The sequence below is a fragment of the Pantoea sp. EEL5 genome (assembly GCF_049892805.1).
In the GTDB taxonomy this organism is placed as follows: Bacteria; Pseudomonadota; Gammaproteobacteria; order Enterobacterales; family Enterobacteriaceae; genus Pantoea; species Pantoea ananatis.
Genome location: NZ_JBNDNJ010000004.1, coordinates 115,344 through 229,738, shown reverse-complemented (window position 1 = coordinate 229,738; position 114,395 = coordinate 115,344). Strand labels below are relative to the sequence as shown.

Sequence of the window (114,395 nt, the reverse complement as noted above, 5' to 3'; positions counted from 1 at the left end):
GGCCGTTAGGCGTGCCCAGAGAGTAAAGCTGCAGCGGATGCTTACCAACCGGCAGGGCTTTTTCATGGGTTGGGCCAGCGGTAGGGCGGTTAGTTTTGGCACCATTACCTTTCGCTTCCGGGTCCCACTTCCAGACTTTAGCGGGCTGATAGTGTTGTTCAGACATGATGAGGTTCGCCTTTTTGTGTTTGGAGTTTTCACGAGTGTAGCAGTTGCCAGCGCGCTGGTTTAACCCTGGTGGCGGTGACTTTGTATCGCTTTACTACAGCGCTCAAGACAGCTTTACCGCCAGTGCGAAGAGATTTTCCCCACACAAATCACATTTATGACGCCTGAGCAATGCTAAGCTAAAACGGTTTAGTAAAATTTAGCTTTATCTGCGTAGGAGAGAGGTATGTCAGCACGAGTCTGGTGTCTGGGTGATGCCGTGGTGGACCTGCTTCCGGACGGGCCGGGGCATTTAATACAGTGTGCAGGCGGGGCGCCCGCCAATGTGGCGGTGGGCATTGCCCGCTTACAGGGCCGCAGCGGGTTTATTGGCCGGGTTGGGGACGATCCTTTTGGTCACTTTATGCAGCACACGCTGGCGACTGAACAGGTTGATACCCGCTATATGACGCTGGACAGCGCCCAGCGCACCTCAACGGTGGTGGTGGCGCTGGATCAGGAAGGTGAGCGGACTTTTACCTTTATGGTGCGCCCCAGTGCAGATCTGTTTCTGGAACAAGGCGATCTCCCCAGGTTTGAGCAAGGTGAATGGCTTCACTGCTGCTCAATTGCCCTGGCGGCAGAACCTTCGCGCTCCACCACCTTTTCTGCCATGCAGCAGATCAGCGATGCCGGTGGCTTTGTGAGCTTTGATCCCAATATTCGTCACGATCTGTGGCACGACGATGCCCAACTGCGGGACTGTGTGAACCGGGCGTTACAGCTGGCCGATGTGGTCAAGCTGTCTGAGGAAGAGCTGGCTTTTCTGACTCCGGGGGCGCAACACGCTGACAGCATGCAGGCGCTGGCGGAACGCTTTGCGATTAGCCTGCTGATGGTCACCCAGGGCAAGGCCGGAGTGAAAGTCTGGCATCAGGGTAAACATTATCACTATCCCACGCTGCCTGTGGTGAGCGTGGACACCACCGGCGCAGGGGATGCGTTTGTCGCCGGGCTGCTATGGGGGCTGGCGGAAAAGGGGATGCCCGCTAATGAGGCCGAGCTGGCGGCACGACTCAGCAGCGCACAGCAGTGTGGGGCGCTGGCGACGACGGCAAAAGGGGCGATGACCGCGTTGCCTTATCGTCACCAAATTGAAGGATAATATCCCGATAACGCCACGACGCACTGACCGGCAACCCTCGCCTGTGTCCGGTCAGTCAGCGGGTGCAGCGCCGAACGGGGTCGGCCGCTCATCCAGCGGGCCTGTCATCACTAAAGGGGACAGCGCCCGTTACCTCAGATCGGGCAGAGCGATCAGCCCCTGTCCACGCTGATGACCCGGCCGCTCAGGGTGAACCGCCTGCGGGCATAAAGCGTGGTCGGGCTTTGTCTGTCACCGCAACGCAAGCTTTACTGTTGCCCCATCATGCCGAGCCTTTTCGCGCATTGATCTGTTCCCGCGGCCATCTGCCCGTTGTCAGCGCTCCCCGTTCGCGCATCCTGACCGGGGCCGGCAAGACAGCGACCCCGCTCATAAATCTCACTGCCGATCCCGCTTTGCTGTGAGGCAGTTCACTCATTCGCCCTTCGTTGCTTTACATCCCCATTCCGGCCTCGTAATGTCATCTCAATGTGAGCGGATAACAATTTTATGCAGGAGACTGCCATGACCCTGGACAGAGATTCATTAGCGGCCGTACTCGCCCGGCGCGACTGGGAAAACCCCGGCGTCAGCGAACATAACCGGCTGGAAGCCCATCCGCCGTTTTACAGCTGGCGCAGCGCTGAGGCGGCCCATAACAACGCGCCATCGGCGCAGCGAAAAAGCCTGAGCGGCGAATGGACGTTTGCCTTTTTCCCTGCGCCCGAGGCGGTGCCGGATAGCTGGCGCACCCAGGATTTGCAGGCGGCAGCGACGATTACCGTGCCGTCAGTCTGGCAAATGCAGGGCTATGATGTTCCGATTTACACCAATGTTACCTATCCCATTCCGGTTGATCCCCCGCGCGTTCCGGCTGAAAATCCTACGGGATGTTATTCGCTCACATTTAATGTGGATGCAGACTGGCTGCAACATGGACAAACCCGAATTATTTTTGACGGCGTGAATTCAGCCTTCTATCTCTGGTGCAACGGACGCTGGGTGGGCTACGGGCAGGACAGCCGCTTGCCGTCTGAATTTGATCTGAGCGAATTTCTGCGCGAAGGTGAAAATCGCCTGGCGGTGATGGTGTTGCGCTGGAGCGATGGCAGCTATCTGGAAGATCAGGATATGTGGCGCATGAGTGGTATTTTCCGCGATGTTTCCCTGCTGCATAAGCCTGCCAGCCATCTTCGCGATCTGCGCATTCGTACGCATTTCAATGACGATTTCAGTCGTGCGCGGCTGGAAGCTGAGGTGCGGGTTGCCGGAGCACTGGATGACGATTTACGGGTCAGCGTGCAGCTCTTCGCGGGTGACACGCTAACCGGAGAAGCGACGTCGCCCTTGGGCAGCGCGATTATTGACGAGCGCGGCGCGTGGAGCGATCGGACAACGCTGTGCATCAACGTTGCTAACCCTGCGCTGTGGAGTGCGGAAACGCCGCATCTCTACCGGGCGGTTGTGCAGTTACACCGGACGGACGGTACGCTGATTGAGGCGGAGGCCTGCGACGTGGGATTCCGTCACGTCAGCATCGAAAATGGCCTGCTGCTGCTCAACAGTCAGCCACTGCTCATCCGCGGCACCAACCGCCACGAGCATCATCCTGAACGCGGTCAGGTGATGGATCGTGACACTATGGTGCAGGATATTTTGCTGATGAAGCAGAATAACTTCAACGCGGTGCGCTGCTCCCATTACCCTAACGATCCCCTGTGGTATAGCCTGTGTGACCACTACGGCTTGTACGTCGTCGATGAAGCCAACATCGAAACGCATGGCATGGTGCCGATGAATCGCCTGAGCGACGATCCCGTCTGGCTTCCCGCCATGAGCCAGCGCGTCACGCGCATGGTGCAGCGCGATCGTAATCACCCCTGCATTATTATCTGGTCACTGGGTAACGAATCGGGCCACGGTGCTAACCATGATGCGCTCTACCGCTGGCTGAAAAGTGAAGATCCTTCCCGCCCGGTCCAGTACGAAGGTGGCGGGGCCAATACCGCAGCGACCGATATTATCTGTCCGATGTATGCGCGGGTCGATGAGGATCAACCTTTCCCGGCCGTGCCGAAATGGTCCATTAAAAAATGGCTGTCTATGCCAGGCGAGCAGCGTCCGCTTATTCTCTGTGAATATGCTCATGCCATGGGAAACAGCCTTGGTGGCTACGCAAAATACTGGCAGGCATTTCGTCAGTATCCTCGCCTGCAGGGCGGTTTTGTCTGGGACTGGGTCGATCAGTCGCTCATAAAATATGACGATAACGGCGAACCCTGGGCTGCCTACGGTGGCGACTTTGGTGATACGCCTAATGATCGCCAGTTCTGCATGAACGGGCTGGTCTTTGCCGACCGGACGCCCCATCCCTCGCTCTACGAAGCCCGCCATGCGCAGCAGTTCTTCCAGTTCAGGCTGCTACAGGGCAGCGAGCGCACGCTGGAAGTGACCAGCGAATACCTGTTCCGCCACAGTGATAATGAAATCCTGCACTGGTCGGTGGCTCAGGATGGCAACCTGCTGGCCGCCGGTGAAGTCACGCTGGATATCGCGCCACAGGGCCGCCAGCAGATCGCACTCCCGGAGGTGCCGCTGCCTCAATCTTCAGGCCAGCTCTGGCTGACGGTGCGGGTGGAACAGCCTCAGCCGACGGCCTGGTCAGAAGCCGGTCATATCAGCGCCTGGCAGCAGTGGCCACTGGAGGCGATCCTGAATGTGGCCCTGCCGCCTCAGGCGGCGAGTGCGCCACAGCTCAGCCGCGGCGAAGACACCTTCAGCGTGGCGGTGAACAACCAGCGCTGGGCATTCAGCCGTCAGCAGGGCGTGCTCACGCAGTACTGGATCGACGATCAGCCGCAGCTCCTGTCGCCGCTGCGCGATCAGTTTACCCGTGCGCCGCTGGATAACGATATCGGCGTCAGCGAAGTCACGCGCATCGACCCTAATGCCTGGGTCGAGCGCTGGAAAGCGGCGGGGCACTATCAGTCTGAGGTCACCACCCTGCAGTGCACCGCCGAAGCGCTCTCCGACGCCGTCGTGATCAACACCGTCCATGCCTGGCAGTTCCAGGGCAAAACGCTGTTTATTAGCCGTAAAGTGTACCGTATTGATGGATTTGGCGAGATGGCGGTGACGGTCAACGTGGAGATTGCGAGCGGCACGCCTTATCCGGCACGCATCGGTATGAGCTGTCAGCTCACCCAGATCGTCGAGCGAGTGAACTGGTTAGGCCTGGGGCCGCATGAAAATTACCCGGATCGCCTGACCTCTGCCTGCTTCGACCGCTGGGATTTACCGCTGAGTGAAATGTACACTCCGTATGTTTTCCCCACTGAAAACGGCCTGCGCTGCGGCACGCGTGAACTCAACTATGGTGCGCACCAGTGGCGTGGCGATTTCCAGTTCAACATCAGTCGCTACAGCCAGACACAGCTGATGGAAACCTGCCATCGCCACCTGTTACGGCCTGAGGCGGGCACGTGGCTCAATATTGATGGCTTCCACATGGGCGTCGGCGGAGACGATTCCTGGAGCCCGTCGGTATCACCGGAATTCCTGCTCAGTGCAGGACGTTACAGCTACCAGTTTATCTGGGGGCAACAAAAATAATGAGCGGGCAGGCTCGCGCCTGCCTGACTCTCGCGTAAGGACGTCCAATATGTACTATTTAAAAAACACGAATTTTTGGCTGTTTGGTTTTTTCTTCTTCTTTTACTTTTTCATCATGGGTGCCTATTTCCCGTTCTTCCCCATCTGGTTGCATGATATTAACCATATCAGCAAAGGGGATACTGGCATTATTTTTTCCAGTATTTCGTTGTTTTCTCTGCTGTTTCAGCCGCTGTTTGGCCTGTTGTCCGATAAGCTCGGCCTGCGCAAACACCTGCTGTGGGTTATCACCGGTATGCTGGTGATGTTCGCACCTTTCTTTATTTACGTTTTTGGGCCGCTATTACAGGTGAATATTCTGGCGGGCTCGATTGTTGGCGGTATTTACCTGGGTTTTATCTACAACGCCGGGGCACCCGCGATTGAAGCGTACATTGAGAAAGTCAGCCGCCGCAGCAATTTTGAATTTGGCCGGGCGCGCATGTTTGGCTGTGTAGGATGGGCCTTGTGCGCCTCCATCGTCGGGATCATGTTCACCATCAATAACCAGTTTGTGTTCTGGCTGGGGTCGGGCTGTGCCGTGATTCTGGCGCTGCTGCTGTTCTTCTCCCGTACCAGCACATCGTCATCCGCGACGGTTGCGCAGGCGGTGGGAGCGAATCACTCGGCGTTCAGCCTGAAGCTGGCGCTGGAGTTGTTCAGGCAGCCAAAACTGTGGTTTTTATCCCTGTATGTCGTCGGCGTGTCCTGTACCTATGACGTGTTCGACCAGCAGTTCGCTAACTTCTTTACCTCATTCTTTGCCACAGGCGAACAGGGTACGCGGGTATTTGGCTATGTAACCACCCTGGGTGAATTACTGAACGCGTCCATCATGTTTTTTGCTCCGCTGATCGTTAACCGCATTGGCGGCAAGAACGCCCTGCTGCTGGCAGGCATGATCATGTCCGTGCGTATTATCGGTTCCTCTTTTGCCACCACGGCAGTGGAAGTGGTGATTCTTAAAACGCTGCACATGTTTGAAATTCCTTTCCTGATTGTCGGCTGCTTTAAATACATCACCAGCCAGTTTGAAGTGCGCTTCTCCGCCACCATTTATCTGGTGTGCTTCTGCTTCTTTAAACAGTTAGCGATGATATTCATGTCGGTTCTGGCGGGTAACATGTATGAAAGTATTGGCTTCCATGGCGCCTATCTGGTGCTGGGCTCTATTGCGATGGCCTTTACGTTGATCTCCGTTTTCACTCTTAGCGGGCCGGGACCGCTGACGCTGTTACGTCGTCAGGCTGCCTGATCCCTTCCTCAAGACAACCGGACAGGCGTCATGACGCATCCGGTTGTCTGCTTGCCGACCGCGTTTTTTTCATCACGTCATTCCCCCTTTTCGCCTCGTCGCCGCTTCGTTTTGCGAACTGTCTCACATTCATAAAATCGGTTTAGCAAATTACTTTGCCTGAGAATACATCGATGAATATCATCCGAAAACTAAACCGGTTTAGCAAAAGACAGCATCACTACCCTTACCTTTTCTGGGATGTAAAACGATGAATAAAAAGGCACTTGCCGTAACCGTTGGGCTGCTACTGAGCGCGGGGCCGGTTCTGGCAGCAGAACCGAGCATGAGCAGTATTGAAGCACGGCTGGCGGCACTGGAGCAGCGGTTACAGGCCGCGGAGCAGCGGGCGAATGCGGCAGAGAATCGCGCAGAAGCCGCAGAAAAACAGGCGCAGCAGCTTGCCCGCGCACAGCAGAAAAGCCAGGTCACCGCGACGCAGGTTGAACAGCGCACGGCGAAGCTGGAGCAGAAAGCGAGCAGTGAAGACGGCTTCGAATTTCACGGCTATGCCCGTTCCGGGCTACTGATGAACAGCTCGGCGACCAAAACTCAGGGCGGCCCGACCGTGACGCCTGCCGGGGAAACCGGCGGGCACGTCGGCCGCTTAGGTAACGAACCTGATACCTATGTAGAGCTGAATCTGGAACATAAACAAACGCTGGAAAACGGCGCAACGACCCGCTTCAAGGCGATGCTGGCCGACGGCCAGCGCACCTATAACGACTGGACGGCATCCAGCAGCGACCTCAATCTGCGTCAGGCTTTTGTCGAGCTGGGCCAGCTCCCGACCTTTACCGGCGCGTTCAAAGACACGACCGTCTGGGCGGGTAAACGCTTTGACCGGGATAATTTCGATATCCACTGGATCGACTCCGATGTGGTATTTCTCGCCGGTACCGGAGCAGGTATTTACGACATGAAGTGGAGCGATCAGGCTCACAGCAATCTGTCGCTTTACGGACGAACCTTTGGCGATATCGAGAACAACGACAACACCGCACAGAACTATATTCTGACGGCTAACAACTTCTACGGCCCATTCCAGCTGATGCTGAGCGGCATGCGGGCGAAAGATAACGACGACCGGCTGGATGTGAACGGCCTGAAGGTGAAGGGCGATGCCGCGAACACCGGATTACATGCGCTGGTGGGGCTGCATAACGACAGCTTCTATGGCCTGCGAGAGGGTTCAGCGAAAACGGCCGTGCTGTACGGTCACGGCTTAGGTGCAGAGGTAAAAGCTATCGGTTCAGACGGGGCACTGTTACCGGATGCCGATACCTGGCGGCTGGCCAGCTACGGGATTACCCCGCTGGGCGGCGGCTGGCATATCGCCCCGGCGGTGCTGGCGCAAAGCAGTAAGGATCGTTACGTCAAGGGCGACAGCTATCAGTGGGCCACCGCCAACATGCGCCTGATTCAGGGGCTGACCGAGAACTTTGAAATGCAGTACGAAGCTACCTATCAGTATATGGATCTGCGGCCAGAGGGCTTTAATCAGCGCAGTGCGGTCAACGGTAATTTCTACAAACTGACCGTTGCGCCTACGCTGAAGGCCAGCAACGTGGGTGAATTCCTCAAACGTCCGGAAATTCGCCTTTTTGCCACCTGGATGGACTGGGACCACCGACTGGATAACTACGCGCGCGGCGATGCCTTTGGCAGCAGCGGCTTTGAAGCGGGCGGTGAGTGGAACTTCGGCGTACAAATGGAAACCTGGTTCTGATCAGTCGGCCCTGCGGGGCCGTTTCAGCCGGGCCGACACTATCACACGATAAAACAGAGGTTTTTTATGGATTTCGTACAAATCTCCCGTGCATTACTGCCGTTGCTGGGGGGCAAAGAGAATATTGCCAGCGCGGCGCACTGCGCGACCCGGCTCCGGTTGGTGCTGGTCGATGACGCCAAAGCGGATACCAGCGCGATCGGTAAAATCGACGGGGTAAAAGGCTGTTTCCGTAATGCCGGACAGCTGCAGGTGATTTTTGGCACCGGGGTGGTCAACAAAGTCTACGCCGCCTTTGTCGCCGAAGCCGGGATCAGTGAATCGAGTAAATCTGAAGCCGCCGATATCGCGGCCCGCAAGCTCAATCCTTTCCAGCGCATCGCCCGTTTGCTCTCGAATATTTTCGTGCCGATTATTCCGGCCATTGTCGCGTCCGGCCTGCTCATGGGCCTGCTGGGCATGGTCAAAACTTATGGCTGGGTGAACCCGGAAAATGCCCTGTATATCATGCTGGATATGTGCAGTTCGGCGGCGTTTATTATTCTGCCGATCCTGATCGGCTTTACGGCAGCACGTGAGTTTGGCGGTAACCCGTTTTTAGGGGCTACGCTGGGTGGCATCCTGACCCATCCGGCGCTGACCAATGCCTGGGGCGTGGCGTCCGGGTTCCACACCATGAACTTCTTTGGGATAGAAGTCGCGATGATCGGCTACCAGGGCACGGTGTTTCCGGTGTTGCTGGCCGTGTGGTTTATGAGCCTGCTGGAAAAACAGTTACGGCGCATCATCCCTGACGCGCTCGACCTGATTCTGACGCCGTTCCTGACCGTGATTATTTCTGGCTTTGTGGCGCTGCTGATTATTGGTCCGGCGGGGCGTGCCTTGGGGGACGGCATCTCCTTCGTGCTCAGCACGTTGATTGCTCATGCAGGCTGGCTGGCCGGATTACTGTTTGGCGGGTTGTACTCCGTTATCGTGATTACTGGCGTGCATCACAGTTTCCACGCCATTGAAGCGGGCTTGCTGGGTAATCCTTCAATCGGCGTCAATTTCCTGTTGCCGATTTGGGCGATGGCCAACGTGGCGCAGGGCGGTGCCTGTCTGGCGGTGTGGTTTAAAACCAAGGATCCTAAAATCAAAGCCATTACCTTACCTTCAGCCTTTTCGGCCCTGCTGGGCATTACCGAAGCCGCCATCTTTGGTATCAACCTGCGCTTTATGAAGCCGTTTATTGCCGGACTGATCGGTGGTGCCATCGGCGGTGCCTGGGTGGTTTCCGTTAAGGTCTATATGACCGCAGTGGGGCTGACTGGCTTACCCGGCATGGCCATTGTTCAGGCCAGTTCGCTGCTGAATTATATTATTGGTATGGTGATCGCCTTTAGTGTCGCCTTTGTCATCGCTTTCATGCTCAAGTACAAAACGGATTCTGAATAATGGCCCTGAAAAACCTGCTCCCCGCCATGCTTAAGGCGGTAATGAAAGGCCAGCCCAGGGCGCGGGAGGACAGCCACTATCCGGGCTGGCATCTGGCGCCGGTTACCGGGCTGCTTAACGATCCCAATGGCTTTATCCACTTCAACGGACAGTACCACCTGTTCTATCAGTGGAATGCCCTGGCCTGCGAGCACAAGCACAAATGCTGGGGCCACTGGCGTTCAGCGGATTTACTGCACTGGGAACACGAGCCGGTCGCGCTGTTGCCCGATGAAGAGTATGACCGCAGCGGATGCTATTCCGGCAGTGCGGTGGACAACAATGGCGAGCTAACCCTGTGTTACACGGGGAATGTTAAATTTGAGGACGGCTCACGTACCGCCTGGCAGTGCCTGGCCGTGCAGAACGGTGAGGGCGGATTCGACAAGCTGGGGCCGGTTATCCCGCTGCCTGAAGGCTACACCGGTCATGTCCGTGACCCCAAAGTCTGGCGGCATGGCGGGTACTGGTACATGGTGCTGGGCGCGCAGGACGCGCAGTTACAGGGCAAAGTCCTGTTACTGCGCGCCAGCGATCTGCACCACTGGGAGAACCTGGGCGAAATAGCGGGAAGTGGCCTGGGCGGATTAGGCGCGGCGGGCTATATGTGGGAATGCCCTGACATGTTCACCCTGGGAGCCTCGACGTTTCTGATCTGCTGCCCGCAGGGCATTCCCCGGGAAGAGAAGCGCTATCTGAATACCCATCCCTGCGCATGGCTCAGCGGTACGCTCGACTATGAGAACGCGCATTACTCGCACGGTGCCTTTAATGAACTGGATGCCGGCTTTGAGTTTTATGCCCCGCAAACCACGTTAACCCAGGACGGGCGCAGGCTGCTGGTGGGCTGGATGGGCGTGCCGGACGGCGAAGAAATGCGCCAGCCCACCGTGGCGTTTGGCTGGATTCATCAGATGACCTGTATACGTGAGCTGACCGAGCGGGACGGGCGGCTTTATCAGCAGCCGGTGGCCGAGCTGCAGGCGCTGCGGCTGGACGAGCAACGCTATCGCGGGCCTGCGGATGGCGCACCGGAGATGGCGGCCCGACGTCTTGAGCTGGTGCTGACGTCCGGCGGCGATATCACGCTGGACTTTGCCGATACGCTCCGGCTGAGCTGGCATCAGGAGACGCTTTGTCTGGCACGCCGCAGTCTGGAAAACGGCGAATGGCTTTATCGTCACTGGTGCGGCAGCGCGCGCAAACTGCATATTCTGTGCGATCACTCCAGCGTCGAGATTTTTATCAATGACGGCGAAGGCGTGATGAGTAGCCGCTACTTCCCGCAGCATCCTGCCCGTTTACGCCTGAGCGGCAGCGCAGAAGTCACTGCCTGCTACTGGTCGTTACGATCCTGCATGGTAGAATAAGCCCTTGTTTCCTTAAACGAAGCACCGACGTGAAAAAAACAAAGCGCGTGACCATCAGTGATATCGCTGCGCTGGCCGGGGTGTCAAAAGCCACGGCCAGCCTGGTGCTCAACGGGCGCGGTAAAGAGCTGCGCGTGGCAGAAGAGACGCGCGAACGCGTGATGTCTCTTGCGCAACAGCACCACTATCTGCCCAGTATCCATGCCCGTCTGCTGCGCGAAAACCGCAGCCATACGTTAGGGCTGGTGGTGCCGGAGATCACCAACTACGGTTTCGCCGTTTTCTCTCACGCGCTAGAGAACCTTTGCCGTGAAGCCGGGCTACAGCTGCTGATCTCCTGTACCGATGAAAATGCCAGCCAGGAAACGCTGGTGGTTAACAACCTCGTCTCGCGTCAGGTTGATGGCCTGATCGTCGCCTCAAGTCAGCAGAGCGACAGCGACTATCTGAAGCTGAGTGAACAGCTGCCGGTCGTGCTGTTTGACCGCCACGTGAATAACAGCAGTTTGCCGCTGGTGATCACCGATTCGATTACGCCGACCGCCGAGCTGGTAGAGCGCCTGGCGCGTGCTCATCCCGATGAGGTCTATTTCCTGGGCGGGCAGCCACGACTGTCGCCGACCAAAGATCGTCTGGCCGGCTTTATGCAGGGGCTGGAGCGGGCGGGGGTAAGTCCCCGGCCGGAATGGATTATTCAGGGCAACTACCATCCCAGCAGCGGCTATGAAATGTTTGCGGCCCTGTGTGCCCGTCTTGGCAGGCCACCTAAGGCGCTGTTTACCGCCGCCTGCGGTTTGCTGGAAGGGGTGCTGCGCTATATGAGCCAGCACCATCTGCTGGAGAGTGATATTCACATAGCCAGCTTCGACGATCACTACCTGTATGATTCGCTGTCACTGCATATCGATACCGTAGAACAGAACGTACCGCGCCTGGCGCAGGAGTGCTTTTCCGTGATTAGCCAAATGATCCAGGGGCAGGAACCTGCGGACAAACAGATTATCTTGCCCGCCAGGCTGCGCTACCGTTCATCTCTGGCGCGTTAACGCCGCTTACCGACAGGCGGCCAGATCGGCCATCTGCTGTTTATCAGGCAGGCCAACAATCTGTTGCAGCTTTTGTTCATGATTCAGGTAGTAGATAGCGGGCGTGCCGTTGGCCCCTAACGCCTGCATCTGCGCCTGGTTATGCTGAATCTGATCAAACAGCGCGCGCGGCGTGCTGTCCGGGAAGGCCGGCTTATTTTTACCCTGCGAGCGTTCGAAATCCTGCCAGGCTTTAGCAGGATCGGCCGCCGCGAGAATGGCAGACGCGTAGCGTCCGCTCTCGGGCTTAAGAATGCCGACAAGCTGGGTTTTGATGCTGAGCGAGTTATTTTGTACCAGCGGCTGCCCCTGCTGCCAGAAGGTCCGGCAGTAGGGGCAGAACGGATCGGCAAAGACCACGACCTGACAGCCGGCTTCAGCGCTTCCCTCCTTGATGCCCGGCATGGCCTGCAGTTGCTTCCACATGGCACGTCCGGCGGGCAAATAAATTTCATCATTTATGATTTTTTCGCTGAGGTTATTGCCCTGCGCGTCATACATATAGCCCGAAATCGCATGCTGACCATCCGGCGTCAGGTAAATGGTAACGCCGGTTCCCTGATATTGACCCAGCCAGCCCTGAACCCCGCCGGGTGCCTTAAAAGATTTGATGATTTCCACGCCCTGCTTTTCAATTTGCTGGACGGGGGCGGGCAGCGTAGCCGCCTGGGTCGTGCTGCTCAACAGCAGTGCGGAAACCAGTATCCTGAACGTTTTCATTAATCCCTGTCTCTTAACGTCGTGATGAAAGTGAGGCGGTGCGGCTGTCGAGCCACTCAAAGAGCAGCATGCCTGCCAGCATGGCGATCAGGAACACTGCGCCCTTAAGCACTCCGCCGCCGAGCAGCACCAGCGCCGGACCGGGGCAGATGCCTGCCAGCCCCCAGCCAATCCCGAACAGCATAGCCCCTGCGATCAGTTTTTTATCCAGCGCGCGCTGGCCGGGCAGATGAAAGGTTTCGCCAAAGACCGGACGCTCACGTCGGGAGGCCAGCCAGAAGGCCACCAGCCCGACGGTAATCGCGCCGCCCATCACCAGCGCCAGAGAGGGATCCCAGGCGCGGGTAATGTTCAGAAAACCCAGAACCTTGGCCGGGTTCGCCATGCCGCTGACGATTAAGCCCGTACCAAATAACAGCCCACTAAGCAGAGAAAATAAAACGGCCATTGTTCCTCCTGATATTCACCCGTGGCCCATCACGCCAACGGTCAGCATGGCGGTTAACATAAAGACCAGCGTCGCCACCAGTGAGCGCAGTGACAGCCGCGATAATCCACATACGCCGTGACCGCTGGTGCAGCCCGAGCCCAGGCGAACACCCAATCCCACCAGCACGCCGGCGAGTACCAGACGTCCCCATGACGCTTCAGTTTCAATGGCGGGCAGGGCGCTGAACAGCTGGAACACCAGCGGCGACAGGACCAGACCCGCAATAAAGGCCAGCCGCCAGGGCTTGTCTGATGAGCGGCGTTTAAGCAGACCGCCCAGAATGCCGCTGATACCGGCTATGCGGCCACAAAACAGCACCAGCATGCCCGCCGCCGCGCCAATCAGCAGCCCACCCACCAGGCTTTGCAGTGGCGTAAAATGAATCAGGTCAATATGCATTCTCCACCCTTCCCAGTGCAGTGCTTACGTCATGCGTTAAAAGCGGTTTAGCGGGATTTTCAGATAGCGCTCGCCATCGCTCTCGGGTTCAGGTAACCGCCCGCCGTGAATATTCACCTGCAGGGCCATTAGCATGAGTTCTGGCAGCGGGAGCGTGGCATCACGCTGCTGCCGCCGGGCAATAAAATCCTGTTGATGTTGATCAACCACCCACGGATTGTTTTCCCGCTGCTCACGTACCGTGCTTTCAAACTGCACGTCGCGCCCGTCAGGGCGATAATCATGACCGGTAAATAAACGTGTGTCGTCAGGTAACTGCAGAATGCGTTGCAGGCTGTCCCATAATACGGCAGCGCTGCCGCCGGGGAAATCAGCCCGCGCCGTGCCGCTGTCGGGCATAAAAAACGTGTCGTGGATAAAAGCACAGTCGGCGATGTGATAGGTCACCGACGCCAGCGTGTGGCCGGGAGATAAAATGACTGCACCCCGCAGATTGCCGATGTAAAACACCTCGCCGTCCCTGAATAAGGTGTCCCAGATTTTCTCAGCTGGCGTCAGGCCGGGCAGGTTATAGAGAGTTTGCCACAGCCTTTGTACCTCAGTGACCTTTTCACCGATGCCGGTAGGCGCACCGGTTTTCCCGGCCAGCCAGGCGGCGGCAGAGAAGTGGTCGGCATGAGGATGGGTATCCAGAACCCACGCAACCTGCCAGTTTTTTTGCTGAATAAAATCCAGTATGCGTTGGGCCTGCTGACAGAATACCGCTCCCGAGCGGCGATCAAAGTCCAGCACCGGATCGATGATGGCGCAGCGCCGGGTTTGTCCGTCAGCAATCACATATTGCAGGCTTCCGCTCTCCGGTTCATAGAAATGGTACACCTCTGCCTGAGGCGGATGGCGCAGCCTGTTTGCATACCAGGCCAGGGGCTTATCGGCATCGGCACCAAACTGTTGGCAGGTAGCCCGAAATTCGGCCTCGTCTATCCGGCCTTCGCGTAACTCATGCAGTAAAAACAGGCTAAGCGATCGCGCACCACTCCGACAGTGTGCAAAGATTTTTGCACCGCGTTTAACCCGACGATGAAAAGCCTCAACGTCTTCCCAGCTCAGTGTGTCAAAGGTGAAGGGCATATAGACGTAGTCCATGCCCAGTTGCTCAGCCAGCGCCTTTTCCTGCTGATGAGGCAGAAAGGGGCCTTCTTCCTCATCAGGCCGATTATTAACCACAACCTCAAAGCCCAACTGGTGCAACTGGCTGAAATCCTCTGCAAGTGGTGCATCGGAAAACGCGACTTGCGCATTAAAATGGCGGATATTCATAACCTGTTCCCGTTTATTCAGAGATTTTTAAGCAACATGTAGCTGGCCATCACGATCAACATGGCTGAAAAGACGGCATTGATCGCGCGCGCATTGTGTTTCAGCCGGCTGGCCACAGCGACACCGACTAAGCCGCCCAGCAGGCCGCCAGCAATGAGGTAGATTGTCATCACTACAGAGACTTTGCCCGCCAGGGCATAGCTTGCGCTGGTCGAGATCCCCATGGCGAACACCACCATCAGCGAGGTTGCTATCGCCTCCACCATGGGAAAGCGGAACAACCAGACAAGCGCGGGCACCACTAAAAATCCCCCTCCGATGCCCATAAATCCGGCCAGTATGCCCAGCAGCAGTACACTTCCCCAGACGATAGCGGGGGCAAAGTGCCTGTCTGGCGCGGAGGCTCCGGGCAAAGGAGACTGTTTTCTCAGCATCATCAGCGCCACGGTGAACATCAAAAGGGAAAACGGCAGTAGCAGGTATTGTCCACTGACGATTTTTCCCAGTTCGGCTCCTAGCAGTGCGCCGCAGACCGCCACAAGAGAAATCCTCGCACCCGTTGCCCATCTGACATTGCCTTTATGACTATGGGCAAACAGATTGATCAGGGCGCTGACCGCCACCGCAATGGCGCTGGTGCCGATGACCCGATGCGTGTCGGGCACCTTCACCAGATACAGCAGCAGCGGCACGCACATGACCGATCCGCCGCCGCCGGTCAGCGCCAGAAAAAAGCCTACGGCGATGCCTGTTACAATTAACAGGCTCACCGTGAGGGCTGAAAAATGGGTGAATTCCTGAATGATCATTTTCATTCCTGGCGTTATTTTTACGCTATTAAAGAGGTCGTAAAAATGACTGTCAACTCATTATTTCTTTTTGCTATATCATATAGCTAAATATTATAAGAGGTTTTTTTTATAACTTTAAAGTCTATTGATTTGCTTTATATCTGTGCTGCTATCCACTACGGTTAAATGAAAGGGAGGCCTGCATGAATGATAAAAATAATCCCCATCACCCGCATCTTGTTGTTATTGGTGGTGGCTCAGCTGGAATTGGCGTCATCGCAAGTATTAAGAAACGCATTAAAAACATCAAAATAACGCTAATTGAGCCAAAGGAAGAACATGATTATCAACCTGCCTGGACACTGGTGGGTGCCGGATTATTTTCCGCTGAAAAAACCCGAAAACGCATGAGTGACGTTATTCCGTCGGGCGTGAACTGGATTCACGATGCCGTGACGCATGTTTCACCTGATCTGAAATATATTGAAACAGCGACAGCCCAAAAAATAGGTTACGACTATCTTATTATCGCCAGCGGTCTGATGCTGCGTTGGGATAAAATCAGGGGCCTGAGTGAAACCCTGGGCCGCAACGGCGTAACGTCAAACTACCGATACGATTTGGCGCGCTATACATGGGAACTGGTGCAAAACCTGAAGCAGGGAAAAGCCATTTTTACCCAGCCTGGGATGCCGATAAAGTGCGCGGGTGCGCCGCAGAAGGCGCTCTATCTCTCCGCCGATTACTGGCTGCGACGGGACCGTCTGGCACAGATCAACATTCAGTTCTGCCTGGCAGGTCAGGTCGTTTTTGGCGTGCCCGAATTTGTTCCGCCGCTGGAGGCCTATCTGGAGAAATACCAGGCGCAGGTCAATTTTGGACATACGCTTACTGCCGTTGATGGAATCAATAAGCAGGCGACGTTTACTCTCACCGATCCCGACGGCAGCACGCGTGACGTCACGCTGCCGTTCGATATGCTCCATGTTGTCCCGCCTCAGGCTGCGCCAGACTTTATTGCCGAAAGCGGTCTGGCGGATGCTGCTGGCTGGTGTGATGTCGATAAAGAAACGCTGCAGCACAGCCGCTGGCCCGATATTTTTGCTTTGGGCGATTGCAGCTCAACGCCGAACGCCAAGACGGCCGCAGCGGCGCGTAAACAGATCGTGGTCGTGGCCGAAAACCTGAGGCAGGTCGTTAACGGGGCGATCCCGCAAACGCGTTACGATGGCTACGGTTCGTGTCCGCTCACCGTGGAGAAAGGCAAAGTCGTGCTGGCTGAGTTTGGTTATGGCAACCGCCTGCTGCCGACCTTTCCGCTCCATTCAGCCCGTCCCAGCCGCGCAGCATGGTGGCTAAAGGCCTGGTTTTTACCGCGCTTTTATTGGGCTGGTATGCTGCGCGGTATTGAGTGGTTGGCCAAAAGTAAACCCCTGTAGTGAAGGCCGTTCAGGGGCGAACGTATAAAGCGCCCCGCGACTGCTGTTCAATAATGTAGGTTATGGCGGCGGGCACGACGCGAAAGTGTGATGGCAGCATGCTGACGTCAATATTTTGTGCCCGGAGGGCGTTATTGCAGAGTAACAGCGTCACGCTCGGCGCATTCTTAAGGGCATCTGAAATCGTCCTGCCAGTCACATCACCTGCCGCGTCGCCATTAAAAACGATGGCGATATCCCCGTCAAAATCCTCTTCTTTAAGCAGATTGCCAGCATTAGCCAGGGCGTGAGCAATGCGATTTTTATCAGGTACATGCAAAATGATTTTCATTCTGGGCCTCAGGTTGTTATCGCGACGGGCGAAAAACGAATGGCTCAGAATAAAACAGCGTGAGGATCGGATAAATGTGATGAGTGAAAGAAAATATGTCGTCGACGATGGTTTCTAAAAAAAGAAAAATAGCGGCTCTGATAAATTCGAAATTGCTGTGTGCGTCTTTTTTTAAAAAAAGGGGAGTTCCCCCTTTAATAGCTAATTATTTTTTCAGATTTTCAGGGAAATTGGCAGGTAATTCACTTGCCGCGCAGGCTATCACGTCATCGTTATTTTTTCCCGCATCGTGGACAAAGGTGATAGTCGCGAACTCATCAATGACTTCTATTGGATAAGTCGGGCCGGCATCGCGGTACTGCGCCATTTCGTCCAGATGATCGTTCTGGAAGCAGACGGTGCGTTCAGGATTATTCATGACCCAGCGCGGGAAGAAGATGGTGCCATGAAACAGCTTGTCGCCCAGGTTGGCAATCAGGCTGACACTGGTGCCGGTCGGTTCAGTCCAGGACACTTTATAGATGTCTTCACCGACGCAGACAATATAGACATGCTGGTCTTTCACCCAGCGGTTGCCCACCATGCCGCTATGAATACGGTAATCGACGGTGTCTTTGTTTTTAATATACAGCTCGTAATTCCAGCCATTGTCATAGGTATAAACCAGATGTTTACCGATGAAACCGTCAAGATTGTGTTTATCGAATTTGCTCATTATTTGTTCTCCTCTGTGGTTGAAACCAGCTTACCCATTCACTTTGTGAATTAAAAACGCTAATTTATGATGAAATTGATTCAAAAATTGGATGGGTTATGCATAAAACCACACTGGAGCAGTGGAGCCTGTTGGACAAGGTGGTGCGAGAGGGCAGTTTTGCCAGAGCGGCGAGTCTGACCAACCGCAGTCAGTCATCTGTCAGCTATAACCTTGCTATGTTGCAGCAGCGCATAGGGATTACGCTGTTACATGCAGAGGGACGCAAGGCGGTGCTGACGCCCGCAGGCGAGTTGCTGCTGGCGCAGGTGCGCCCGCTACTGAAAGCTTTTCATTCACTGGAGGCGTTTGCGGGATCAATACGCAGCGGCGTCAGAACAAAGCTGGATCTGGTGGTTGACAGCATCTTTCCGCGTCGACAACTGTTTTCCGTCCTTAAGGCGTTTCAGCAATGCCATCCTCATACTCAGATCAACCTGACCGAGGTGCTGGAAACCAACACCGATTACGCCGAGGCCGACGTGATGGTGGTGACCCAGCGCCAGGATATGGCCGGGCGGGGAGAGTGGTTGATGAATGTGGATTTCGTCGCCGTGGCGCACTGCGACCATCCCTTGCATCAGCATGGCGGCATCCTGGATGAAGAACGGTTGGCACAGTATCCGCTGATTCGCATTGCCGACCGGGAACATTTCACCGTGCAGGATGAGAGCAGCAATGGCGATTACTGGTCGTTTTCGACTATTGAGGCGGCGGTAGAGGCGGTGGTGCACCAGGTGGGTTATGGCTGGATCCCCTTCGAGCGCATCGAACATGAACTGGCGCAGGGAACACTAAAAATATTGCCCTTACAGCACGGCGTTCGTCGTGCCACCCCGCTGCACTTACTGATTAAGAAAGATATCCTGACGCTGGATCCACAAATTGTTACCCTGCTCGATCTGCTGAAAAACGCCACCCGTTCGTGACAGAGGGATCGCGATGAGGAACGCGTCTTCAGGGGCTATTTGTCACCGTTCAACGCAAGGAGCAGGGCATCCAGCGAATCTGGCGCGTGCGGATATCCGTTTTTTACCTTGTGAACGTCCCAGGACATTGCATCCTCAAGGCAGAAATCGCCTGCACACTGCAACGCGAGGTCTTCATCTAACAGCCCAATCGGTAGCCAGATCAGGGGGCGGCCGCGCAACAGGTTCGGCACCGTCGAGCCACAGTGCCTGCAAAAGTCATCCCTGCGGGCGACGCCAACTGCTGATATCGGCTTCACCGGCCAGCCAGCTAAACTGATCGGCATGAACCAGCGTGGCCAGGTTATGGCCGGTACCGGTCTGACGGCGGCAAAGCGAACAGTGACAGCGGTAAAAATGGCTGGGTTGTTGAGCCAGCTTAAAAACGACCATTCCGCATAAACAACGTCCAGAAATCATCCTTGTTTCCCTGAATGCGCCAACCCTAAGGCGATGTTTAGTGTGCCCGCTTTTTGGCCCAGTAAGCCATAAAGTTAATCGCGTCGCGATCGACGCCGCGCTCCCCTATCAGGTGGCGGCGTAATAGCTTCACCACGGTCGATTCGGCCGCTACCCAACCGTAAAATTCCGTGTTGCGGCCCTGAGCACGGTCCCACAGCAATTCGCCTTCTGCCTCTTCCTGCACGTCCTGCTGGCGGCCGCCATCGGGAACGTTAACCCGGGATTTTATTGCCTCAACCAGGCATTCCCCGTGTGAAGCAAATGCAGGTTTTCGCGGCAACCAGACGATGTCGGCAAAGGTATAGGCGTGCAGATCGACGCAATCTTCCGCATCCGGGACTTCAAAAAAGGCCTGAACCCGAGGCGGATTTTCCTGTCGGGACAGTCTTTCCAGAATGCCTTTCGCCGCGGGTAATGCGGTTTCATCGGCAATCAGTAACGCATTACGCAGCGCATCCGGTGGCGTCCATTCATATCCGCCGCTGTCAGATTCACAGGCCGCATTGGGCGCAACGATCACCAGGCCGTCACCCGGTTCAGCATTGATTGCCCAGGCCGATGCCGGGCCTTCCGTACCGTGGCTGACAAACTCAATCGTCAACTCCTGGCGCTCAGGATCGAGATGACGCAGCGTATAGGTGCGCAACAGCGGACGCTTCTCTTTTGGCAGCGACAGAATGGTCTGGTACCACTCGCCATCATTGGGAAGCGCAGGCATGCTGCCATCTTCCGCCGGCAGCAAAATTTTGATCCGCTGATCGGGCGCGTCAGACTTCATCTGCGCCACGTCAGGCCCGTTGAACACCAGGCTCAGCATTGAGGGAGAAAGATGACGCTTGCGTGCCAGTTTTACGTCAAACAGGCGGTAGCTATGGGCTTCAGCCATCGTCGTTCCTTTTGATTAATGAGCCGATAAGGTTGAGCGGCGACGTGCACGCCAGATCACACCTGACATCGCCACGAACAGCAGGGCAGCGCTGAATGCGGCAGCGATCAGCGCCGTTGCGCCCTGTGACTGCGACACCAGGGGAACCAGCAGCGCGCACAATCCGTAGCCTAAGGTATGGCTGGTGGCTATCCAGCCGGCACCGGCACCGTCTGCCAGCCTGTCATTTAGCAGCAGCTGATAAGCCGGCGTACCCAGTGCAGCACCAAACGAAAGCAGGGCACAGCCGGTGTAAAACAGCCAGAGCGGTGTGCTCAGCATCATCGCCAGACCCAGAGACATCAACAGCCCTGCGCTCAGCAACAGCGCAAGCGGCGTCAGTAACTGGGGTCGCAGTACCATAAACTGGGCGCCCAGTGAGGCGATGGCCGCCACGCTCAGCAGCCAGGCAACCTGATGGCTGATTGCGGCGGTATCACCGGTAAACTGTCTGGCCAGTGCCGGGGATAAGCCCAACTGCATCAGGCTCACCGTGGCCGCCAGCAGCAGAGCGCACAGCAGATAGGGCAGACAATCGATGCACAGGCGGGCATTCCTGCGCGCCACCGCAGGCTGTGGCTCGGTTCCGCGCAACGGCAACAACATAGCCAGCGCCAGCAAGGGCGCAACGACCAGTAACACCAGCGGTGCCATCGGATGAATAACTAACATTCCGGCAGCGCACAGCGGGCCAAACAGCCTGCCGCAGCTCAGACCGGAGCTGATGGTCGCCAGCGCCGTCATGCGCTTACCTTCACCGGCACGGTTTAGCGCCCAGACCTGGCACGCCGGAACCATCGCCGACACCATCAGGCCATAAATCACCCTGGCAATAATTAATATACCTAATCCAATCGGAGCACTGACCGCCCGCGTGGAAAGAAGTGCGCAGCCCATAGCGAGTAGCAAAAAACTTGCGCCATAACCGGCCAGTGACCAAAGCACGACCGGTTTGCTGCCGAGACGCGCAATCTGTTTTCCCCACCACGGCGATGAGGGCAAAAACAGCATAGAGCCGAGCGTTAACAATCCCGCCCAGACCGAAAGACTTAAACTGGTCTGCGCAACCAGCATCGGGATAGCCACCAGCAAACCATTCTGTCCGACGCCCAGCAGTCCGGCGCTTAATGCTAAAGGCCAGTTAGGTAAGGCTTTTTGTGGCGTAGCGGTCAGTTCAAGAGATGTCACAATGTTGCTAACCCGTATCTTTGTTGTATGTATTTGTAAAATTTATTCCGCCAATTCTAACAATTGTCGTTGATAATGAGAACTGTTATCGGCAGAATTCGCATTATCATAACGCCTGGAAATTGTTTGATAATGATTCAATCGACGCACAATGGATCCTGGGATGTGGCCGCACAGTGCTTCCTGAATTCCCTGATCCGTGAAACCAAGGACTGGCGACTCAGCCAGGGTGAACCCGCCGAGTTAGTGATTCCGTTGGCGGAAGAAAAGGCCCTACACTTTAAGGTGGCTTACTTTTCTCCTACCCAGCATCACCGTTTTGCCTTCCCGGCCCGGCTGGTCACTCACCGTGGCAGCGAGACGGTGACGTTCGCCACCGTTGCCAGACTGATTGTCGATAAACTGCAACATCAGCAACAGCTGCCCGCTCCCGGCTGTGAGGCGTTTTACCAGCGCGTGATGGAAAGCCATGTGCATACCGCTGAGGCAACGGCTGCCCGCCACGACTGGCGAGGCCTGCGTGAGAAAGCCCTGAACTTTGCCGAAGCAGAGCAGGCCCTGCTGGTCGGGCACGCCTTCCATCCGGCACCCAAATCACATGAACCTTTTACGCAGCAGCAGGCCGAACGTTACCTGCCTGATTTTGCGCCACATTTTCCGTTACGCTGGTTTGCGGTGGATAAAGACCAGTTGGCGGGTGACAGCCTGCAGCTGACGTTGCAGCAGCGCCTGACGCGCTTTGCGGCAGAAAACGCGCCGCAGTTACTGCATGCGCTAACCGATCGGCAGTGGCTGTTCCCGCTCCATCCCTGGCAGGCGGACTATCTGCTCCAGCAGACCTGGTGTCAGCAACTGGTGGAAAAAGGCCTGGTTACTGACCTGGGTGAAGCCGGTGCGCCCTGGCTGCCCACCACCTCATCGCGTTCGCTGTACTGCGCGACCAGCCGCGACATGATCAAGTTTTCCCTGAGCGTGCGGCTGACAAACTCCGTCCGCACCCTGTCGGTCAAAGAGGTCAAACGCGGCATGCGGTTGGCGCGTCTGGCGCAGACCGACCGCTGGCAGGACATGCAGGCACGCTTCCCGGCGTTTCGCGTGATGCAGGAAGATGGCTGGGCCGGACTGCGCGATGCGCAGGGCACGATTATGGAAGAGAGCCTGTTCGCACTGCGTGAAAACCTGATTGTCGACAGGCCGCAGAGCCAGACCAACGTGCTGGTTTCCCTGACGCAGTCCGCGCCGGACGGCGGCGACTCACTGCTGTCTGCCGCAGTAAAGCGCCTGAGCCAGCGCCTGCACATCAGCGAAAAACAGGCTGCGCATGCCTGGGTCGACGCTTACTGTCAGCAGGTGCTGAAGCCCCTGTTCACCGCCGAAGCCGATTACGGCCTGGTGCTGTTAGCCCATCAGCAAAATATCCTGGTGGAAATGGAGCAGGACCTGCCGGTTGGCCTGATTTATCGCGACTGCCAGGGCAGCGCCTTTATGCCTCACGCCGCAGGCTGGCTGGACATGATTGGCGAAGCGCAGGCGGAAAACGTCTTTAGTCGCGAGCAGCTGCTGCGCTACTTCCCCTATTACCTGTTAGTGAATTCTACCTTTGCCGTCACGGCGGCACTGGGCGCGGCGGGCATGGACAGTGAAACCCATTTGATGGCGCGGGTACGCGATGCGTTAACTGCGCTACGTAACGAGGTCACGCACAAGGGCTGCCTGGATTACGTGCTGGAAAGCCCGCACTGGAACGTCAAGGGCAACTTCTTCTGTTACCTGCACGATCACAATGAAAACACCATCGTCGATCCGTCGGTGATCTACTTCGACTTCATCAACCCACTGCTGTCTCAGGAGCGCTAAATGTCTCAGGCAACGATTGTTCACAGCGGCCACGGCCTGCGTTGCGAAAAGTCAGGAAAAACCCTGAATCTGGGTTGGGGACAGGACAACAGTGCGGTGCTGCATTTTGCCGGTCCACTGCCCGAAGGCTGGCTGCGTGACGCGCTGGATCAGATGTTTATCGCTGCCCCGCAGCTTTCTGCCGTGGTGCTGCCCTTCGCAGAGTGGCGTGAAGAGCCTCAGGCGCTGGCGCTGTTTGCGGCCCTGAAAAGCGATATCGTCCACCGCGAGACGTTCTGGCAACTGCCGCTGTGGTTGTCTGCGCCTCGTCAGCAGGCCTCCGGCGAGATGGTATTTGATGCCGAACGTGAGATCTATTTTCCCCAGCGCCCAGCGCGACCTGATGGCGAAGTGTATCGCCGTTACGATCCGCGCGTACGGCGAACGCTGAGCTTCCGCGTGGCCGATCCTGCCCGGGATGCCGAAGCGTTTACCCGCTGGATGAACGATCCGCGCGTGGATTACTTCTGGGAGCAGAGCGGATCGCTGGCCACTCAGACCGCCTATCTTGAACGCCAGCTCGGCAGCAGCTATGCCTTTCCGCTGATTGGCTGTTTTGATGACGAGCCCTTCAGCTACTTTGAAATTTACTGGGCGGCGGAAGATCGTATCGGGCGGCACTACAGCTGGCAGCCGTACGATCGCGGTTTGCATCTGCTGGTGGGTGAGCCGCAGTGGCGCGGGCCGCACTTTGTGCAGAGCTGGCTGCGCGGCATCAGCCACTATCTGCTGCTGGATAATCCGCAAACCCAGCGCCTGGTGCTGGAACCGCGGGCGGATAATCAGCGCCTGTTTCGTCACCTTGAACCCGCGGGCTATACCACCGTGAAAGAGTTCGACTTTCCGCACAAGCGCTCTCGCCTGGTGATGACCCAGCGCGCCCGTTTCTTCAGCGAGGTGGGCCTGTGATGAATTCGCACGCATGGGAAACCGTTAACCGTCAGCTGGTGGCAAAAATGCTGGCCGAGCTGGAGTACGAGCAGGTCTTTCAGGCCCAGCCGCAGGGCGATAACCGTTACTGCATCAGTCTGCCGGGTTCCGAATGGCAGTTCACCGCCGAGCGGGGCATCTGGGGCTGGTTATGGATAGATGCACAAAGCCTGCGCTGTGCGGATGAGCCGGTACTGGCCCAGACGCTGCTGTGCCAGCTACAGCCGGTGCTGTCGATGAGTGATGCCACGGTGGCGGAACATATGCAGGATCTCTATGCCACGCTGCGCGGCGATCTTCAGCTTATGCAGGCACGTCAGGGCATGAGTGCCGATGCGCTGATTGATATGGATGCCGACCGCCTGCAGTGCCTGCTCAGCGGCCATCCCAAGTTTGCCTTTAATAAAGGCCGTCGCGGATGGGGACAAGAGGCGCTGGCGCGCTACGCACCCGAATATATGAATACCTTCCGCCTGCACTGGCTGGCGGTAAAGCGTGATCATATGGTCTGGCGCTGCGACAGCGAACTGGACATCCAGCAGTTGTTGCAGGCCGCGATGGACAGCGCCGAATATACGCGTTTCACCGAGGCCTGGCAGGCGCAGGGGCTGGACGACAGCTGGCTGCCTTTGCCGATGCATCCCTGGCAGTGGCAGCAAAAAATCGCGCTCGATTTTGTCGCGGATCTGGCCACGGGCAATATGCTGTCGCTGGGTGAATTTGGCGATCGCTGGCTGGCGCAACAGTCACTACGCACCTTGACCAACGCCAGCCGTCAGGGCGGGCTGGATATCAAACTGCCGCTTACCATTTACAACACCTCCTGCTATCGCGGTATTCCGGGCAAATATATCGCGGCGGGCCCGCTGGCCTCCCGCTGGCTACAAAACGTCTTTGCCACCGACACGACGCTGCAGCAGAGCGGGGCGGTGATCCTGGGCGAGCCGGCCGCCGGTTATGTTTCCCATCGCGGCTACGGCGCGTTGCCCGAAGCACCCTATCGCTACCAGGAAATGCTGGGCGTGATCTGGCGTGAAAATCCGTCGCGCTGGCTGCACGCGGACGAAACGCCAATTCTGATGGCCACGCTGATGGAGTGCGATGAAAACAACCAGCCGCTTATCGGCGCCTACATTGCCCGCTCGGGCCTGAGCGCCGAGGCCTGGTTAAGTCAGATGTTCCGCGTGGCCGTGGTGCCGCTGTATCACCTGCTGTGCCGTTATGGCGTGGCGCTGATCGCACACGGGCAAAATATTACGCTGGCGATGAAAGACGGCGTACCCCAGCGCGTATTGCTGAAAGATTTTCAGGGCGATATGCGTCTGGTAAAGGACGATTTTCCGGAGATGGACTCTCTGCCTCAGGACGTCCGCGATGTGACGGCACGCCTGAGTGCTGACTATTTGATTCATGATTTGCAGACTGGCCATTTTGTCACGGTCCTGCGTTTTATTTCGCCGTTAATGGCGCGCCTTGGCGTTCCGGAACGACGTTTTTACCAACTGCTTGCCGCAGTGTTGAGCGACTATATGCAGGACCATCCGCAACTGTCGGCGCGTTTTGCGCTTTTCTCACTCTTCAAGCCACAAATCATTCGTGTCGTGCTGAACCCGGTAAAACTCACCTGGCCCGATCAGGACGGCGGAAGCCGTATGTTGCCCAATTACCTGGAAAATCTGCAAAACCCGCTGTGGCTGGTTACCAAGGACTGAATCATGACAAACACTGTTGATTTTATTGGCGTTGGCATTGGCCCGTTTAACCTGAGTATCGCGGCGCTGGCACACGAAGCTGAAGGCTTTACCAGCCAGTTTTTAGACAGCCGGCCGGATTTTGCCTGGCATCCCGGTATGCTGGTGCCTGACTGCCATATGCAGACCTCGTTTTTAAAAGATCTGGTCTCCGCGGTCGCGCCCACCAGCCCGTTCAGCTTTGTGAACTATCTGGTGAAGCGTAAAAAGTTTTACCGCTTTATGACCACCGAGTTACGTACCGTCTCGCGCGATGAGTTTTCCGACTATCTGCGTTGGGCTGCCGAGGGCATGAACAACCTGCGCTTTAATCACACGGTGGAACGCATCGATTTTGATGAGGCCAATAAACGCTTTGTGATTCACAGCAACGGTGGGGAAAGCTATGCCCGCAACATCTGTCTGGGCATTGGCAAGCAGCCCTACCTGCCGCCCTGCGTAAACCGCATCAGCGCCACCTGTTTCCACGCCAGCGAAATGAGCCTGCGTAAACCCGACCTGCGCGGCAAGCGTGTGGCGGTGATTGGCGGCGGTCAGAGTGGTGCCGATCTGTTCCTCAACGCCTTCCGGGGTGAATGGGGCGAACCGGCTGAGGTCAGTTGGGTGTCGCGCCGCAACAATTTTAACGCCCTGGATGAGGCCGCTTTTGCCAACGAGTACTTCACGCCAGAATACGTTTCCAGCTTTGTCGGTCTGAACGAGGCTGCCCGACAGAAAATGCTGGCTGAACAGAAGATGACCTCGGACGGCATCACGGCAGATTCCCTGCTGACGATTTATCGCGAGCTGTATCATCGCTTTGAAGTGCAGCGTCAGCCGCGCAATGCGCACCTGCTGCCGAGCCGCTCGGTCATTGAACTCAACAGTCATCACCAGGGCTGGCAGCTTCAGTTGCAGCATCAGCTTGACCAGGGCTACGACCTTATCGAATGCGATGTGGTGATTTTCGCCACCGGCTACCGGCCTGCGCTGCCAGAACTGCTCTCCCCCCTGATGAGCCGCCTGACCATGAAAGATGAGTGCACGTTCAGCGTGCGTGAGGACTTCACGCTTGAGTGGAACGGGCCAAAAGAAAATAACATCTTTGCGGTGAACGCCAGTATGCAAACCCACGGTATCGCGGAGCCTCAGCTCAGCCTGATGGCATGGCGATCCGCCCGTATTCTGAATCGCGCACTGGGGCGCGATTTGTTCGATCTCAGCACGCCGCCCGCCCTGATCCAGTGGCGCAGCGTCAGCCGGGAAAAACCGCAGCATGGCGCTGCGTCCACTAAAAACTATACCGAGTCCTTGGGGTAAGCCTTAACCTCGCACGCAGGAACGATAATGAAGACTAAAAACAAGAATATCTGGCTGCTTAATCCGCTGTTGTTAGCCATGATGGCGCCCGCGGTCGCACAGCAAACCAGTGAAAATGACATGGTGGTTTCGGCCAGCCGTACGCACCGTACGGTGGCAGAAATGGCTCAAACCACCTGGGTGATTGAGGGGGCCGAACTGGAGCAACAAGTCCAGGGCGGCAAAGAGTTTAAAGATGCGCTGGCGCAGCTGGTGCCGGGCCTGGACGTCAGTAGCCAGGGCCGAACCAACTACGGCATGAACATGCGCGGCCGCGCGATTGTGGTGCTGGTGGACGGCGTTCGCCTGAATTCTTCGCGCACAGACAGCCGCCAGCTGGATTCGATCGATCCCTTTAACATCGATCACATCGAGGTGATCTCCGGTTCAACCTCGCTGTACGGCGGGGGCAGCACCGGTGGCCTGATCAATATCGTCACCAAAAAAGGCCAGCCGGGCACCCAGTTTGAGTTTGAAACCGGCACCAAAACCGGGTTTAACAACAGTAAAGATCACGATGAGCGCGTGGCGGGCGCGATTTCTGGGGGGAACGATCGCGCGTCCGGACGGTTGTCGGTGGCCTACCAGAAGTTTGGCGGCTGGTATGACGGCAACGGCGATTCTGTTCTGCTCGATAACACCCAGACGGGCCTGCAATACTCCGATCGTCTGGATGTGATGGGCACCGGCACGCTTGAGATTGACGATCACCAGCAGTTGCAGCTGGTGACGCAATACTACAAGAGCCAGGGCGATGACGATTATGGCCTCTATCTTGGCCGAAACTTTTCGGCGGTAACCGGTAACGGTAACGCCTACACCAGTAAAGGACTGAACTCAGACCGTATTCCCGGCACCGAGCGCCACCTGGTCAGTCTGCAGTACTCTAATACCGATTTCCTGGGTCAGGAGCTGGTGGGTCAGGTCTACTATCGTGATGAATCTCTGGCGTTTTATCCCTTCCCAACGGTGTCCGGCGGGCGGGTGACAAGCCTCTCTTCCTCTAAACAGGATACTGACCAGTACGGCGGCAAGCTGGCAATCACCAGTAAACCGCTCGACAACCTGCAGCTGACCTACGGTGTTGATGCCGATCATGAACGTTTTAGTTCCAATCAGATGTTCTTTGATCTGGCACAGTCGGCCGCCTCGGGTGGCCTGAACAACCAGAGCATTTACACCACCGGACGCTATCCGGGTTATGACATTACTAACCTGGCAGCTTTCCTGCAGTCCAGCTACGACATCAACGATACCTTCACCTTGAGTGGCGGCGTACGTTATCAGTACACCGAAAACAAGGTGGACGACTTTGTCGGCTATGCCCAGCAGCAGGCGATTGCTAATGGCACGGCGCGTTCGGCCGATGCGATTCCAGGCGGCTCAACGGATTACGACAACGTCCTGTACAACGCCGGTATCCTGATGCATATCACCGAGCGGCAGCAGGCATGGTTCAACTTCTCGCAAGGCGTTGAACTGCCGGATCCGGGCAAGTATTACGGCAACGGCACCTATCGTCTGCAAAACGGCAACTACCAGTTGTTGAACAGCGTTAATGTCGATCAGTCGAAGCTTCAGGGCATCAAAGTCGATTCTTACGAGCTGGGCTGGCGTTACACCGGTAATGACCTGCGCACGCAGTTAGCAGCCTACTATTCGCTGTCAGACAAATCGATCTCGGTCAACCGCAGCGATATGACCATTAACGTGGACGATGACAAGCGCCGTATTTATGGCGTGGAAGGTGCGGTGGATTACTTTATCCCCGATACCAACTGGAGCACCGGCGTCAACTTCAACCTGGTCAAGTCTGAAACCAAAAAAGATGGCGGCTGGAAGAAGTGGGATGTCATTTATGCCAGTCCATCGAAAGCCACCGCCTATGTTGGCTGGTCGCCGGATCCCTGGAGCCTGCGCCTGCAAAGCACGCAGTCGTTTGACCTGACCGATAACGGCGGCAACAAAATTGACGGTTATACCACCGTTGATTTTATCGGCAGCTACCAGTTGCCGGTGGGCAAGCTGAGCTTTAGCGTCGAGAACCTGCTGGATCGCGACTACACCACGGTGTGGGGACAGCGTGCGCCGCTGTTCTACAGCCCGACCTATGGCTCGCCGTCGCTGTATCAGTACAAAGGCCGGGGTCGCACCTTTGGGCTGAACTATTCGGTACTGTTTTAAGTCTTCATTCTTGCCCGGTGTGACGCCGGGCAAGCCTAACTCAATCTCACTTTTTCCTCCTGTCGCCGCTAAACACGCTGTGCCGTTACATAATGTAAACAATACCTAAACGAATACGCTCAGTTTTGTCAGGTACATGCCGATAGTCTTTATGTACGTACATTTAATGCACAAAGCATTTTCGTTTTAACGACCAGGCGGAACAAAAAATGACCATTACACAGCGACTTTTCCTGACCTTCTCCCTCCTTGCCGCCTCACTGGCTGTTCTGGCTATGGTGGCGATCACGGTGGTAACAGGATTTCAATCACGCTTCGATTACGTGCAGAGAAATACAATTCCTTCTATTACCGATCTTAATAAGCTTGTCGATAGCAGCAATGCCCTGACACTGCTGCTTTATCGCCATCAAAGTGCGACCGATCAACGCAAGCAGGCCCAGTTTGAGAAAGCTATCGCTGGCGTGATTGCGGATCTGAAAAAGCAAAACCAGTATTACTTTGATCACGACCTTTCCAGTGCTGAAGACAAGGCCCTGAGCGAAAAAGCCTTTGCGGAGATAAAAGAAGCGGAAGCCAGGCTGCCGACCTTTTTTGCCGGGTCACGGGCACAAAATGATGCTATCGCGTTGGGCGCGATCCAGGGAGACAGTGGTGTGGGTCAGTCTGTTCGCGATCTGATAGCGGGGTTAAAGCGACAGCTGCAGCTGAATGTGGACATTGGCAAAACCTACAGCCAGCAAAACAATCAGGTTTATCAACAAACCTTGTGGGGCATGTCCGGCGGTTCGCTGCTAATTATCCTGCTGCTTGGCGCGTTTTCGGTGAAAACCATCTTCAGCATCCGTCGTCAGCTCAACGCGATTCGTGCCACCATGGAAAGCGCCAGCGAACGCCTCGATCTGACGCTGCGCGCAGATGAGTCGCGTCGCGACGAAATTGGCTTAACGGCCAGCGCTTATAATCATCTGGTCAGCAATGTGGCGCAGTCGTTGTCGTCCGTTGAACAGGCATCCCACTCTGTCGGCTCTGCCTCATCCGAGATTTCAGCCGGCAACGACGATCTCTCGGCGCGTACCGAAGAGCAGGCAGCGTCGCTGGAGGAAACGGCGGCCAGTATGTCTGAACTGAGCGAAACCGTGCGTCAGACGGCTGAAAATACCCGCCTCGCCAGCCAGCTGTCCAAAAATGCGCGTGAAATCTCGGAAGACAGCTCGGGCAAAGTCAAAACCATGCTGAGCACCATGTCCGATATCAAAAGCAGTTCAGCGAAAATCAACGACATTATTGCATTGATTGAAGGCGTTGCCTTCCAGACCAATATCCTGGCGCTGAATGCGGCCGTTGAAGCCGCCCGTGCCGGTGAGCAGGGACGCGGTTTTGCCGTGGTCGCCGGAGAGGTGCGTAATCTGGCACAGCGCTCTTCTTCTTCTGCCCGTGAGATCAAAGCACTGATCGAGTCCTCCATGCGCTACGTTGAAACCGGTGCCGCTCAGGCTGAAGAAGTCGGACAAAATATGGGCCGGATGAACGATGCCGTGCGTCAGGTAAACGATCTGGTCGATGAGATTGCGGTGGCGGCAAGCGAACAGTCGCAGGGCATTGGTCAGGTACATGAAGCGGTCAATCAGATGGACAGCGTAACCCAACAAAACGCCGCACTGGTGGAGCAGGCTTCTGCCGCTGCGCGTTCGTTAACGGAGCAGTCCACCACGCTGCAACAGCTGGTGGCCGCCTTTACCATCCGTTCAGCTCAGGTTGTCGCCGCTAAGCCGCCTTTAGCCGCCGTGACGGCCGCGCCCGTGCTGAAGCGTCCACAGCTTGCGGCGGCAGGTGCAGGTGCGCAGGAAGATAACTGGAAGAGCTTCTGATCGTGGCGAAGCAGTGGCCCGGGCGGCCGCTGCTTTTAAAAGGTTACGAACTTCTGTGCAGCGTCAACGGCGTTGATAACCAGCGGGCAACGCGTTTGCCTGCCTTAATGGCGGGTTTTTCAATCCAGAAAAACATCACGGAGGCCAGCGCCACACTGATGCTAATGGAGAGGATGAAAATCATCAGATTGTCCGTCCAGGCTTTATCCGCCAGGCTGTTCATCAGCAATATCATCATCGGATAGTGGATGAGATAGAGCGAATACGAGATATCGCCAAAGAAGATCAGCGTGCGGTTATGACCACTTTCCGTGCGGTAACCCAGCATCACCGTGATGCTCATAATGGCCGCCGCCAGCCAGAAACCGCCATGCAGGCCAAACGGCTGCGGCCCAATCATCAGCGCTGTCGCAAACGCCAGTACCAGCCCCACCTGCAGTATTCTGCGCATCTGAGGATTCAGCTCAGGGAGCTTTTGTCTGACGATTAATTCAGCCAGCATCATCCCTAAGATAAACTCCATGCAGATGGTATTGCTGATAAGTTTGATCCACGCCTGCCACCAGTGCGTCACCGCCATATCAGGCGAAACCTGAGAGGAAAAGGTAAAACTGCCGTTGTAATACAGCTGAAAGCCCACGCTGGAGGCGAGGAAAATCAGTGCACACAGGAAGCTACGGTAGCGATAGTTTATGCACATCGCCACGGTGAATACGGCGTAGAACAGGATCTCATAGGAAAGCGTCCACGGCGGACCTAATGCGCTGAATCCAAAGGTCGGCCCGGGGCTGCTGTAATCCTGCAGGCAGAAGTAGAGCGCACAGGACATATCCTGAAGCGAACGGTCGTGATAAACCACCACGAACGAAAGCAGCCAAACCACAAAGAAGACCGGCCAGATGCGGAAAAAGCGTTTCACCATGAACGACGTCGGCGCTTCGTTAAACTGATGCGTAATAAAAGTCATGATGAAGCCGCTGATAATAAAGAATACGTCCACGCCCAGCGCGCCGGGGATGTGCCGGGTCCAGTGACTTTCTAACAGCGATGAGTTGTGCGCCAGCACCACAAGTAGCGCAGCCAGGCCGCGCAGATACTGGATTGAGACGATTTTCATGAGCGTTACAGGCCTGTCAGTTTACTCAATCACGGCGTTCGCCTGAACGAGCCGGTTAGGGTTAAGCGTAGGCCGTATTGTAAAAATGCCTTAACGATTATCAACCGCCATTTAGCGGCCAGGAAAAAAGGATTTTGCCTGATAGCCTAATTTTGCAGAAAAAATGGCGACGATCGACGGAGTTAGGCGCACAGGAACAGAAGTGCGCCGTTGGGATTTCAGAGGGTTCTTAAACAAATATGATGACTTGAGGGGATACAGGCACTACGCGGACGCGCGCGGAAAGACGCTCCCGCCCATGGCGCGCCGGAAGATCTCAATCGTCCACATCCACAGAATATGCCCCAACGTCTCCGAGGCGATTTCCGCTAACGGCAGGTGCCACAAGGGCGGTGCCCAGCCGTTCATCGGCAAGATCACGCCGTGAAAGCCCAGGGTAATGAGCAGGGCAAACGCTACGCCCTGGCCCAGCGTAACGACCGGGAGGATCTCGGCCAGGGCGCAGTAGAGCAGGGCGAAGACGATTGAGAACAGGTGGTGAACCCCGGCAACGCCCCAGTTCACCACGTGACCGGAATAATGATAGACCAGGTTGCTGACGTTGATCCCCATATCCTGCAGCATCTCAGCAGGGGGAATCGCCCTGTCAGGCGTTCTGGGCGGAAACGGATTCTCCGTTCCCCATTTTACGAAGCTGGCAACGTTGCCGCCCCAAAACCCTGCCCAAAGCGCCGGACCATAATGCCGGTCGGCAGGGGACGTCAGACGAAACGACCTGTTCATAGTTAACCGCTCCTGCTGAGTAAGATAACCACTGTGGATTACTGCCCGTAATAGGCATTTGCTCCATGCTTTCTGAGAAAGTGCTTGTCCAGTAAGGGCTGTTGCATGTGGGTAATACCGGGCGTCAGCTGGCGGGAGAAAATGCCCATATAGGCGATCTCTTCCAGCACCACCGCATTGTGGACCGCATTATCGGCGTCTTTTCCCCAGGCAAAGGGCCCGTGCGCGTTAACCAGCACGGCAGGAATAGCGGTCGGGCTGATGCCGCGCGTGCGAAAGGTTTCAATAATCACTTCGCCGGTATTGTGTTCATAGTCGTGGGCTATTTCGGCCTCCGTCATCAGCCGGGTGCAGGGTATGGCCCCGTAAAAGTAGTCGGCATGGGTTGTGCCCCAGGCGGGCAGATCCTGACCGGCCTGCGCCCAGATGGTGGCGTGGCGCGAATGGGTATGCACAATGCCGCCAATATCCGCAAAGGCGCGGTAGAGCGCCAGGTGCGTCGCGGTATCCGACGAGGGTTTTTTACTGCCTTCCACCACCCGTCCGCTTTCCAGTTCCACGACCACGATGTCGTCCACCGTCATGCCGTCGTACGCCACGCCGGAGGGTTTGATGGCCATCAGCCCCTGCGCGCGATCGACAGCGCTGACGTTGCCCCAGGTAAAGGTCACCAGCTGATGGCGCGGCAGCGCCAGGTTGGCGGCCAGCACCTGCTCTTTCATGGCGGCTATGCTCATACTAAACCTCCTTCCTGCATTTTCTGTTCAATCCAGCGCCGGGCCTGCACGATCTCGGCAACCGGCTCCTCGGCTTTTTCCGTCCACATTTCAATCAGGAACGATCCGCGATAGTTCAGCGCCTTAAGCGTGCGGAATACGCCGACAAAGTCCACGCAGCCCTGACCAAAGGGGACGTCCCGAAACTGGCCCGGCGAGCTTGCGGTCACGGGTTGGGTATCCTTTAAATGAATCGCGGCGATGCGATCAATACCCAGGGTCAGTTCGGCGGTGACATCATTGCCCCAGGCGCTGAGATTGCCCACGTCCGGATAAACGGAAAACCATGGAGAAGCCTGCTGCTGCTCCCAGACTTTCCACTTGCTGATAGCGTTCATAAACTCGGTATCCATGATCTCAACCGCCAGCATCACCTGCGCCGCGGCGGCGCGTTGCACCGCACGTGACAAGCCTTCGGCAAAGCGCGCTACGGTGCCATCATCGTGAGGTTCGTAATAGACGTCGTAACCGGCAAGCTGAATCGTGCGGATCCCCACGTCCTTTGCCAGTTGGATGGCGCGATCGATCAGATCGTCTGCCCGCTGGCGGATCGCCGGATCGTGACTGCCAAACGGAAAGCGGCGATGCGCCGACAGGCACATGGAGGGAATGGTCACGCCGGTTTCAATCATGGCGTTGACCAGCGACAGGCGCTGCTCTTTGCTCCAGGTCAGGCGCTCCAGCCGCACGTCGGTTTCGTCTACCGACATTTCCACAAAATCAAAGCCACAGGCTTTTGCCAGCGCCAGTCGTTCAGGCCAGGTGAGGTTAGCGGGCAGTGCTTTCTCGTAAATACCTAACGGATGCTGGCGTTTCATACTGTTCCCCAAATGCTGGCAATGGCCTGATGGAATTCCGCTGCGCGTTGAATGCCGCTGGTGGGATCGCTGAGGGCGCGCCCGGCGATAAACGCTTTCACGTCAACGTCTTTAAATTGCGCAAGATCCTGAGGCGTAATGCCGCCCGTGATGGAGAGCGCAAAACCCAAATCCGACAGGGCTTTCATGGTATCCAGGTCATGCTGATTCCATTGCTGCCCGCTGGCCTGGGCATCCCGCCCCCGATGGTAAATGGCCTGTTTCAGCCCCAGTTGCCGCCAGCGGCGGGCATCGTCCAGCGTCCAGTGACCAAACAGTTCGATTTGAATATCGCCCTGGTGCTGCTGCGCCACGTCCAGCGCGCTGGCAAACGTCGCCAACGGTGCGGCACAGATGACCGTCATCCAGCTTGCGCCCGCCGTGAAGGCCATGTCTGCCAGCGTGCCGCCGGCATCCGCCACTTTATAGTCGGCCACCAGGGTCTTTTGCGGATGCTGCTGGCGCAGACGGCGCACGGCTTCGACTCCGCAGCTCAGGCACAGCAACGTACCGGCTTCGATGATATCGACATGCTGATGCAGCTGCTGTGCGGTCTCCAGCGCCGCATCCAGCGCGGTATGATCCAGCGCCAGCTGGAGTAAAGGCAGGCTCATAAGGGGGCTCCTTGTGCGTCACTCAGGACGCGGATCAGATGCTGATAACGCTGATACTTCTGCTGATAACGGGCATGCCGTGTGCTGTCCGGTAGCCAGGTGACGATATCCGGCGCCAGGGCCTGCTGGGCCTGCTGCAGCGAGGTGTAAGCACCGGTGCCGGTCAACGCCACCAGCGCCGCGCCCAGACAGCCGCTTTCGCTGATCTGCGGCACTTCAACGCGCAGGCCGCTGGCATCGGCAAACATCTGCATCCAGGGCGCGGAGCGCGTAGGGCCGCCGCTCAGACGCAGGGCAGTGACCTGAGGAAAGCGTTGCAGAATGCGGTTGAGATGCGTCAGGTGGGAGAACACCACGCCTTCGTAGATGGCCTGCACCAGGTGGGCACGCGTGTGGCCCGCCTGCAGACCAAAGAAACTGCCGTGCAGGTCGGCCCCGGCGTTGGTGCCGTACAGAAAAGGCAGAAACAGCAGCGCGCTGCTGGCAGGTTCCAGCTCCTCGACCCACTGATTTAATTGTTGGTAGTCGCGGATGCCCCACTGTTCACAGAACCACTCCAGGTTTGCCGCCGATGTCGGGCTGGCTTCGTGGATAAGATACTGGCCTTCAATGGCATAGCGACCGTAAACGTAGGGATAGTCTGCTTCATCGCTAATGCAGTCGGTAATGCCGCTGGTCACCGACCAGGTGCCCATCACCGCGTTCAGGCGCGTTGCGTCATTCAGTCCCGCACACAGCGCGGTGGACATCACGTCAAACAGGCCCCCGACCACAGGCGTGCCGGGCAGCAAACCGCATGCGGCGGCAGCCTGCGCGGTTACATAGCCGGCAATCTGCGTTGATGCCACAATCGGGGGCAACGCCGGCACGATCTCGCTGATATCCAGCATCTCAGCCAGCGCGGGCGACCAGTCTGCCGCCTGCATGTCGTACAGATTGGATTCAGAGATGTTAGTTTCTTCACAGGCCAGCTCGCCGGTCAGACAGAAACGCAGGTAGTCGTGGGCCATCAGTACGCTCCCGATTGCGGCGTAGCGCTGCGGCTGATGCTGCTTTAGCCAGCGCAGGAGCGACACCGGATGGCCGGTCCAGAGCGTCTGTCGGGTGAGAGGATAGAGTTTTTGCGGCATGCCTTCCCGCTGCCACTGTTGCACCAGGCTCAGGGCGCGACGATCGGAGGATAAGATGCCATTTCCCAGCGGATTGCGATCTTTATCCAGCAGAAACAGCCCTTTACCCTGAGCAGAGATGCCTAATCCAGCGACGTCGGCGGCATCCTGACCGCTGCGGGTCAATACTTCGCGAATGACCGCTGCCGCCTGCTGCCAGAGCAGCGTCATATCGCGTTCGGCATAACCCGGCTCTGGTACCTGTACCGGCAGGTTTTGCCGCGCAACGGCCAGCTCGCGGCCCTGCCTGTCGTAGAGTCCGGCTTTAATAAAGGTGCCGCCGCAGTCCAGTCCCAGCCAGCGTTTCATAACGCCTCCCGTTTCGCAGAATCACAGCGGGCAGGCAGGGTCATTGCCAGCAGCGCAGCCAGCGCCAGCGAAATGGCAAGGCTGTAAACCCCGGCATCTTTGCTGTAGAACGCCATCAGCACGCCGACCATGTAAGGCCCACAGAAGCCGCCAAGGTTGCCCAGTGCGTTGATCAGGCCGCGTGCCCCGCCCGCGACCTCGGCATTGAACAGGCGCGGCGGAATACTCCAGAACACGCCCGCTGCAGACTGAATAAACACGCCACAGCCCACCAGCGCCGCGTAGGACCACCAGATATGCGCTTTTAGCAACACCGACAGCGCCATGCATAGCGCAAAACCTGCCAGTGGCAGCGCCACAAACAGCTTGCGCCGCCCGGTTGCATCCGAAAGAACAGAAAACAGAAACATGCCGAAGATCGCCCCGACGTAGGGCAGTATGGCCAGCATACCAACCTGCTCGACATTGCCGTGGGTCAGCTCTTTAAGAATGGTGGGCAACCACAGGGTGTAGCCGTAAATGCCGGTCTGATAAAAGAAATTGACCAGAATCAGCCGCCACATCACGGGCTCGTGCATGACCTTAAGCAGAGAAGCGTTGCGCACATTCTGCCCTTTGATCATCAGTTGCTCGTTGTGCAGGGTCGTAATCAGATACTGCTTTTCAGCCGGAGAAATCCACTTCGCCTCCTGCGGCCGGTTGCTGATGGTGAAATGCCACAGGGCCATGACGACCAGCGATAACGCGCCTTCCACGTAAAACAGCATGCGCCAGTCCCAGCCGGTAATGATCCAGCCGGAGAGCGGCGCGGTAATGATCCCGGCGATCGGGACAAACATGATCACAATCGCATTGGCGCGGCCGCGCTCGGCATCCGGGAACCAGTTGCCGATCATCGTCAGCACCACCGGCAGCATGCCGCCTTCGGCGATCCCTAACGCAAAGCGCAGTGCCAGCAGCTGGTACTGACTGGTTGCCATGCCGGTCAGTATCGAAATGACTGCCCAGGCCAGCAGCGACCAGCCAATAAAGCGTTTGCCGTTACCGTAGACGGCCAGCTTGCCGCCTGGCACCTGCAAAAACAGGTAACCAATGAAGAAAATACCGCCCGCCAGACCGGCCATTGAGGCGCTGATGCCCAGTTCGGCGTCCATTCCGCCCGGCATGGCAAAGGCAATATTAACCCGATCCATATAGGAAATGATGCAGGTGATCAGGACAGGCGGAATGATCCGTAACCAGCGCAGGGCAGGGATCTTTTCACGGTTAACGGCAGTTGATGTCAGACTCATGGCCTTTCTCCTTGCTTACGCCAGATCGCAGGTGGGGATCTTGACCACCACTTTGCGAATCGGTCCTGGCGTGCCCACCGCGCAATTTGGGCGATGGATATCCTGCGGAAAAAACACGGCAAAGGTGCCCGGCAGCATGCGCACCTGGGTCTCATGCGGCACGTGCTGGTAAAAAATAATGTCGCGCTCCGGGTCGTAAGGCTGATGCACCGCGAAATCCACAGGCTGCGTTGCGACGCCGATGACTTCTTCGCCCGTAACCAGGTACTGCACATCAATGTGCAGGCGGTGTGCTTCCGGGTAGTTCTCCTCGGCCGGAACGGTGTGCAGATCCAGTACCTGCATAACCCAGCCGGTTTCACTGTCCTGATAACGTCCCGCCGCCAGGGTGAGCAGGTCGTAGCGGGTCAGGCAGGCGATCGCTTTGGCGATCGCCGGAGGATAGTGACGCGGGTCGGTATTCGCGATGTGTCCGGTGATCATGATTCCCTCCTCACAGCGCCTGGATACGCGCCCAGACGCGCTCATCTACCGGAATGCCAAGTCGCTGATTTTCAGCTCGCAGCGGAGGAAACTTATCGCCGGGCAGGCGAATGGCCTGCGCGCTGTCGGCCCGTTCAGCGTTGATAATTGATGCCCGGATGCGGTCGAGCTTGTGCTGGCGGGTTTCACCGTCGATAAGGCGGTCAACATCAATCGCGATAAAGACCTGCGAGATGCCGAATTCATCGCCGTTGTCGTGTGTCACTTCGGTGACGGAGGCACCGTTGGAGAGCAGGGTGGCCAGCATGTCCAGTACCACCGATAGCGCGGAGCCTTTCCAGTAACCCATGGGTAAGATGCGACGGTTCTGCTCAAGAGTGGCCGGATCGCGCGTGTAATTGCCTTCATCATCAAATCCGCCATCGACCGGCAGGCTCTTACCGGCCAGACGGTTCACTTCCAGCATGCCGTAGGAGAACATCGACATCGACATATCCACCATGGTGATTGGCTCGCCTGGCACGGCGATGATCAGCGGGTTGGTGCCGATAGCGCCGCTTTTCGCGCCCCAGGGCGGCATCACGGCAATGGAGTTCGTCCAGCAAATGCCCACAAAGCCCTTTTCGGCTGCCTGCCAGCCATAACTGCCGCCGCGCATCCAGTGATTGGCATTACGCAGTGCTACCAGCCCAATACCGTGATCCGATGCCAGGGCCATAGCACGATCCATCATCCCGTGCGCGGTGATGTTGCCGATGGCGCGCTGCGCATCCCACTGCTCGATCGCGCCCAGCGACAGGACTTTTTGTGGTTCCGCCTCGGGCACGATATGGCCAGCATCCAGCTGCTGAATAAACCGCGGGAAGCGGTTTACGCCGTGGGAATACACGCCGTTGAGACTGGTTTCGGTAAACATGCGCGCGCAGGCTTCGGCTTTATCCTGAGGCACGTTACGACCTGTAAGTACGCGGAGAAACTCCTCATACAACTGCTGATAGCTGATTCTCATACGACTGATACTCCCAGCGTTACCGCTTTATTTCATAATGTGGAATGTCATTTCAACTAAATGCTATGGGGAAAAGCCGGGCCAGTCAAAGAAATGACCGAAAAATTAATCAATAAAAATCAGTATCTTATATTTATTGTCGGCTTTTGTGATCTCTGGCTTATTCGCCAGATTTTGCCCACAGACGGGCCGGTCAGCCCAACAGAGGCTGACCTGATTGACGCGTGCGGCATCCCTGCCTGAGCAGACGGCTTAGGGCAGCCTTACCCGGTAGAGCGACGTGTTTGCGGTGATATAGAGTTCATTATTATCCGGCCCACCCAATGTGCAGTTGGATACCGTTTCAGGGATCGGAATTTTGCCTTTGCGCTCTCCGTCAGGGTTAAAAATAATCACGCCGTCTGCGCAGCTACAGTAAATGTCGCCGTGAGAATCGACACAGAATCCGTCCGGGAAGCCCGGCGTGACATCGGCAAAAAACTGGCCGGGCGACAGCTCGCGTCCTTTAACCTGATAGACCCGGAGCTGGTGGCGCCCCAGAGTTGGAAAGTCCACCACCGACATATCGGCAACATACAGCAGGCTCTCGTCGGGCGAAAACGCCAGCCCGTTAGGCCGTTGCAGATCGCTGGCCGCAATACTGAGCTGCCCGGAGGCGGGATCGAAGCAGTAGAGATAGCAGCCAATCACCTGACTCGGGGCCAGATAGCCTTCGTGATCGTTAACGATCCCGTAAGGCGGATCGGTAAACCAGATGGTGCCATCGGCGCGGATCGCCAGATCGTTGGGCGAGTTAAAGCGCTTGCCCTCTACTTTGTCGATCAACACGTTGACCGTGCCATCCAGTTCGGTCCGGCTGATAGCCCGGCGGCCGTGTTCGCAGCTAACTACGCGTCCCTGCCCATCCCGGGCATTACCGTTGGCATAGTTAGCGTGATGACGCCAGATGCTGAGCTCACCGTTGCGCTGCCAGCAGTACATGCGGTTGCCTTTGACATCGCTGAATACCACCGCATCGTGCTGCGGCAGCCATACCGGGCCTTCGGCCCAGATGGCAGGGGAACACAGTTTTTCTACCTGCATGCTGCTGGCCTCCGTTACTTCACGCCCCAAATGGTTTTATAGTGCTGCTGATAACCGTTTTCGGGGTCGTAGTTATTTTGCGGTCCGCCATCCCGGCTAATATTTTCCTGAGTAATTAAGTGCGCAGGCGTGACATAGCCGGAAGGCGGCTGGCCAGCGAAGGCGCGGTTGAACTCATCCAGCAACTGCCAGCCGTGCAGTTTTAACGGTTCTGCCACGGTTGCCGACTGGCTTTCACCATTGCGAATACGCTGGAAGGCCGAGACAGACCCGTCGCCCGCAGAGATATTGTATGGCGCGTTTTTGCCCCCCTTGCCTGCGGTTTTCAGCGCCGGTGCCATGAAGTCAAAATAGAGATCGTTAATCGCCAGCGAGTACTGCCAGCGGTCGCCGTACTTCTGTAACAAGCTGAAGGTGAGTGACGGCATACGGTTAGAGGTATCGGCCAGTGGCGTATCAATAAAGTCGATGACCTTACACTCGCTGCATTTTTCAATTTCCTGTTTCATCGCATTGGCTTTATCCAGCGCGATTTTGTACAGCGAGTCGGTAAAGATGATGACCTGAGCTTTACCGCCTGATTTCACCACCGCGTACTGTGCCGCCAGGCGGGCAACCTCATTTGAGTCAGAAGTAATGTTATCCGTAACGCCGTACTGCTTAATCGGGCCTGGCTGTGGCTCCGCATGCCAGGCCATCAGCACTATCTTTTGCTGGACCGCTTTTTTGAGCGGCATTTTGGCGACGTTGGGGTTCCAGCCGCCAATAATGATGCCGTCAGGGCGCTGGGCAATAGCCTGATTCAGCGCGGCAAGCTGATCTTTCACCGAGCCCGCTCCGTCCAGCGTATCCAGCTTCCAGCCCGCCACTTTCGCCGCCTCGCTCAGCCCCTGCTGAACCCCCTGTACGCCGCCATTTTTCATATCTGAGGCGATAAAAATCAGTTTCTTGTTCGCCTGGAGTTTCGGCCCCGTGGTAGGGCCATCCCAGGTGGTGGCGCTGGACGTGGCTTTGGCGACGGCCGCGGTGGCCTGTTCCAGGTAGCTGTCTGCATGAGCGGGCAGAGAGGCGACCAGCATGGCAACGAGAGAAAGACCAAATACCGGATTTTTCATAATGAGTTCCCTGGTGTGATGGTTTTTTGCTGTGGGTCAGGTGTTGTTGCTGGCGTGCTCTGACTGCGCACGACAGCTTTTTGGTTCAACATACGGCGACGCTGGGCGTAGCCGGCAAGCGTAATCGACAGCAACAGCGTGGCACCGTTAAATAAGGGTTCAACCCAGAAGGCGCCACCAAACTGCTGAATACCGGCGATACCAATAGCCAGAATGGCGATGCCCACTACGGTGCCCCAAACGTTAACCCGTCCCGGACGAATGGTGGTGCTGCCCAGAAAGGCGCCCACTAAGGCAGGCAGCAGGTAATCCATCCCGACGCTGGCCTGGCCGACGCCCTGTTCTGCGGCAATCAGCACGCCGCTGAAGCCGGTAATGACGCTGGAGGCGATAAAGGATCCAATGACGTACTTATTAACGGCGATGCCGTTGAGGCGTGCCGCGACGGGATTACCGCCCACGGCATACATGCATCTTCCCAGCGGCGTATGCTCGGTGACCAGCCATAACGCCAGCGCCAGGCCCAGCACATAGAATGCGCCAATCGGAATGCCAAGGATTTCCGTGCTGTGCAGCGCGCTGAACGCATCCGGTAAATCGCCCACAATTTGTCGGCCGCCGGAGTGCCACAGCGCAATGGCATACAGCACCGTCCCGGAGCCCAGCGTGGCGACGAAGCTGTCAATGTCTGCCAGCGCGACCAGGATGCCGTTAAGCAGGCCATACAGGGCCGACAACACCAGCACCGTCAGCACCGCCATCTGCCAGGAAAAGCCATATTCCACCTGCAGCGTAATGGCCAGGATGTGCCACAGCACGATGCCAAAACCGACATTGAGGTCGATTTTGCCAACGATCATTGGCAAGGTGGCCGCCAGCGCCAGCAGCGCAATTTTTGCCTTACTGGACAGAATCGCCTGTACGGTCAACATCGAAGCGAAGGTGGGGGACAGAACTGAAAACAGTAACGCTAACAGCACACATAACAGCAGTAGCCCGTAGCGGGTGAGGATCTGCATCGACCACGGCGCAAAGCCATGCTGAGCAAGGCTGACCCGTTGTTCGAGCGCGGTGGACTTCACCGAGGTTTTAGACATTTCGTTTCTCCTGACTGCCTGTTCAGACGGTAGCTAATGGAGCAGCAGAACTGGCCGAGGCCAGCTCCAGTAAACCTGCAAACGTAACCTGTTCATTTCTCAGCTCACCCACCACCTGGCCCCGGTTAAACACCAGCGCGCGGTTGCAGATATGAGCAATTTCTTCAAGGTCATTGGAAATCACCAGCACCGCCACGCCTTCGGCGAGGGCTTTATTGAGCAGGTGATAAATCTCTTCGCGTGCGCCGACATCCACGCCAGCGGTAGGATCTTCAAGAATCAGTAGCGGCGCGTTGAGGTGCATCCAGCGGGCCATGACCACTTTCTGCTGGTTGCCGCCGGACAGGGCGCTGATATCCAGGTTGACGTCTTTGGGACGCACGTCGAACAGCTGGACTTTCCACCAGCTGGCGCCTACCTCGGCGCGGCGACCATAGTGCGATATCAGCCGATGACCGCTGGCGCAGGGATTAATAAACAGGTTTTCACGCACGCTCATCGACATCACCAGACTTTCGCCCGTGCGGTCGCCTGCAACCAGTGAGATGCCCGCTGCCATCGCCTCACGGGGAGAGCGTGGGTGGCAGGGGTTGTCGCGAAAAATAACCTGTCCGCTGGTGGCCTGCTTCAGGCCAAACAGCATTCGGCCTATTTCTTCCTGACCGGCTCCGCGCAGTCCTGCCAGCGCCAGCATCTCGCCTGGCTGCAGGCTAAAAGAAACCGGCCCGACTTCGTCAATGCACAGCTGATTCAGCGACAGCACCGGCGGCCGCGCCTCGGGCAGCGCAAGTCGCTGGTTACTCTCCAGCGCCTCGCCCACAATCATTTCCACCAGATCGTGAAGCTTGTAATCTGCCGTAACGCCTTCCGCAACGCGTTTACCGTCACGCATCACGCAAATACGGTCGGCAATTTCGATCACCTCATCCAGGCGATGTGTCACGTAAATCATGCCGACGTTGCGGCTTTTCAGGCGTTCAATCACGCCAAACAGGTGGCGCACGTCGTTGGCGGGCAGCGAGGCGGTGGGCTCATCCAGCACCAGCACTTCGGCGTTGACCGCGACGGCACGGGCGATGGCCAGCAGCGATTTCTCTGTCCGCGACAGTTCAAACACGCGGGCATCGGGGTCCAGCTGAATACCGACTTCCTCCAGCGCCGAACGCGCCCGCTCACGCACCGCCCGCCAGTTGACCAGGCCAAAGCGGCGGTTGAATCCCATCACCAGTGCCATATTTTCCGCCACGGTCATCCACTCAATCAGCCCCAGGTCCTGGTGAATAAACGCGATGGGCTGGCTGGTTGCCGTTTTCAACGCGGCGGCGGATGCCGTGACGTTTCCCTGAAAGGTAATCTGGCCCTCATCGCTGGTATACACGCCAGCCAGCACTTTGATCAGGGTGGATTTACCTGCGCCGTTTTCCCCCAGTAGCGCCACCACCTCGCCGGGGAAGACGTCCAGACTCACATCATTAACCGCGGGGTTACCGCCAAAGCGTTTGGTGATATGGCTGAGTGTAAGAACCGGTTTATCCGGATGAGGTTGCATTTCTGCCTCCCGTGACGCCTGGTGAGTATCGGCAGCAAGAGCGGCGACCGCTCGTTGCTAATTTCAATATGTGAAATACTATTCCAAAAAATAGTATTCCTGACGCCGGGGAAAAGCAAAGAAGGAGGGTGGATATTTATCTATAAGAAACAGTAAGTTAAAATATTGTTTTGAATTTGTGATGAACAGCGCACTTCTGTCACGACGAGAAGCGTGCGCCCGACCACACTAAAAAGCTAAAGATTCCCTGTCGGTAAGCCTTGAGTTAACATCATGCGTTAGCGCGTTCAGGAAGTGAGAAATGGAGAGGGTCGGTGGATGGCGGTGAAAGTGGATAAAGCAAAGGAAACGAAGAGCGATAAACCCTTAGGGACACAAAGCCTGTTTCGTGGCCTGCAGTTAATAGAATTGTTAAGTAATTATCCTAACGGTTGCCCGCTAGCCCATCTTGCTGAACTGTCTGGAATGAACAAAAGCACCGTACATCGCCTGTTGCAGGGGCTGCACAGCAGCGGTTACGTGACCCAGGCACCTTCGCCCGGGAGTTACCGCTTAACCACCAAGTTTATTTCAGTCGGTCAGAAGGCGCTGTCGTCGCTCAATATTATTCACGTTGCAGGGCCACATCTGGAAAAACTCAACCTGGACGTGGGTGAAACCGTGAACTTCTCCAGCCGCGAAGACGATCACGTTGTCTTGATCAACAAGTTAGAACCGACTACGGGCATGATGCGCACCCGCGCCTACATCGGTCAGCATATGCCGCTCTACTGTTCAGCCATGGGCAAAATTTTTCTGGCCTGGGGCAGCGAAGAGTACCTGCTGCAATACTGGCAAAACCATCAGGACAGCATTGAGCAACTGACGAAAAATACCATTACCACGCTGCCCGAGATGCAGCAGGAACTCAACGATATTCTTCAGCAGCGCACCGCGATGGATCGCGAAGAAAATGAACTGGGCGTCACCTGCATTGCGGCACCGGTGTTCGATATTCAGCAGCGTGTCCCTTATGCGGTTTCGGTATCCCTGCCGACGGCCAAGCTGCAGCAGATTGGCGCGAAGCATCTGATGGCGAAGGTGGTTGCCACGGCGCAGGCCATTTCAGAAGAGCTGGGCTTCACCGCCTGAAAACGCCCGGCCTGCCGAGCCAGGCTTAGTTTTCAGGGAGCGTGCTGTCTCCGTCACCGAGAGTGCGCTGCATCAGCACCGTATCCAGCCAGCGGCCATGCTTGAACCCCACCGACGTTAATGTGCCGGTCACGGTAAAACCGGCGGCACGGTGCAGGGCGATAGAGGCCACATTGGCACTGTCACCTACGTTTCCCACCATCTGGCGAAAGCCGCGGGACTCAGCCCAGTGAATAGCATGGGCCAGCAGGCGTTTGCCAATGCCCTTTCCCTGGAACGCGGGCGCAATATACAGGGAATCCTCCAGGGTGAAACGATAGGCATAACGGGGCCGGTAAAAGCCCAGATAACAGTAGCCACAAACCTGTCCTTCACTGAGGGCGACGAACCAGGGCAGCCCGGCGGCGCGAAGTTTCTCCAGCCGGCTGGCTATCTCTGCCTCGTCGGGCGGGACGATTTCAAAACTGCCCGTGCCCTGTAATACGTGATGGGCGTAAATCTGTTGTATTGCCGGAACGTGGCTGTCTTCTGCCAGTATTATTTCCATTTCACTGTCTCCCTGCCTGTTAGCGTCGCGAAAGGGCATTGTCATCAGAATAAAAACGACCGGACATCGCGCTTCACCGGCAGAGGCCAGGTTGGCTGAACCGGACGCGGTAAGGCGCAACGCCTCCCACCATACAACCGGGCCAGACACGACCGATCCCGAACAAGAATACGCGGATTACACAGCCAAATTCCAGCGCCTGTAAGCCTCATCAATCGCCTTTGTGCCCTGCAAAAAGCATTTGGGCAGATCGATGTGCGGGTAGCGCGTTTTATAGCGCCTGCGGTTTCCCGGCGTTATCAACGCGATGTGCTTTATCATCGCCCAGTTCACCTTATCCACACTGCCCTCAAGTGCGCCCGGCCGGTTGGCACTGGCGTAACAACGTCTGACGTAACGCAGCAAGCTGGCGGGCATTGGGACATCAAGCAGAATATAGCCGGTTGCTCGCGCCAGTCGTTCGTTAAGACAGGCTGTGTAGTTGCCGTCCATTACCCAACAATCCCGGTGAATAGCCTGATGATGTAAATGCAAAAACTCAGCCTTCTCTCTTGGCTGCCAGTGGGTATTGGGCAGGTGATAAAGTTGGTCAAGATGAATGGCAGGCAGGGCGGTGTGATGTGAGATCGCGGTCGCAAGCGTTGATTTTCCGCTGTTAGACGGCCCCATAATGCAGATGCGTGGCCCCAGATCCTCAAGACTGATTAACGCATTCATGGCGACGGTCCTAGTAGAAGGTGTGGTGGATTGCCCTCAGCCCGACGGGCAGAAGGGCAATCTAGCAGAATTAGACTGAACCTTCTTTTTCGATCACCAGCACTCGCGCTTCACCCTGGGGATGGGCGACATGCTCGGTACCGATACTGGCATAGAAAATATCGCCCGTTTCGAGACGAATTGTCTTCGTTTCTCCCGCTTCCTTGTAATGCATGTCAACGCAACCATCCATAACGGCAAACACTTCCTGGCCATCATTGATATGCCATTTGTAAGGCCTGTCTGTCCAGTGAAGGCGCACGGTTGTGCCTTCAAAATTAGCAATGTCGAGGGCGCCCCAGGCCTTTTCGGCTGAGAAAGCTTTGCTGACGTAGGTTTTCATTTTTTTCCTGACAGTCTGAACGCGTGTGATACGGTTATATCGCATCACATGAGGCATGATTTGCAAAATATTGCGCATATTGCTGGCAGAGGAAGGGGAGATCACTCGCACGGGGCCAGGTGAGCCAGCGCGGCACGCCGGGGCGCTGCCACGTGCACGATAAAACCAGCCAGCCGGATGCGGTCACCTGCCCGGCTGGCATGAAGGCGGAATCAGAAGTTCACGTTAGCGCTGATTCCACCCACAAAGGCATCTTTCACCTCACTGAGGGCGCCCGGCGCAACAACGTATTGCAGGTTAGGACGCAACTGCAGCCACCTGGTCAACTGGGCGTTGTAGTAAATCTCATAATTGTATTCCGACCCCTCCTGGATGGGCAGGTAGGTTGGACTCGTAAAGTCAGTCTGGCCGCTGGCATCGTTCTGCTCACGCAGCGAGCGGGTATAGGCGCTGTTAACGTGAATACGCGCGGCCCCCACACCAATCTCATCCTGCGGACGGGCATCAAACGGCCCTTTCCAGGTGAAGCTGATGGACTGGTAGTTATCTGTTTTAGAGGTTTTATGATCGTTCATGACCGCCTGAAGGCTGACGCCCAGGCCACGGCTGGCATCACCGCCTTGTGCCGTAAGCTGCTGCTGTAACAGCACATAGCCGCCGTAGGCATGGTCTTTGCTCTGATAGGCGCCATCACGCCAGCTGCCGTAGTTATCGCCATTTGCCGACGAGTAGTAGTAGCCGATGCGATAATTACCCGGCAGCTTCTCCGGTCCGAAAGTCGGTTTCCAGCCCAGTTCGACCGGCACCAGATTGCCTTCAGAATTGCTGGTATCAAGACGGAAGCCGTCGCCCCGGTCGTAGTTCGCGCGGTTCTGATTATAGAAACCAACCTGGAAAAAGACCCCAGGGGTAAAGTTAACCTTCACCCGTCCGCCCCACTGGGATACCGGCCAGTTGAACCAGCGATCGCCGCGCCAGTTACCGGCCTGACCGCTGCCGAATGCCAGGTTCTGAAACTTGCTGTCGAAATTATCGAAGTCTTCTCCGACGGTGACGCGGCCGGCTTTAACATTCACTGTGTTATCGAACAGGCCTTTGCTTAACCAGAACTGCGTCAGTCGCCAGGTCTGGCCGCGGCCGTAGACTTCCTGTGTCGAAGAGAGCATCCCGGTGCGACGGTCGGCAACCTGATCGGAGATGTTGCGACCATTACGATCGGTGATGGTCACCTGGAACTGAGTATCCTGCCAGTCGAGGAGTTTTTGCAGATCAAAATTGGCCCCGAAAGCCCACTGATCGCTGTAACGCATCGAGGTATGGGTATCGGCGCCGCCGCCCAGATTAGCGGCGCTTTCCATGGTGTAATTAACGTCTAATTTAATGCCGTCTTGTTCCAGCTGTGTTCGCGAACCGTTCCAGTCACCAAACAGATAAGGTGAATCGTAGCTGAAGGCATCGGCGGCCAGCGCGGAGGCGCTTAGCATCGTAAACATCAGGGTGCCCGCGGCCAGGCGAGGCATAAACTGCACTGCTTTTTGCATATTCATAATCATTATTCTTGTGTGAATGACAGTAATTGACAGGGCAGAGAATAATGCTGACTAAATGTCAATTTTTGCAAATCCGTGCGTATATAACGTCAAGATAATAAGTAATTAACGCAAGTGTGACAGGTCTCTCTGAACGAATATGTTTTTAACAGAAAAGGCATTTATTGCGAGGCAGCGTAAAAAAAAGGGATGCCGGAGCATCCCTTTCGCCTCAGGCTTTGCTGGCGCGGGAGAGTTCTTCAATCTCCTGCTTACTTAAGGCCAATTCCGTTGCCTTTACCAGTTCATCAAGCTGTTGCAGGGAGGTGGCGCTGACGATCGGTGCCGTAATACCCGGACGGGCAATCAGCCAGGCCAGTGCAACCTGAGTAGCCGAAGCATCATGCGAGGCGGCGACGTCTTCGAGCGCCTCAACAATCCGCAAGCCGCGTTCATTCAGGTATTTATCCACAATGCCCTGGCCGCGCTGACTTTTCGCGGCATCCTGAGGTTTCTTGTATTTACCGCTCAGAAAGCCGCTGGCCAGCGCATAGTAATTGATCACGCCAAGGTGGTTGTCGCGTGCGACCTGCTCCAGTTCACTTTCATAACCTTCACGGTCGTAAAGGTTGTATTCCGGCTGCAGGGTTTCATAGCGCGCCAGCCCCTGCTGCTTGCTGATATCCAGCGCCGCCTGCAACCGCTGCGCGCTGTAATTGGATGCACCCAGCGCCCGCACTTTTCCTTCTTTCACCAGTGCGTCGAAAGTGCCCAGCGTATCGGCCAGCGGCGTGGATTCGTCGTCCCGATGTGCCTGATAGAGGTCGATAACATCCGTTTGCAGGCGGCGCAGGGAATCCTCCACGGCCTGGCGAATATAGGCGGGTTTCAGCCCTTTTTTCTCTGGCGACATCTCTATACCGACTTTTGTCGCCAGCACGATCTTGTCGCGTTTGCCGCTATTCTTCAGCCATTTGCCGATGATGGTTTCTGACTCGCCACCCTGATTGCCTGGTGCCCAGCGGGAATAGACGTCTGCGGTATCAATAAAGAACAGACCTTTTTCAACCAGCGCATCAAGTAGGGAAAACGAGGTTTTCTCGTCTACCGTCCAGCCAAACACATTGCCGCCAAAAGTCAGAAGCGGCACGTTGATACCACTGTTGCCGAGCTGGCGGGTTTTAAGCTGCGTCATAGCATTCTCCTTGGTTAAACGAATAAGGTATATCTTTCAGCTTAGCAAAGGAAAATCCTCGTTATTTAATTCGGCTTATCAACCCGTGCGCCAGGCGAATGCAATGTGCCGAGACGGATGAGAAGGGTGAGATGAATTTAGCCCGTATAGGGCAGACGAAAGGGAACGTCTTTTCATCTGTTTTGCCCGCCATCAGGCGCCGCCGATGCCAGCTGATAAGGCCATCTTTTCCCGGCACGGAACCTGACCTTGCATTTTTTACAGTCTGAAACCCATCTTAACCAGAATGCAAAGAATCGCGGCAGACGGCGAGGTCGTTTGGCGCTATAAAAAAGCAGGGGGCCGGGCCAACGTGGCCGGAATATTGCCCACTGGAATCCGGAGGCATCGTGGCGCTACGTCTTACCGATACCGTCTTTACCTCAACCTCGCCATGCCGACGCCGGTTTCTGAAAAGCAGCGCGGCGCTGATGCTGGCGGGCGCGCTGCCGTTGCCGGTTCTGGCATCCATCCCACCTTTTCCCGCCCTTAAAATTGTTGCGGCGCAAAGTCATCGGCTGTTTGGCTTTGCCGTCAGGCCCGACAGTCTGCAATCCGATGCGCACTATCGGCAGTTTGTGGCGAGTCAGGCGAGCATTATCGTGCCGGAAAATGCGCTGAAATGGATGGCCGTCCATCCCGCGCGCGATCGCTACGATTTCGCCGGGCCCGATGCGATCGCCGCCTTTGCCCGCGAGCAGGGGATAAGGCTTCGCGGGCATACGTTTTGCTGGCACCGCGCCCTGCCGGACTGGGTACAGGCTATTGCTGATGAGGCTGAGCTGGAGAAGGTTTTGAGGCAGCATATAGCGACCGTTGCGGGCCGCTACCGCGGGCAGATTCACAGTTGGGACGTGGCTAACGAAATCATCAATCTCGCCGACGGACAACCTGGTGGATGGCGCAACAGTTTCTGGTATCAGCGGCTTGGTACGCGTTATATGGATATTGCCTGCGAGGCGCTGCACCAGGCCGATCCCCATGCGGTCATCTGTTACAACGATTACGGGCTGGAAAGTGACGATGTGAGTGGGCAAAGGAAACGGGCGGCGGTACTGGCGATGCTGCGCGACTTGCAGTCCAGACATATTCCGATTGGCGCGCTCGGCATCCAGTCTCATCTCAAAGCCGGGCCTCATCCCGCCTTTGGGCCGGGGCTGGCGGCATTTATTCGCGACGTGAAATCGCTTGGCCTGAAGGTGTACATCACCGAACTGGACGTGGATGACAGCAGCGTGCCGATGGAGAGCCGGCCGATGGCGGTTGCCGCGCTGTATAAACGCTATCTTTCACTGGTTCTGGAGGCGGGCGTTGCCGCCATTTTAACGTGGGGCGTTTGGGATACGCCGCACCGCACGGCTGCGACACCGAAGGCGGGGGACGCGCTGGCGACCGGGCCGCTGCTGTTTGGTAAAGACGGCAGCATTAAAGAGGCCAGTTGGGCGGCGCTGCACGCGCTCCGCTCATCACCGGATCTCAGATGACGCGCGTGCAGCTATCCACTGGCGATAACGCAGCGGCGTCATCTCCATCATCTGGCTAAATGCTTTACGAAAACTCGTCTCATCCGAATAACCGCAGTCGGCCGCTACTTTGCGAATGCTCACGGCGGGGTTTTCCAACTGAATACAGGCACCTTCAATTCTTACCCGGGTGATGAAGGTCTTGGGGCTTTCCCCGGTCAGCGATTTCATTTTGCGGTGAAGCGTGCGTTCGCTGGTATGCAGGGCGGATGCCAACTGTTCTGCCGTAATGCCGGGGTTTTGATAACGAATAATCTCTTCAGCCCGCATGAGCAAGGGGTGCTGGGTATTGATAAAGCCGGGCGGTGCGTAGAGACGTTGCGACAAGGGTTGGGCATCAGCCACCGTCATATCGGCAATCTGTCTGGTAATGTCAGCCCCCAGCATCGTCTGGAGCAGGTGCAACGTGAGGGCGGTCCAGGAAAGCGGGCCGCCTGTGGTAATAATGTTGTCCTGCTGTTCCAGCGTTTTTCCCCAGACAGGACGGGCGTGAGGGTAACGCTCCCGCAGTGTAGGAAAAAGCCACCAGGTGGTGGTACAACGTCGGCGATCGAGCAATCCCGCCTCGCCCAGCACTAAACCCCCAGCGCAGGCGGCACCTACCGTTGCGCCCTGCTGATGCATTTTTTTTATCCACTGCGCCGCATGCGTGACCGCACCGGCATGAAGCGGAAACCTGTCGCTGCCGAGCGCCATTCCACCTACCAGTACGATGTCGGCCTGAGCGGCCTGGGCAAAATCCCCATCGACATGAAGCCATCGGCCTTGCGCATCCCGAACCGGTTGACCATCTGCGCTGACAATTTGCGTTTCTAACAGCGTGCTGGCAACGCGTTCAGCATAGTCGGGGCGGGAAGCAATAACCTGGCGAGCAATCCATAAGGTGTCACAAAACCCGTTAATCGCTGAAGACAGGCTGCCTTCCAGCGCCACAATCGCAATGCGCATATGCGTTTTCCTCTTAATGGCGAGTTTTGCATGTTAATTGTCCAGTTCGCCATCTTACAAGGTGTTTTTTACAGGGTTACGATGGTCTGCATGATAACGGCTAATGGGTGGAAAGACGGATGTGGGGAAAAACAGGAAAAGCGATACGTTTAAAACTCGCCGTTCTGCTGGGCCTGACGTTACTCAGCACGCAAATCATGGCGGAGGCAGCAGCCATCAAAAACATTGTGTTAGTTCACGGCGCTTTTACCGATGGCTCAAGCTGGAAAGCCGTGATTACCCAGCTTCAGCATAAAGGCTATCACGTTACTGCCGTACAGAATCCGCTGACCTCGCTGCAGGATGATGTCAATGCCACTGAGCATGTCATTGCGCGTCAACAGGGGCCGGTGCTGCTGGTGGGGCATTCCTGGGGCGGGGTGGTGGTTGCCGACGCGGCAAATGATCCAAAGGTCAAAGGGATGGTGTTTCTCTCTGCGCTGGTGCCTGACAGCGGTGAATCTGCCGCCGATCTGTTGCAGCGACTTCATGCCCCGATGACAGGGATGTTGGCTGACAGTCATGGACTGATCTGGCTCGATAGTGCAGACCATTTCGCTGAGATCATGGCCGGTGACGTGCCTGAAGCACTGGTGCGTGAACTGACTGCGGTCCAGCAGCCCATAGCGGCGCGGGCGTTTGATGACAAGGTGAAACGGGCCGCATGGAAAAGCAAACCCTCATGGTATTTGCTGACCACAGATGACAAGGCGCTACCGCCTGCCGTCCAGACGCGCATTGCTGCCTCCATCGGAGCCAGCATTGAGCGCATCGCCTCCAGTCATATGTCTCTTGTTTCACATCCTGAACAGGTTGCGGCTTTGATAGATCGCGCCGCCAGGACCCTTACCACTCCGTAGCGTTAACTTTACCAGGGGAATGACATGATCCGATTACTTCATATCGACGCCAGTATTCTTCAAGCGCAATCCGTTACTCGTCAATTGACGGCAGATATCGCTAGCAGACTGACTGAAAAATACCCGGATACTCACGTGGTTTACCGCGACGTGGTAGCGGATGAGATCAGCCACCTTACAGGACCCATTGCAGCAGGATTCAGATCGCTGGACGGAGACGTGTTCGATGAGCGCGTTATCCAGCAGCATCGATTATCTGAAAGCCTGGTGGCGGAATTCCTTGCCAGTGACGTCATCCTGGTAGGTGCACCTATGTATAACTTCTCGGTGCCAACTCAGCTTAAAGCCTGGCTGGATCGGCTCGCTCAGGCAGGCAAGACCTTCAAATACACCGAGAACGGTCCGGTAGGATTATCCGGTGGGCGAACCGTGATTATTGCTTCAGCACGAGGCGGCTTTTACCACGGTGGTCAGTTTGAAGATATGGATTTTCAGGAGCGCTATCTCTCTGCCTTTTTTGGATTTCTAGGCATCAAGAACATTCATTTTGTTCGTGCAGAAGGGGCGTCAAAAGGCGAAGCAATTCTGCTGCGCGAAATGGATAACGCTCGCCATGCTGCCGCGACGCTTATTCAGTCCCTAAATCTGTAATAAATCGGAGGATAGCTCATGCTTTACGTTATCACGCTCATTTATCGTCGTTCTGAAGCGGAACGAGAAAAATACAATCCAGGTCATAAAGCATGGCTGGCTGACAATATCAAAGCAGGCAAGGTGATATTTGCCGGCCCCTTGGAGCATCAGCGCGGCGGACTGGTATTAGCGGCGGCACCCGATGAGCATGCCGTCAGGACTATGCTGGATGACGATCCTTTTGTTGCATCAGCGTTAGTCGATGTGGTGGTAACAGGCGTGCATCCGGCGCTGGTCTCGTCAGCATTTTTATCTGGTTGGGGCAAGGATACGAAGGTCATTGACGTTTCTGGTCACTAAAACGCGATGCTGCGGGGCAGGCACTTGCCCCGCAGCAATGCAATCAGAAGGACTGCCAGTTTTCCGCTGACAGGCCAGCGCTAGTGCTCTCCGCTAAAGGCTTCTTCAGCGATGGTTTACGTAGCACATTCTGACCTGCGGCCGGGGTTCTGCCTGTGTTAAACACCGCTACCGACTGGCGTAACTGCGTTGCCTGATCCTCCAGCGATGCAGCGGCACTGGCCGACTCTTCAACCAGCGCGGCGTTTTGCTGCGTGACGCCATCCATTTCAGATACCGCTTTACTCACCTGCTCAATGCCGCGCGTCTGCTCGGCCGAGGCGGAGGCAATCTCTGCCATCAACTGCGTCACGCTGTTAACGGAATTCACAATGCTGCCCATCACATCGCCTGCTTCTGAGGCGTGCGTCGAACCACTGTTTACGCGCTGGGTGGACTGGTCAATCAACGTGCGGATTTCCTGGGCCGCGCTGGCGCTGCGACCGGCCAGAGACCGCACTTCACCGGCCACCACAGCAAAACCACGTCCCTGCTCGCCCGCACGCGCGGCTTCCACTGCGGCGTTAAGCGCCAGGATATTGGTCTGGAAGGCGATGCTGTCAATAATGCCAATAATGCTGGCGATCTGTTTTGAGCTTTCACTTATCTGTTCAATGTTGGCGATCACCTTCGCGACGATTTGCCCACCCTGCGAGGCCATCACGGAGGCATCTTTCGCCATGGTGGTTGCCTGCTGAGCATTTTCCGCGTTCAGTTTTACCGTTGAGGTGAGCTGCTCCATGCTGGCTGCGGTTTCCTCAAGGGCTGCGGCCTGTTGTTCGGTGCGCGAGGAGAGATCGGTACTGCCGGCAGAAACTTCTGCCGCGCCGGTAAAAATTGACTGCGTGGCATCATCCACAGAGCGGATGGTGACAACCAGCGCACTGCGCATCTCTTCGAGCTGGCGAAGCAGTCTGCCGGTTTCATTTTGACTCTCACTGGCGATCTCCTGAGTCAGATCACCGGCAGAGATAGCACGCATGTAATCCGTCGCCATGCTCAGCGGTTTCAGCAGCAGGGTTCTCAGACCGGCCCAAACAGTGGCAACGGTGACAAGGGCAATGATCGCGATAATCAGCAACGTCCACAGCATATTACTATAGTTGCTATCGTTTTCAGCGGCGATCTGCTTCATTAACTGGTAGTTCGCACTGCGCCATGTCTGATAAGCCTTATCCAGATTATCCTGAGCTTCCTGCGCATCAAGATTCCCGTAACCCTGATAGTTATTATTTTTCAGGAAGTCTACTGAGGCGAGCATTGTTTCGTGCATCTTGTTGTAAGCCGCCTCGACATTTTTTGTCACCTCAGCATGCTGACCCGGTAATGCGGGTGCGGTCTTATAAGCCTGGAAATACTCATCAGCTTTATCGGCGGATTGTTTTGCCACCTCCAGCAGTTTGGCAATAGACGCCAGTGACGCCGGATCTTTCTGGTTTTTAAGGAAGCGGATCGCCACGCGGCTGATCGTCACGCGGGTTTTAATCAGCGTTTGTACACTGTCGCTCAACTGCTGTTGCTGCAGCGTAAGTTGTTCAGTACGAGAGAAATTTCGCCCGGCCTGACTGACAGAGGAATAAAAAAGAAAGCCCGTAATGGTCAATAGCGCACTAAAAAGAAATAACACGGCAACAATACCCGTCGTGATTTTAAGGTTTTTAAGCATTGCAGTAATCCCGGTAAAAGGTGATACAGGTTTATCGGTATTAAAATGATTAGCTTAATAGTGACGCGCTAAATAATGTGATCTATGACAATAACTAAGAAATAAAAGCGGCTTTTCTGAAGAGAGAAGATGTTAGCGAGCCCTTGGGGAACATCGTCTCAATGATAAAAGGCAGCGCGGCTAAAATGTACCATCAGATACATTATTGTGATCTGACAATAATAAAAAGGTCCACGGTTTGCGCCCATGCGTCGTTATTTTGCACACCCGATGCCTGTATTTTCACGCGAATATAATAACGCTTTGAAATAATAATGAAAACCTGATGCCCGGCGCTTTTCTCCCACTGGCGTTATTCGTGCAAGCGATGCAGAAGTTAGCGGATGTCAGGCGCAATGGCGCAATGGAGGGCGAAAAAAATTCTGGAAGGCTGCCGCAAGGGCGAATGCAGTTTATGACAGGCATAAAAAAACCCGCACAAGGCGGGTTCTTTTCACAACGACTTAACTGCTCAGGCTGTTGCCATCATCGCGATCGTAAGCGGTCGTGAGGGCATCAGCTGTTACAGAGCAACAACATTGCCAGCTGAAGGACCTTTAGGGCCGTTCTCGATTGAGAACTCCACTTTCTGGCCTTCATCTAATGTTTTGAAATCGCTGCTCTGAATAGCAGAGAAATGTACGAATACATCTTTGCTGCCGTCCTGAGGAGAAATAAAGCCGAAGCCTTTATCAGCGTTAAACCATTTTACTAAACCAGTCATTTTAGTTGACATAGATGTGTCCTTTTCATTTTGAGCCACGCAAGGTGACGAAGATGGCCTGTTTTGCAGATTTTACTTATTGGGCACTTAGGAGGAGGCTCATGAAGAAGGGCATCTGGGAATGACGCTTGAACTGAGGACTGCTTTACTAAAACTGCTTTCATAAGGTCTGTGTTCCAAACCGATGTCGCTACACTATAGAGGTTGAACATATTAAGCAAGGTTTAATTTTATTTAAGTCAGACAGGCAGGCGGCCATGTAGCAAACCCGGCCAGCGCACGGCCTTGCGCTGGCCACGGCCCGTTGTTGAACAGGCCCGCTTATCCCGATCGCCACCACCCCATTCATTTCTGCTTTCCTGGGGTTCTGCCCATCCAGATCAATAAACAAGAATAGTTATCATTTGTATAATCCCTTTCTGCTGTTACCGGAACGGATAAGGCCATGCAAATTACACCAGGTACAACCTATCGCATCAGGGGATACCAACATTCTATTCATCCCGCCTGGCGGCAAAAATTATTAACTATGGGCATGTTACCCGGCACGCTGATTGAGGTCGTTCGGATCGCACCGCTGGGCGATCCCGTGCAGGTCCGCACGCGTCGCGTGAGCCTTGCGGTCAGGCAGCAGGACCTGGCGTCCGTCATGCTGGAAGAAATACGCTGATGAAAACATTGACTCTAGGCCTGATTGGCAACCCAAATACCGGCAAAACCACGCTGTTTAACCAGCTTACTGGCGCACGTCAGCGCGTAGGCAACTGGGCTGGCGTCACTGTCGAACGTAAAGAAGGGCAGTTTTTTACCGCCACAACGGATGTGCGACTGGTGGATTTGCCAGGCACCCGCTCGCTCACCACCTGTTCGGCGGACGGCTCTGTTGATGAAAGCATCGCCTGCCGATACCTGTTTGACGATCACGCCGACCTGATTGTGAACGTGATCGACAGTTCAAACCTGGAGAGCCATCTTTTCCTGACGTTTCAGTTACTGGAACTGGGGGTTCCCTGCATTGTGGCGCTGACTATGCAGGACATTGCGGCCAGCCATAACATTCGCATTGATATCGCTGCACTCTCAGCCCGTCTGGGCTGTCCGGTTGTCACCCTGACTTCTACCCGTGCTGACGGCATCGCTAAGCTGAAAGACGCCATTGATAGCTGGCAAAAAGAGATCGCGCCGCCGCCGGTGGTGTACCCGTCCGGGATCGAAGCAGCGATTTCCCGGCTCCGCGCTATGATGCCCGGCGATATCAGCGCGCAAAAACAGCGCTGGCTGGCGTTACAGCTACTGGAAGGCGATGTTCACAGCCGTGAGGTTTGTCCTGCGGCCGTAGCGCATTTGCCCGAGATTGTTGAGGCGGCTGGCGGCGATCCGGCGATGGTGATCGCCGACAGCCGTTATCAGGCCATTGCGACGCTCTGTGCCGCCGTCAGTAATATTCAGCAGTCGGCGCCGGGCACGCTGACTGAAGGACTGGACAGCATCGTGCTCAACCGGTGGGCAGGTATTCCAGTTTTTCTGGGTGTGATGTACCTGATGTTTGTTCTGTCGATCAATATTGGTGCCGCCCTCCAGCCACTATTCGATAGCGGTTCGGTGGCGCTGTTTATTCATGGCACGCAATGGCTGGGTTTTCACTTTCACTTTCCCGACTGGGTGAGGGTGTTTCTGGCACAGGGAATCGGTGCCGGAATCAATACCGTGCTACCGATTCTGCCGCAGATTGGCCTAATGTATCTGTTTCTCTCTTTTCTGGAAGATTCCGGTTACATGGCGCGTGCGGCATTTGTTATCGATCGCCTGATGCAGTCGCTGGGCCTGCCCGGTAAATCCTTTGTTCCCTTAATCGTCGGCTTTGGCTGCAATGTGCCATCCGTTATGGGCGCCCGCACGCTCGACACACCCCGTGAGCGCTTACTTACGGTGCTGATTGCGCCCTTTATGTCCTGCGGCGCTCGTCTGGCCATTTTTGCTGTATTTGCCGCCACGTTTTTTGGGGCTTACAGCGCCAGCCTGGTCTTTTCCCTTTACGTGCTGGGCATTGCTGTGGCGATTATCACCGGGTTGATCCTGAAACATACGCTGCTGCGTGGAGAAGCATCTCCGTTTGTGATGGAGCTGCCCGTCTATCATCGTCCCCATCTCAAGAGCCTGCTGATCCAGACCTGGCAGCGCCTGAAAATGTTTATCATCCGTGCCGGGCGGGTCATCATTTTAGTGAGCATGGTTATCGGTCTGCTCAGCAGCTTTTCGTTTAACGGATCGACGGTGGACAATATCAACCAGTCCGCCCTGGCCTCAGCCAGCAAAGTCGTCACGCCGGCACTGCGGCCAATCGGGATCACTCCGGATAACTGGCAGGCCACTGTGGGCCTGGTCACCGGCATTATGGCAAAGGAAGTGGTGGTTGGAACGCTGAACAGCCTCTATGTCGGAGAAGATGTGCAAAGCGGTGCCTTTGATCCGCAGCACTTTGATCTGTTAGGTGAGCTGGGCGACGCACTCACAGAAACCGGCAACAGTCTGCAAGCGGCGTTTCGCCTGAGCGCGCTGGCAAATCCTATCGAGGCCAGCAAAGGAGACAGTGAAATAAATGCCAGGCAGATGGGCGTGATGAGTGCGAAGTTTGGCAACGGCTTTGCCGCTTACAGCTACTTAATTTTTGTGCTGCTTTACGTGCCCTGCGTCTCGGTTATGGGGGCGATTGCCCGCGAGGCTGGAAGAAACTGGATGCTGTTTTCATTCTTTTGGGGTTTAAACGTCGCCTATTCCGTCTCCACGCTGTTTTATCAGAGCGTCAGCTTCCGCAGCCACCCTGGCGTGAGTGCGCTTTGCCTGATCGGTGTCGTAATGGTCAACGCTGTGGTGTTTGTTCTGCTGCGGCGATTCAGCACGCGCGTGAAGGTGACGCCTTTTTCCAGCGTGGCAACCTCAGTGGGTTGTGGGGGCTGCCAGGGATGCGCCAAACATCAGCATACAGGTTAGGGCGTTTGCCGTGCGACGAATCAGCGCCCGGAACTCGCCTCTGTTGCTGTTGGCGTGATGGGCGCAATGGTACTGATGGTCCGACGCCAGGGCGTTGTCAGTTGCCCCGATCCTGAAAACCACTGTGCCCGCTGACAACAGCCTTAATCACGCGGCAGTTGATTGGCCCTCAGCCTGTTTCGATTTAGGTACAATACATAGTGCGTGCTCATAGGCCCGTGTGAGCATGACGGCTACCGGCCAAAATGTGATGTTTAAAAAAACAGGTTGTTTAAGCAAAAAAGAGTATTCGATATATCAGCCACGTGAATATTTAGCGTGGCGATATATCTTCAATACATCGATGCATGAAGTTAAACGTTAATTAAACACGATGGCGTCTTCTGCTTTATATATTTATTTAGTTGTGGACTTTGCTGGTTTTTTAGTTATGCCGCCTTTAGCATTTTGATGGCTATTATAAGGATATTCTTATTCCTGAGACAGAATCCCCACTTCCTCCCAGTAAGACTACGATTAAGAGAGTCCTGATTTCGCATTGTGGGGCGGTTTGTAGAGCCGGCTTATTGCGAAAACGATCCGCATTTATGTAAAGTGGAATATACCATTCTTTGTGCATTTCAGACGGTATTCCAGGTCCTTTATAAATTACAGAATACTCCTAATTTATCTGTTATTGTTTTGTTTTTTTGGGTTTTTTTTATCACTGGAGTTCTTTAAAACATTTTGATACAAAAATTGACGATGTGCCTACATACGACTGATTTAGAGTAGCCAAAAATTGTTCAAATAAAATATAGTTGGGACTAACTGGCCATCTCTCTGCATTTCATTTTAATAAATTTGTCACACCAGAGGTTATATGATTAATAATCAGCAGGGCCCTTTAGTGTCATTTATTGTGCCCGTTTACAATGGCGCCGAATTTATTGCGCGCTGCGTTAAGAGTATTCTTAAGCAGCCACAGGCTGAGCGCTGTGAACTGATTCTGGTGAATGATGGATCCAGCGATAATTCACTTGAACTGTTGAATGAATACCAGAATTATCCTGGTGTGTTGATCATCGATAAGCCTAATGGCGGGGTTTCTTCAGCGCGTAACTGTGGGCTGGACGCCGCAAAGGGTACCTTTATTTCTTTCGTTGATGTTGACGATTTCCTGCCCCCACGTGTACTTGATACCTGGCTGATGCTCATGAAGGACGATGCAATTTTGGCCGTAGGCGAATCGCGTACGTTTTCTCATGATGGGGAACCTCTGTCAGAGGTAACAGAAAACGACACACAGCGCTGTATGAGTGCGGATAAGGCGATAAGTGAACTGCTGTATCACACGCCCAGGCACGGTCTTTGCGACAAGTTTTTTCGCCGAGACATCGTGCAGCAGCAGCAGTTGCGCTTCCGTGAAGATATCTTTAACTTTGAAGATCTGTTGTTTGTCATCAGTTATTTGTCTGCTGCGCGCCACGGGCAGGTCGTGTTTAGCCGTCGTGTGGTTTATCACTATGTCGAATCAAGAAACTCTGCCACGCGTTCGGATCTTAAAGAAAAACACTTCACCTATGTCAGGGCGTTTGCCGGAATTAAAATGCTGCTGCTGCGCCCCCATGAACGCTTTTACTACTTTTTGTTCCTGAAGGTGACCGCTTCGCACATTTACAAAGCACTGCACAGTAGGGAGTTCAACGCTGCGTTTGTTAAGCAATATATCGATCTCTACCGTAAAAATTACCGTGCTTATTGCGCCGCCGGTGTCATTCCGGATGCATGGAGCCTGTACTTCACCTTTTTCTTTCTGTCTCCGCGGCTGGTATCGGGGCTGCGTCACTTCGCACAGAATGTGCTGAGGGCACGGTCGTGAAACAGAAGCTACAAAACTCCCTGTGGATGATTATTGAGAAGCTGGTTGCCGTCTTTGGGCTGATGTTCGTCACCTCTTTTGTGGCGAAATACGTGGGGCCTGTGACGTTCGGCGTCATCGCGATTTCGATGCTGATATTCCAGTTTATCCAGTCGGTTGCCATGATGGGCTGCGACGTCATTCTGCTCAAACGCATTGCGCAGAACCACCGCTCTGGCATCCGGCTTATGGTGCCCGCCGTCATGCTGGTCTTTGCCATCTACTGCGTGTTGTCTGTGATTGGCATCATCGTGATGCGTGAGGAGATGAGTGCTCAGGCTTTTGTCTTTATCTGCGCCGCCGCGCTGGCCTGCCTGTTTTCTGCTATCGACCTGATTAACATCTATAACGAAGCGGTGTTGAATGCCAGGCTGAATGTCATGGCGAATCTGACCGGTCTGCTCATCAGTCTGGGCATTCGCTATGGAATTTCGTACTACCAGCTCGAACCTGAGTTGCTGGCGATTCCGATTGTACTGGCGACTTTTATTCCTTTCGTCATTAAAATTTGCGTGTTTGGCTGGTATCACAGGCATTCTCAGGTACGACCGCCGCTTCCCAGGCTGAGCCATATTCGCCGTTACAGCCGCTATATCCTTCAGGCCGGGCGTTCGCTGGTGATGTCGGTTATCGCGATTACCATTTACACCCGACTGAATCAGCTCAGCGTCTCATGGTTTTTAGGCCTGAAAGAGGCGGGTATTTTTTCGGTCGCGATGACGTTGTCAGTGGCGTGGGTGTTTTTGCCTAATGCGCTGCTGGCTTCTTTCTATCCGGCTCTGTTTGCCGAACGCGATCCTGACGTGGCCGTGGTGCGGGCCCAAAAACTGCAGTTGCTGGTCATTGCCGTCTCACTTGGTGTGATCCTTGGCATCATCCTTGTCGGCCCGTGGTTTATTGCGCATTTCTATGGGGCGGCCTACACCGAAGCAATTGCGCCCATGGTGCTGCTAAGCGTTGGTGCCATGTTCGGTGTGCTGAGCAGCGTAATGGACAGATTCATCATCAAGTACAACGGTTATCGTTATCTGATCAAAAAAACGTTTTGTGTGTTGGCCGTGTGTCTGGCAACGACGGTAACGTTGGTGCCGCTGTTTGGCATCACCGGAGCGGCGATAAGCGTTGTCATTACCGAGTTTATGGCTTTCACCGTTCTTAATTATTTTTTCCGTGGTCAGCCGATGATGAATATTCATAAAATATTCATCCAGCCGGGTAAATTATGGTTCCTGATTAACCGTACCCTGTTTTCTGGCCGTTAAGTTAAGCTTTTATGAAAGGTATTATTATTTTTGAGAAATAATACCTTTCATCATATTGAAATACATTCATTGAGATTTAATTTCCTCGTCGATTATCTGTAGGCTTCAGATAAATATTATTTTTATAATCCTGCAAACCTGCGGGAGGCGTACGTATGCCTTTATTATTTTATTCATTATTTTATCTACAGTATTTGATTAAGGTTAATTACTGATCTTCGTTGCCGGAATTATACCTGTTTATAGTCAGTTTAATTTAGCGCTTTTATACTGTGATCGTGGATTTATAAATAATTAAAAAGCTCATTTTCTCCAGGGAGATAAGGAATGAAGGCGACTAAACAGCGCCAGTTTTCCTCTGTCCGATAGTGCCATGACGTATGCTGGTTACGAGGTTTTAAAATGAATGATAAATATTTATTCAGTATAATAATACCGGTTTATAATGCCGAGAAAACGGTGATGCGTACGCTGCAAAGCCTTCTTCTCCAGACATTTAAAAATTATGAAATCATTCTGGTCAATGATGGCAGTAAAGATAACTGCGCTGCGATCCTTGAGGAGTTCAAACAGTACAATAATTTTAAAGTCATTACTCAGGATAATGCCGGGGTTAGCGTCGCCCGCAATACTGGACTGGAAGCGGCATCGGGTGACTATGTTATCTTTATCGATTCCGACGACTGGGTTGACAGTGATTTCCTTGCTGTATTTCGTCAGCACCTTTACTCAGGCATTCCACAACCTGTTGATCTGATGGTAGGGAACCTCAAGTGCGATCGCGTGGGCGACCTTTCTACTTACGGTTATTTTACCCAACCCGAGATTCCGGCCGTCCTGGGCGAGATAGAGCTCAGCGATAATATTGGTTATCTTCATAACAAGTGTTACAGAAAAAAAATTATCGATGATTTTAGTATTCGCTTCACTAAAGGCATTTCGATGAGTGAAGATCTCCTGTTTAATCTTAACTATTTCTACTACATCGATAACCTGTTTGTTTTCGACAGTGCCTCCTATCACTATGATGATGTAGAGAACTCGCTTTCAAAGAAACGCGTACTGTATGAAGAGCTGCTGGATCGTAAACATTACCTCAACGACTTATATCAAAGGCTGCTGGTTAAGTATAAAAACGGCGATATGGCTCGCTTTTCTACTGGAATAACCAAACGTAAGCTGACGCTGGATATGCAGATCGTGACCGCGATGTACTACACCACGCTGAATATTAATGAGGTGCGTAACAGCATCAAGCGTATTAAAGAGAAGCGTTATCCTGAGAATGTCCTGGGGCTGTTAAACAGAAGCGAGAAAGTGAAGTATCATGTCATGAACGTCAATGCCAGAGCGGCCTATCTGGTGCTGTATATGCTCTACAGATTGCGTTTTTTTTAAGATTCAAACTGTCGCCTGTTTTCATTATTCACTACCAGCCTTCTGGTGCAGGGCGGGGCATGTTGTTGTTTTAACTTTACCTGGTTTTGCGATTTCCGGATCGTCAGCATCAGGCGCTGTTTTTCCAGCGTCAGTTTGTTAAGGCATGCATAAGAGCGCGGGCTGTTGAATGCCGTCAGCCAACGCTCTGTGATTTTCCCAAATTCAGTCAGTGTCCTTGAGCGATATAACAACCCGTCTGGCAGGTCGTCACGTCCAGTTGAAACGCGGAATAAGAGCACGCTGGGTGGGTTTTATCGCTTTGATCAATGCCAGCATCGGGCAACGACCCCATGAGATTGATGGATTATGATACACAAGAGTGATTTATCCCCTCTTCAATAAGAGAAAAAACGTCATCAAGAACATCATAATAAGTGGCTTCAGACTCGCGTTCTTTCCAGATGTCGTAAGCTGAACTGTAGACGAATTCCAAAATAGCCGCGATAGTGTGTGGCCTGATGTCTTTTAAAGGATCGATAACCATTTTCAGTCAATCGCCACGGGTTTAACCGCCCTCTCAGCGTCAGTTGAAATGACTTAATGAGAGGTGTCCATGAGCGGTAAGCGTTATCCCGAAGCGTTTAAAATCGAAGCAGTGAAACAGGTCGTTGATCGCGGCCATTCTGTTTCCAGTCTCGCACTACGCCTCGATATCCCCACCCACCGCTTCACGCAGGGATAAAGACGTCAGGTCCGGATTCTTTCTGTAATAATGAACAGTCAGAATATAAATCAATAATTCTGAATCGAATGCATGAAACGCGTTTTGCCGAATTGGAAAGAGATGCAAAAGTATCAAACGATTCATTAAAATATTATTAAATAAAAAATATCAAAAAAACAATGGGTAACGATATCGGCAATCATTCCAATTTGAATTAATAGCAGCCTATGTAATTTTTTGTAAGTTTTGCGCTTGCATTAACCGTAAAAAAAGCATAGAAAGGTTACAATTTAGCAACATTTAATAAAGTTTTACACTGACACACCTGACAGCTTTCACTTCTGTCTGGAGAGGGAAATGAAAAGACTTTCTGCGTTGTTAACCCTAAAATCTCTAAATAGATGTGCAGGATTGCCCCTGAGTAATTTAATGATGAATCAACGATACCAGACAAGTTCGAATATCGCTGCATCACAGGTTGGGGAATCGGCAGATGACCTTGTTATGTCATGGAGGCCACCAAAAAAAAGCGGAACCCTGAGTAAGGGTTGCAGCATACTGGCTTACCAGTACAGGTGGCAAATAAATGGCAGCGACTCAACCATATGGCATTCTATTCCTCAATATGCCACCTGCTTTCAGCGTTTTCGTGTTGAAAATGGCCTAATAACCAGAGGTTATTCTTCTGGCGTTTGTCCGAAAAGACCTGAAGGTGCGAAGTTGATTCCCAACACACCGGTATCAAAATCAACGCTTTAAAGCTAGCTGGTCATAATATTGATATCAAATAAATCTGTCATGCCAGATTTATTTGATATTAACTTTCATTGAAGCTTTATAGTAAAAATTACTTGAAGGTAAAAATGAAAAAAAACAAAAAAAACATTCCATTATGCTTCGTAAAAAAGACACGCAACGCTGTTTTTAACAGAAGCATAGCGGCGCTCTTTTCAGCGCTTATCGCTTTTATTTTTTGTTTTTTTTCTGGCGGTGGTGCTTATGCCCAGTCTGCTGGAATATTATCTGCCACAGATAATCAAGACGACTATAAAGAAAACAGTGACAAAGCCTCTCATTCAGAGGGTAGTGCCCTGGCGCTCCCGACAATGTATGTGGTACTTGAATGGGAGTGGTTGCCAAATGGTGAAAACCTTGCGCGCAAGAATTATCAAGTGAAACTTGATGCCTGCAAGGGTTCCGGTATGCCTTTCAAAGCGCTTTCAGCACAAGATGAGGCCAGGCTGGGTAAGGGAGAGGTAGAGATATCTATTGATGGACATCATCAGGTTGCTAAGGAAGTCAGCTGGACGATGGGCGCTGAGGGTGAGGATGCTCAACATGCCTGTATGATTAAACTCGAAGAACACACAGACCAAAACGAAGTTAAAGATGCTGCAGAGGAAGGAATGTATCAGGCTATCGACAGCGACAGTCGCATTCAAAATCATCAGAATGCCCAGTCTGTCGGTTGGAAAATAACGGGAGAAAAGCAATATAAAGGTATTCCCTGTACTGCCTGGAGTAATGGTAAACAAGAGGTCTGTATGTGGTCAGGTGGATTAAAATGGGGTTTTGATGATTCAGCAATGGATACCGCGGGATGTTCTGTAAGTACTGCCGGTGATTTTCTCACGTCTATACCTGTTGACGCGAAGCCTTTAAAAGGGGCAATCGGGTGTTTATTCAAACTCAAGACATTCAATATTAATAAAAGCTAACTCACTTTTTTTATCGATTCCATAAAGCGGTCAGTCGTTCACAACTCATGGAGAAAAAAATGAAAAGCATCATGGTTCTTTTCACAATAATGTTCGTATTAACAGGATGTAGCACATCGGGTGGGGAGGATAAATTTAGCCGCACTTATGTTTCATCCCATATCATAGCCAACAAAACCACACAGGCTGAAGTCAAGGCGCTTTATGGCGTACCTGACGATCAAAGTTCATCCTCAGATGGTTCGGTCAACTGGCGTTATAGAAAGGGTGGAAACTTAAGTACTGCGTCAAGCGTCTTAGGATATATTCCGGGCGTGAGTGCCCTCTCAAGCGCCGTTGGCATGGCTTCGAGTGCGCAAGGTGCCTCTGAGTCAATGACAAAAGCATCCGGCAAACTGACTGGCAATACTGAGCAACATAGTGATTATTTATCCGTTTGGTTTGATAAAAACAACGTTGTAAGTAATTGGTATATGTAAAACTGGAAGTTAAAGAGGGTGAGATTATATGTCACCCTCTTTTTTAAATTTTTATTGCCAATGCTTTACGACTGACTTTCGTTTTTTATGAATAATTGATGTAGAACGGATTTCGCCGTTAGCACTCTGGCACCGCGCCGCCTCAATCAGATTTAACCTTATCATTATATCCTAACGTCTAATCCTGACCCCGAGTTTAATCCAGTTATAATAAGCGGTAGCCAGTTTCGGTCTGACTGCATTAAATGTATACGGCAGGGAATTAAATACCCTGTACGCCCGTCCATCTTCAGTAATGCGTCGGGTACACATTGAAAGAAATGTCAGGTTTTGTTCTCAGGTGATTGACACTACGCTTTAAGACGTGTCGGTTGTGCACAAATTTATCTAAACAGCGATGAATATCCTTTCCTGCCAGAAAAAACAGATCTTGAAATCAGCGACTCGCAGCACGCCGTGACGGATTCCTGTCTGCCAATCAACGGACAGGCCGCGATCACATTATTCCCTCATGGGGTTTTGCAGGGCGGATCCGATATCAGCGTCACGCCTCGCTAAACCGCATAAAACTGTTTGCGGGCCTTTACCGATCGCCATTTCGCCCCCACATCTGCAAAATCAGCTGCCGGGATTGTCACGCCGAAATATAACCCTACTGGCGACGCGTGTCGTGCTTGCATGGATTGCCAGAGCATAGCGCTGTTCGTTGAATGATGTTGCTGCAGCTTGTCAGGTTCATTGAGCAGCGTGGCAGTGCGGATGGCGTATTGATGGGGGGGCCAGCGTTTATCGAACCCACGAGCTTGCAGTTATGCCCCAAAATCCAGATATAAAAAAACCCGTTGATATTCAGTGATATCATCGGGTTTATTTAACGTACTGATTTTTATGTCTCCGGACTGACTAAGCTATCCCAAGACAATAATATGGTGCCCGAACCCGGAATCGAACCAGGGACACGGGGATTTTCAATCCCCTGCTCTACCGACTGAGCTATTCGGGCAACGGGGCGCATTAAACCGTAAAGGCCGCAGGCCGTCAACGGCTTTGATAAAAAAACCACGCAAAACGTGACTGATTGCCTGAATTTCAGTCAAAGACGATGAAACTCAGGCCAGTGCGCCGTTTTTACGGCAGAGGGCGATACTCAATACGTCTTCCGCCAGGCGTTTCGCCACATCAACGTCCTGCACGTTGCGTTTAACCAGCAGTTTGCTCAGGCAGCCTTCCAGTATCAGTTCCATTTGATCGGCAACCATACTGGGGTTATCCAGACCAAGCGAGGTTAAGATGGTATGCGTAAATTGCCATGAGGCGCGCTTCTGCTTTTCTGCCAACTGATGGATGGGATGATCGGGCTGGGGATAAAAACTGCAGGCGGCGATAAACAGGCAACCGGGAAAGCGGCCCTTATTGACCTGTTCGTTTAATCCTTCATAGCGTGCCATCAGCTTCTGATCAGGACGCAGAGCGTCGTTCTGCAGAATGTCATGGCGCCATTGTTCAATCTGCTGGGCGTGAAACTGCAGCGCATCGTAGAGCAGCGCGTCACGATCGGGCCAAAACTGTTCAAGCTGTGTCAGGCTGAGCTGCATATCATCGGCCAGGATTGCCAGCGATGAGGTCGCCGCCAGACCGTTTTGTTCCAGTACGTTTAACGCATGGTCAAGTATCTGTTCACGTTGCAAATCGTTCTCCTCTGGTGTGCAAGCCTGTTTTGTTCAGCAGACTGTGTCCTGGTTCCAGTGTTGTTTACTCATGCAATTTCTGCAAATGCGCGCGAAAATCATTCGCCTTCAGGAAGCCGGTAATACGCGATTCCGGGATCTCTTTTCCTGTCGCATCAAAGAACAAAATCGTGGGTAACCCGAGCACGTGCAAATGCTGCAACAGCGCATTATCGGTGGCCGTGTTCGCCGTGACGTTAGCCTGCAACAGCTGCACATTGTTCAGGCTGTCACGTACCGCGCTGTCGCTAAAAGTATATTTTTCAAACTCTTTACAGGCCACGCACCAGTCCGCATAGAGATCCACCATGGTGATACGGCCCTGAGCCTGCTGCAGGGCCTGGTCTACCTGTTCAAGGGTTTGAACAGGCTGAAAGGGAAGGTGCGCGATGTTTTGCTGCGGCGCGCCGCTGCCAAAGGCCCAGTCCTGCAACGGGCGGGCACTGATCAGGGCGGCGACCAGCATCATAATTTGCATCACGCGCCATTTGCCGCCGCTGGCGCGTAAGCTCGCGCTGAATGCCCAGGCAAAGAATGCCACGGCCAAAAGGCTCCATAAACGCATGCCCCACAGATCGCCCAGTATCCGCTCCAGCAGGAAGACCGGCAGCGCGAGAATAACAAAACCAAACCCTTCTTTGACGGTCTGCATCCAGGGACCGCTTTTAGGGAGAAAGCGGTTGCCAAACAGGGTAACGGCAATCAACGGCAATCCCATCCCGACGGCATACAGCCACAGCGTACCGGCACCGGCCAGCAGGTTTCCGCTCTGCGCGATATAAAGCAGAATCGCGCTGAGTGGCGCAGTGGTGCAGGGCGAGCAGATTAGGCCTGCCAGCGCGCCCATCAGGAAAACGCCCGGCAGTGAGCCGCCTTGCTGACGATTGCTCCACAGTGCCAGACGCGTTTGCACGCTGGCGGGAAGCTGTAGCGAAAACAGGCCAAACATCGACAGGGCTAACAGGGTAAACAGCGCCGATAAGCCAATAAGCACATAAGGATGCTGCAACGCCGCCTGAAAGCGCAGGCCCGCCGCCGCCACAATCACGCCCAGTAAGGTATAAGTGAGCGCCATTCCCTGCACATAGACCATGGCCAGCGCAAACAGCCTGCCCAGTGAATAGTTACGCTTACCGCCAAGGATAATGCCAGAGATCAGCGGATACATCGGCAATACACATGGCGTGAAGGCCACGCCGATGCCAATCAGCAGCGCCCACAACGGCGAAAAGGGCAGAGGGTTGGCGCTGGCAGGCGCAACGGCTGGCGGGGACATTGTGGCGGCTACCGGGGAAAGGGGGATGCTGCGGGTTTCCGGTGGATAACAGAAGCCGGCGGCGGCACAGCCTTGATAACTTACGCTAAGGGTCGCTCCTTTCGCGGCCTGCTGCAGCATGATGGGCACGTTGAGATCCTGCGGGTAAATCTCGCTTTTACCAAAAAATTCATCTTCATGCGGCTGGCCCGCAGGCAGGGCTAACGGCGCAATACGTGCATCATGGGGCACGACCTTAATCTGTTGGCGGTAAAGGTAATAGCCCTCTTTGACTTTCCAGTGCAGGTTAAGCTGCGAGCCTTGCTGATCGAAATCAAAGGCAAAAGCCTGATCAACGGGCAAAAAGCGGCTGGTGGTTTTGGGGGAAAATAAGGCAGCCTGCGCCTGCAGGCAGATAAACAGCGCCAGTACCAGTGTGATTAAGCGAGAGATGCGTGCAGCCATGACAAGTATTCACTGTCTCCATGTTGAACCGGAAGTACCAGCAGTTCTGGTACATCGTAAGGATGCGCGAGCTTAAGCAGTTCGATCAAGGCCTGCTGATGGGCTGTGTCGCATTTGAGTAACATCTGAACTTCGCTGGACTGCGCCAGTTGGCCCTGCCAGACATAATATGACGTTACACCCGGCAAGAGGGTGACGCAGGCGGCCAGCCTGGCCTGCAGCGCCTGTGCGGCAAGCTGTTGCGCACAGGCCTGGTCTGGCGCAGTACAGAGGATGATAACGGCGTTCATCGTAACGATCCTGTTGAAAATAACGCCGATAGTAGCACGTTCCCTGCCCGGCTGGAGTTACAGTAACAGCCCACCAAAAATAAAGCCGAACATGACAGACAAGGTGATAGCAAGGACGCCAGGAATAATAAAGGCATGGTTGAAGACAAACTTACCGATTCGGGTCGAACCCGTATCGTCCATCTCCACGGCGGCTAACAGGGTGGGATAGGTCGGTAACACAAACAGCGCAGACACGGCGGCAAATGAAGCGATGGCTGTCAGTGGCGTTACGCCAAGCGCTAACGCGGCAGGCAGCAGGGCTTTGGCGGTGGCGGCCTGGGAATAAAGCAGCATGGAAGAGAAGAACAGCACCAGCGCCAGCATCCACGGATAGGTTTTTAAGGTATCGCCCGCCAGCATCTGGATATCAGCCAGATGGGCTTTTACAAAGGTGTCGCCCAGCCAGGCCACGCCCATCACACAGATGCAGGCGCTCATGCCAGACTTGAATGTGCTGGCGCTGAGGATAGCACCGGTATCAATTTTGCAGGTCAGACTGATCAGCGTGGCAATAGTGAGCATAAACACGACGATCGCCTCATTGCGCGGCAGCGGTGGGTTAGCGATCAGGTTGACGCTTTCGCTGGTGGCGGTGGCGTAAATCACCACGGCGGCAATACCGGCCAGGAACAGCAGTACCGATTTTTTAGCGCCGGGTTGAGTCTGATAAACCGTCTCGCCGCGTAGCGTCACTTCACCTTTCGCCAGCCTTGCCTGATAAACCTCATCATCTTTTAGCTCTTTACCCAGAAAATTGGTCACCAGGGCGGCAAGAAACAGCCCCACCATGGTGGCCGGAATGGCAATCGCCAGCAGCATGATATAGCTCACCCCGCGCGGTTCCAGCAGCGTGGCAAAGAACACCACCGCTGCCGAAATGGGAGAGGCGGTAATGGCGACCTGAGAGGCGACAACCGCAATCGATAACGGGCGGGAAGGCCGGACGCCTTGCTCTTTCGCCACTTCAGCAATGACCGGCAAGGTGGAGAAGGCGGTGTGGCCGGTACCCGCCAGCAGGGTCATCATGTAGGTCACCAGCGGCGCAAGGAAAGTGACATAACGTGGATGACGACGCAGCAAACGTTCGGCAAGGCTGACCAGATAATCCATGCCGCCCGCCACCTGCATGGCGGCAATCGCGGCGATCACGGCCATGATGATTTCGATCACATCAAAAGGGATCGCACCGGGCTTCATGCCAAAGCCCAGCGTCAGGATCAGGACGCCTGTGCCGCCTGCGAAACCTATGCCGATGCCGCCCAGGCGTGCGCCCAGCCAGATCGCCATCAACACGATAAACAGCTCAATCAGGAACATCTGTCACTTCCTCAAACAGGATTAGCCGGTAAGCAAACTCATCCTTTTAACAAACAAAAAGGCACATCGTTTTGATTACGATGTGCCTTTTACATCAGTAAGTACAATTAAGCCTTACTGTTCGTTTTCGTCGGTGTAACGTTTGGCTTTATAAACCGGATACATCAGATTTTGCACAGAGAAAATATCGTCCAGCTCGCTTTCGGTGAGCAGGCCGCGCTCAAGCACCACTTCGCGAACGCTTTTACCGGTTTCGGCACAAATTTTACCGACGATATCGCCATTATGGTGCCCAATGTAGGGGTTCAGGTAAGTGACGATGCCAATGGAGTTAAACACATAAGCTTCACAGACCGCTTTGTTGGCTGTGATGCCGTTAACGCATTTTTCCAGCAGGTTGTAGCAAGCGTTAGTCAGGATGCTGACCGACTCAAACAGCGCCTGGCCAATCACCGGTTCCATAACGTTAAGCTGCAGCTGCCCGGCCTCGGACGCCATGGTGACCGTGGTATCGTTGCCAATCACTTTGAAGCACACCTGGTTTACCACCTCAGGCACTACCGGATTCACTTTGGCAGGCATGATTGAGGAGCCGGCCTGCAATTCTGGCAGGTTAATTTCGTTCAGGCCGGCACGCGGACCCGACGAGAGCAGGCGAAGGTCGTTACAAATTTTAGAAAGCTTCACGGCCAGACGCTTCAGCGAAGAGTGCACCATAACATAGGCGCCGCAGTCGGAGGTGGCCTCGATCAGATCTTCGGCTGGCACCACCGCCAGGTTACTGACTTCTGCCAGTTTCTGAACGGCTAAGTGTTGGTAGCCATCCGGCGTATTCAGGCGAGTACCAATAGCGGTCGCGCCCAGGTTAACTTCCAGCAGCAGTTCGCCAGTGCGCAAAATGCTTTTCGTCTCTTCATTGAGCAGCACGCTAAACGCATGGAATTCCTGACCCAGCGTCATCGGCACCGCATCCTGCAGCTGAGTACGGCCCATTTTTAAAATCGTCTGGAATTCGTCAGCTTTACGCTGGAAACCTTCGGCTAACTGGCTGATGCCGTCGAGCAGTTTCAACAGCGAGCTGTAAACGGCGATGCGAAAGCCGGTCGGGTAAGCATCGTTGGTGGACTGGCATTTATTCACGTGGTCGTTGGGATTCAGATACTGGTATTCGCCTTTCTGATGTCCCATCAGCTCCAGACCAATATTGGCCAGCACCTCATTGGTATTCATGTTGACCGAGGTGCCCGCGCCGCCTTGATACACATCGACCGGGAACTGATCCATGCAGCGACCTTTGTTCAGCACTTCATCGCAGGCCTGAATAATGGTATTGGCGATGTCACGCGGCAACGTTTGCAGCTCTTTATTGGCCATCGCCGCCGCTTTTTTTACCATCACCATGCCGCGCACAAACTCAGGAATATCACTGATTTTGCTGTTGCTGATGTAAAAGTTTTCAATCGCACGCAAAGTATGAACGCCATAATAAGCATCCGCCGGAACTTCGCGCATGCCTAACAGGTCTTCTTCGATACGAATGTTGTTCGCCATGATAACCTTCTTGTTGTCACTGCTAACCATCGCAGATGATGTGTTTGTTTTGTGGGGAAGCGCCAGAACCGCTATTTTATCCGTATTCAGGCGGGTGAGCACGATCCTATTCTGACCCAGCCCTAAAGCGCGAACAGAGATCACCTTACTGGCCTTATGACGTTAACAATATGTGAAATTGCTCACAAATTTAACCCTGCAGCAAAAATTTGCCTGGCACGGTTGAAATGGGCGGCCTGAATGACCATCTCTGTATCTTGTTATCATCATTTTTACGCTGCCGGGTCATCAGCCGGGCAGCCTGACTCACAGGAGAATCCGGTGCGCTGGTTACCGTTAGTGATCTTTTTCGTACTGGCCTGGATTGAGATCTCGCTTTTCATTCAGGTTGCACACGTCCTTGGCGTGCTGCTCACCATGCTGCTGGTGGTTTTCACCTCCTGCATCGGCGTGTCTTTGGTTAAAAATCAGGGCATGAAAAACTTTATGCTGATGCAGGAGAAGCTGGCTCGTAACGAAAGTCCGGCGCAGGAAATGGTGAAAAGCGTTTCGCTGATCATTGCCGGTTTCCTGCTGCTGCTGCCGGGTTTCTTTACCGACATGCTGGGCCTGCTGCTCTTACTGCCACCAGTGCAAAAACACCTGACCTTAAAACTGATGCCGCATCTGCGCGTCTGGCGGGGGCCGGGTGCAGGCCCGGACAGCGGTTATACAATGGATGGCGAGTTCGAACGCAAAGACAGCGATCGCCTTGAACATCATGACGATCCAAAAGATCGTTAATCTCATCCTCTTAGCGCGACATCAGGTCGCGCTTTTTGTTTGTATTCTGACCCGTCCGCGCGGTTTGTCTAAAAAGTCATCAGTTGCATCATCAGACTAAAAAAATTTGTGGGTTGCCCCCTTGAAAGTGTCAGGTCGCGGCCCTATCTCTCTGGTCACGAGGCCGGAAGCCACACAGCCCGGTATTCAACCCAAAAATGAATGATTGGACTTCTCAAAGGAGAGCTATCAAATGAAAATTCGTCCATTACACGATCGTGTCATCGTGAAGCGTAAAGAAGTTGAAGCTAAGTCAGCGGGTGGCATTGTGCTGACCGGTTCTGCAGCAGGCAAATCCACGCGTGGTGAAGTCCTGGCTGTGGGCAAAGGCCGTATCCTTGAGAGTGGCGAAGTGAAGCCGCTGGACGTACAAGTTGGTGACGTCGTGATCTTCAGCGAAGGCTACGGTGCCAAAACTGAAAAAATCGACAACGAAGAAGTCCTGATCATCTCTGAAAGCGACATTCTGGCGATTGTTGAAGCGTAAGTTTTACGCGTAATTCACTGAACGAAACGAATTTAAGGGAAATTTGAAATGGCAGCTAAAGACGTAAAATTCGGTAATGACGCACGCGTAAAAATGTTGCGTGGCGTGAACGTACTGGCAGATGCAGTAAAAGTTACCCTGGGCCCGAAAGGCCGTAACGTGGTTCTGGATAAATCTTTTGGTGCACCGACCATCACTAAAGATGGTGTTTCTGTTGCGCGTGAAATCGAGCTGGAAGACAAGTTCGAAAACATGGGCGCACAGATGGTGAAAGAAGTTGCCTCTAAAGCGAACGACGCGGCAGGCGACGGTACCACCACGGCAACCGTGCTGGCGCAGTCCATCATCACCGAAGGCCTGAAAGCCGTTGCAGCGGGCATGAACCCGATGGATCTGAAGCGCGGTATCGACCAGGCGGTCATCGCTGCGGTTGAAGAGCTGAAAAAACTGTCTGTTCCTTGCTCAGATTCTAAAGCTATCGCTCAGGTAGGGACTATCTCTGCTAACTCTGATGAAACCGTCGGTACCCTGATCGCTCAGGCGATGGAAAAAGTGGGCAAAGAAGGCGTCATCACCGTTGAAGAAGGCACCGGCCTGCAGGACGAGCTGGACGTGGTTGAAGGTATGCAGTTCGACCGTGGCTACCTGTCTCCGTACTTCATCAACAAGCCAGAAACAGGTGCCGTTGAGCTGGAAACCCCGTTCATCCTGCTGGCTGACAAGAAGATTTCTAACATCCGTGAAATGCTGCCAGTGCTGGAAGCCGTTGCGAAAGCAGGCAAACCACTGCTGATCATCGCGGAAGACGTAGAAGGCGAAGCGCTGGCGACGCTGGTGGTGAACACCATGCGCGGCATCGTGAAAGTGGCTGCGGTTAAAGCACCGGGCTTCGGCGACCGCCGTAAAGCCATGCTGCAGGATATCGCTATCCTGACCGGCGGTACCGTGATCTCTGAAGAGATCGGTATGGAGCTGGAAAAAGCAGCACTGGAAGATCTGGGCCAGGCGAAGCGTGTCGTGATCAACAAAGACACCACCACCATCATCGATGGCGTGGGTGAAGAAACCACTATTCAGGGTCGTGTCACTCAGATTCGTCAGCAGATTGAAGAAGCCACCTCTGACTACGACAAAGAAAAACTGCAGGAGCGCGTAGCGAAACTGGCAGGCGGCGTTGCCGTTCTGAAAGTGGGCGCAGCAACTGAAGTTGAAATGAAAGAGAAAAAAGCACGCGTTGAAGATGCCCTGCACGCAACCCGTGCTGCGGTTGAAGAAGGCGTGGTTGCAGGTGGTGGTGTGGCGCTGGTTCGCGTTGCAGCACAGCTGACCGAACTGCGTGGTCAGAACGAAGACCAGAACGTGGGTATCAAAGTTGCGCTGCGCGCAATGGAATCTCCACTGCGTCAGATCGTTTCTAACGCCGGCGAAGAGCCTTCTGTTGTGGCGAACAACGTGAAAGCAGGCGACGGTAACTACGGTTACAACGCGCAGACTGAAGAATACGGCAACATGATCGACTTCGGTATTCTGGACCCAACCAAAGTGACCCGTTCTGCTCTGCAGTACGCGGCATCGGTTGCTGGCCTGATGATCACCACCGAATGTATGGTCACTGACCTGCCGAAAGGCGATGCGCCAGACTTAGGTGCAGGCGCTGGCGGTATGGGTGGCATGGGCGGTATGGGCGGCATGATGTAATCGCCCCTGACGCTTGCGTCATAAGAACCCCCGATCGGAAACGGTCGGGGGTTTTTCTTTTGCAGAGGAAAGGGTATAAGTAGGGGCGCAACGGTTACGTTGGCACGGATTAGGGCAATGAATGTTCAGAAAAAATGCGTGTTTTTCTGCTACGCTGCCATCCGACACTGATGATAATAAATGGGGATTATAATGCGTATTAACCTCTTGCTCGGTCTTACGGCTGGTGCGTTATTGCTTGCAGGCTGCAGCAGCTCAACCGACCTGACTTCTGCTGGACAGCGCGTCACCTTTACCGATCAGCAGCCTGGCAAACAATGTCAGCTTCTGGGCAGCCTGACCGGCTCGCAAAGTAACTGGTTAAGCGGAGCCGGTGGCGAAACCAGCGCGCTGCGCGGTGCAGCTAACGACCTGCGGAACCGTGCTGCCGAAATGGGCGGAAACGTCATTTATGGCGCAACCAGTCCTACACAAAACCTGCTTTCAGCCTTTGCACCACTCGACAGCAAGATGACCGGCCAGGTCTATAAATGCCCTAACTGATCCTGCGCTGAACAGGCAACATTTTTTGAGACGACCGGCCAATGTGCCGGTCGTTTTTTTAGCGTTTATCAATGGCTTTTAGCCGCCAGTGCAACGGGTTGGCAGCCCGCTGCTCGGCGGAAATGAGGCTTGCGGCTACCGGGCTGTGTGCCGCCCGTGATTTATTCCTGCCGAAGTTGCAGATCCAGCGGGGTTTTACTGGGTTCCCCGCCGATCTCACGTGCCAGCTTCGGCACCAGATAACCGGACACCCGCGGCAGCAGGCTACGCATCAACGCCCGGGCTTCTTCATCAGAAACGAAGAAATGCGCTGCGCCCTGCACTTTGTCCAGCACATGCAGGTAGTAGGGCAGAATGCCGGCATCAAACAGCGCATTGCTCAGCGCCGCCAGGGTTTGTGCATCATCATTCACGCCGCGCAGCAGTACGCTCTGATTAAGCAGCGTCACGTCAGCACGTTTCAGGCGCAGCATGGCATCACAAAGCGCCTCATCAATCTCACGGGCGTGGTTGATGTGGGTGACCATCAAGACCTGAAGCCGCGTTTCCGCCAGCGTCTGACACAGCGCCTCGGTAATGCGATCCGGAATCACGACCGGCAGTCGACTGTGAATACGTAGCCGTTTCAGATGCGGGATAGCGCCCAGCGCGTCAATGAGCCAGGCCAGCTCATGATCTTTTGCCATTAACGGATCGCCACCCGAAAAGATGATCTCATCCAGTTCAGGATGGGCGGCAATATAATCCAGCGCGGCCTGCCAGTTACGCTTGTTGCCCTGATTATCCTGATAGGGAAAATGACGGCGGAAGCAGTAGCGGCAGTTCACCGCGCAGCCGCCTTTGACCAGCAGCAATGCACGGTTTTTATATTTATGCAGTAATCCCGGCACGACGCTATTTTGTTCGTCCAGCGGATCGGTGCTATAACCAGGCGCGTCGACAAACTCCTGACGGCTGGTCAGGACCTGGAGTAGAAGGGGATCCTGCGCATCGCCTTTTTTCATTCGCCGGATAAAGGCGCGCGGCACGCGCAGGGCAAAAAGTCGGCGTGCGTCGCCGCCAGCAGCCAGATCCGGATGATGGTCGAGCGCTAAAAGTTGCAGTAATTCATGAGGATCAGTGACAACATCAGCAAGTTGCTGCAACCAATCTTCTCTGGAAGGGGAATTTAGGGTTACAATGTGTGCCATTTTTTTGGCTATTACCAGTTAATATCTACAGAGGGCCTTTATGGCGACTTATCTTAGCAACGATTTCCGTCCCGGTCTTAAAATCATGTTCGAAGGCGAACCTTATGCCATCGAATCAAGCGAGTTCGTTAAGCCGGGTAAAGGTCAGGCGTTTGCACGTGTAAAAATGCGTCGTCTGCTGACCGGTTCACGCGTTGAGAAAACCTTCAAATCAACTGATTCTGCCGAAGGCGCAGACGTGAAGGATATGACGCTGCAGTACTCTTACAACGACGGCGATTTCTACTACTTCATGCACCCGGAATCTTTTGAGCAATACCAGGTTGAAGCAAAAGTGCTGGATGAAGTGCAGAAGTGGTTGCAGGACAACGCGGAGTGTATCGTAACCTTGTGGAACGATAAACCGATTGCGGTTCAGCCACCAAACTTTGTTGAAGCGGAAGTCATTGAAACTGACCCAGGCCTGAAAGGTGATACTGCCGGTACGGGCGGTAAGCCAGCAACGCTGTCTACGGGTGCAGTCATTAAAGTGCCATTGTTCGTGCAGATTGGCGAGGTGGTGAAGGTTGATACCCGCTCTGGCGAATACGTGTCACGCGTAAAATAACCCTGAAAGGCGCATCCTGTGATGCGCCTTTTTTTGAGTGAGTTCACCATGAAAAAACGAGCAAAACTTATCGCCTTGGCGTTGCTGGTGGCTTCTGGACTAAGCGGCTGTAACACCTTCCACGGTTTTGGCGAAGACGTATCTCACCTGGGCGGCGCAATCTCGCGCGCGGCTAAATAAGTTATTCCTGCCTTCCTTTTTTCGGCGGCTCAGGCTCGCGACGTTGCATAATCAGTCTATGCTTTAAAAGCTGTACCTATAATGCAACCAAAAAGGATATGGATATGTTGAAGAAAAGTATTGTTGCGATTTTCTCTGTGATGATGTTCTCTGCACTGCTTTCTGGCTGCAACACCACGCGCGGCGTCGGCGAAGACGTTGAAGCGGGCGGCCATGCAATCCAGCGTAGCGCGCAGTAACGGTAAAACCGGTACGAACGTTTTTCGTACCGGCCTTTCTCTAGCCCTGTTTCACCCAAATCAGCTCATCTACCGGGAAACCGGCCTGGCGTGCCTGCTGCACCAGCTTGTGTTTCACACCTTCATCCAACTGCGGCGTCCGTGACAGTATCCACAGATAGTGGCGGTTAGGCCCGCATACCAGTGCGTAACGGTAGTCAGGATCCAGCGCTATCACGTTATAGCCACCATAGAAGGGCCCAAAGAACGAGACCTTGAGTGCCGCACGCTGTTTATCGCCGGTGAAGTAGGCTTTACCCACGCTCTCCTGCCAGCGCTGCTTTTTAACGTTATAGCCGCGATTAACGACTTTCAGGCCGCCATCCTCACGTGGGCTGTAATTTGCCGTAACCTGTTCGAGGCCGCGTTCAAAGCCATGATCCAGCCGGGCTATCTCGTACCACTGACCGAGGTAACGCTGACTGTCGAAGTTTTCAACGACGGTAACGTTTTTTGGCGGTGTGGTCGTGCAGGCGACGGACAGGAAGGCACTCAGGCTGGCGACCAATGTTTTCCATGGAGACATAAAAAGATTCCTTTGTTATTTAACCTGTTAATTATAGAAGCCGGTCAGTTTATTGGACAGGCTTGCGCCACGATTGTTTGCCACTGACATTACGAGTAGACTTCCCTCCCTTATTTGTATCAGGAGCCGTCACCATGAGTGAAACGACAAGCTGGCAACCTGGCGCTTCGATTGCCAGTTTAATTAAACGCGCAGCCATTATTGCTGAAGTGCGTCGTTTCTTCGCCGATCGTGGCGTACTGGAAGTCGACACGCCCGCGATGAGTCAGGCCACGATTACAGACATTCATCTGGTGCCATTCCAGACGCGCTTTGTCGGCCCTGGCCTGTCTGAAGGCCGCGATCTCTGGCTGATGACCAGCCCGGAATACCACATGAAACGCCTGCTGGCGGCCGGAAGTGGCCCTATCTATCAAATGGGCCGCAGCTTTCGCAACGAAGAGGCCGGGCGCTACCACAACCCTGAATTCACCATGCTGGAGTGGTATCGCCCCCATTACGATATGTACCGCCTGATGAATGAGGTCGACGATTTGCTGCAGCAGGTGCTGGAGTGCGACAGCGCGGAGTCGCTCTCTTATCAGCAGGCCTTTATTCGTCACCTTGAGCTGGACCCGCTTTCTGCCGACAAAGCGCAGCTGCGTGAGGCGGCGGAAAAGCTGGGTGAGGGCGAGCTGGCCAGTCGGGAAGAGGATCGCGATACCTTGCTGATGCTGCTGTTTATGCTGGGCGTGGAACCGAAGATTGGTCAGGACAAGCCGTGTTTTATCTACCACTTTCCGGCCAGCCAAGCGGCATTAGCGGAGATCAGCACGGAAGATCATCGGGTGGCAGAGCGGTTTGAGGTGTATTACAAGGGCATTGAGCTGGCGAATGGCTTCCGCGAACTCACCGACAGCCGTGAACAGCGCCAACGCTTTGAGCAGGATAATCGTCGGCGTGCAGCGCGAGGGTTGCCGCAACATCCGATTGATCACTACCTGCTGGCCGCGCTGGAGCACGGCATGCCGGCCTGTTCGGGCGTTGCACTGGGCGTGGACAGGTTGATTATGCTGGCGCTGAAAGCAGAGTCGCTGTCGGAGGTGATTGCGTTTCCGGTAGACCGCTGCTGACGCTTAACGCCGTGCTGACAGAATGGCGCAGCGCCGTTTAAGCTGATAAACAAGGCCTCCAGTGGGCCTTGTTTGCGTTCACCGCTACTGACTGCTGTCCGGAAACTCCTGAATCGTCACCGGGAAGGTCAGCTTCTTGTCATTACGCAGCACCTGCACATTCACCACCGAGCCGGGCCGAATTTCCGCAACCTGGTCCATGGTTTCCTGTGCGGAGAGCGCCGGTTTACCGTCTACGCTCAGCAGCACATCATTGGCCTGGATGCCGGCTTTCTCAGCCGGGCCGCCCGGCGTCACCACGCTGACGATAATGCCCTGAACCCGATCGAGACTGTTGCCCTGGCCGTGAAGCGGCGGCACTTCGCGGGCGGTAATGCCGATATAGCCGCGAATGACCCGACCATCACGGATGAGCTTATCCATTATCTTGGTTGCCAGCGCGGTGGGGATAGCAAAACCAATGCCTTCGGGCGTTTCGCCATCGCTGCTTTTATCGAACGTCAGGGTATTGATGCCCATGAGTTCGCCCAGCGAGTTAATCAGTGCGCCACCGGAGTTCCCCTGATTGATTGATGCATCCGTTTGCAGGAAGTTCTGGCGGCCTGACGAGCTGAGTCCGACGCGGCCCGTGGCGCTGATGATGCCCTGTGTGACCGTTTGTCCCAGGTTATAGGGGTTGCCGATGGCCATCACCACATCGCCAATGTGTGCGACGCGTTTGGGATTAATCGGGATAACCGGCAGGTTTGACGCGGTAATTTTTAGCACGGCCAAATCGGTCATGGCATCTGAACCCACCAGCGTGGCTTCAAAAAAACGGCCATCCTGTAGAGCGACGATGATCTGATCGGCATTATTGATAACGTGCTTGTTGGTCAGGATATAACCCCGGTTATTCATAATCACGCCAGAGCCCAGCGTGGTAATACCGCGGTTGTTGTTCCCATGCGCGCTGCGGTTGTAAACATTCACAACGGCAGGCACGGCACGCCTCACCCCTTGATTAAAGCCAAAGGGCGTTTCATCGTTACTGTCATTTTGACTATACAGGGCAGCACCGCCCAAACGCAGTGCGGGCAGCGCTGCGAGCAAGATGCCCGCAACAATCAGTCCCAACACCACTGAACGCAAGAGTTTAAGAAACATGGTGTTAAATCACGTCAGGGGAGAACGTTGGGGAGAATAACATGAGAGCGGCGGACACACACGTGCTTGTGTCCGCCATCGTGCGGGGTTTATCTCAATAACAGATAGATACTTTCCTCACCACGAACCACATTCAGCGCCATCACCGGCGGTTTGGCTTCCAGCACCTTGCGCATTTCGGCAATATTCTGAATTCGCGTGCGGTTGACGCCAATGATCACGTCATCTTTTTGCAGGCCGACCTGTTCAGCCGGAGTGCCTTTTTCGATGGCATCAATCTTCACGCCTTTATCACCGGTTTTGGTCTGACCATCGCTCAGAGTCGCGCCCTGCAGGGCTGGAGAAAGCAGCTGTGCGCTTGCCGTCGTCTGGGCGCTTTGCTCAAGGGTGACATCAACACTCACCGGTTTACCTTCACGTAGCAGGCCAAGCTTCACTTTCTCACCCGGTGCCGTCGTGCCGATCTTCACCCGCAGTTCTGCGAAGCTGGTAATCGGTTTATCGTTGACCGAAACAATGATATCGCCCGATTTAATACCGGCTTTTTGCGCCGCAGACTGGGGCAGCACTTCAGAAACGAACGCGCCGCGCTGTGCGTCAACGTTAAACGCTTTTGCGATGTCCGCGGTCATCTCGGTACCTTTGATACCCAACTGACCCCGTTTGACTTCGCCGTACTTAATCAACTGCTCGGCCAGGTTCATGGCCATATCGCTCGGAATCGCAAAGCCAATGCCGATATTGCCGCCACTGGAGGCCAGAATGGCGGTATTAATGCCGATCAGCTCGCCGTTCAGATTAACCAGCGCGCCGCCCGAGTTACCGCGGTTAATGGCGGCATCGGTCTGGATAAAGTTTTCCAGCCCTTCGAGATTCAGGCCGCTGCGGCCCAGTGCCGAAATAATTCCGGAGGTCGCTGTCTGACCAAGGCCAAAAGGATTGCCGATGGCCACGGCAAAATCACCGACTTTCAGCTGATCCGAATCGGCGACTTTTATCTGCGTCAGGTTTTTCGCGCCCTGAATCTGGATAAGGGCGATGTCGGTCTGCTCATCGTGACCAATCAGTTTGGCATCATATTCGCTGCCATCGCCGAGCTGGACGTTGATCTTATCCGCGCCGTTGACCACGTGGTTATTAGTCAGAACATAGCCTTTGGCGGCATCAATGATGACACCGGACCCCAGCCCCTCAAAGGGTTGAGGCTGGCTTAGGGCGCCACCGGGCAACTGGCCAAAGAAACGCTTAAGCGGCTCGGGAATATCCTGTGTCTGGGCCTGGGCATCAGACTGGGTGCCTTCAACGTGCACGCTGACCACAGCAGGTAACACTTTTTCCAGCATCGGTGCCAGGCTGGGAAGCGGCTGGCTCTGAATCTGTGCAGGCAGCGTCGCCATCGCGCCGGGCGCAGCGGCAAGACTCATTCCAATACTCAAGGCTAATGCGCTTAACAGTCGTGCTTGTTTTTTCATTGCTACAACGCTCTCGCTGCAAAAATGGGGGGAGTAAATCAATGAGACAGCCGTTTGCGGCCGGGGTTCGCAAAAACAGCGGGCACAGCGTCACTGTGCCCGATCATGCTTAGTCGCGGACGGCGCGTTCACCACGCAGTAAGCCAGAGGCGCCTTCAGAGTAGTCACGCGGCATTTGCACCGGTGCCTGATCGTTATCCGCTTCGGCTTCGGTCAGTTGCCATGCAAAGGGGTTTTTGTCCCCGGGCATGTTCGGCAGTAGGTCGTTGGACCCTTTCGCCATGTGCTGATAGAGCTGACGGTAATCACGCGCCATGTTATCCAGCAGCTCTGCGCTCTGCGCAAAGTGGTTGGTCAGCTCTTCGCGATAATCTGCCAGCTCGGCTTTCGTCTTATCCAGTTCGTACTGCATGCTGCGCTGCTCACGCAGCTTCCGGTTGCCAAAACGCATTGCGACTGCGCCGACAATAATACCTACCACTAAACCAATTAGCCCGTATTCCCAGGTCATAATGACTCCCGTGTTATTTCCGTTGTTCCGTAGGGCGTTGCACCACTTAATAATAGTCACTATACCCGTTAATCTTATGGATGTGGAACTCTGGAGCGCCATGCCTTAGTGTAGAGCGGCCTTTTTTTCGACAAACGACGTTTGAATAAGACAAAATTCAGGGACACTGAGCGAACCATGCAAACCTCATCTCCGCTTGCCCGCTATGAGCAAGCGCTATCACAGGGCGATTTCAAGCCCGACGACGTACAGCGTGAAGCGATTACCCGCTTAGATGCTATCCAGCAAGGGCTGATCGCGCGTCAGCACACCACCGAACTTCCCTCGCAGGGGCTGTTAGGTCGTCTGTCGAAGCTGATGGGAAAAGAAAAGTCGCAGCCCAAAGCGCCCGTCCGTGGCTTGTATATGTGGGGCGGTGTTGGCCGGGGGAAAACCTGGGTAATGGATCTGTTTTTTCAGTCTATTCCTGGCGACCGCAAACTGCGCTTACACTTTCACCGTTTCATGCTGCGCGTGCATGAAGAGCTGACCGAACTGCAGGGGCACAGCGATCCGTTACTGATCATCGCCGACCGCTTTAAAGCAGAAACCGATATTCTCTGTTTTGATGAGTTTTTTGTGTCTGACATCACGGATGCCATGCTGCTGGGAACGCTGATGGAAGCCCTGTTTGCGCGCGGCATCAGCCTGGTTGCGACCTCGAATATTCCGCCTGATAACTTGTATAAAAACGGCCTGCAGCGTGCCCGTTTTCTGCCCGCCATCGAGCAGATTAAGCAGCATTGTGAGGTAATGAATGTCGATGCGGGCATTGATTACCGTCTGCGTACGCTGACGTCCGCGCATTTGTGGACGTTTCCTCTGGGGCCGGAAACCTACGCCGAGATGGACCGCATGTTCCAGGCATTGTCAGGCGAAAAACGCGACAGCGCACCGGTGCTGGAGATCAATCACCGTAAAATGCCGACCCTGGGCGTGGCAGAAGGGGTGATTGCGATTGATTTTAAAACCCTGTGTGGAGAAGGGCGCAGCCAGCATGATTATATTGAGCTGTCACGCCGCTTTCACAGCGTCCTGCTGTTTGATGTACCGGTCATGATCTACAAGACGGAAGATCAGGCGCGGCGTTTTCTGGCGTTGGTGGATGAGTTTTACGAGCGCCATGTCAAACTGGTTGTCGCTGCAGAAACCTCCTTGTTCGAAATTTATCAGGGCACGCGCCTGAAATTTGAATATCAGCGCTGTCTGTCCCGTTTGCAGGAAATGCAGAGCGAAGAGTACCTGCGGCTGGCGCATTTACCCTGAGATTCCAGGTAATAAATGAAAATAGGGTTCGATTTTTGTAATCGACTTCTCTATAATCTTGCGACCCCACGTTACAGCACAGGATTTTTTTCCCAAATCCTCTGCGTTCCGGTAACGCTATCCGAAGGGGTGGCTTGCTGGTCAAAATGGTCGTGTGAGCCTCATTCGTTTACTTAAGCGTTTGGGATTTCACCAACGTGTAACTTAATTTGGGTAAGCTTTTCGATGAAAACTTTTACAGCTAAACCAGAAACCGTCCAACGTGACTGGTATGTTGTTGACGCAACTGGCAAAACCTTGGGTCGCCTGGCGACTGAACTGGCGCGCCGTCTGCGTGGTAAGCATAAAGCGGAATACACTCCGCACGTTGATACTGGTGATTACATCATCGTTCTGAACGCTGAGAAAGTTGCTGTAACCGGCAACAAGCGTTCTGACAAGATTTACTATCACCACACTGGTCATATCGGTGGTATCAAACAGGCGACCTTTGAAGAGATGATTGCTCGCCGTCCTGAGCGCGTGATTGAGATCGCGGTTAAAGGCATGCTGCCGAAGGGCCCGCTGGGTCGTGCTATGTACCGTAAACTGAAAGTTTACGCAGGTAACGAGCACAACCATGCGGCACAGCAACCGCAAGTTCTTGACATTTAATCGGGATTAAAGGCAATGGCTGAAACTCAAAACTACGGCACTGGTCGCCGCAAAAGCTCATCCGCACGCGTCTTCATCAAGCCGGGTAGCGGTAACATCGTAATCAACCAACGCTCTCTGGAGCAGTATTTCGGTCGCGAGACTGCACGCATGGTCGTGCGTCAGCCTCTGGAACTGGTTGATATGGTTGGTAAACTGGACCTGTACATCACCGTTAAAGGTGGTGGTATCTCTGGTCAGGCAGGCGCGATCCGTCATGGTATCACCCGCGCTCTGATGGAGTATGATGAGTCACTGCGTGGCGAACTGCGTAAAGCAGGCTTCGTTACCCGTGATGCTCGTCAGGTTGAACGTAAGAAAGTCGGCCTGCGTAAAGCACGTCGTCGTCCTCAGTTCTCCAAGCGTTAATTGTTGCTGCTTCGGCAGACACAGTTGGCACAAAAAACCCGCTCCGGCGGGTTTTTTATTTTTATTCTCAGGTCATCCTGTCGTATAAAACCACAATACTGTTCGCATTTTACCCGCAAAAATGCATTCCCCCACCCACAAGCTGCCTAAAATCTGGTAAACTCTGTGTCACTTTGCGCCCGCAAGCTGGCGCGTTATGCGCCTCGCATTAGTCGGGGGTGGTTAGCGCGGATTGCGAGCGAGTTCTATGAGCAGGTGAGTCGCCGTGTGGTTGGCCATTCGCAGTAACTTTTTGTGAACAAACTGGGAGGTTTTCATGGCTGTCGCTGCCAACAAACGTTCGGTAATGACGCTGTTTTCTGGTCCTACTGACATTTTTAGCCATCAGGTACGTATCGTGCTTGCCGAGAAAGGTGTCAGCGTAGAGATCGAGCAGGTCGAAATGGATAACCTGCCGCAGGATCTGATTGACCTCAATCCGTACCGCACTGTGCCGACGCTGGTAGATCGCGAACTGACGCTGTACGAATCACGCATCATCATGGAATATCTGGATGAGCGTTTTCCCCACCCACCATTGATGCCTGTCTATCCGGTTGCACGTGGCGAAAGCCGTTTAATGATGCACCGTATTGAGCAAGACTGGTACAGCCTGATGAGAAAGGTTGAGAACAGTAGCGGTCAGGAAGCTGAAGCGGCGCGTAAGCAGCTGCGTGAAGAGCTGCTGGCTATTGCTCCTCTGTTTGGGCGTACGCCATTCTTTATGAGCGACGAGTTCAGCCTGGTAGACTGCTATCTGGCTCCGCTGTTGTGGCGTTTACCGTCAATGGGTATCGATCTGCTCGGGTCGGGCTCTAAAGAGCTGAAAGGCTACATGAACCGCGTATTTGAGCGTGACTCCTTCCTTGCTTCACTGACTGAAGCTGAACGTGAAATGCGCCTGCAAGCCCGGGGCTAACGTATGGAAATGTCACAACTCACAGCCCGCCGACCTTATTTGCTGCGTGCTTTTTATGACTGGTTACTGGATAACCAGCTCACACCGCATCTGGTCGTCGACATCAACCTGCCTGGCGTTCAGGTTCCACTCGAATATGCCCGCGATGGTCAGATCGTACTGAACATTGCGCCGCGTGCCGTGGGTAACCTTGATCTGGGCAATGACGAAGTCTCGTTTAACGCACGTTTTGGTGGCGTTCCACGTCAGGTGAATGTCCCAATGGCGGCCATACTCGCCATCTATGCGCGTGAAAACGGCGCAGGCACGATGTTTGAACCTGAACCGGCCTATGAAGGCGGCACACAGGAATTTGCTGAGAATCAGGAAGAGACGGTCATGTCAGTGATTGACGGCGACCGCCCTGATGATGCCAGCGATGACGATAATTCACCGGATGACGATCCCCCGCCACGTGGTGGCCGTCCCGCACTGCGCGTGGTGAAATAACACAGAATACCCGTCACCTGACGGGTATTTTTTTGCCTGTCTGCCAGCCGGTAACAGGCATAAAAAAATCCGGGAACACAGGTTGCCCGGATTTTTGCTTTCTGCCGCAGCGATCAGTAAACGTCGCGCAGGTAGCGTTTCTCTTTCTTCAGCTGATCGATGTAGTCAGCGGCCCGTTCACTGGAGAGCCCGCCAAACTGACGTACGATTTCATACAGCGCGCTATCCACGTCTTTCGCCATGCGTGATGCATCGCCACACACGTAAAAGTGACCGCCTTCCTGCAGCCAGGCATAGAGCTCTGCACCCTGTTCCAGCATCCGGTTTTGCACGTAGATTTTCTTGTCCTGATCGCGTGAGAACGCCAGATCGAGACGCGTGAGCAGCCCGCTTTCCTGCCAGGCCGTCAGTTCTTCGCGATAAATGAAGTCGTGTTCCTGATGCTGATCGCCAAAGAACAACCAGTTTTTACCCTGAGCACCTGTTACCTGACGCTCCTGCAAAAAGGCGCGGAACGGGGCGATACCGGTGCCGGGGCCGACCATAATCAGCGGGGCGTTGCCGTTAGCCGGAACGCGAAAGGCTTTGTTGGGTGAGATGAAGATCGCGGGCTTTTCACCACGGCGTACACGCTCAGCCAGATAGGTAGAGCACACGCCGCTGCGGTTGCGGCCACCGCTGTGATAGCGCACTGAGGCGATGGTCAGGTGAACCTGATTCGGATGCGCTTTTGAGCTGGACGAGATGGAGTAGGCGCGATGCTGCAACGGGCGCAGCAGGGCGACGAACTCGGGTACGCTCAGGCTACGCGTCAGTTCGAGCTGGAGCAGATCCAGCGTATCTTTGCCCCATAGCCAGACACCGAGCGCGTCTTTGTCGTCGTGCTGAAGCACGTGACGCAGCTCCTGGTTGGTGGTGTTTTGGCCCACCCACTCGATCAGCTTGCGTGAAGGCTCTGAAATTTCAAACTGGTAGGTCAGCAGGTCGCCCAGGCTCCTGTCGAATCCCGGCACCGGCGTCTGGTAATCGGCGTTCAACTGGGTAAGCAGCAGGCTGACCAGCGACGGCTCGTTGACCGGAATCACGCCAAGTGCGTCACCGGCTTCATACTTCAGGCCGCTGTCGGTGAGATCAAACTCGACGTGGCGAATATCTTTTGCCGATTGCTCACTCGACAGGCGTTTATTGGTGATCAGGGCTGCCGCATACGGATTCGATTTGTTGCTGCCAGGAATAACCGGCGCTTCCGGGGCGCTCTCCAGCACCGTGCCGCTGCTGCCTGCGCTGCTGGCAAACTGGGGCATCGTGCTGTTAATCCACTCATTTGACGGCTCTTCGTAATCGATATCGCAGTCAATGCGGTCAACAACGCGCTTTGCCCCAAGCTGTTCCAGGCGCATATCCAGGAACTTACCTGCCTGACAGAATCCGTCATAGCCGGTATCGCCAATGGCCAGCACGGCGAAGTGCATCTGCTCCAGGCGTGGCGCGGTGCTGGCGGAAATCGCGTCCCAAAACAGCTGGGCGTTGTCGGGCATTTCACCTTCACCATAGGTCGAAGTGACAATCAGCACGTGTCGCATGGTGGCGAACACGTCGAGATCCACATCGCCTAATGCCTGAACGACCGGCACCAGACCTTTGGCACGGGCTGACTTCGCCGCTGACTGGGCCAGCGCCTCAGCATTACCGGTCTGAGAACCATAAAGGATGTGCAGTTGGGTGGTCGCGGCAGCGCTGCTGCCCGCAGCCGGCTGCTGTTTGTCTTCCAGCACCAACAAACGGGAGTGCAGGCCAGCCAGGAAGCCCGCCAGCCAGTATTTCTGATCACCATTGAAAGGTGCATCTTCAGGAATATATGGAATTTTCATGGATACCTTTACTCAATCCCGCTCTTAACCGTCATGCTTCGCTGTGCCGATGGCGGGCGGTTCCTGTGCTCTCAGCAACGGCCTGCTGCTGAGAGGATAAGGATGCCGCTGCGCCCGGCACGTCGAACAAATCAGGGTCATCATCATTAAACACAGTTCTGTTCACTGAGCCTGCTGTCAGGCCAGTTTACCCACGGCCGCTGCAATTTCAGGTAACGCCGCACGCGCAAACAACTCTTCAAAATCAGGCAGGCGACCGAGAATGTCACGGTTGCAGGCATCCTGATACATGATCCAGCCGTAAGTGGCCAGGCTGTCCATTGAGCGGATATTACGTTGCGTCAGTGCCGCTTTGTAATCGGACATGCGTTTTGAACCGATCAGGCTCGCCAACTCGCTGTCGCTATAGCTTTCAATCGCTGCTCGCGCATGGCGTTGCAGCTTACTCACCAGTGAAAAGTCTTCGGTCATCAGCAGATTCCGCACGGCTTTCTCCACGGCGGCGTCTTCAACCGGCGTGCCTTTAGGCAGCTTGCTGAGTGCCAACTGCTGGGCAAAGCTCAATACGGTATAGTTATTCAGTAAAACAAACATTTCCTGCGTATCTGTCGCGCCATAAGCCGGAACCGCGCCGTCGGCAATGGTCTTGCCTTCGCGCCAGGCGGCTTTAAACTTGGCAACCTGATGGCCTGCCAGCGCCGTTGACAGCTCTTCCAGCAGATCCTTGCGGGACTTGGCCTTCAGAATTTCACCGCCATCCTGGTAAAGCAGCAGGGAACGCGGCATAACGTAGACAAAGTGCTGACATTCGGTTTCCCAGTGCTCCAGCAGCCAGGCGGCACGCGGAGACTGCGTGGCCTCCAGGTGCCAGTTCAGCATGGTGAGAACCGCCTGCTTATGAATCTGTGCCAGCTCATCCGGGTCAGCGATTGAGCCAAACAGAACGGAGTCGCCCGCCGCATGGCTCGCCAGTGAACCATAGGGATCGTACTGATAAGCAAAGCCGCCGCTCATGCCGTTACCGAAGCCTTTACCAAAGGTGCCCAGGTTTAACACTGCGCCGTTGGTCATGTATTCGCAGCAAAAGTCACCGACGCCTTCCACCACCGCAGTGGCACCGGAGTTACGCACCGCGAAGCGATCGCCGGCCTGGCCCTGAACGAACAGACGGCCGCCGGTGGCGCCAAACAGAGCGAAGTTACCGATCAGAACGTTGCCATCGCTGTCCTGCGCGCCGCCACCCGGTGAGAGCACGACCAGTTCGCCGCCGCACTGACCTTTGCCGACGCCATCGTTGCAGGTCCCACGATGTTTCATCAGCATGCCGTCATTGCAGAAGGCCCCGAAGGACTGACCGGCAGAGCCGGTCGTGGTGATTTCTACGGTGGCAGGTGCCAGATAGCGACGACCGCGATCGTCACGTAGCACGGCCGGCATTGCCTGAATCTGTGCAGCCGTCAGGGTGTGATTCAGCATGCGCTCAATATCGATAGCTAACTGGCCGCCCACGCTTTTATTGCGGTTGTTGAGTACAACATCCTTACCCAGTTGCAGAGAGGTTTTACCCTGATCGACCAGTTGCTGGCTCAGTTCTTCAACCCAGCGGTCATCCAGTTCAAAATCTTTCTCCAGATAAACTGGCTTAGCAATCTTCAGCTCGGGCACCACGGTCAGCATGGCACGCAGGTCCAGCTTACCGACTTCCAACGGGTGATCCATCAGATGAAGCAGATCGGCGCGGCCACGGGCTTCACGCAGGGAACGCAGGCCCATACGCGCCAGAATCTCACGCACTTCATGCGCCACGTTCAGGAAGTACTGTGCCAGCTGGCGCGGATCGCCATCAAAGGCTTCGGCGTTAGTGGTTAATCCCGCCGGGCATTTAACGTTACAGTTCTTCGCCATCACGCACTTCAGCATCATCAGCGCGGTGGTACCAAACTCAAAGCTGTCGCCGCCCAGCAGTGCGGATTTCACCACGTCGCTGCCGGTTTGCTGTGCGCCTGAGCAACGCAGCAGAACTTTGTCGCGCAGGCCGTTTGCACACAGGGCCTGGTGAACTTCGGCGATACCGATTTCGGCAACGCGACCGGTATATTTCAGGCTGGTCACCGAGGCGGCGCCTGTACCACCCGTGTTACCGGCAACGTTAATCACGTCAGCACCGGCTTTCGCCACGCCCACGGCGATGGTGCCAATACCTTCAGATGACACCAGCTTCACAATGACGCGCACGCGGGCCGCTTTACAGTCGTGAATCAGCTGCGCCAGATCTTCGATAGAGTAGGTATCGTGGTGCGGCGGCGGAGAAACCAGCTCAACGCCTGGCGTGCCGCCGCGTGCGGCGGCGATCTCTACGGTAACTTTTGCCGCCGGAAGCTGACCGCCTTCACCGGGCTTGGCGCCCTGGCCGATTTTGATCTCAAGCTCTTCCAGCATCGGATCGGCCAGGTAGGCCGCCCAGACGCCAAAGCGGCCTGACGCCAGCTGTTTGATACGTGAAGCGCGAATGGTGCCGTGACGGGAGTAGTGCTCACCGCCTTCTCCACAGTTACTCATGCCTCCGACCATGTTGGTGCCATGCGCAACGGCTTCATGCGCCGGTGCGACCAGCGCACCGTGACTCATCGCGCCAGACGCGAAAGTGCGGGTAATTTCGCTCGCGGGCTGAATATCGCTCAACGGCAGCGACGGCAGCGCCGTGAAAATGCGTGACAGGTAGTCCGCCGCTTTGCCGCTGGCGGTGACTTTCAGGCCGCCAGCAACCACTTCTGCGGTTTCAATCTCGTCGTTAAAACGGGCTTTCAGCGCACGTGACAGGTTGAGCAGGCGTTCACTTTCTGGTTTCAGTCCGGCAATGGCATCGGTCAGACGCAGCATAAAGGCATTCTGGCTGCCCTCAATGGCGTCACAGACCAGGCCGCGGGTGGCAAAACCATTGTTAGTCAGCGAGTAGCGACCCAGCTTACGCCGGAATTCGGCCTCACTGTCGATGTGGGTAAGATCTGCCGGGAAGGCCAGAATATCGCGCAGCGCGGCTGGGCGGCGTTTGCGCTCTTCGTACATCAGGCTGGAGAACTGACGATAATCGGCCGTAATGGCAAAATCATTCATCACCTCATCCGGGATGCGCTCAAAGCTGCTGTCTTTAAACGTCTCAGGCTTGATGCCAAAGGCATTGTCCAGACGGGCCAGCGTCATCAGACGAATAAAGTTATCCTCTTCACGCGCTTTGTCCGCGAAGCGAATCGGCTCTTCCGTCATATCAATAAAGGTGCGTACGGCAATGGTGCCGTAAGAGTGGCCTGCGCCCTCTGCACGTTCTTTAAACAGGCCTAACAGCGGCACTTCGGACTCGCCCTGAATTTTCAGTGCGCTCTGATGCCAGTCCACCGCCATCTGAGCGATGGTTGCGAAGCCCGCGCCGCCCACAGGCGTTTTGATGTTTGGAAAATACTTTCTCAGTACCGGGTCATCGGTATTCAGGAAGTTAGGCTCGAAGAACTCGCCGCTGCTGTAGCTCTCAACGGTACACAGCCCCACTTTACCCATGGTTTTCATCAGGGCTTTTTCGGCCGCTTTAGCGTAGCGTTTAAAGGCTTTGTTGCCTTCTTCGCCTTCACCAAATTTTTCCTCAGCACGCATTTGCACGCCGAGCGGATAAACGGCTGACGCGCCAAAGCCCAGCGTAGCCGCAATATGGTGAGAAGAGATGATCTGTCCGCTCTCCACCACCAGCGACACATCCAGGCGTAAACCTTCCTGTACCAGACGCTGGTTAACGGCAGAAATGACCAGCAGCATGGGCAATGCGGCCTGGGTAGAAGAGATATGGCGATCGGTCAGTACGGCAATGCCGCCCTCTGAGCGGGCAAAATCCACCACCTGCTGTGCCAGATCGTCAATCGCTTTTTCCAGCGCGCTGGCGTTCGCTGTGCGGCTCAGCAGATCTTTGCCGGTGACCGGCTCGTAAAGCATTTCGAAGCGAGCGTAAGGGGCCACGTTCTGCTCGCGCAGCTGCAGCATGTCCAGATGGGTCAGAATCGGGGTTGGCACAATGATCTGCCGACCTTTACTGCGGCCCAGATGCGGTTTAGCGCCCAGCGCCACGCGCAGCGTCATGCCATCCGCTTCGCGAATGGAGTCCAGTGGTGGATTGGTCACCTGAGCAAAGCGCTGCGAGAAGTAGTGCGCCATGCCGCCTTCATGATCGGAGAGGCCGTTAATCGCATTGCCGTAACCCATCGCAGAGATTTTCTCGGCGCCGGTGTTCAGCATCGGATCCATCATGAACTTAAAGCTTTCCTGGTTATAGTAGTACGCCACGAAGCGCTGATAGGTTTTCAGATCGCCGCGATAGCGCAGGGGAGAACCCTGTTGTTCAGCAGGAATAACCGGCAGCTCTCGTAAATCGACACGCGACTTGCCGAGCAATGCCGCATAGTCTTTTTCAGCAGCCAGCTTCTCCAGCGCCTGGTGCGTGGTGTAACTGCGCTTTTCGCGATGGTCAAAATACAGCATGCCGCCGGCTTCAATACGGCCACGGCGCAGCACGCTTTCAGGGGGAAAGGCAATTTGTCCCGCTTCGGACATGGCACCGATGTATTCCGCCGTTTCGATTGAACGCAGCGGGCGCAGCCCCAGGCGATCAAGACGCGCACCGATTACCTCGCCGTTACCAAAAATTAAGGCGGCCGGGCCATCGTTTTTCTCTTCATAAAGCGAAAAGTATTCCAGCATGTCACGCACGGCAGGGGAGAGCGCGGTATCGTTTTCCCAGGCAGGCGGCATCATCGACACCACCGCGGTGATCAGGTCCAGATCGTCTTCCATCAGGCGGCTGTGAATGCTCTGATCCAGTCGCGAACTGTCTGACTGGCCTTTCGGACGCACAATGGTTTTGCCACGGGCGGAAGCCAACGCAGATTCGGCGATGCGGTTTTTACGATCGGTATTCAGCTCACCGTTGTGGGCCATCAACCGGAAAGGCTGTGCCATGGTGGTGTGCGGATCGGTATTCGTTGAGAAGCGAGTATGGAAAAACAGTCCGCGTACGTGATGATCGGGATCGGTCAGATCTTTGAAGTAAGGGATCACTTCATTTGAATTCAGGCGCGCTTTAAAGACCTGGGTGCGCGACGACAATGACAGTGGATATAACCCGCCAAATTCGGTTTGGGTAAAGGCTTGTGCCTCGATCGTCAGCAGGGCGCGATAAATCAGTTTTTCGAAATCGATCTGATTGCTGATGTCCTGAGGTGCGGCAAAAATCCACTGCACAATGGGAAGCTGAAACTGCATGGCAGCCGGGCGCGTGACGCTGTTATCCAGCGGCATTTCACGCTTCAGGATAACCGGCAGATTAAAGCGATTTAGCGTCTCTTCGACTAAACGTTCGGCATTGGCGCGCAGTTCCGTGTCTTTCGGCACGAAGAAGTTACCTACACCAAAGCGTCCGGCCTCAAGCGCCTGACCGGTAATTTTACGGAAAAAATGCAGGGAAAGATCGACGTTAACCCCGGCGCCATCGCCCACGCCTTCGGCGGACATACCGCCACGGTGCGGAACCGTACAGAGTGCGCTGTGCGCCATGCGCAGAATTTCATGAGTCTGCTCGCCGTCCTTACGGGTAATGAAACCTACACCACAGCTGTCACTTCCTGCTGCTGGGTCATATAAGCCATAGGAATCAGGTTTTTTACTGGACATTGAGGGTCTCCTTAAAACTGCTTTAGACATTACCTGCATTGTTTCAGGCACTGAGTTCAACTGCACACTTCCCAGCGCAAATTCTTTCATTTCCGCGCCTGACAGCCTGCGCGATTGGGTTTTACGCACTTTTCATCGCCAGGAGAAAGGTCCCTTGAGGCGTTGCGCTTGATTTTTCCGTTCTCGAAAGGAGATGACTCAAACCATGTGGGCGTCATGTTGCATAGATATGCCGTGACACGTATCCATCATGAAAGCTTTCAGCGGAATTCCAACTTATCGGGAAAGCGAATCGAGGTCAAATAGTGATACTGACACAGTTTAATCCCGTCTTTGTATCCTTAACTAAATGAATTTATTATTTTTTTATGTCTAAAATGTGTCAGTTTGCCATTCAGGTATAGGGGATGAAATGTGAACTGTATCACTGTGCAGAAGGCGTGAAATCACTGAAGTATGCTGGCGATAAGGGACTAAACAGCATCAAATGCTGCTGCAGGCAGTGTAAGCACAGGATGTATCTGTTTTTCTTATAGCACCAAATTTGAATGAATAAGGGCATCATGATTAGCAAAATTAATCACGTCAGGTTGCTTAAAACTGCAATTTATATGAATGAGTATGCATGAAAAGCATGGCGTCGCGATAACAGGAGGTTATTTGGCGAAAAAGCAGAGGCAGGAATAGCCCGCCTTGCAAAAAGGCGGCCTTACAGATTCATTGAGTTAGCACAATTAGTCAAGGGTTTTAGCATTAAGGAGCTGAACGTCGGCGAAGAGACCGTGTTTTGCACCATATAAGTGCATCCGCGCGGCGATCTTACCTTATGCACTGCGACGACAGTGAAATAAATACGCTATCATGTGGCTGTTCTCATCCAGGGAGTGTTTATGAAACAGATTCGCCTGCTGGCGCAATATTATGTTGATTTAATGGTCAAGCTTGGCCTGGTACGTTTCTCGCTGCTGCTGGCCTCCGCGCTGGTCGTGCTGGCGATGATTGTGCAGATGGCGGTCACCATGGTACTGCGTGGCCACGTCGAAAGTATCGATATGGTGCGTTCGGTCTTTTTTGGCCTCTTAATCACGCCCTGGGCGGTCTACTTCCTTTCTGTGGTGGTTGACCAGCTGGAAGAGTCTCGTCAGCGTCTGGCAAGGCTGGTGGATAAGCTGGAAGAGATGCGCACGCGCGATCTCGAACTAAATCAACAGATGAAAGAGACCATCTCACAGCTTAATAATGAAATCGCCGATCGTAAAAAAGCTGAGGAAGCACGTGAGCAGGTGATGGCGAAGCTGCGTGAAGAGGTGGCGCGCCGCGAGCAGGCGCAAATTGAGCTGGAGCAACAGTCTTCCTTTCTGCGTTCGTTCCTGGATGCCTCACCGGATCTGGTCTTTTACCGCAATATCGATAAACAGTTTTCGGGCTGTAACCGGGCCATGGAGCTGTTAACCGGCAAAAGCGAAAAACAGCTTATTGGTCTGACGCCTCGCGACATCTATGACAACGATACGGCCACCAAGGTGCTGGAGACCGACGAAAAAGTCTTCCGGCATAACGTCTCGCTGACCTATGAGCAGTGGCTGCAGTATCCCGATGGCCGTAAAGCCTGTTTTGAGATCCGCAAAGTGCCCTATTATGACCGCGTGGGTAAGCGCAGTGGGCTGATGGGCTTCGGACGCGATATTACCGAGCGTAAACGCTATCAGGACGCGCTGGAGAGTGCCAGCCGCGAGAAGACCACCTTTATCTCAACGATCAGCCACGAGCTTCGTACGCCGCTTAACGGCATTGTCGGGCTCAGTCGCATCTTGCTGGATACCGATCTGAACCAGGAGCAGCTTAAGTACCTGAAAACGATCCACGTTTCCGCGATTACGTTGGGCAACATTTTCAATGACGTCATTGAAGTCGATAAGATCGAACGCCGCAAGGTTCAGCTGGATAACCAGCCGGTCGACTTCACCAGTTTCCTGGCCGATCTGGAAAACCTCTCAGGCCTGCTGGCTCAGCCTAAAGGGTTGAAGTTTGTCATGGCGCCACAACTCCCGCTGCCGCATAAGATCTCGACTGATGGCACGCGCCTGCGGCAGATTCTGTGGAATCTGATTGGTAACGCGGTGAAATTCACCCAGCAGGGAGAGATCGTCGTACGCGTCGCGTACGAGCAGGATGAAACGCTGCGCTTTGAGGTTCAGGACTCAGGGCAGGGGATTCGGCAGGAAGAGCAGGATAAAATTTTTGCGATGTATTATCAGGTTACCGATCAACACGGCGGGAAGCCGGCGACCGGAACCGGTATTGGTCTGGCAGTGTCACGCCGCCTGGCACAGGCCATGGGCGGGGATATCAGCGTAAACAGCGCACCGGGGCAGGGCTCCTGCTTTACCGTTGTGATAAAAGCGCCACGCATTGCAGAAGAAGTGGAAGATGAAGGCGTGGACGACCCGCTTCCGCTCCCGGCTTTGCACGTCCTGCTGGTGGAAGATATTGAGCTGAATGTCGTTGTTGCACGCTCGGTACTGGAAAAACTCGGATGCAGCGTAGAAGTGGCGATGACTGGCAAGGCGGCACTGGAGATGTTTGATCCGCTTGAGTTTGATCTGGTGCTGTTAGATATCCAGCTGCCGGACATGACCGGGATGGATGTGTCACGCGCCATCCGTCAGCAACATCCAGACGCAAACCTGCCGCCGTTGGTGGCGTTAACGGCCAACGTGCTGAAAGACAAAAAAGAGTACTTCGACGCTGGCATGGACGACGTGCTCAGTAAGCCCCTTGCCGTGCCCGCGTTAACGGCCATCATTAAAAAGTTTTGGGACTATCAGTCTGAGAGCGATGCGCAGCCGGCCAGGTTCGTGAATAACAGTAAAACCGATGCAATACTGGATGTTCCTATGCTCGAACAATATCTGGATCTGGTGGGGCCGAAGCTGATTACGCAAAGCCTGACTATGTTTGAACAGATGATGCCGGGTTATCTTGAGGTGCTGGATTCCAACATGATGGCGCGTGACCAAAAAGGCATTGCTGAGGAAGGGCATAAAATCAAGGGTGCAGCAGGCTCGGTTGGGTTACAGCATCTTCAGCAGGTGGCAAAGCAGATTCAAAGCCCTGAACTACCGGCATGGTGGGACAACGTGGGCGAATGGGTCGAAGAACTGAAGCGTGAATGGCAACACGATGTGCAGGTACTGCGCGAGTGGGTTGCTGAAAAACAGCGTTGATACAAAAAAATGACCCCAGCCGAAGCCGGGGTGCGCTAATACTGCGCCAACACCAGGGAAAAAGACGCTGCTGCTATGCTTAATGTTATTCATGCAACAGCGGGGTATTGGTTAACACTTGCAACACCTTAGCAAATTCAAATTACTTTGTGACAAGATTCATTAAAATTTGTGATGTTGAACCGCGTTTAAATACAGGAAACATTAATTCGACAACATAGTCAAGCAATGAATCAATTTTACCGTCGTATTGGTTGTTTTTTAATCAAACCTACTGTTTTTTGTACGGGCTTAAGCCAAATTTGTTAACAAAACCTGTGTTGCGCGCGGTAACCAAAATTTTTTGCCGTAGCTTGCGAGTAAAATAGATATAAACTTATGATAATAAAGAATAATGAAGAAAACAGGTCGATCGGACCCAAAACGTTTCGGGTCACCGGATCTTATCTCATCATCAAAAGGTTTTGCCGATAGAAAGCCTTTTATAATTCGGCAAAAACATAGAGTTAAAATAACGCTGTGTGACAAATAAATCCCTTAGCAAGGTCACTGAGTGAACATTTTATCAGCAGGTGCCGTGAGGGCTTTTTACAGTCCGCAGAATTATATATAAGTTTTGTGAAACATTGAGGTATGGGATTGTCACAAAATGGTATCATCTTTTTAGAACGGTGAGCGCATTACAAAAAAGATGGAACCGATTCCTTACGCGTGGAAGTAATTGAACTCATTCAAACTATTGTTGCATTCAGAATGCATTTTCATTGTTTTGTTATAAACGTTGCACAACGTAGCAGCGCATTTGTCAGTAAAAAAGTGTACGCCGGGCAGTGGTCACGCCTGAAATTAATTAACGCATAAAAATGTTGAGACGAGCGCATGAGTAAGCATAAAGGGAACCTGTGGCGGCGCGTGAAGCCTGTAGTGATGCGCATTGTGTTTATTTGGCTGGGGCTGTGGCTGGCGGGCATTCTGCTCTTTTCGTTCATTCCTGTCCCCTTTTCAGCCGTGATGGCAGAACGTCAGGTAGGTGCCTGGTTCAGGGGCGATTTTGGCTACGTCTCTCATTCGGACTGGGTAGGAGCAGATGAAATTTCACCCTGGATGAAACTGGCCGTCATCGCTTCTGAAGATCAACACTTCCCCGACCATTGGGGGTTTGACGTGGCAGCAATCCGGTCCGTACTGGACGACAGTGACAGCCGGATGCGCGGAGCATCCACGCTGTCACAGCAAACGGCAAAAAATCTGTTTTTATGGGATGGCCGGAGTTGGGTGCGTAAAGGACTGGAGGCGGGATTAACCGTCGGGCTGGAAACCGTATGGACCAAACGGAGGATCCTGACGGTTTATCTGAATATCGCGGAGTTTGGCAAAGGCACGTTCGGAGTAGAGGCGGCTTCACGCCGCTTCTTTCATAAACCTGCCAGCCGATTAACCCTGTCCGAAGCGGCGCTGCTGGCTGCTGTCTTGCCTAATCCGCTGCGCTTTCGCGCAGATGCACCTTCAGGCTATGTCCGTCAACGCCAGCAGTGGATCCTGCGCCAGATGCGTCAGCTGGGTGGCGAAGGCTTCCTGCAGCGCAATCACCTGAACTGACGTTAGTCTTCGTCGAATCCGGCTTCAAACAGCTCAATGACGGCGCCCAGGGCTTCCGTTTCCTGTGGACCGCTGGCTTCGATCTCAATATGACCGCCTTTGGCCGAATCCAGCATCAGCAACGCGATAACGCTGCTGGCTTCGGCCTCTGTTCCGCTCTCGTTACGTAACAGCACTTCGGCATCGAAACTCTGCACCAGTTCAAACAGCTTCATAGCAGGACGTGCATGCATGCCGAGCTTATTTCTGATTTCCACGGTTTGCTTAACGGTCATGATTTACGTTTTTCCAGCGTGCGATGACGAGACTGTACATTTTTACCCCGGGAGCGGAAATAGTCAGCCAGCTGTTCGGCAATATACACGGAGCGATGTTTGCCGCCAGTACAGCCAATCGCCACGGTAAGATAGCTACGGTTGTTGGTTTCCAGCATCGGCAACCAGAGTTCCAGATAGCTACGCGTCTGATATATGAAGTTATGGACTTCAGTATGGCGATCGAGGAACGCGGCCACGGGCCTGTCCAGACCGGTCATGGGACGTAATTTGGGATCCCAGTGCGGGTTAGGCAAAAAGCGCACGTCGAAAACGTAATCTGCATCAATGGGAATGCCGTGCTTGAAGCCAAACGATTCGAACACCATTGTCAGCTCACGCTCACGTTTACCCAGCAAGCGGGTACGCAACATCTCCGCCAGTTCGTGTACCGACATCTCTGAAGTATCAATAATCAGATCGGCACGGGAACGCAGCGGCTCAAGCAGGTCGCTCTCTTCGTCAATCGCGCTTTCCAGCGACAGATTCTTGCTGGATAACGGATGCAGACGGCGCGTATCACTGTAACGGCGGATCAACGTGTTGCGATCGGCATCAAGAAACAGCAACTGCGGTGAGAATGCTGAAGGCAAACTGCTGAGCGCCGTCTCAAAAATCTCAGGAGATTCGGGCATATTGCGTACGTCAATACTCACGGCCGCAGAGATATTGCGCTCGACCAGTGATTCAGCCAGTTGAGGCAACAGCACCACTGGCAGGTTATCAACGCAGTAAAAACCCATGTCTTCCAGCGCGCGAAGCGCCACTGACTTTCCCGAGCCTGACCGACCGCTGACGATCATCAGCACCATGACCTTCTCTCCCGTTTTAAAGCCGGCTTACGCCGGTAAATCACGCGCTTTATTGCTCTGTTTGTGCTTCGGTAATAATCGCATACAGTTCTTCATCGCTCTGCGCGGCACGCAGGCGGCGGCAAACCGTTTTATCCGCCAGTCGTTTTGCCACTAACGACAGCGTATGTAAATGGGTTTTACACTGGTCAGCCGGCACCAGTAGCGCAAAAAGCAGATCGACAGGCTGGTTATCCACGGCATCAAAAGCGATGGGTTGCTCCAGGCTGATAAAGACGCCTACGGCCCGTAAAGTATCTTCCTCCAGCTTGCCGTGAGGGATCGCGATACCGTTACCGATACCGGTGCTCCCCATGCGCTCACGGGTTAGGATCGCCTCAAACAGCGTTTGATGCGGCAGGTTGAGCTGCTTAGCGGCCAGTTCGCTGATAATCTCCAGCGCCCGTTTTTTGCTTTGGCAGTGTACGCTACTGCGGGTGCAGTCTGGCGAAAGCACCGTGCTCAGTTCCAGTGTTAAATCATTGTTCATTGTCGTTTCACTTGCGAGTTCACATAGCCATCAACCCGGTACGTAAAAATCACGTCGCGGAATAATGGCGCTGGCACAGATGACAAAACGGGGCGGTTAATCCGCCCCATCCTTTCAGCTTTGCGCGCCGGGCGCGCCTGCCAGCGTGAAGGTTAGTGTTTTTTTAGCTTGTCTTTATATTTGGTCAGTTGACGGGTCAACTTGTCAATCAATCCGTCAATTGCCGCATACATATCTTCCGCTTCAGATGTGGCGTGCAGCTCGCCACCGTTGACGTGCAGGGTTGCATCAGCAATCTGCGTCACCTTCTCAACTTTCAGGACAACATACACCTGATTGATATGATCAAAGTAATGTTCCAGTTTGGCAAATTTCGTTGTCACGAACTCACGCAGGGGTTCGGTGATTTCAACATTTTGCCCGGTAAGGTTCAGCTGCATAGGTCTTCCTTCTCATTTCTGTCAAACCAGCTGTTTACGCTGATTTGAAGGCGGTATGGACAAAGACTCGCGGTACTTAGCGACGGTTCGACGTGCCACTATTATCCCTTGATCAGATAACATGGAGGTCAGTTTACTGTCACTCAAGGGCTTGGCGGGGTTTTCCGCCGAGATTAATTTTTTCACCAGCGCACGAATAGCGGTAGATGACGCTTCTCCGCCACCTTCAGTATTAACATGACTGGAGAAAAAATACTTCAGTTCAAAAATGCCACGCGGGCTGTGAAGGTATTTTTGCGTGGTCACGCGGGAAATCGTCGATTCATGCATGTCCACCGCCTGGGCAATATCGGCCAGCACCATAGGACGCATAAACTCTTCACCCTGGTCAAAAAAGGCCTGCTGCTGTTCCACAATACAGCGGGAGACTTTTAACAATGTCTCGTTACGGCTTTCAAGGCTTTTAATCAGCCAGCGGGCTTCCTGCAAATTACTGCGGATAAACTGACTGTCGCTGTCGTTGCGTCCGGCTCCGCCCATGGCGGCATATTGCTGGTTTATCTTCAACCTGGGCAGGCTGTCGGTATTCAGTTCGACCGTCCAGCGCGTCGTCACTTTACGTACCAGCACATCGGGAATCACGTATTCGGGTTCACCGGTGTTAATCGACTGACCCGGGCGCGGATCGAGCGACTGAATCAGCAGCATCGCCTCTTTCAGTACGTCTTCTTTCAGACGCGTTACGCGCATCAGGCTGCGGAAATCGTGGTTCGCCAGCAAATCAAGATGGCTGCTGACGATCAATTTTGCTTCCGCCAGCATCGGCGTTTCAGGCGCATACTGCGACAGCTGCACCAGCAGGCAGTCGCGCAAATCACGCGCGCCGACGCCGACAGGATCGAAACGCTGAACGCGCTTTAACACGGCTTCGACTTCGTCGATTTCCAGCTCGTCGTTACCGATACTGTCGAGAATCTCTTCAAGTGAAACGGTAAGATAACCGGTGTCATCAATGGCATCGACGATAGAGGTCGCAATGGCACGGTCGTTATCGCTGAAGGGCGTTAACTCGACCTGCCACATAAGATAGTCCTGCAGTGACTGTGTGGTTTCGCCCTGATAAATCGGCAGCTCGTCATCCTGATAATCGGTACCGGTTCCTGAAGGCGTGCCTGCGGTGTAAATCTCGTCCCACGTGGCGTCAAGCGGCAGCTCTTCAGGCATATCCTTTTGTTCCAGCGCTTCTCGGGTATCCAGTCCCGCTTCGCCTTCCTGATACTCTTTCGCGTCTATTTCATCGTGCAGATCGGTTTGCTCAAGCAGGGGATTGCTTTCCAGCGCCAGCTGTAACTCTTGCTGGAGTTCGAGCGTAGAGAGCTGCAGCAGACGTATCGCCTGCTGCAGTTGTGGGGTCATCGCCAGTTGTTGGCTGAGCCTGAGTTGCAAACCTTGCTTCATAGACAGGATGGATATTCCCGGGTAAACATCAGTATTAACGACACCTTATCAGAGTCTGAACTCTTCACCCAAATAAACCCGTTTAACTTGCTCATCTGCAAGGACTTCATTCGGCGTACCGTGCGCAATCAGGTTTCCCTGACTGACGATATAGGCGCGTTCACAGACCGCCAGCGTTTCACGCACGTTGTGGTCGGTGATGAGAACACCAAGGCCACTGTCACGCAGGTGTTCAATGATTTTTTTGATGTCGATAACGGAAATCGGGTCGACCCCGGCAAAGGGTTCATCCAGCAGGATAAATTTCGGATTCGCTGCCAGCGCACGCGCAATTTCTACGCGACGGCGCTCACCGCCCGACAGCGATTGCCCCATATTGTCGCGCAGATGAGCAATATGAAACTCTTCCATCAGTTCGTTAGCCCGATCCTGTCGCTGCTCTTCGGTTAAGTCATCACGAATTTGCAGGACCGCCATCAGGTTGTCGTAAACGCTCAGGCGACGAAAGATTGAGGCTTCCTGCGGCAGATAGCCAATGCCGCGGCGCGCACGCGCATGAAGCGGCAGGATGCTGATATCTTCGTCATCAATAATGATGCGTCCCGCATCGCGCGGAACAATGCCCACCACCATGTAAAAGGTGGTCGTTTTACCCGCACCGTTTGGACCCAGCAGCCCGACGATTTCACCGGACTTTACCTGCAGGCTGACGTCTTCAACCACGCGGCGGCCTTTATAAGCCTTTGCCAGGTTTTCTGCGATTAATGTGGCCATAGTGATCAGTTACTCTTTTTTTCGCTGTTGGTTGACGCGGGCTTATCCTGCAACTGCGACGGCACCAGCACGGTCGTTACGCGCTTGCTCTGGCCCTGGCTGTAAGCCTGCATTTTTTGCTCTTTTACCAGATAGGTGATGCGGTCGCCTTTGATGTTGCTGTCCAGTTGCTCAATGTAGGCGTTGCCGGTCAGCTCAACAAAGTCATTGGCAAGCTCATAATGCAGTTTGGACGCATGGCCCTGAACCGGTTTGCCGTTGTCCTGCATCTGGTAAAAGGTGGCAGGATTACCGTAAGCATCAACGATGGTCTTTTTGCTGTCGCCGCCCGGACGCGTGACCACCACTTTATCCGCGGTGATTTTGATCGATCCCTGGGTGACAATAACGTTACCGGTGAAGGTCGCGACATTGCCTTGCAGATCCAGAGACTGATTCTCAGAGTCAATATTCACGGGTTTGTCCGAGTCACCGGTCAGCGCCAGAGCAGGCAGGCTGGCTGCAAGCAGCAGGCTGGCCAGTAAAAACTTAATGTTGTTTTTGTTCATTTTGAATTTCATAAGAAGTTTTGACCTTTTCGATTAACTCGGCGTTCTTTGTCCGTAAATTACCGCGCATTTTCATACCGGTGGAGTTAAAACTGCGGCCATATAACGTCACCTGGTCGTCAGAGGCGACGTCCTGAGTGACAAGATTGACCTGAGCGTTATCCGTTTTAATACGCTCAAGCTGGGAGTCCTGAGCCAGAGCATTCAGCTCAACATGGCCATAAAGATACAGCATCCTGTCTTTGGTAAGCTTTGCTTTATCTGCGCGTATCGTCCAGGTCGGCATTTTATTTTCGTCATAGGTGGTCATCACCGGATTATCAAACCAGCTTATTCCGCTGTCTTCGAAATAGGTGACTTTATCCGATACCAGCTTGTAAGCCAGTCCACCTTGCGGGTTGTAGACTACGGTATGGGAGTTAGCACTGGTGTAGGTTGGCGTTTGATTATTATTCGCTACCGGCGCGCTGTTGTCGCCATCCCGGTTAGTGAAATTCCAGCCAATAAGCACCAGCGCAATCAAGGCCAGACCCAACGTTATCCAACGCCTGCTTTTACTCATACTGATTGCCCTTTGGCATCCTCGAATTTATTTTGCGCCATTAAGATGAGATCGCACAGCTCCCGCACCGCACCGCGCCCACCGGCAATACGGGTAACGTAGTTCGCGCGCGTCAATAGCAATGGATGGGCATCGGCGACAGCCACGCTTAGCCCGACTTTCGCCATCACTGGCCAGTCAATCAGGTCGTCGCCAATATAGGCGACCTGATCGTCAGAGAGCGACAGTGTATCCAGAAGTTCACCATAGGCCAAAAGCTTATCTGATTGCCCCTGATAAAGGTGGCGAATCCCGAGCGTTTTACAGCGGTCTTCCAGTAATTTGGCCGTGCGGCCGGTAATAATAGCCACTTCGACGTCAGAGGTCAGCAGGCAGCGAACGCCATAGCCATCGCGCACGTTAAAGGTTTTCAGCTCTTCGCCGCTGTTCCCCATATAAATCAGACCATCCGACATCACACCGTCAACGTCGCAGATCAGCAGGCGAATTTTACTGGCGCGCGTCATGACATCTGAACTGACCGGGCCGTAGCACGTTTCTAAAGTGGCATTTTCCGACTGCATTATGTCTTCCTGTTTACACTACGCCAGCGCGCAGCATGTCATGCATATGTACCACACCCAACAGACGGTCGTCATCGGCCACCAGCAGGGAAGTAATGTTTTTGGTTTGCATCAAATTCAGCGCATCCACCGCCAGCACGTTAGGCCGCACGCGAATGCCACCCCGGGTCATGACTTCAGCGATAGTGGCGTGTTGAAAATCAATGCCCATATCAAAGATGCGGCGCAGGTCACCATCGGTAAAGATGCCCTCGATCTTCATCAGATCGTCCACGATAACCGTCAGGCCGAGATTTTTACGGGTGATTTCCAGCAGGGCATCACGCAGGGAAGCATCGCGAGTGACGTGCGGGAGTTCATCCCCGCTGTGCATAATGTCGCTGACGTGTAGCAGCAGCTTCCGGCCCAGCGCACCGCCCGGATGGGACAATGCAAAGTCTTCTGGCGTAAAGCCGCGGGCTTCCAGCAGGGAAACGGCCAGCGCATCGCCCATGACCAGCGTTGCGGTTGTGCTGGTGGTGGGGGCCAGGCCGAGCGGACAGGCCTCCTGTGGGACTTTCACGCACAGGTGGATATCTGCGGCGCGGGCCATGGCGCTTTCAGGACGGCTTGTCATACAGATCAACGGAATCTTTTGGCGTTTCATTACCGGTATCAGCGCCAAAATCTCACTGGATTCGCCACTGTTAGATATCGCGATGACGACATCGTCTTTACCTACCATGCCAAGATCGCCATGGCTGGCTTCAGCGGGATGCACAAAGAACGCCGGCGTGCCGGTGCTGGCAAAGGTGGCCGCCATTTTTTTCCCGATATGGCCCGACTTGCCCATCCCCATGACCACAACTTTTCCCTGACAGGCATAAATCAGTGCGCAGGCGTCGGCGAAAGCCTCATTAATATATTGATCAAGCTGCTCCAGGCCTTCGCGCTCGATGCGTAATACCGTTTTACCGGCTTTCTGAAAATCAAAATTTACCGTTGGTTGCTGATATGACATGGCGAATCTGTCCTTGTTAGCCGTCCATAAACGCCGGCTGTAGCCACAGCAGCGTTACCCAGACGAAGAAACCACAGAGTAAAAGCGAGCCCGCCGTACGGCCAACCCGGCGACGACGCAGCAGACAAAGCATGGCGAACAGCACGCTGACACCAAGCATTATCCAGTAATCGCGCGCAAATGCGTGATAGTCTACGCTGCCGGGATGAATCAGGGCCGGCAGACCCAGAACGATAGCCAGATTATAAATATTGGCACCAATCAGATTGCCTATAGCGATATCATCTTCACCTTTCAGCGCGCCCGCGATGACGGTTGCCAGCTCTGGCAGACTGGTGCCGACCGCGATGAGCGTCAGCCCCATGACCAACTCGCTGACGCCAAAGTAATCCGCAAATACGGTCGCGTTATCGATCACCATGTGCGTCGACATGGGCAGGATAATCAGTGCGACGGCCAGCCAGAGAAAGGCGACGGTATTTCCGCTCTCTTCACGCGGCAGTTCGGCTAATTGTTCGCGCGTTAACGTATCGTTATTGTCCTTCTCTGCTTTGCGCGCGATGCGGATGGTCACTATCAGATAAATCGCGGCGATAGCAATCAGTGCAAGGCCATCCAGGCGACTAAGATAGTTATCAAATAACATGATGCCGCTAAGAAGTGAGACCAGCACCATCAGCGGCAGTTCACGGCGTATTAAATTGGAATGGATGCTCAGGGGATGCAGCAAGGCCGCGCCACCGAGAATCAAAAGAATGTTGGTGATGTTTGAGCCAAGCGCGGTGCCCACCGCCAGATCCATCTGTCCGTACTGCGCTGCCGAGAAAGAGAGAATGATCTCCGGGAGCGAGGTGCCGATACTGACGACGGTCATGCCGATTATCAGGGGCGGGATGCCAAAGGATCGACAAAGTATTGCAGCACTAAACACCAGACGATCGGCACCATAAGCCAGTAAAAGCAGTCCGATAATCAGCAGTGCGGTAGCGACGAACATGAAAAATCCTTGCTTAAAACCCCTGTCGGCTCGCCTTCAGGTTCTTTGTGACAAAACAGGCGCTGATTTTGACCTTCTGAGCGGCAAAAGTAAATTTTATGACCGTTTTCGCCAAATCTTTGTATTAAGTTTCTGTAAAGCTATCGTGCGTTTAGCCTTAACAGGCTACCATCGTACCCTATGTTGACGCCCGATCCGTAATAGAGGTGATAATGATCCAACAAAAAACGAACCTGGTTGAGGTTCGTGGCGTGAGTTTTTCACGTGGCGATCGCAAAATTTTCGACGATATTTCGCTGACGGTGCCAAAAGGTAAAGTGACGGCGATTATGGGGCCGTCGGGGATCGGGAAAACAACGCTGCTACGCTTAATTGGCGGGCAACTGCAACCTGACAGCGGTGAGATCTGGTTTCGGGATGAGAACATTCCGACATTGTCGCGCACAAAGTTGTATGAAGCGCGTAAAAAGATGAGCATGTTGTTTCAGTCAGGCGCGCTGTTTACCGACTTAACGGTATACGAAAATGTGGCCTGGCCGCTGCGTGAACATACCCGGCTGCCCGCGCCGATTTTACACAGTACCGTATTGATGAAGCTGGAAGCCGTGGGTTTACGCGGTGCTGCGCAGCTGAAGCCTGCGGAGCTGTCAGGTGGGATGGCCCGCAGGGTTGCGCTGGCGCGCGCGATTGCGCTTGAGCCTGAACTCATTATGTTCGATGAACCCTTTGTAGGGCAGGATCCCATTACCATGGGCGTGCTGGTTAAGCTTATTGATGAACTGAATCATGCGCTGGGCCTGACCTGCATCGTGGTTTCCCACGACGTGCCCGAAGTGTTGAGTATTGCTGATTACGCCTACATTGTGGCAGGACAAAAAATTATTGCGCACGGCACGACGCCAGACCTGCGTGCTAACAACGATCCCCGTGTGCGCCAGTTTATTGACGGCATTGCGGATGGGCCAGTGCCGTTTCGTTTTCCGGCGGGCGACTATTTGGCCGACTTAACCGGCTCAGGGAGAATCTAAGCTGATGTTGTTGAAAGCACTGGCGTCATTAGGACGCCGGGGAATAGGAACCTGCGCCAGCTTTGGGCGTGCCGGTTTAATGCTTTTTCATGCGCTGGTCGGTAAGCCCGCGTTCCGTAAACACTTTCCGCTGCTGATCAAACAGCTTTACAGCATCGGCGTACTGTCTCTGGTCATCATTGTCGTCTCCGGTCTGTTTATTGGCATGGTGCTGGGCCTCCAGGGCTATCTGGTGTTAACCACCTATGGCGCTGAAACCAGTCTGGGCATGCTGGTGGCGCTGTCGCTGCTGCGTGAACTGGGTCCGGTTGTGACGGCGCTGCTGTTTGCAGGGCGCGCAGGATCGGCCTTAACGGCAGAAATCGGGCTGATGAAAGCCACGGAGCAACTCTCCAGTATGGAGATGATGGCGGTCGATCCCCTGCGCCGTGTCGTTTCGCCGCGCTTTTGGGCGGGTTTTATCAGCATGCCGCTGCTGGCGTTAATCTTTACTGCTGTAGGGATTACGGGCGGAGCGCTGGTAGGCGTGAGCTGGAAAGGGATTGACCCTGGCTTCTTCTGGTCGGCGATGCAAAACGCCGTCGATTTTCGTAGCGATGTGGTCAACTGCATTATTAAAAGCGCTGTGTTTGCCGTCACTGTCACCTGGATTGCATTGTTCAACGGTTACGATGCCATCCCGACCTCTGAAGGGATTAGCCGCGCCACGACGCGCACCGTGGTGCATGCATCACTGGCGGTGCTCGGTTTAGATTTTGTGCTGACAGCACTGATGTTTGGGAATTGATGCGATGCAAAGCAAAAAAAGCGAAATTTGGGTTGGCGTGTTTATGATCATGGCAATGATTGCCGTGTTGTTTCTCTGCCTGCGCGTGGCAGATCTCAAATCTTTAGGTACGGAGCCCACCTGGAAACTGTATGCCACCTTCGATAACATCGGCGGCCTGAAAGCCAGTTCGCCAGTGAAAATTGGCGGCGTGGTGATTGGTCGCGTAACGGACATTTCTCTTGAACCTAAAACGTTACTGCCGCGCGTCACAATGGATATCAGTGATAAATATGCCAATCAGATTCCGGATACCAGTTCGCTGGCGATCCGCACTCAGGGATTACTGGGCGAGCAGTTTCTGTCGTTAAATATCGGCTTTGACGATCCTGAGCTAGGATCGTCAATGCTGAATGACGGCGGGACGATTCGCGATACCAAGTCGGCGATGGTGCTGGAAGATTTGATTGGCCAGTTCCTGTATAAAAGCGGCGACAATAAAGGCAATAAGCAAACCAGTGACAGTAAGGACGCGCAGGGCGGCGAGATGGCCGCACCGGCAGCAGCGGCTCAACCTTAAATAGAGGGATAACATGATGTTTAAACGTTTTCTGATGATCGCCATGCTGGTGGTCACGCCACTGGCAGCCACCGCGGCCGATCAAAGCAATCCTTATAAACTGATGAACGAAGCGGCTAACAAAACGTTCACCCGTCTCAAGAACGAACAGCCGAAAATTAAGCAGGATCCAAACTATCTGCGTGAGATCGTTCGTCAGGAGCTCCTGCCTTACGTGCAAATCAAATATGCCGGTGCATTAGTGCTGGGCCGTTTCTACCGCGATGCCACACCTGCACAGCGTGAAGCTTACTTCAAAGCGTTTGGCGACTATCTGGCTCAGGCTTATGGCCAGGCGCTGGCCCTGTATCACGGTCAGACTTATCAGATTGAACCTGAGAAGCCGATTGGCAACACCAATATTGTGGCTATCCGCGTGACCATTATCGATCCTCAGGGCCGTCCGCCTGTACGCCTCGACTTCCAGTGGCGTAAGAACAGCCAGACCGGCAACTGGCAGGCTTTCGATATGATCGCGGAAGGCGTGAGCATGATCACCACCAAACAGAATGAGTGGGGCGATCTGCTGCGTACCAAGGGGATCGATGCGCTGACCGCTCAGCTGGAAGCCTCAGCGAAACAGCCTATCACCCTGGATCAAAACAAATAATGCAGGCATCACTGCACTGGTCACGCGAAGCAAACACGCTGCGGCTGGAAGGCGAGCTGGATCGTGACACGCTGCTGAGTCTGTGGGAGCAGCGTGAAGCGCTGGTTAACGCGGTCGAACTGATCGATGTTTCCGCCCTGCAAAGGGTGGATTCATCGGGACTTGCGCTGCTGGTTCACCTGCGGGAGATTACCTCGCAGCAGGGAGGCTCGCTGCGCTTTGTGGGAATCGGCGACAAATTGCAGTCGTTGATCACCCTTTACAACCTGCAACAAATTATTGTTTCTGCGGATTAAAGCGCCTGAACTGGCCTTTCTCGTCAAAGCCCCGGTCCCGTACAGGGGCTTTTGCGTATTTAAGAATCAGGCACTTTCCTCTACTATGTCAGCCTTATTATTATTAAGTGAAGTTAAGAGCAATGGAAAACAGTGAGATTCAGGCCGTGCTGATGGCAGCGCTGCCCTTAGATGAAGTTCATGTCATGAGCAATGATGGCAGCCATTTCCAGGTTATCGCCGTGGGTGAGCTGTTTGGTGAGTTAAGCCGCGTGAAGAAGCAGCAGGCTGTCTATGCGCCGCTGATGGAATTTATTGCGGACAACCGTATTCATGCCGTCTCCATCAAAACTTACACGCCTGCAGAGTGGGCGCGTGACCGTAAACTCAACGGTTTTTGATTCCCTCCGGGGCTGCTCGCCTGAGCGTGACCGTTTTATAGCCAGTTAATTGAGAACCGTGTTAATGGATAAATTTCGTGTGCAAGGCCCCACCCGCTTAAGTGGTGAAGTCACCATTTCCGGCGCGAAAAACGCCGCGCTACCCATTCTGTTTGCTGCTTTGCTGGCTGAAGAGCCGGTAGAGATCACGAATGTGCCAAAGCTGCGTGACATCGACACCACCATGAAGCTGTTGACGCAACTGGGTGCAAAGGTTGAGCGCAACGGTTCTGTACACGTTGATGCCAGCGGTGTAGACGTTTTTTGTGCGCCTTACGAACTGGTGAAAACCATGCGTGCCTCAATTTGGGCGCTGGGTCCGCTGGTGGCGCGTTTTGGCCAGGGCGAAGTGTCACTGCCGGGCGGCTGCGCCATCGGTGCGCGTCCGGTTGACCTGCATATTACGGGCCTTGAGCAGTTAGGTGCAGAGATCAAGCTGGAAGAAGGTTATGTCAAAGCATCCGTTAACGGACGCCTGAAGGGCGCGCTGATCGTGATGGACAAAGTCAGCGTGGGCGCGACCGTCACCATCATGAGCGCAGCGACGCTGGCAACCGGCACTACCGTGATTGAGAATGCGGCGCGTGAACCTGAAATCGTTGATACCGCAAACTTCCTCAACACGCTGGGCGCCAAAATCAGCGGTGCCGGTACCGATAAAATTACTATCGAAGGCGTCGAGCGTCTGGGCGGCGGCGTTTACCGTGTACTGCCCGATCGCATTGAAACCGGCACCTTCCTGGTTGCGGCAGCCATCTCCGGCGGTAAAGTCATCTGCCGCAATGCACAGCCCGATACGCTGGATGCGGTGCTGGCGAAGCTGCGCGATGCAGGGGCAGACATCGAAACCGGTGAAGACTGGATCAGCCTGGATATGCACGGCAAGCGACCTAAAGCGGTTAACGTGCGTACGGCTCCGCATCCGGGATTCCCGACCGATATGCAGGCACAGTTTACCTTGCTGAATCTGGTGGCAGAAGGAACGGGTTTGATTACCGAAACCATCTTCGAAAACCGCTTTATGCATATCCCTGAGCTGATTCGTATGGGCGCGCATGCAGAAATTGAGAGTAATACTGCAATCTGTCACGGTGTAGAAACCTTGTCAGGTGCGCAGGTGATGGCAACGGATCTTCGTGCCTCGGCCAGTCTGGTCTTGGCAGGCTGTATTGCGGAAGGAACAACGCTGGTCGATCGTATTTACCATATTGACCGTGGCTACGAGCATATCGAAGATAAGCTCAAAGCGATGGGGGCGAATATTGAGCGCATCAGCGGCGAATAATCTCGCGGCGTCATGCTAATGAAACCAGCCTTATCACAAGGCTGGTTTTTTTTCGGCTACCGATCGCGTTACGCTAGCTTTTGGTCTCGTTGTGAGTCGGTCGCACACGCTTTTTGCGATCCAGGAGACAATGGGTTTCGGGATCGTAATAACGACTTGGCCATATCTCTGACGGATGAACATTGATCGCATCGGCAATCAGCCA

Annotated in this window: 103 protein-coding genes, 1 tRNA gene and 3 pseudogenes (2 of these 107 cut by a window edge); 50 read left to right on the top strand and 57 right to left on the bottom strand. The window is 54.3% G+C overall.

Translation table 11 applies throughout. The features are described 5' to 3' along the window. On the bottom strand, nucleotides 1–166 hold the 5' end (the start) of the coding sequence (gene yghU, locus ACPXSQ_RS16875) for a glutathione-dependent disulfide-bond oxidoreductase (protein ID WP_013024229.1). The gene continues 698 nt to the left of window position 1, outside the view; 166 of the gene's 864 nt are visible here — the first part of the coding sequence; its start codon is at nucleotides 164–166; its stop codon lies off the left edge, out of view. 228 nt (nucleotides 167–394) lie between these two features. Between yghU and ACPXSQ_RS16870 the strand changes: the two genes are divergently transcribed. From ACPXSQ_RS16870 to ACPXSQ_RS16840, 7 genes are all read left to right on the top strand, one after another. Continuing rightward, a complete protein-coding gene (locus ACPXSQ_RS16870; protein WP_013024230.1) occupies nucleotides 395–1,312 on the top strand; it encodes an aminoimidazole riboside kinase in 918 nt (305 codons plus the stop codon). Nucleotides 1,313–1,816: 504 nt separating this feature from the next. Next, on the top strand, nucleotides 1,817–4,903 hold the full coding sequence (locus ACPXSQ_RS16865) for a beta-galactosidase (protein ID WP_104933027.1): 3,087 nt from the start codon (nucleotides 1,817–1,819) through the stop codon (nucleotides 4,901–4,903). 49 nt (nucleotides 4,904–4,952) lie between these two features. After that, nucleotides 4,953–6,197 carry an MFS transporter gene (locus ACPXSQ_RS16860; protein WP_426144167.1) on the top strand — a complete coding sequence of 415 codons (1,245 nt, stop codon included), beginning with the start codon at nucleotides 4,953–4,955 and terminating at the stop codon, nucleotides 6,195–6,197. 250 nt (nucleotides 6,198–6,447) lie between these two features. Beyond that, nucleotides 6,448–7,965, top strand: a complete 1,518-nt coding sequence (locus ACPXSQ_RS16855) for a carbohydrate porin (RefSeq protein WP_104933028.1) — start codon at nucleotides 6,448–6,450, stop codon at nucleotides 7,963–7,965. A 66-nt stretch (nucleotides 7,966–8,031) separates the two neighbouring features. Then, nucleotides 8,032–9,402, top strand: a complete 1,371-nt coding sequence (locus tag ACPXSQ_RS16850; RefSeq protein ID WP_029569383.1) for a sucrose-specific PTS transporter subunit IIBC — start codon at nucleotides 8,032–8,034, stop codon at nucleotides 9,400–9,402. Beyond that, nucleotides 9,402–10,811, top strand: coding sequence for a sucrose-6-phosphate hydrolase (locus tag ACPXSQ_RS16845; protein ID WP_042676979.1), 1,410 nt, complete (start codon nucleotides 9,402–9,404; stop codon nucleotides 10,809–10,811). The genes ACPXSQ_RS16850 and ACPXSQ_RS16845 overlap by 1 nt, the downstream gene beginning before the upstream one ends. A gap of 29 nt (nucleotides 10,812–10,840) precedes the next feature. Continuing rightward, nucleotides 10,841–11,857, top strand: a complete 1,017-nt coding sequence (locus ACPXSQ_RS16840; protein ID WP_014606898.1) for a substrate-binding domain-containing protein — start codon at nucleotides 10,841–10,843, stop codon at nucleotides 11,855–11,857. Nucleotides 11,858–11,863: 6 nt separating this feature from the next. Here the strand turns inward: ACPXSQ_RS16840 and dsbG are convergent, their stop codons facing one another. Genes dsbG through ACPXSQ_RS16815 form a run of 5 tightly spaced genes read right to left on the bottom strand, consistent with a single transcriptional unit; the run spans nucleotide 11,864 to nucleotide 15,634 of the window. Beyond that, complete coding sequence (dsbG, locus tag ACPXSQ_RS16835; RefSeq protein ID WP_104933029.1) at nucleotides 11,864–12,616, bottom strand: thiol:disulfide interchange protein DsbG; 753 nt, start codon at nucleotides 12,614–12,616, stop codon at nucleotides 11,864–11,866. A gap of 13 nt (nucleotides 12,617–12,629) precedes the next feature. Further along, nucleotides 12,630–13,064, bottom strand: coding sequence for a DUF6691 family protein (locus ACPXSQ_RS16830; protein ID WP_013024238.1), 435 nt, complete (start codon nucleotides 13,062–13,064; stop codon nucleotides 12,630–12,632). Nucleotides 13,065–13,079: 15 nt separating this feature from the next. Next, complete coding sequence (locus ACPXSQ_RS16825; RefSeq protein WP_072137749.1) at nucleotides 13,080–13,505, bottom strand: YeeE/YedE family protein; 426 nt, start codon at nucleotides 13,503–13,505, stop codon at nucleotides 13,080–13,082. 36 nt (nucleotides 13,506–13,541) lie between these two features. Continuing rightward, on the bottom strand, nucleotides 13,542–14,825 hold the full coding sequence (gene blh / locus ACPXSQ_RS16820; protein WP_300963997.1) for a bifunctional sulfur transferase/dioxygenase Blh: 1,284 nt from the start codon (nucleotides 14,823–14,825) through the stop codon (nucleotides 13,542–13,544). Nucleotides 14,826–14,842: 17 nt separating this feature from the next. Then, nucleotides 14,843–15,634, bottom strand: a complete 792-nt coding sequence (locus ACPXSQ_RS16815; RefSeq protein ID WP_194761898.1) for a sulfite exporter TauE/SafE family protein — start codon at nucleotides 15,632–15,634, stop codon at nucleotides 14,843–14,845. A gap of 185 nt (nucleotides 15,635–15,819) precedes the next feature. On the opposite strand from ACPXSQ_RS16815, the gene ACPXSQ_RS16810 reads away from it, so the two are divergent. Beyond that, entirely contained in the window at nucleotides 15,820–17,055 is a 1,236-nt protein-coding gene (locus tag ACPXSQ_RS16810; RefSeq protein WP_064352957.1) for an NAD(P)/FAD-dependent oxidoreductase, read from the top strand. 10 nt (nucleotides 17,056–17,065) lie between these two features. On the opposite strand, the gene ACPXSQ_RS16805 is transcribed toward ACPXSQ_RS16810, so the two are convergent. Beyond that, the gene (locus tag ACPXSQ_RS16805) at nucleotides 17,066–17,386 is read right to left on the bottom strand and encodes a hypothetical protein (RefSeq protein ID WP_013024243.1); all 321 of its coding nucleotides are present in this window, start codon (nucleotides 17,384–17,386) and stop codon (nucleotides 17,066–17,068) included. A gap of 205 nt (nucleotides 17,387–17,591) precedes the next feature. Further along, entirely contained in the window at nucleotides 17,592–18,101 is a 510-nt protein-coding gene (locus tag ACPXSQ_RS16800; protein WP_029569389.1) for a phenolic acid decarboxylase, read from the bottom strand. Between the two features lie 98 nt (nucleotides 18,102–18,199). Here ACPXSQ_RS16800 and ACPXSQ_RS16795 point away from each other — a divergent pair, with 98 nt between their 5' ends. Further along, nucleotides 18,200–19,069, top strand: a complete 870-nt coding sequence (locus ACPXSQ_RS16795; protein ID WP_013024245.1) for a LysR family transcriptional regulator — start codon at nucleotides 18,200–18,202, stop codon at nucleotides 19,067–19,069. Between the two features lie 35 nt (nucleotides 19,070–19,104). On the opposite strand, the pseudogene ACPXSQ_RS16790 reads toward ACPXSQ_RS16795, so the two are convergent. The 3 genes and pseudogenes from ACPXSQ_RS16790 to ACPXSQ_RS16780 all read right to left on the bottom strand — a co-directional run bounded on the left by ACPXSQ_RS16790 (nucleotide 19,105) and on the right by ACPXSQ_RS16780 (nucleotide 21,683). Next, nucleotides 19,105–19,528 (bottom strand): annotated as a pseudogene (locus ACPXSQ_RS16790) (GFA family protein). 37 nt (nucleotides 19,529–19,565) lie between these two features. After that, a complete protein-coding gene (locus ACPXSQ_RS16785) occupies nucleotides 19,566–20,456 on the bottom strand; it encodes a siderophore-interacting protein (protein WP_015701219.1) in 891 nt (296 codons plus the stop codon). A gap of 15 nt (nucleotides 20,457–20,471) precedes the next feature. Continuing rightward, nucleotides 20,472–21,683 (bottom strand): MFS transporter, encoded by a 1,212-nt coding sequence (locus ACPXSQ_RS16780; RefSeq protein ID WP_426144166.1) that lies wholly within the window; start codon nucleotides 21,681–21,683, stop codon nucleotides 20,472–20,474. Between the two features lie 132 nt (nucleotides 21,684–21,815). Here ACPXSQ_RS16780 and iucA point away from each other — a divergent pair, with 132 nt between their 5' ends. The 6 genes from iucA to ACPXSQ_RS16750 all read left to right on the top strand — a co-directional run bounded on the left by iucA (nucleotide 21,816) and on the right by ACPXSQ_RS16750 (nucleotide 31,653). Next, nucleotides 21,816–23,540: an aerobactin synthase IucA gene (gene iucA, locus ACPXSQ_RS16775; protein ID WP_029569390.1), complete on the top strand. Its 1,725-nt coding sequence runs from the start codon at nucleotides 21,816–21,818 to the stop codon at nucleotides 23,538–23,540. Further along, entirely contained in the window at nucleotides 23,541–24,488 is a 948-nt protein-coding gene (iucB, locus tag ACPXSQ_RS16770) for a GNAT family N-acetyltransferase (RefSeq protein ID WP_014606886.1), read from the top strand. Further along, nucleotides 24,488–26,221, top strand: coding sequence for an aerobactin synthase IucC (iucC, locus tag ACPXSQ_RS16765; RefSeq protein WP_426144165.1), 1,734 nt, complete (start codon nucleotides 24,488–24,490; stop codon nucleotides 26,219–26,221). Before iucB ends, iucC begins: the two co-directional genes overlap by 1 nt. A gap of 3 nt (nucleotides 26,222–26,224) precedes the next feature. Beyond that, nucleotides 26,225–27,559 carry an NADPH-dependent L-lysine N(6)-monooxygenase gene (gene iucD, locus ACPXSQ_RS16760; protein WP_013024253.1) on the top strand — a complete coding sequence of 445 codons (1,335 nt, stop codon included), beginning with the start codon at nucleotides 26,225–26,227 and terminating at the stop codon, nucleotides 27,557–27,559. Between the two features lie 27 nt (nucleotides 27,560–27,586). Next, the gene (locus tag ACPXSQ_RS16755; RefSeq protein WP_014595119.1) at nucleotides 27,587–29,782 is read left to right on the top strand and encodes a TonB-dependent siderophore receptor; all 2,196 of its coding nucleotides are present in this window, start codon (nucleotides 27,587–27,589) and stop codon (nucleotides 29,780–29,782) included. Nucleotides 29,783–29,991: 209 nt separating this feature from the next. Continuing rightward, nucleotides 29,992–31,653, top strand: coding sequence for a methyl-accepting chemotaxis protein (locus tag ACPXSQ_RS16750; RefSeq protein ID WP_426144164.1), 1,662 nt, complete (start codon nucleotides 29,992–29,994; stop codon nucleotides 31,651–31,653). A 43-nt stretch (nucleotides 31,654–31,696) separates the two neighbouring features. On the opposite strand, the gene ACPXSQ_RS16745 is transcribed toward ACPXSQ_RS16750, so the two are convergent. The 13 genes from ACPXSQ_RS16745 to ACPXSQ_RS16685 all read right to left on the bottom strand — a co-directional run bounded on the left by ACPXSQ_RS16745 (nucleotide 31,697) and on the right by ACPXSQ_RS16685 (nucleotide 44,906). Next, entirely contained in the window at nucleotides 31,697–32,770 is a 1,074-nt protein-coding gene (locus ACPXSQ_RS16745) for an acyltransferase family protein (RefSeq protein WP_014606882.1), read from the bottom strand. 264 nt (nucleotides 32,771–33,034) lie between these two features. Next, nucleotides 33,035–33,553, bottom strand: a complete 519-nt coding sequence (locus tag ACPXSQ_RS16740; RefSeq protein WP_014595121.1) for a YagU family protein — start codon at nucleotides 33,551–33,553, stop codon at nucleotides 33,035–33,037. 38 nt (nucleotides 33,554–33,591) lie between these two features. Then, nucleotides 33,592–34,290: an L-ribulose-5-phosphate 4-epimerase gene (araD, locus tag ACPXSQ_RS16735; protein ID WP_013024258.1), complete on the bottom strand. Its 699-nt coding sequence runs from the start codon at nucleotides 34,288–34,290 to the stop codon at nucleotides 33,592–33,594. Beyond that, a complete protein-coding gene (locus ACPXSQ_RS16730; protein ID WP_014595123.1) occupies nucleotides 34,287–35,147 on the bottom strand; it encodes an L-ribulose-5-phosphate 3-epimerase in 861 nt (286 codons plus the stop codon). Before ACPXSQ_RS16730 ends, araD begins: the two co-directional genes overlap by 4 nt. Beyond that, nucleotides 35,144–35,800, bottom strand: coding sequence for a 3-keto-L-gulonate-6-phosphate decarboxylase UlaD (gene ulaD, locus ACPXSQ_RS16725; protein WP_015701213.1), 657 nt, complete (start codon nucleotides 35,798–35,800; stop codon nucleotides 35,144–35,146). The genes ACPXSQ_RS16730 and ulaD overlap by 4 nt, the downstream gene beginning before the upstream one ends. Next, nucleotides 35,797–37,278, bottom strand: a complete 1,482-nt coding sequence (locus ACPXSQ_RS16720; RefSeq protein WP_013024261.1) for an FGGY-family carbohydrate kinase — start codon at nucleotides 37,276–37,278, stop codon at nucleotides 35,797–35,799. Before ACPXSQ_RS16720 ends, ulaD begins: the two co-directional genes overlap by 4 nt. Then, a complete protein-coding gene (locus ACPXSQ_RS16715) occupies nucleotides 37,275–38,570 on the bottom strand; it encodes an MFS transporter (RefSeq protein ID WP_089517678.1) in 1,296 nt (431 codons plus the stop codon). Before ACPXSQ_RS16715 ends, ACPXSQ_RS16720 begins: the two co-directional genes overlap by 4 nt. 15 nt (nucleotides 38,571–38,585) lie before the next feature. Continuing rightward, complete coding sequence (locus ACPXSQ_RS16710) at nucleotides 38,586–39,053, bottom strand: YhcH/YjgK/YiaL family protein (RefSeq protein ID WP_019105625.1); 468 nt, start codon at nucleotides 39,051–39,053, stop codon at nucleotides 38,586–38,588. A gap of 10 nt (nucleotides 39,054–39,063) precedes the next feature. After that, a complete protein-coding gene (gene yiaK / locus ACPXSQ_RS16705; RefSeq protein ID WP_014595128.1) occupies nucleotides 39,064–40,062 on the bottom strand; it encodes a 3-dehydro-L-gulonate 2-dehydrogenase in 999 nt (332 codons plus the stop codon). A gap of 252 nt (nucleotides 40,063–40,314) precedes the next feature. Continuing rightward, a complete protein-coding gene (locus tag ACPXSQ_RS16700; RefSeq protein WP_014595129.1) occupies nucleotides 40,315–41,145 on the bottom strand; it encodes an SMP-30/gluconolactonase/LRE family protein in 831 nt (276 codons plus the stop codon). Between the two features lie 14 nt (nucleotides 41,146–41,159). Further along, nucleotides 41,160–42,260, bottom strand: a complete 1,101-nt coding sequence (locus tag ACPXSQ_RS16695; RefSeq protein WP_426144163.1) for a substrate-binding domain-containing protein — start codon at nucleotides 42,258–42,260, stop codon at nucleotides 41,160–41,162. After that, nucleotides 42,257–43,357 carry an ABC transporter permease gene (locus ACPXSQ_RS16690; RefSeq protein ID WP_013024268.1) on the bottom strand — a complete coding sequence of 367 codons (1,101 nt, stop codon included), beginning with the start codon at nucleotides 43,355–43,357 and terminating at the stop codon, nucleotides 42,257–42,259. The genes ACPXSQ_RS16695 and ACPXSQ_RS16690 overlap by 4 nt, the downstream gene beginning before the upstream one ends. Nucleotides 43,358–43,379: 22 nt before the next feature. After that, the gene (locus tag ACPXSQ_RS16685) at nucleotides 43,380–44,906 is read right to left on the bottom strand and encodes a sugar ABC transporter ATP-binding protein (protein WP_013024269.1); all 1,527 of its coding nucleotides are present in this window, start codon (nucleotides 44,904–44,906) and stop codon (nucleotides 43,380–43,382) included. Between the two features lie 318 nt (nucleotides 44,907–45,224). Here ACPXSQ_RS16685 and ACPXSQ_RS16680 point away from each other — a divergent pair, with 318 nt between their 5' ends. After that, nucleotides 45,225–46,037, top strand: coding sequence for an IclR family transcriptional regulator (locus ACPXSQ_RS16680; protein ID WP_014595130.1), 813 nt, complete (start codon nucleotides 45,225–45,227; stop codon nucleotides 46,035–46,037). Between the two features lie 25 nt (nucleotides 46,038–46,062). Here ACPXSQ_RS16680 and ACPXSQ_RS16675 read toward each other — a convergent pair whose 3' ends face one another. The 5 genes from ACPXSQ_RS16675 to ACPXSQ_RS16655 all read right to left on the bottom strand — a co-directional run bounded on the left by ACPXSQ_RS16675 (nucleotide 46,063) and on the right by ACPXSQ_RS16655 (nucleotide 50,407). Next, complete coding sequence (locus tag ACPXSQ_RS16675; RefSeq protein WP_031283310.1) at nucleotides 46,063–46,584, bottom strand: GNAT family N-acetyltransferase; 522 nt, start codon at nucleotides 46,582–46,584, stop codon at nucleotides 46,063–46,065. Between the two features lie 177 nt (nucleotides 46,585–46,761). Continuing rightward, on the bottom strand, nucleotides 46,762–47,301 hold the full coding sequence (locus tag ACPXSQ_RS16670) for an ATPase AAA (protein WP_013024272.1): 540 nt from the start codon (nucleotides 47,299–47,301) through the stop codon (nucleotides 46,762–46,764). 70 nt (nucleotides 47,302–47,371) lie between these two features. Further along, nucleotides 47,372–47,683: a cupin gene (locus ACPXSQ_RS16665; protein ID WP_014606875.1), complete on the bottom strand. Its 312-nt coding sequence runs from the start codon at nucleotides 47,681–47,683 to the stop codon at nucleotides 47,372–47,374. A gap of 212 nt (nucleotides 47,684–47,895) precedes the next feature. Continuing rightward, nucleotides 47,896–49,236, bottom strand: coding sequence for a carbohydrate porin (locus ACPXSQ_RS16660; protein ID WP_426144162.1), 1,341 nt, complete (start codon nucleotides 49,234–49,236; stop codon nucleotides 47,896–47,898). Nucleotides 49,237–49,444: 208 nt separating this feature from the next. Beyond that, nucleotides 49,445–50,407, bottom strand: coding sequence for an aldo/keto reductase (locus ACPXSQ_RS16655; protein WP_064373006.1), 963 nt, complete (start codon nucleotides 50,405–50,407; stop codon nucleotides 49,445–49,447). A gap of 389 nt (nucleotides 50,408–50,796) precedes the next feature. Between ACPXSQ_RS16655 and ACPXSQ_RS16650 the strand changes: the two genes are divergently transcribed. Next, the gene (locus ACPXSQ_RS16650) at nucleotides 50,797–51,930 is read left to right on the top strand and encodes an endo-1,4-beta-xylanase (protein ID WP_250331227.1); all 1,134 of its coding nucleotides are present in this window, start codon (nucleotides 50,797–50,799) and stop codon (nucleotides 51,928–51,930) included. On the opposite strand, the gene ACPXSQ_RS16645 is transcribed toward ACPXSQ_RS16650, so the two are convergent. Further along, the gene (locus ACPXSQ_RS16645) at nucleotides 51,913–52,917 is read right to left on the bottom strand and encodes a GlxA family transcriptional regulator (protein ID WP_013024277.1); all 1,005 of its coding nucleotides are present in this window, start codon (nucleotides 52,915–52,917) and stop codon (nucleotides 51,913–51,915) included. The two genes, ACPXSQ_RS16650 and ACPXSQ_RS16645, sit on opposite strands and share 18 nt — an antisense overlap. A gap of 119 nt (nucleotides 52,918–53,036) precedes the next feature. Between ACPXSQ_RS16645 and ACPXSQ_RS16640 the strand changes: the two genes are divergently transcribed. The 3 genes from ACPXSQ_RS16640 to ACPXSQ_RS16630 are packed head-to-tail and all read left to right on the top strand — an operon-like array spanning nucleotide 53,037 to nucleotide 54,809. Continuing rightward, complete coding sequence (locus tag ACPXSQ_RS16640; RefSeq protein WP_014595134.1) at nucleotides 53,037–53,816, top strand: alpha/beta fold hydrolase; 780 nt, start codon at nucleotides 53,037–53,039, stop codon at nucleotides 53,814–53,816. Nucleotides 53,817–53,840: 24 nt separating this feature from the next. Further along, nucleotides 53,841–54,467 carry an FMN-dependent NADH-azoreductase gene (locus ACPXSQ_RS16635; RefSeq protein ID WP_013024279.1) on the top strand — a complete coding sequence of 209 codons (627 nt, stop codon included), beginning with the start codon at nucleotides 53,841–53,843 and terminating at the stop codon, nucleotides 54,465–54,467. Between the two features lie 18 nt (nucleotides 54,468–54,485). Beyond that, the gene (locus ACPXSQ_RS16630; RefSeq protein ID WP_013024280.1) at nucleotides 54,486–54,809 is read left to right on the top strand and encodes a YciI family protein; all 324 of its coding nucleotides are present in this window, start codon (nucleotides 54,486–54,488) and stop codon (nucleotides 54,807–54,809) included. Nucleotides 54,810–54,852: 43 nt separating this feature from the next. Here the strand turns inward: ACPXSQ_RS16630 and ACPXSQ_RS16625 are convergent, their stop codons facing one another. After that, complete coding sequence (locus tag ACPXSQ_RS16625; protein WP_014595135.1) at nucleotides 54,853–56,514, bottom strand: methyl-accepting chemotaxis protein; 1,662 nt, start codon at nucleotides 56,512–56,514, stop codon at nucleotides 54,853–54,855. A 562-nt stretch (nucleotides 56,515–57,076) separates the two neighbouring features. Beyond that, complete coding sequence (cspE, locus tag ACPXSQ_RS16620) at nucleotides 57,077–57,289, bottom strand: transcription antiterminator/RNA stability regulator CspE (RefSeq protein ID WP_014606872.1); 213 nt, start codon at nucleotides 57,287–57,289, stop codon at nucleotides 57,077–57,079. A gap of 433 nt (nucleotides 57,290–57,722) precedes the next feature. Here cspE and feoA point away from each other — a divergent pair, with 433 nt between their 5' ends. The 8 genes and pseudogenes from feoA to ACPXSQ_RS16580 all read left to right on the top strand — a co-directional run bounded on the left by feoA (nucleotide 57,723) and on the right by ACPXSQ_RS16580 (nucleotide 67,731). Further along, nucleotides 57,723–57,947 (top strand): ferrous iron transporter A, encoded by a 225-nt coding sequence (gene feoA / locus ACPXSQ_RS16615; protein WP_013024283.1) that lies wholly within the window; start codon nucleotides 57,723–57,725, stop codon nucleotides 57,945–57,947. Continuing rightward, nucleotides 57,947–60,268: a Fe(2+) transporter permease subunit FeoB gene (gene feoB, locus ACPXSQ_RS16610; protein WP_426144161.1), complete on the top strand. Its 2,322-nt coding sequence runs from the start codon at nucleotides 57,947–57,949 to the stop codon at nucleotides 60,266–60,268. Before feoA ends, feoB begins: the two co-directional genes overlap by 1 nt. A gap of 862 nt (nucleotides 60,269–61,130) precedes the next feature. Then, on the top strand, nucleotides 61,131–62,129 hold the full coding sequence (locus tag ACPXSQ_RS16605) for a glycosyltransferase family 2 protein (protein WP_013024285.1): 999 nt from the start codon (nucleotides 61,131–61,133) through the stop codon (nucleotides 62,127–62,129). Then, nucleotides 62,126–63,430, top strand: a complete 1,305-nt coding sequence (locus ACPXSQ_RS16600; protein WP_014606871.1) for an oligosaccharide flippase family protein — start codon at nucleotides 62,126–62,128, stop codon at nucleotides 63,428–63,430. The genes ACPXSQ_RS16605 and ACPXSQ_RS16600 overlap by 4 nt, the downstream gene beginning before the upstream one ends. Nucleotides 63,431–63,832: 402 nt before the next feature. After that, nucleotides 63,833–64,828 (top strand): glycosyltransferase family 2 protein, encoded by a 996-nt coding sequence (locus tag ACPXSQ_RS16595; RefSeq protein ID WP_013024287.1) that lies wholly within the window; start codon nucleotides 63,833–63,835, stop codon nucleotides 64,826–64,828. Nucleotides 64,829–65,423: 595 nt separating this feature from the next. Continuing rightward, a pseudogene (locus ACPXSQ_RS16590) lies at nucleotides 65,424–65,576 on the top strand (transposase); the annotation flags it as partial. An 821-nt stretch (nucleotides 65,577–66,397) separates the two neighbouring features. Beyond that, a complete protein-coding gene (locus ACPXSQ_RS16585; protein WP_014595140.1) occupies nucleotides 66,398–67,252 on the top strand; it encodes a hypothetical protein in 855 nt (284 codons plus the stop codon). A gap of 59 nt (nucleotides 67,253–67,311) precedes the next feature. Continuing rightward, on the top strand, nucleotides 67,312–67,731 hold the full coding sequence (locus ACPXSQ_RS16580; protein WP_014606869.1) for a hypothetical protein: 420 nt from the start codon (nucleotides 67,312–67,314) through the stop codon (nucleotides 67,729–67,731). 927 nt (nucleotides 67,732–68,658) lie between these two features. On the opposite strand, the gene ACPXSQ_RS16575 is transcribed toward ACPXSQ_RS16580, so the two are convergent. The 6 genes from ACPXSQ_RS16575 to aspA all read right to left on the bottom strand — a co-directional run bounded on the left by ACPXSQ_RS16575 (nucleotide 68,659) and on the right by aspA (nucleotide 74,378). Further along, a tRNA-Phe gene (locus ACPXSQ_RS16575) sits at nucleotides 68,659–68,734 on the bottom strand. Between the two features lie 106 nt (nucleotides 68,735–68,840). After that, nucleotides 68,841–69,419, bottom strand: coding sequence for a division control transcriptional repressor DicD (gene dicD / locus ACPXSQ_RS16570; RefSeq protein WP_015701114.1), 579 nt, complete (start codon nucleotides 69,417–69,419; stop codon nucleotides 68,841–68,843). 64 nt (nucleotides 69,420–69,483) lie between these two features. Continuing rightward, nucleotides 69,484–71,178, bottom strand: a complete 1,695-nt coding sequence (locus tag ACPXSQ_RS16565) for a protein-disulfide reductase DsbD (protein WP_238493915.1) — start codon at nucleotides 71,176–71,178, stop codon at nucleotides 69,484–69,486. Next, nucleotides 71,154–71,477, bottom strand: coding sequence for a divalent cation tolerance protein CutA (cutA, locus tag ACPXSQ_RS16560; RefSeq protein ID WP_258873729.1), 324 nt, complete (start codon nucleotides 71,475–71,477; stop codon nucleotides 71,154–71,156). The genes ACPXSQ_RS16565 and cutA overlap by 25 nt, the downstream gene beginning before the upstream one ends. Nucleotides 71,478–71,525: 48 nt before the next feature. After that, nucleotides 71,526–72,827 (bottom strand): anaerobic C4-dicarboxylate transporter, encoded by a 1,302-nt coding sequence (locus ACPXSQ_RS16555; RefSeq protein ID WP_013024297.1) that lies wholly within the window; start codon nucleotides 72,825–72,827, stop codon nucleotides 71,526–71,528. 114 nt (nucleotides 72,828–72,941) lie between these two features. Next, nucleotides 72,942–74,378, bottom strand: coding sequence for an aspartate ammonia-lyase (gene aspA, locus ACPXSQ_RS16550; RefSeq protein WP_015701111.1), 1,437 nt, complete (start codon nucleotides 74,376–74,378; stop codon nucleotides 72,942–72,944). Between the two features lie 321 nt (nucleotides 74,379–74,699). On the opposite strand from aspA, the gene ACPXSQ_RS16545 reads away from it, so the two are divergent. From ACPXSQ_RS16545 to ACPXSQ_RS16530, 4 genes are all read left to right on the top strand, one after another. Then, entirely contained in the window at nucleotides 74,700–75,161 is a 462-nt protein-coding gene (locus tag ACPXSQ_RS16545; RefSeq protein WP_014606762.1) for an FxsA family protein, read from the top strand. Nucleotides 75,162–75,393: 232 nt separating this feature from the next. Next, a complete protein-coding gene (locus ACPXSQ_RS16540) occupies nucleotides 75,394–75,687 on the top strand; it encodes a co-chaperone GroES (RefSeq protein WP_014606761.1) in 294 nt (97 codons plus the stop codon). Nucleotides 75,688–75,735: 48 nt separating this feature from the next. Next, nucleotides 75,736–77,385, top strand: a complete 1,650-nt coding sequence (groL, locus tag ACPXSQ_RS16535; protein ID WP_013024301.1) for a chaperonin GroEL — start codon at nucleotides 75,736–75,738, stop codon at nucleotides 77,383–77,385. Nucleotides 77,386–77,577: 192 nt separating this feature from the next. Then, nucleotides 77,578–77,928 (top strand): DUF4156 domain-containing protein, encoded by a 351-nt coding sequence (locus ACPXSQ_RS16530; RefSeq protein ID WP_014606760.1) that lies wholly within the window; start codon nucleotides 77,578–77,580, stop codon nucleotides 77,926–77,928. Between the two features lie 161 nt (nucleotides 77,929–78,089). Here the strand turns inward: ACPXSQ_RS16530 and epmB are convergent, their stop codons facing one another. Beyond that, nucleotides 78,090–79,118 carry an EF-P beta-lysylation protein EpmB gene (gene epmB / locus ACPXSQ_RS16525; RefSeq protein ID WP_014595146.1) on the bottom strand — a complete coding sequence of 343 codons (1,029 nt, stop codon included), beginning with the start codon at nucleotides 79,116–79,118 and terminating at the stop codon, nucleotides 78,090–78,092. A gap of 40 nt (nucleotides 79,119–79,158) precedes the next feature. Between epmB and efp the strand changes: the two genes are divergently transcribed. From efp to ACPXSQ_RS16510, 3 genes are all read left to right on the top strand, one after another. Next, the gene (gene efp / locus ACPXSQ_RS16520) at nucleotides 79,159–79,725 is read left to right on the top strand and encodes an elongation factor P (protein ID WP_013024304.1); all 567 of its coding nucleotides are present in this window, start codon (nucleotides 79,159–79,161) and stop codon (nucleotides 79,723–79,725) included. Nucleotides 79,726–79,773: 48 nt separating this feature from the next. Beyond that, a complete protein-coding gene (locus ACPXSQ_RS16515; protein ID WP_024472200.1) occupies nucleotides 79,774–79,905 on the top strand; it encodes an entericidin A/B family lipoprotein in 132 nt (43 codons plus the stop codon). Nucleotides 79,906–80,009: 104 nt separating this feature from the next. Beyond that, the gene (locus tag ACPXSQ_RS16510; RefSeq protein ID WP_014606758.1) at nucleotides 80,010–80,144 is read left to right on the top strand and encodes an entericidin A/B family lipoprotein; all 135 of its coding nucleotides are present in this window, start codon (nucleotides 80,010–80,012) and stop codon (nucleotides 80,142–80,144) included. 40 nt (nucleotides 80,145–80,184) lie between these two features. Here ACPXSQ_RS16510 and ACPXSQ_RS16505 read toward each other — a convergent pair whose 3' ends face one another. Further along, complete coding sequence (locus ACPXSQ_RS16505) at nucleotides 80,185–80,709, bottom strand: lipocalin family protein (protein ID WP_013024307.1); 525 nt, start codon at nucleotides 80,707–80,709, stop codon at nucleotides 80,185–80,187. A gap of 134 nt (nucleotides 80,710–80,843) precedes the next feature. On the opposite strand from ACPXSQ_RS16505, the gene epmA reads away from it, so the two are divergent. Continuing rightward, complete coding sequence (gene epmA, locus ACPXSQ_RS16500; protein ID WP_014595148.1) at nucleotides 80,844–81,821, top strand: elongation factor P--(R)-beta-lysine ligase; 978 nt, start codon at nucleotides 80,844–80,846, stop codon at nucleotides 81,819–81,821. An 84-nt stretch (nucleotides 81,822–81,905) separates the two neighbouring features. On the opposite strand, the gene degS is transcribed toward epmA, so the two are convergent. The 3 genes from degS to zapG all read right to left on the bottom strand — a co-directional run bounded on the left by degS (nucleotide 81,906) and on the right by zapG (nucleotide 84,950). Beyond that, a complete protein-coding gene (degS, locus tag ACPXSQ_RS16495) occupies nucleotides 81,906–82,967 on the bottom strand; it encodes an outer membrane-stress sensor serine endopeptidase DegS (protein ID WP_013024309.1) in 1,062 nt (353 codons plus the stop codon). Nucleotides 82,968–83,056: 89 nt separating this feature from the next. Then, nucleotides 83,057–84,439 (bottom strand): serine endoprotease DegQ, encoded by a 1,383-nt coding sequence (gene degQ, locus ACPXSQ_RS16490; RefSeq protein WP_426144160.1) that lies wholly within the window; start codon nucleotides 84,437–84,439, stop codon nucleotides 83,057–83,059. Between the two features lie 109 nt (nucleotides 84,440–84,548). Next, nucleotides 84,549–84,950 (bottom strand): Z-ring associated protein ZapG, encoded by a 402-nt coding sequence (gene zapG / locus ACPXSQ_RS16485; protein WP_006121720.1) that lies wholly within the window; start codon nucleotides 84,948–84,950, stop codon nucleotides 84,549–84,551. Nucleotides 84,951–85,127: 177 nt separating this feature from the next. Between zapG and zapE the strand changes: the two genes are divergently transcribed. From zapE to sspB, 5 genes are all read left to right on the top strand, one after another. After that, entirely contained in the window at nucleotides 85,128–86,255 is a 1,128-nt protein-coding gene (zapE, locus tag ACPXSQ_RS16480) for a cell division protein ZapE (protein WP_014595150.1), read from the top strand. Between the two features lie 225 nt (nucleotides 86,256–86,480). Further along, a complete protein-coding gene (gene rplM, locus ACPXSQ_RS16475; protein WP_006121722.1) occupies nucleotides 86,481–86,909 on the top strand; it encodes a 50S ribosomal protein L13 in 429 nt (142 codons plus the stop codon). Nucleotides 86,910–86,924: 15 nt separating this feature from the next. After that, nucleotides 86,925–87,317 carry a 30S ribosomal protein S9 gene (rpsI, locus tag ACPXSQ_RS16470; RefSeq protein WP_006121723.1) on the top strand — a complete coding sequence of 131 codons (393 nt, stop codon included), beginning with the start codon at nucleotides 86,925–86,927 and terminating at the stop codon, nucleotides 87,315–87,317. A 316-nt stretch (nucleotides 87,318–87,633) separates the two neighbouring features. Then, nucleotides 87,634–88,275: a stringent starvation protein SspA gene (sspA, locus tag ACPXSQ_RS16465; RefSeq protein WP_013024313.1), complete on the top strand. Its 642-nt coding sequence runs from the start codon at nucleotides 87,634–87,636 to the stop codon at nucleotides 88,273–88,275. Nucleotides 88,276–88,278: 3 nt separating this feature from the next. After that, nucleotides 88,279–88,764, top strand: coding sequence for a ClpXP protease specificity-enhancing factor (gene sspB / locus ACPXSQ_RS16460; RefSeq protein ID WP_013024314.1), 486 nt, complete (start codon nucleotides 88,279–88,281; stop codon nucleotides 88,762–88,764). 113 nt (nucleotides 88,765–88,877) lie between these two features. Here sspB and ACPXSQ_RS16455 read toward each other — a convergent pair whose 3' ends face one another. Together ACPXSQ_RS16455 and ACPXSQ_RS16450 are read right to left on the bottom strand one after the other, a co-directional pair. Further along, a complete protein-coding gene (locus ACPXSQ_RS16455; RefSeq protein WP_013024315.1) occupies nucleotides 88,878–90,635 on the bottom strand; it encodes a sulfite reductase subunit alpha in 1,758 nt (585 codons plus the stop codon). Between the two features lie 177 nt (nucleotides 90,636–90,812). Then, complete coding sequence (locus ACPXSQ_RS16450) at nucleotides 90,813–96,344, bottom strand: glutamate synthase-related protein (protein ID WP_022622360.1); 5,532 nt, start codon at nucleotides 96,342–96,344, stop codon at nucleotides 90,813–90,815. Between the two features lie 890 nt (nucleotides 96,345–97,234). Here ACPXSQ_RS16450 and arcB point away from each other — a divergent pair. Both arcB and mtgA read left to right on the top strand, forming a co-directional pair. Beyond that, nucleotides 97,235–99,654: pseudogene (gene arcB / locus ACPXSQ_RS16445) on the top strand (aerobic respiration two-component sensor histidine kinase ArcB). Nucleotides 99,655–100,450: 796 nt separating this feature from the next. Then, nucleotides 100,451–101,170: a monofunctional biosynthetic peptidoglycan transglycosylase gene (gene mtgA / locus ACPXSQ_RS16440; protein ID WP_013024318.1), complete on the top strand. Its 720-nt coding sequence runs from the start codon at nucleotides 100,451–100,453 to the stop codon at nucleotides 101,168–101,170. A gap of 2 nt (nucleotides 101,171–101,172) precedes the next feature. On the opposite strand, the gene npr is transcribed toward mtgA, so the two are convergent. From npr to ACPXSQ_RS16385, 11 genes are all read right to left on the bottom strand, one after another. After that, a complete protein-coding gene (gene npr / locus ACPXSQ_RS16435; protein WP_194762054.1) occupies nucleotides 101,173–101,445 on the bottom strand; it encodes a PTS phosphocarrier protein NPr in 273 nt (90 codons plus the stop codon). Further along, nucleotides 101,442–102,296 (bottom strand): RNase adapter RapZ, encoded by an 855-nt coding sequence (gene rapZ, locus ACPXSQ_RS16430; protein WP_013024320.1) that lies wholly within the window; start codon nucleotides 102,294–102,296, stop codon nucleotides 101,442–101,444. The genes npr and rapZ overlap by 4 nt, the downstream gene beginning before the upstream one ends. A gap of 49 nt (nucleotides 102,297–102,345) precedes the next feature. Then, nucleotides 102,346–102,825: a PTS IIA-like nitrogen regulatory protein PtsN gene (ptsN, locus tag ACPXSQ_RS16425; RefSeq protein ID WP_013024321.1), complete on the bottom strand. Its 480-nt coding sequence runs from the start codon at nucleotides 102,823–102,825 to the stop codon at nucleotides 102,346–102,348. A gap of 152 nt (nucleotides 102,826–102,977) precedes the next feature. Further along, nucleotides 102,978–103,265 (bottom strand): ribosome hibernation promoting factor, encoded by a 288-nt coding sequence (hpf, locus tag ACPXSQ_RS16420; protein WP_013024322.1) that lies wholly within the window; start codon nucleotides 103,263–103,265, stop codon nucleotides 102,978–102,980. 21 nt (nucleotides 103,266–103,286) lie between these two features. Further along, nucleotides 103,287–104,723 carry an RNA polymerase factor sigma-54 gene (gene rpoN / locus ACPXSQ_RS16415; RefSeq protein WP_013024323.1) on the bottom strand — a complete coding sequence of 479 codons (1,437 nt, stop codon included), beginning with the start codon at nucleotides 104,721–104,723 and terminating at the stop codon, nucleotides 103,287–103,289. Nucleotides 104,724–104,771: 48 nt separating this feature from the next. After that, nucleotides 104,772–105,497, bottom strand: coding sequence for an LPS export ABC transporter ATP-binding protein (lptB, locus tag ACPXSQ_RS16410; protein ID WP_013024324.1), 726 nt, complete (start codon nucleotides 105,495–105,497; stop codon nucleotides 104,772–104,774). A 5-nt stretch (nucleotides 105,498–105,502) separates the two neighbouring features. Next, the gene (gene lptA, locus ACPXSQ_RS16405) at nucleotides 105,503–106,057 is read right to left on the bottom strand and encodes a lipopolysaccharide ABC transporter substrate-binding protein LptA (protein WP_019106702.1); all 555 of its coding nucleotides are present in this window, start codon (nucleotides 106,055–106,057) and stop codon (nucleotides 105,503–105,505) included. Further along, nucleotides 106,026–106,607 carry an LPS export ABC transporter periplasmic protein LptC gene (lptC, locus tag ACPXSQ_RS16400; protein WP_019106703.1) on the bottom strand — a complete coding sequence of 194 codons (582 nt, stop codon included), beginning with the start codon at nucleotides 106,605–106,607 and terminating at the stop codon, nucleotides 106,026–106,028. Before lptC ends, lptA begins: the two co-directional genes overlap by 32 nt. After that, nucleotides 106,604–107,170, bottom strand: coding sequence for a 3-deoxy-manno-octulosonate-8-phosphatase KdsC (kdsC, locus tag ACPXSQ_RS16395; protein ID WP_013024327.1), 567 nt, complete (start codon nucleotides 107,168–107,170; stop codon nucleotides 106,604–106,606). Before kdsC ends, lptC begins: the two co-directional genes overlap by 4 nt. Before the next feature lie 13 nt (nucleotides 107,171–107,183). Beyond that, nucleotides 107,184–108,170: an arabinose-5-phosphate isomerase KdsD gene (gene kdsD / locus ACPXSQ_RS16390; protein WP_013024328.1), complete on the bottom strand. Its 987-nt coding sequence runs from the start codon at nucleotides 108,168–108,170 to the stop codon at nucleotides 107,184–107,186. 16 nt (nucleotides 108,171–108,186) lie between these two features. Continuing rightward, nucleotides 108,187–109,167 carry a calcium/sodium antiporter gene (locus ACPXSQ_RS16385; protein WP_013024329.1) on the bottom strand — a complete coding sequence of 327 codons (981 nt, stop codon included), beginning with the start codon at nucleotides 109,165–109,167 and terminating at the stop codon, nucleotides 108,187–108,189. A 212-nt stretch (nucleotides 109,168–109,379) separates the two neighbouring features. Here ACPXSQ_RS16385 and mlaF point away from each other — a divergent pair, with 212 nt between their 5' ends. From mlaF to murA, 7 genes are all read left to right on the top strand, one after another. Continuing rightward, nucleotides 109,380–110,195 (top strand): phospholipid ABC transporter ATP-binding protein MlaF, encoded by an 816-nt coding sequence (mlaF, locus tag ACPXSQ_RS16380; protein WP_014595153.1) that lies wholly within the window; start codon nucleotides 109,380–109,382, stop codon nucleotides 110,193–110,195. 4 nt (nucleotides 110,196–110,199) lie between these two features. Beyond that, nucleotides 110,200–110,982 carry a lipid asymmetry maintenance ABC transporter permease subunit MlaE gene (mlaE, locus tag ACPXSQ_RS16375; protein ID WP_013024331.1) on the top strand — a complete coding sequence of 261 codons (783 nt, stop codon included), beginning with the start codon at nucleotides 110,200–110,202 and terminating at the stop codon, nucleotides 110,980–110,982. Nucleotides 110,983–110,986: 4 nt separating this feature from the next. Continuing rightward, the gene (gene mlaD / locus ACPXSQ_RS16370) at nucleotides 110,987–111,541 is read left to right on the top strand and encodes an outer membrane lipid asymmetry maintenance protein MlaD (RefSeq protein WP_014595154.1); all 555 of its coding nucleotides are present in this window, start codon (nucleotides 110,987–110,989) and stop codon (nucleotides 111,539–111,541) included. A gap of 16 nt (nucleotides 111,542–111,557) precedes the next feature. After that, the gene (gene mlaC / locus ACPXSQ_RS16365) at nucleotides 111,558–112,190 is read left to right on the top strand and encodes a phospholipid-binding protein MlaC (RefSeq protein WP_024472197.1); all 633 of its coding nucleotides are present in this window, start codon (nucleotides 111,558–111,560) and stop codon (nucleotides 112,188–112,190) included. Further along, complete coding sequence (gene mlaB / locus ACPXSQ_RS16360) at nucleotides 112,190–112,486, top strand: lipid asymmetry maintenance protein MlaB (RefSeq protein ID WP_013024334.1); 297 nt, start codon at nucleotides 112,190–112,192, stop codon at nucleotides 112,484–112,486. The genes mlaC and mlaB overlap by 1 nt, the downstream gene beginning before the upstream one ends. Before the next feature lie 122 nt (nucleotides 112,487–112,608). Further along, on the top strand, nucleotides 112,609–112,866 hold the full coding sequence (gene ibaG, locus ACPXSQ_RS16355) for a BolA family iron metabolism protein IbaG (RefSeq protein WP_010251880.1): 258 nt from the start codon (nucleotides 112,609–112,611) through the stop codon (nucleotides 112,864–112,866). A gap of 64 nt (nucleotides 112,867–112,930) precedes the next feature. Next, a complete protein-coding gene (gene murA / locus ACPXSQ_RS16350) occupies nucleotides 112,931–114,190 on the top strand; it encodes a UDP-N-acetylglucosamine 1-carboxyvinyltransferase (RefSeq protein ID WP_014595155.1) in 1,260 nt (419 codons plus the stop codon). A gap of 73 nt (nucleotides 114,191–114,263) precedes the next feature. Here murA and ACPXSQ_RS16345 read toward each other — a convergent pair whose 3' ends face one another. Continuing rightward, nucleotides 114,264–114,395, bottom strand: partial view of a helix-turn-helix domain-containing protein gene (locus tag ACPXSQ_RS16345; RefSeq protein WP_013024337.1) — the 3' portion only. It continues 150 nt past the right edge of the window; only the last 132 of its 282 coding nucleotides appear in the window; the start codon falls outside the window, past its right edge; its stop codon occupies nucleotides 114,264–114,266.

Excerpts from the sequence above, each read along its gene's own strand:
- ACPXSQ_RS16580 (WP_014606869.1), top strand. The coding sequence starts at position 67,312 with ATGAAAAGCATCATGGTTCTTTTCACAATAATGTTCGTATTAACAGGA.
- murA (WP_014595155.1), top strand. The coding sequence starts at position 112,931 with ATGGATAAATTTCGTGTGCAAGGCCCCACCCGCTTAAGTGGTGAAGTC.
- aspA (WP_015701111.1), bottom strand. The coding sequence starts at position 74,378 with ATGGCGAACAACATTCGTATCGAAGAAGACCTGTTAGGCATGCGCGAA.
- ACPXSQ_RS16530 (WP_014606760.1), top strand. The coding sequence starts at position 77,578 with ATGCGTATTAACCTCTTGCTCGGTCTTACGGCTGGTGCGTTATTGCTT.
- lptB (WP_013024324.1), bottom strand. The coding sequence starts at position 105,497 with ATGGCCACATTAATCGCAGAAAACCTGGCAAAGGCTTATAAAGGCCGC.
- groL (WP_013024301.1), top strand. The coding sequence starts at position 75,736 with ATGGCAGCTAAAGACGTAAAATTCGGTAATGACGCACGCGTAAAAATG.
- ACPXSQ_RS16865 (WP_104933027.1), top strand. The coding sequence starts at position 1,817 with ATGACCCTGGACAGAGATTCATTAGCGGCCGTACTCGCCCGGCGCGAC.
- araD (WP_013024258.1), bottom strand. The coding sequence starts at position 34,290 with ATGAGCATAGCCGCCATGAAAGAGCAGGTGCTGGCCGCCAACCTGGCG.
- npr (WP_194762054.1), bottom strand. The coding sequence starts at position 101,445 with ATGACCGTTAAGCAAACCGTGGAAATCAGAAATAAGCTCGGCATGCAT.
- rplM (WP_006121722.1), top strand. The coding sequence starts at position 86,481 with ATGAAAACTTTTACAGCTAAACCAGAAACCGTCCAACGTGACTGGTAT.
- ACPXSQ_RS16710 (WP_019105625.1), bottom strand. The coding sequence starts at position 39,053 with ATGATCACCGGACACATCGCGAATACCGACCCGCGTCACTATCCTCCG.
- ACPXSQ_RS16715 (WP_089517678.1), bottom strand. The coding sequence starts at position 38,570 with ATGAGTCTGACATCAACTGCCGTTAACCGTGAAAAGATCCCTGCCCTG.
- iucD (WP_013024253.1), top strand. The coding sequence starts at position 26,225 with ATGACAAACACTGTTGATTTTATTGGCGTTGGCATTGGCCCGTTTAAC.
- ACPXSQ_RS16720 (WP_013024261.1), bottom strand. The coding sequence starts at position 37,278 with ATGAAACGCTGGCTGGGACTGGACTGCGGCGGCACCTTTATTAAAGCC.
- ACPXSQ_RS16740 (WP_014595121.1), bottom strand. The coding sequence starts at position 33,553 with ATGAACAGGTCGTTTCGTCTGACGTCCCCTGCCGACCGGCATTATGGT.
- ACPXSQ_RS16505 (WP_013024307.1), bottom strand. The coding sequence starts at position 80,709 with ATGTCTCCATGGAAAACATTGGTCGCCAGCCTGAGTGCCTTCCTGTCC.
- dsbG (WP_104933029.1), bottom strand. The coding sequence starts at position 12,616 with ATGAAAACGTTCAGGATACTGGTTTCCGCACTGCTGTTGAGCAGCACG.
- ACPXSQ_RS16585 (WP_014595140.1), top strand. The coding sequence starts at position 66,398 with ATGAAAAAAAACAAAAAAAACATTCCATTATGCTTCGTAAAAAAGACA.
- ACPXSQ_RS16385 (WP_013024329.1), bottom strand. The coding sequence starts at position 109,167 with ATGTTCGTCGCTACCGCACTGCTGATTATCGGACTGCTTTTACTGGCT.
- ACPXSQ_RS16665 (WP_014606875.1), bottom strand. The coding sequence starts at position 47,683 with ATGAAAACCTACGTCAGCAAAGCTTTCTCAGCCGAAAAGGCCTGGGGC.
- rpsI (WP_006121723.1), top strand. The coding sequence starts at position 86,925 with ATGGCTGAAACTCAAAACTACGGCACTGGTCGCCGCAAAAGCTCATCC.
- ACPXSQ_RS16815 (WP_194761898.1), bottom strand. The coding sequence starts at position 15,634 with ATGATCATTCAGGAATTCACCCATTTTTCAGCCCTCACGGTGAGCCTG.
- ACPXSQ_RS16750 (WP_426144164.1), top strand. The coding sequence starts at position 29,992 with ATGACCATTACACAGCGACTTTTCCTGACCTTCTCCCTCCTTGCCGCC.
- sspB (WP_013024314.1), top strand. The coding sequence starts at position 88,279 with ATGGAAATGTCACAACTCACAGCCCGCCGACCTTATTTGCTGCGTGCT.
- kdsD (WP_013024328.1), bottom strand. The coding sequence starts at position 108,170 with ATGTCATATCAGCAACCAACGGTAAATTTTGATTTTCAGAAAGCCGGT.
- iucC (WP_426144165.1), top strand. The coding sequence starts at position 24,488 with ATGAATTCGCACGCATGGGAAACCGTTAACCGTCAGCTGGTGGCAAAA.
- ACPXSQ_RS16635 (WP_013024279.1), top strand. The coding sequence starts at position 53,841 with ATGATCCGATTACTTCATATCGACGCCAGTATTCTTCAAGCGCAATCC.
- ACPXSQ_RS16795 (WP_013024245.1), top strand. The coding sequence starts at position 18,200 with ATGCATAAAACCACACTGGAGCAGTGGAGCCTGTTGGACAAGGTGGTG.
- mlaB (WP_013024334.1), top strand. The coding sequence starts at position 112,190 with ATGCAGGCATCACTGCACTGGTCACGCGAAGCAAACACGCTGCGGCTG.
- ACPXSQ_RS16685 (WP_013024269.1), bottom strand. The coding sequence starts at position 44,906 with ATGCAACCTCATCCGGATAAACCGGTTCTTACACTCAGCCATATCACC.
- ACPXSQ_RS16680 (WP_014595130.1), top strand. The coding sequence starts at position 45,225 with ATGGCGGTGAAAGTGGATAAAGCAAAGGAAACGAAGAGCGATAAACCC.
- ACPXSQ_RS16755 (WP_014595119.1), top strand. The coding sequence starts at position 27,587 with ATGAAGACTAAAAACAAGAATATCTGGCTGCTTAATCCGCTGTTGTTA.
- mlaF (WP_014595153.1), top strand. The coding sequence starts at position 109,380 with ATGATCCAACAAAAAACGAACCTGGTTGAGGTTCGTGGCGTGAGTTTT.
- ACPXSQ_RS16655 (WP_064373006.1), bottom strand. The coding sequence starts at position 50,407 with ATGACGCAGCTTAAAACCCGCCAGCTCGGCAACAGTGGTATCAACGTG.
- degS (WP_013024309.1), bottom strand. The coding sequence starts at position 82,967 with ATGTTTCTTAAACTCTTGCGTTCAGTGGTGTTGGGACTGATTGTTGCG.
- ACPXSQ_RS16800 (WP_029569389.1), bottom strand. The coding sequence starts at position 18,101 with ATGAGCAAATTCGATAAACACAATCTTGACGGTTTCATCGGTAAACAT.
- blh (WP_300963997.1), bottom strand. The coding sequence starts at position 14,825 with ATGAATATCCGCCATTTTAATGCGCAAGTCGCGTTTTCCGATGCACCA.
- lptC (WP_019106703.1), bottom strand. The coding sequence starts at position 106,607 with ATGAGTAAAAGCAGGCGTTGGATAACGTTGGGTCTGGCCTTGATTGCG.
- rpoN (WP_013024323.1), bottom strand. The coding sequence starts at position 104,723 with ATGAAGCAAGGTTTGCAACTCAGGCTCAGCCAACAACTGGCGATGACC.
- ACPXSQ_RS16640 (WP_014595134.1), top strand. The coding sequence starts at position 53,037 with ATGTGGGGAAAAACAGGAAAAGCGATACGTTTAAAACTCGCCGTTCTG.
- ACPXSQ_RS16695 (WP_426144163.1), bottom strand. The coding sequence starts at position 42,260 with ATGAAAAATCCGGTATTTGGTCTTTCTCTCGTTGCCATGCTGGTCGCC.
- rapZ (WP_013024320.1), bottom strand. The coding sequence starts at position 102,296 with ATGGTGCTGATGATCGTCAGCGGTCGGTCAGGCTCGGGAAAGTCAGTG.
- mtgA (WP_013024318.1), top strand. The coding sequence starts at position 100,451 with ATGAGTAAGCATAAAGGGAACCTGTGGCGGCGCGTGAAGCCTGTAGTG.
- ACPXSQ_RS16870 (WP_013024230.1), top strand. The coding sequence starts at position 395 with ATGTCAGCACGAGTCTGGTGTCTGGGTGATGCCGTGGTGGACCTGCTT.
- feoA (WP_013024283.1), top strand. The coding sequence starts at position 57,723 with ATGCAAATTACACCAGGTACAACCTATCGCATCAGGGGATACCAACAT.
- ptsN (WP_013024321.1), bottom strand. The coding sequence starts at position 102,825 with ATGAACAATGATTTAACACTGGAACTGAGCACGGTGCTTTCGCCAGAC.
- iucA (WP_029569390.1), top strand. The coding sequence starts at position 21,816 with ATGATTCAATCGACGCACAATGGATCCTGGGATGTGGCCGCACAGTGC.
- epmA (WP_014595148.1), top strand. The coding sequence starts at position 80,844 with ATGAGTGAAACGACAAGCTGGCAACCTGGCGCTTCGATTGCCAGTTTA.
- ACPXSQ_RS16860 (WP_426144167.1), top strand. The coding sequence starts at position 4,953 with ATGTACTATTTAAAAAACACGAATTTTTGGCTGTTTGGTTTTTTCTTC.
- ACPXSQ_RS16455 (WP_013024315.1), bottom strand. The coding sequence starts at position 90,635 with ATGAAAATTCCATATATTCCTGAAGATGCACCTTTCAATGGTGATCAG.
- ACPXSQ_RS16825 (WP_072137749.1), bottom strand. The coding sequence starts at position 13,505 with ATGCATATTGACCTGATTCATTTTACGCCACTGCAAAGCCTGGTGGGT.
- ACPXSQ_RS16730 (WP_014595123.1), bottom strand. The coding sequence starts at position 35,147 with ATGAAACGCCAGCATCCGTTAGGTATTTACGAGAAAGCACTGCCCGCT.
- ACPXSQ_RS16785 (WP_015701219.1), bottom strand. The coding sequence starts at position 20,456 with ATGGCTGAAGCCCATAGCTACCGCCTGTTTGACGTAAAACTGGCACGC.
- mlaD (WP_014595154.1), top strand. The coding sequence starts at position 110,987 with ATGCAAAGCAAAAAAAGCGAAATTTGGGTTGGCGTGTTTATGATCATG.
- ACPXSQ_RS16625 (WP_014595135.1), bottom strand. The coding sequence starts at position 56,514 with ATGCTTAAAAACCTTAAAATCACGACGGGTATTGTTGCCGTGTTATTT.
- ACPXSQ_RS16745 (WP_014606882.1), bottom strand. The coding sequence starts at position 32,770 with ATGAAAATCGTCTCAATCCAGTATCTGCGCGGCCTGGCTGCGCTACTT.
- mlaE (WP_013024331.1), top strand. The coding sequence starts at position 110,200 with ATGTTGTTGAAAGCACTGGCGTCATTAGGACGCCGGGGAATAGGAACC.
- efp (WP_013024304.1), top strand. The coding sequence starts at position 79,159 with ATGGCGACTTATCTTAGCAACGATTTCCGTCCCGGTCTTAAAATCATG.
- zapE (WP_014595150.1), top strand. The coding sequence starts at position 85,128 with ATGCAAACCTCATCTCCGCTTGCCCGCTATGAGCAAGCGCTATCACAG.
- ACPXSQ_RS16700 (WP_014595129.1), bottom strand. The coding sequence starts at position 41,145 with ATGCAGGTAGAAAAACTGTGTTCCCCTGCCATCTGGGCCGAAGGCCCG.
- ACPXSQ_RS16810 (WP_064352957.1), top strand. The coding sequence starts at position 15,820 with ATGAATGATAAAAATAATCCCCATCACCCGCATCTTGTTGTTATTGGT.
- zapG (WP_006121720.1), bottom strand. The coding sequence starts at position 84,950 with ATGACCTGGGAATACGGGCTAATTGGTTTAGTGGTAGGTATTATTGTC.
- feoB (WP_426144161.1), top strand. The coding sequence starts at position 57,947 with ATGAAAACATTGACTCTAGGCCTGATTGGCAACCCAAATACCGGCAAA.
- sspA (WP_013024313.1), top strand. The coding sequence starts at position 87,634 with ATGGCTGTCGCTGCCAACAAACGTTCGGTAATGACGCTGTTTTCTGGT.
- ulaD (WP_015701213.1), bottom strand. The coding sequence starts at position 35,800 with ATGAGCCTGCCTTTACTCCAGCTGGCGCTGGATCATACCGCGCTGGAT.
- ACPXSQ_RS16675 (WP_031283310.1), bottom strand. The coding sequence starts at position 46,584 with ATGGAAATAATACTGGCAGAAGACAGCCACGTTCCGGCAATACAACAG.
- ACPXSQ_RS16845 (WP_042676979.1), top strand. The coding sequence starts at position 9,402 with ATGGCCCTGAAAAACCTGCTCCCCGCCATGCTTAAGGCGGTAATGAAA.
- degQ (WP_426144160.1), bottom strand. The coding sequence starts at position 84,439 with ATGAAAAAACAAGCACGACTGTTAAGCGCATTAGCCTTGAGTATTGGA.
- ACPXSQ_RS16855 (WP_104933028.1), top strand. The coding sequence starts at position 6,448 with ATGAATAAAAAGGCACTTGCCGTAACCGTTGGGCTGCTACTGAGCGCG.
- ACPXSQ_RS16670 (WP_013024272.1), bottom strand. The coding sequence starts at position 47,301 with ATGAATGCGTTAATCAGTCTTGAGGATCTGGGGCCACGCATCTGCATT.
- ACPXSQ_RS16450 (WP_022622360.1), bottom strand. The coding sequence starts at position 96,344 with ATGTCCAGTAAAAAACCTGATTCCTATGGCTTATATGACCCAGCAGCA.
- ACPXSQ_RS16630 (WP_013024280.1), top strand. The coding sequence starts at position 54,486 with ATGCTTTACGTTATCACGCTCATTTATCGTCGTTCTGAAGCGGAACGA.
- lptA (WP_019106702.1), bottom strand. The coding sequence starts at position 106,057 with ATGAAATTCAAAATGAACAAAAACAACATTAAGTTTTTACTGGCCAGC.
- ACPXSQ_RS16850 (WP_029569383.1), top strand. The coding sequence starts at position 8,032 with ATGGATTTCGTACAAATCTCCCGTGCATTACTGCCGTTGCTGGGGGGC.
- ACPXSQ_RS16595 (WP_013024287.1), top strand. The coding sequence starts at position 63,833 with ATGAATGATAAATATTTATTCAGTATAATAATACCGGTTTATAATGCC.
- ACPXSQ_RS16645 (WP_013024277.1), bottom strand. The coding sequence starts at position 52,917 with ATGCGCATTGCGATTGTGGCGCTGGAAGGCAGCCTGTCTTCAGCGATT.
- ACPXSQ_RS16660 (WP_426144162.1), bottom strand. The coding sequence starts at position 49,236 with ATGATTATGAATATGCAAAAAGCAGTGCAGTTTATGCCTCGCCTGGCC.
- ACPXSQ_RS16540 (WP_014606761.1), top strand. The coding sequence starts at position 75,394 with ATGAAAATTCGTCCATTACACGATCGTGTCATCGTGAAGCGTAAAGAA.
- ACPXSQ_RS16605 (WP_013024285.1), top strand. The coding sequence starts at position 61,131 with ATGATTAATAATCAGCAGGGCCCTTTAGTGTCATTTATTGTGCCCGTT.
- kdsC (WP_013024327.1), bottom strand. The coding sequence starts at position 107,170 with ATGCAGTCGGAAAATGCCACTTTAGAAACGTGCTACGGCCCGGTCAGT.
- iucB (WP_014606886.1), top strand. The coding sequence starts at position 23,541 with ATGTCTCAGGCAACGATTGTTCACAGCGGCCACGGCCTGCGTTGCGAA.
- mlaC (WP_024472197.1), top strand. The coding sequence starts at position 111,558 with ATGTTTAAACGTTTTCTGATGATCGCCATGCTGGTGGTCACGCCACTG.
- ACPXSQ_RS16805 (WP_013024243.1), bottom strand. The coding sequence starts at position 17,386 with ATGAAAATCATTTTGCATGTACCTGATAAAAATCGCATTGCTCACGCC.
- ACPXSQ_RS16510 (WP_014606758.1), top strand. The coding sequence starts at position 80,010 with ATGTTGAAGAAAAGTATTGTTGCGATTTTCTCTGTGATGATGTTCTCT.
- ibaG (WP_010251880.1), top strand. The coding sequence starts at position 112,609 with ATGGAAAACAGTGAGATTCAGGCCGTGCTGATGGCAGCGCTGCCCTTA.
- cspE (WP_014606872.1), bottom strand. The coding sequence starts at position 57,289 with ATGTCAACTAAAATGACTGGTTTAGTAAAATGGTTTAACGCTGATAAA.
- ACPXSQ_RS16555 (WP_013024297.1), bottom strand. The coding sequence starts at position 72,827 with ATGTTCCTGATTGAGCTGTTTATCGTGTTGATGGCGATCTGGCTGGGC.
- ACPXSQ_RS16690 (WP_013024268.1), bottom strand. The coding sequence starts at position 43,357 with ATGTCTAAAACCTCGGTGAAGTCCACCGCGCTCGAACAACGGGTCAGC.
- yiaK (WP_014595128.1), bottom strand. The coding sequence starts at position 40,062 with ATGAGAATCAGCTATCAGCAGTTGTATGAGGAGTTTCTCCGCGTACTT.
- ACPXSQ_RS16830 (WP_013024238.1), bottom strand. The coding sequence starts at position 13,064 with ATGGCCGTTTTATTTTCTCTGCTTAGTGGGCTGTTATTTGGTACGGGC.
- ACPXSQ_RS16565 (WP_238493915.1), bottom strand. The coding sequence starts at position 71,178 with ATGGCTGCACGCATCTCTCGCTTAATCACACTGGTACTGGCGCTGTTT.
- ACPXSQ_RS16515 (WP_024472200.1), top strand. The coding sequence starts at position 79,774 with ATGAAAAAACGAGCAAAACTTATCGCCTTGGCGTTGCTGGTGGCTTCT.
- epmB (WP_014595146.1), bottom strand. The coding sequence starts at position 79,118 with ATGGCACACATTGTAACCCTAAATTCCCCTTCCAGAGAAGATTGGTTG.
- hpf (WP_013024322.1), bottom strand. The coding sequence starts at position 103,265 with ATGCAGCTGAACCTTACCGGGCAAAATGTTGAAATCACCGAACCCCTG.